Consider the following 113,098-nt stretch of genomic DNA (forward strand, 5'->3'; position numbering starts at 1 on the left):
GGCCAGGCCGAAGTCGCGAGCCTCTCGATCGGTCGAGTAGGTCGAGCCGTACGTGTAGCTGTCGCGAAGCGGGTCGTGGTCCATGGGATTACCTCCTGACGCCAAGCTACGGACCCGCGCGAATCCGCACGAGCCCACCTTCGGGCAGCGCTCGAACGGGGGCCAGTCGCGTGCGACCGACCGGCCCCGCCCCGGGTCGAGCGGCTTCTCGGGGCCGCGTGCTTGACTTGGTCGGTGCAGCTGAAGCCCCCGTCGTCGTCCTCGTCCCCGAGCATCCTTCCCGCCTGGATCCTCGATCTCGACAAGCGGGCGGGTCGAGTCATCAATCAGCGAGCCTCCCACCCTCGGGTCGACGGCGCGCTGCTCCGCCTCTCCACCGCCGCCAACAATGGGTTCCTCTGGTACGGAGTGGCGGCCGGTCTCGCCCTGACCGGGCCCCGGGGCCGACGCGCCGCGGTCCGGGGCCTCCTGTCGCTCGCAGGCTCGAGCGCCTTCGCCAACCTCGTCGCGAAACCCGTCTTCGGCGGAGCCCGGCCCCTCGCGGCCGACGTCCCGCTCGGCCGCCAGCTCGCGAAGTTCCCCGCGTCGGCCTCGTTCCCGTCCGGCCACACGGCGAGCGCCGCCGCCTTCGCCACCGGGGTCGCCCTCGAGAGCCCGGGCCGGGGGATCCTCGTGGCACCGCTCGCCGCCGCCCTCGCCTACTCGCGGCTGCACGTCGGGGCGCACTGGGTGAGCGACGTCACGGGTGGTGCCATGATCGGCGTCGGCGTCGCGCTGCTCGGCAAGCTCGTGCGGCGCTGACCCGTCCCCTCCCCTGGCGCAAATGTCGAGCGATCCGGCTCGGCGGGCCGCACCAGCGCCCGGGTTTCCGGGCCCCGACCGCCGAAACACTCGCGATTTGCGCACGCACCTGCGTGGAAGACTGGTCGGATGCCCCACTATCTCGAAGACCTCGAGGCCGGACAGACCTTCGTCACCCCCGGCCGCACCCTCACCGAAGCCGACGTCGTGTCGTTCGCGGCCTGGACCAACGACAACAACCAGGTCCACACCGACGTGGAGTTCGCCTCGAAGACGCGCTACGGCCAGCGGATCGTGCACGGCATGCTCGGCGCCTCGCTCTGCCTCGGCCTGATCGCCCGGACCGGCGTGTTCGAGGGCTCGGCCGTCGCCCTCCTCGGCATCGACCAGTGGACCTTCCCGCTGCCGATCTTCATCGGCGACACGGTCACCTGCACGGTCGAGATCCTGTCGACCCGTCTCACGAGCAAGGGCACGACCGGCATCGTCGAGCGGCAGGTCACCTTGCGCAACCAACGCGGTGAGACGGTGCAGACGGGGCGGATGGACCTGATGGTGCTGACGCGGGCCTCGGCTCTGGCCTGAGGCGTGCATCCCCCGCTCTGATCGGCCTTTCGATCGCGGCTGACGAGCGCGCGGCTGGCGAGCGCGGCGCAGTCAGCGAGCGACCATGGCCTCGGCGTTGTCGGCGATCCAGTCCATGAGCGGCAGCAGGCGAAGGGCGGCCTCGCGCCCGAGCGGGGTCAGGCTGTAGTCGACCCGCGGCGGGATGCTCGGCTGCGCATCGCGATTTACCAGACCGTCGGCCTCGAAGGTCCGGAGCGTCGACGCCAGCATCTTCTCGCTGATGCCCTCCACCTCGCGCCGCAACTCGCCCCAGCGGAGCGACCCCTGCTCGAGCGAGAGCAGCACCAGCACACCCCACTTGCTCGTGATGTGCGTGAGAACGGTGCGCGTCGGGCAATCGGCCGGGTACTTCTCTGCGGTGATTCCGGGTCGGGTCCGGGACACGGCGAAACTGACGTCCATTCCACTAGCTTACAAAATAGTGCGTACCCCACGATGGGAAGGTGGGATGCGCGACCGTCGTTGCATCCACCGAACACCCCCTCGCACCCCACCGAAAGGATGGCCATGTCCATCATCGTCACCGCCTCCACCGGCCAGCTCGGCGCCCTCGTCGTCGACGCCCTCCTCGCCCGCGGCGCGGCTCCCGCCGACGTCGTCGCCACCGCCCGCAACGCCTCGAAACTGCAGGCTTTCGCCGACAAGGGCGTCACGACCGCCGCCCTCGACTACACGAAGCCCGAGACCGTGACCGCTGTCGTGAAGCCGGGCGACACCCTCGTCCTCATCTCGGGCTCCGACCTGGGCAAGCGTGTCGAGCAGCACTCCGCCGTCATCCAGGCCGCGAAGGACGCCGGCATCGCCCGTATCGTCTACACGAGCGCCCCTGCTGCCGACGACACCGCGCTCATCCTCGCCCCCGAGCACAAGGCGACCGAGGAGTTCTTGATCGGCTCCGGAGTGCCGTTCACCATCCTCCGCAACGGCTGGTACACCGAGAACTACGTGAGCCAGATCGCCGCCGGCCGCGACCACGGCGAGCTCGTGGCCAGCGTCGGCGACGGTCGGGTCGCCAGCGCCAGCCGCTCTGACTACGCGGAGGCCGCCGCGGTCGCCGCCCTCGACGCCTCCACCGCGGGCAAGACCTACGAGCTCTCCGGCGACTACGCCTGGAGCTTCGACGAGCTCGCCGCCGCCGTCTCGGGCATCGTCGGCAAGCCGGTGTCGTACCGTGCCGTGTCGCCGGCGGAGCACGCCGAGATCCTTAAGGGCGCCGGACTCGACGAGGGCACCGTCGGCTTCGTCGTCGGGCTCGACGGCAACATCCGCGACGGCCTCCTCGCTGTCACCACGGGCGAACTGAAGGAGCTCATCGGGCACCCGACGGTGCCGCTCGCCGAGGGCCTCGCTGCCGCTGCGCCGGCCGCGTAGCCTGCGCCGCACAGGACCTGCTCCCGCTCGTCGACTCCAGAACACGCTGCTCACGTTCGAAGGTGAGCAGCGTGTTCTGGAGTCACGAGCAGAGGGATGCGCTGCCGCCTCCAGAAAAGGCGCCTGCCGCCGAAGTTGAGCGGCATGTCCTGGAGTCGAGCCCTAGGAAGCATGGCTCGCCCCCAACGAAACGCACGAACGCGCCGCCCCTCTCACGAGAGGGGCGGCGCGTTCGTGCGGGGCAGGCGTCAGGCGCTCAGCGGCAGCAGCATCCCCCGGATGTTCCAGAACTCGGCCTCGGCGGATTCGGCGTCGAGACGCCCCTCGTCGACGGCGGTGGAGACGCGGAACAGCTCGATACGGCGCTCGGCCCGCTCGCGCGGCGTGTAGGTCGTGTCGTTGTCGATGGCCTTCGAAGCCGCCAGCCGGGCGATGATGGCGTCCTTGGTCCAACGGTGGGTGATGGTGCTCATGTCGTGCCCCTTTCCAGCGGTTCGATGAGTGGTGAGTCGGTTTGCAGTGGTGAGTCGGTGCGGGGTGGTGATTCGGTGTGGAATCGTCCGCGATCCGCGGGTGCGGATCGTTATCTTTCCGCAACCCTATGCGCGCCTCACGCTATTGCGCTCACCCCCGAACGGGTATCGCGGTTAACGTTTCATGACGGGCGGACGGCCACGACGTTTCGCCGTCCTCCCTTCTGCCGACACGCGGCGACACAGGCGGAAACAGAGCCGTCGGGGGCCTATTCCGCCAGTCGGGCCCGGGTGCCCTGGCGCAGTTTGAGGATGCTCACGACGACCGACAGCGCTGCCCCCAGAACGGCCACGGCCAGCGCTCCGTTGGCCGCGCTCGCCTGCGAAGCCGCGGAGGCGGCCGAGGCTCCCCCGAGCACCAGCGCCATGCTCACGGCCCCGCTACCGGCGGACTGCGCCAGAGTGCGGTTCACATTGAGGATCCCCGCCGCACTCGAGGCGTACTTCATCGGAGTGGCGCCCATCATGTCGCGGTTGTTGGGCGACTGGAAGATGCCGAAACCGAGGCCGGCGAGGGCCGTGCTCGCGAGGACCTGCCAGACCGGAGGGTGACTGCCGAGCAGCACGAGGGCGAGGAGGCCGAGGGTGAAGATCGAGAGGCCGATGACGGCGAGCAGCATCGACGAGACGCGGTCGGCGAGGCGCCCCGAGATCGGGGCGACGAAGACGATGATCACCGGCCAGGGCGTGAACAGCAGCGCCGACTCGAGCGGAGACGCGTGGAAGGCCGTCTGGAACAGGAACGGCAGGGCGATGAACGCGACGCCCTGACCGAAGAACGACCAGAACGCGGTCAGCACCGCCAGCGAGAAACGGCCGGTGAACATGTCGAGGGGGATGATCGGCCGCGGCACCCGGCGCTCGACTCGCACGAACCGCCAGATGCAGACCGCACACACGGCGAGGAGCACGACCGCGACCCACAGCTGCGACGAGTCGGCGAGCTGGTGGACCCCGAGCAGGAACGACGCGATCGCCGCCGCGGCCCAGAGCGCGCCCCGGAGGTCGTAGTCGCCCCGCGGCGGCTGCACGTGCGGCATGGCGAGCCCCGCGATGATCGCCGAGACGACGCCGATCGGCACGTTGATGAGAAAGAGCCAGGGCCAGGTCAGATGGGCGAGGATGATGCCGCCCAGCGTCGGACCGGCGCTGATGCCCAGCGCGACGACCATGGCGTTCAATCCGAGCACGAAGCCGAGGCGCTCGGGCGGGAAGAACCGCCGGTAGAGCGGGATCGCGACGGCGAAGATCATCGCGGCGCCGATGCCCTGGACCACGCGGGCGGTGATCAGCCAGTCGAGAGTCGGCGACACGGCGCACCAGAGCGACGCCGCGGTGAAGATCGGCGTGCCGATGACGAACAGTCGCTTGCGGCCCACCTGGTCGGCGAGGCCGCTCATGGCGGGAATGCTGCACGACACGGCGAGGAGGAAGGCCGTCGCGACCCACACGGCGTCGGACGGGCTGACGCGCAGGTCGTGCGAGAGCTGGGGAAGCGCGACGTTGACGATCGAGGAGTCGATGTTGGCCATCAGCATGGTCAGCAGGATGGCGACCATGCAGACGTTGCGGCGGACGTTCGACAGGGCGATGGGCGCCGCCGGTGAAGCCGTCGCGTCCGCTCGTGTCTCCGTCATCGATTCCAGCCTAAGCCCCGCAGACGCACCCTCTTCCTGCGCTACTTGCGCGCCGTCAACCCGCCGCCGGCATCGGGTGCCAGCCGCCAGGCCGGAATGAGCGCGATCAGGAGGATCGCCGCGACGGCCAGGAATGCGAAGTCGTAGGCGAAGCTGCCACCCGAGGCCGTTCCCCGGGCCAGCGCCGAGCCCGCCGCGATCGCCACGGCACCGAGCGCGATCCCGCTGCCGATCGCGATCTGCTGCACGGTCGAGTCGAGCACGTTGGCGCCCGTCATCTGCACCTTCTCGACGTCCGCGTAGGTGATCGTGTTGTAGGCCGTGAAACCCACCGAGCGGGCAGCGCCGGAGACGATCAGCACGACCACGATCAGCACGAACGGCGTCGACGGGTGGAAGAAGGCCATGGCGACCAGGCAGGCCACGCCGACGAGGTGCGCCGCGACGAGCAGCCGTCGGAAGCCGAAGGTGCGCAGCAGCCAGGTCGTCGTCGGCTTGACGGCCAGGTTGCCGGCGAAGAGGAACAGCACGGCGCTGCCCGCCTCGACAGGTGTCCAGCCGAAGGCGCCCTGGAAGAGCAGAGGCAGGATGAACGGCACCGAGCTGACCACGAAGCGGTACAGCGAACCGCCGCTCAGGGTCACCCGATAGGTCGGGATCCGGAGGAGCCGCAGATCGACGAACGGCCGAGCGGTCGTCAGCACGTGGCGCACGGCCAGACCGATCAGTACGAGCCCGACGACCGCCGAGGCGATGGTCTGGACGACGTCGACCGGCGTGAGCGTCAGGAGGGTCGTCGCCCAGACGAGCGCAGCGATGCCCACCGAGGTCAGCGACAGGCCGAGCCAGTCGGGCGGGGTCGGCACGTGTTCGCTCTGAGGGTCGGCCTCGGGCCCCGGCACGATGAGGAACGCGGCGACGAAGCCGATCGCGCCGAGTGGCAGGTTGACCAGGAAGATCCAGTGCCACGACGCGTAGGTCGTCAGCAGCCCGCCGAGGAAGGGCGCGATGATCGGGGCAACCAGAGCCGGCCACGTCAACGTCGCCACGGCTTTGATCAGATTCTCTTTCGAGGTGGCGCGGAGCACGGTCATCCGGCCGACCGGGACCATCATCGCTCCCCCGATGCCCTGGACGATCCGCGCGATCACGAGCACCCCGAGCCCCTGGCTCAGAGCACAGGCGACCGACGCCAGCGTGAAGAGGGCGATGGCGACCAGCAGGATGCGGCGCGAACCGAACCGGTCGGCCAGCCAGCCGCTCACCGGAATGAGGATCGCGACCGTCATGACGTAGGCCGTGATCGCGACGCCGACCGACGCGGCGTCCACCGCGAAGTCGCGCGCGATGCTCGGTGCGGCCGTCGTGACGATCGTGGAGTCGAGGTTCTCCATGAAGAAGCACCCCGCGACCAGCAGGGCGAGCGACTGCGGACCGCCCAGACGACGACGGGCCACGGTCGGAGTGGCGGTCATCGGGGGGCTCGGAACGTCGACGTCATCCCCTCCAGTATGGACCGCTCCGGCAATGTCACGACATGTTCGACACGACGAGCGGGGTCACGAGGATGCCCGTCCCTCCCCCGTCGGGTCTTCGGCGGTCTCGTCGTGCAGCTCTCGGCCTCCCACCGGCCCGGCATGCCACTCGTCGAGCTTCCACCGCCCGGCGCCGCGGCCGCCCGGGTCGACCGAGCCGAGGACGGCGGCCCCCGTGTTGTCGAGCTGGTGCTCGACCGCGAACTCGGCGCCGGTGTCGATGCAGCGCGCCGCGACCCAGACCCGGATCGCGGCACCGTGACTGACCGCCACCACGGTCGAGCCGCCGGCGGCGAGGATCGTGTCGACGGCGTCGTCGTAGCGGCGGAAGAACTCGTGCCCGTTCTCGCCGCCGGGGTTCCGCACCCCGAGGTCTCCGCGCGCCCAGGCCAGACAGGTCGAGTCGTACCGCCCCTGGGAGGTGGGGTCGTCGAGCATCTCCAGATCGCCCGCGGCGATCTCGCGCAGACCGTCGAGGACCGTCGGAGAAAGACCAGTCGCCGCCGCGAGGGGTGCGGCAGTGAGCTGCGTGCGCACGAGGGTCGAGACCCACAGGCGCTCGACGGGCAGGTGGCCGTCGAGCGAGGCGAGGCTCGTGAGGCCGGTCGGCGCTTCGGCCGCCTGCCGATGGCCGAGCCCGGTGAGGCCGGCACCCGGCACGGCCGTGTCGAGCTGGCCGAGGACGTTGGCGGGGGTCTGACCGTGCCGCAGGAGGACGAGGCGCATCAGTCGGCCTGCACCGGGAGGGTGGCGAGGTTCTGCCAGTCGTGGAGGAAGATCCGGTCGAAGTAGGCGGCCGCCTCCGAGCTCTCGAGGATCACGCCGGCGTCGCGGTTCGACAGCACCCCGGCGGAGGACCAGTTCTGGCTGCTGACCAGGACGCGCGCACCGTCGACCACCATGCCCTTGTTGTGCACGTTGTTCTGCAGCCGGACGGCCGCCGCCACGTCGAGACCGGCGCTCTGGAGCTGCTCGAGGTAGCCCGCCGACTCGAACTCGCTCATCACGATCTTGACGTCCACCCCGGCCTTCTGCCGGGCGATCACGGCCGCGACCAGGTCGGCGAACGGCTGGGTGGCGGGCGAGGCCGTCTTCGGCAGCTCGATGTATTGGAACTGCAGGTGCAGCGTCGTCGTGGCGCTCTCGACGAGCTTCGTGACGGCATCGACGTAGACACCGGGATCGGGGGTGAGCAGCGGCGTGACGGTGGTCGGCCCGGCGATGGTGGTCGACGGGAAGAACTGGGTGAAAGGCGGCGTCTGCGCCGCGGGGCGGACGAAGGCCGGTTCGATGACCTCGCCGACGGTCGGCGACACGTTGTGCGCGGCAGCAACCTCGTGGTCGTGCTTCAGGAACGCCTCGTAGACGCCCGCCAGCCCCGCGTCGTCGACCACGACGTGCCAGTCCCGGTCGCCGGCTCGAGCCGCAGCGGCGTCGGCCGGATTCGTGGTCGGCGCGATGTCGGGCTGGTTCGAATTGTTCCAGTTGCCGCTCGAGAGCCAGACGGCCTTCGAATCTCGGACGGCGACCTTCATGTGATACGCGGTGGGGAAGATCCACGCCGACGCCTTCGGGTCCATCCGCTCCAGCGCCCAGGCCTGCTCGAAGCTCGACCCGAGAGCCTGGTCGAGGGCGGCGACGGTCTGCTCGTCGGTCTGGTCGGCCGTCGGATTCTTCGCCGGGTGGTCGAGCACCAGGGTGACCGCCTTGCCCGCGGCCGCCTTCTCGAACGCCGCCAGCACGTGCGCCGAGGTGAAGTCGTACAGCCCGATGGTGAGTGACGACGCCGTGCCCTGGAGGAACGCGGCAAGAGTGGCCCACCCGGTGTCGGGGCTGGCGCTCAGCGTGATCGGCCCCTCGACCACCACCGACGCGAGCGAGGCACCGGCCGGCCCGGTGTAGGGCAGTTGCGGCTTGGAGGCTGCCGCCGACACGGCGAGCGGTGGGATGCCCGGCTCGACCCTGGCGGTCACCCCCGCGCTCATCACCCGCACCTCGTCGCCGAACTCCGGCACCGAGCCCAAGTCGGGGCTCGTGCCGGCCAGGCGGGCGTACGCCGCAGGGTCGGTCAGGCGGAGCGCCTTCCGCTCCGAGGCGATCCGCACGTCGACCGGGAGCCCCTCGATCTCGGCGGGCAGCGCCGGTGCCGGAGACCCGGCCGCCACGGTCGCCACGGTCGCCACGATGGCCGGGGTGCCGGTGAGCACGCCGTCGCGCAGGAGGAAACCCGGCCGCAGGCTCAGGACCCCGGGAAGCGCCAGCGCTGCGGCATGGCGGCCGATCACGGTCGAGACGTCGTCTGTCATGTCGCCCACGGTAGGCGGGACGACCGACATCCGACGTGAATTCCCGGTGAGCGCCGGGCATCCCCCGGACTTTCGCGATAGGACGAAGGCATGAAGAAACCCCTTGCCGTCCTGTTCGACATCGACGAGACACTCGTCCACACCGGCGGCGCAGGGGGCAAGAGCTGGGCGCTGGCCTTCGACGACCTCCACAGGGTCGAAGCGGACATCGGCGCGCACTCGTCCGCGGGCGAGACGGACCCGCAGGTGGGCCGGGCGACGTTCAAGGCGGTGCTCCACCGCGATCCCACGAACGAGGAGATGTCGCAGCTCTATTCGCGCTACCTGTGGCATCTGAACGACGTGATCCGTGCATCCCCGGGGTACAAGGTCTTCGACGGGGTCGACGACACGCTGACCAAGCTGACCGAGGCCGGCGTCATCCTCGGCATCATCTCGGGAGCCATGGAAGGCGCCGCTCGGACCAAGATGGAGCCCGGCCATCTCGGTCGCTACTTCGTCTTCGGCGGATACGGCTCCGACAATCCCGACCGTGACGAGGCCACCCGGATCGCCATCCACAAGGCGTCTCTCCTCCACGGACGCGACCTCGCGAAAGAAGAGGTGTTCGTCGTCGGCGACACCCCGCACGACATCACGTCGGCGCATGCGGCGGGCGCGACCGGCATCGGCTGCGCCACCGGCCACTACACGGCGGACCAGCTCCGAGAGGCCGGCGCCGACGCCGTGCTCACGAGCCTCACGGAGGCGTTCCCCGGGCTCTGACCCGGCGATTCCGATTCATCCGAAGGGCGGACCTTCCCCGGCCCGGGGCGGAACCGCCGCTACGCTCCTTGAAGCACCGTCGTCCCGAACCCGGTGCTTTCAGGTCGCATACGGTTCCGTCACCGGAACGGATGATTAGGTTTCCCGATGTCCATGACGCCCCGCTCCCGCCTCCGGGTCCGGCCCCGCCACGTGATCCGCTACATCGTCATCGTGGTGGTACTGCTCCTCATCGCCACCGCCGGCTACGCCGTCTACAACTACCGCCACTTCGTCTCGGGTGTGACCCACATCGACGCGATCCCCGCGTCGTCGACCACCGCTTCGACGAACGGCGACCAGAACATCCTGCTCGTCGGCGACGACCACCGGCCGGCCGACGCCTCCGCTCAAGAGCTCGCCGAGCTCGGCACGACGGCCGACGGCGGCGGGACGAACACCGACTCGATGATGATCCTGCACATCCCCGGCGGCGGGGGCCAGGCCTCCCTCGTCTCACTGCCCCGCGACTCGTGGGTGGCGATCCCGGGCCATGGCATGGGCAAGCTCAACGCAGCCTTCGCCTACGGCAGTGACGGCGGCGGCGACTCGGGGGGCGCGCAGCTCCTCGTCACGACGGTGCAGAACATGACGGGGATGCACATCGACCACTTCGTGCGCATCTCGATGGTCGGCTTCTACGACGTCGCCAAAGCCCTCGGTCCGCTGAAGGTCTGCCTGGTCGCCGCAGTCAACGACCCGTACTCGACCTTCGTGGCCCCGGCGGGCGTCTCGGAGCTCAACGCCCAGCAAGCCCTCGCCTTCGTTCGTCAGCGCCATGGTCTCCCCCTCGGCGACCTCGACCGCGAGATCCGCCAGCGCTACTTCCTCACCACCGAGATCAAGAACTTCCTCTCTCCCGGCACTCTGCTGAACCCGGGCAAGCTCAACACCGCTTTGACGGCCGTGAGCCACGCCATCCAGACCGATCCGGGGCTCGACTTCTTGTCGCTCGCCACGAAGGCGAAGGACCTCGTCGGCGGCAACCTGAACTCGGTGACCATCCCGACCCTCGGCACGCCGACCATCTACTACGGCGGCAGCGCCGTCTCGATCGTCAAGGTCGACACCGCGAAGATGGCCTCGTTCGTCGCCTCGCTCGATTCGACGTCCACCGCGTCCGCGTCGGCGTCCGCCACCACCTCGGCCGCTCCGGCGGCCGCCGCCCCGTCACCCTCGAGCATCACGCTCCAAGTGCTCAACGGCAGCGGGGTGTCAGGCGCCGCGGCGACGAACAGCGCGACTCTCGACAAGGCCGGCTTCTCGACGGTGGCCCCGTCGACCGTCTCGACGCGAGGCGCGACGACCATCCAGTACCCGGCGTCGATGGCGGCCGAGGCGGCCGTCGTCGCGCGCTACGTGCCCGGGGCCACCACCGAGGTCGCGTCCGGCGTCGCCCGCGTCACCGTCGTGCTCGGGACCGACGGCTCCACAGCGAAGGCGACCCCGACCGCAGCCGAGTCGACCGCCGGGTCGTCGTCCGGGTCGTCGTCGTCGGACTCGAGCGCCTCGGCCTCGGCGTCCGCCGCTCCGGCTTCCACCATCCCCTGCATCAACTGAGCCGTCCGGCCGAAGGAGCCTCTGCGCTCAGGCGTCAGCGACTGCGTCTTCGGCGGCGGCGAGGAAGTGGAACAGGGCTCCGCGGAGCGCCTGGATCTCCGACTCGTCCAACCCGATCCGCTCGCGGACGAGTCGCGGCACGTCGACGGCCCGCTCCCGCAGGTCCCGCCCCTCGTCGGTGAGGACGACGTCGACGACTCGGCCGTCGTCTTCGCGGCGGACGCGCTGCACGAGGTCGGCGGCCTCGAGCCGGGTCAGAAGTGGTGAGAGCGTAGCCGAGTCGAGACGGAGGAGCCGACCGAGTTCGCCGACGGACAGCTCCCCGTTCTCCCAGAGCGCCGCCATGACGAGGAATTGAGGGTGGGTGAGACCCAGCGGTTCGAGAATCGGCCGGTAGAGGCCGACGATGCTGCGTGACGCGATGGCGACTGCGAAGCACACCTGGTCCTCGAGAGCGAGAGGGTCAGTGGAACTGTCCATAGTGGAGACAGTGTCGCACGGGCGTTATTCAATAGCGCACGATTCAGTCGTACACTAGGGGCATCCTGCGGCTCCGCCGCCGGGCGCGATGCGGGGCGAACGGCCTTGTGCAGGGATCAGGAGGGCCGTTCGCTCCGTTTCCTGCCCGTGCCCGCTCGCCCGCCCTCGGCGCGCCCCGCATCCCCCGCAGTAGCCCCGCCCTCCCCCACGGGAGCAACGCGACCCTTTAGTTGTTCTGCCCGCCCCACGGGAGCAACGCGACCCTCTAGTTGTTCCGCCCCGCCAGGCGGGAGCAAAGCGACCCTTCAGTTGTTCTGAAAAGCACAAAGCAATTGGCCCCTCCGAAGGCGCTTGCGCCGAACAAGGAGGAGCCAATTGATCTCGTGGATCTGAGGGGACTCGAACCCCTGACCCCCTGCATGCCATGCAGGTGCGCTACCAGCTGCGCCACAGACCCAAAACGGTATTGCGTGAAACGATGTTGCTTATCTTTGCTTTGCTGCCCCCGCGGAAGCAACTCGTCAAGATTACTACATCTCTGGAGCGCAAATGACCACGGGGGCGAGCCGAGCGGAAAAGGTCAGCCTTCGGCACCCTGCGAGGTGGTCTCGAGCTCGAGAGCGATGGCGGGGCAGTCGCTCCAGAGACGCTCGAGGGCGTAGAACTGACGGTCTTCGTCGTGGAAGACGTGAACGACGACGTCTCCGAAGTCGAGGAGGATCCAGCGGCCTTCGGCACGGCCTTCGCGACGCAGCGGCTTGACGCCGGCCTCGATCATCTTGTCTTCGATCTCGGACGCGATGGCGATGACGTTCCGCTCATTGCGCCCGGTGGCGAGGAGGAAGACGTCGGTCAGGGCGAGAGGCTCGGACACGTCGAGGGCGACGAGGTCGTCGGCCTGCTTCGAGTCGGCGGCGCGAGCGGCGAGCTGGACGAGCTCGATGGCACGGGGGGTGGCAGTCACGGATTCCTTAGAGGATCAAGAATGGAGGAGCGAGGTTCGGGCGGAGGGCCCAGAGAACGGCGACTCGGCGGTCGCAGACCCCGAGAGGCGCGCCACCGAAAGCCGGAGCCTCGCTGTAAGGCTGCCGCGCCCGAAGGACGACGTGGGGCGGCGCGAGGATCAGAGGACGCCGCGAGCGAAACTCACGACGACGACCACCACGATACCAACAATCACCACGGCACCACAGATGCTGGCGATGATCAGGCCCCGATTGCTCTTCGCTTGGGGCGCGGCCAGGACGACGGCACGGGTCGACGTGTTGGCGCTGACGGCCCGGCTGGCGCGCACGGGGACGGCGTCGTTCTCGGCGACTTCGCGGTCGCCCTCTTCGAGCATCCGGTCGATGTCGGCGCCGTCGATTCGCTGGGCGTGGTGCGAACCCGTCGCCGCGAGACTCCGCGGCAGGTCGATCGAACCGGTGATGATGACCTCGCCGGTGGCGTTCAGGGCACCGGTGACGTCGGGGAGCTGGTCGTGGTCGAGCACGATCGCGTTCTGCTGACCGGTCGGGGCGCCGAAGGCGTCGAGGTGGTCGTCGGGCTCGTCGGCCTGGGTCGACCAGTGGCCGACCGGGGGGACATACCCGCTGGGCTCCGGAACGCTGGCCGGAGCGGGGGCAGCCGCGGCAGGCCCCGGGCGTTCGCCCGCGGCTGCCTGCATGGCGGCGGCGGCAGCCGTCTGCCGGGGTGCGGCCTCGGTCGTCGCCGGACGGTCGACCGGAGGGGTTCCGGCGGGCTGCTGAGCGTCCGAAGCGGGGGCCGACGGCGATGACTCGACGGGTCGCGTGCCCTGCGCCGGGGCCGGAACAGCCGCCCCGGAGCCCGGCGTCAGGACGAACGGGAACACGGTGGGGACGGAAGTCGGCGGGGGCGTCGTCGACCCGATGCCACCGGGCTGAGGATCGGACCCTGCGGGGGTGGGTTCGTCCGAAGTCACGGCCGACCGGGCGCCGTGGCGTCGGGGCCCCGGAGCCTCGGCCGCGTCGTCGCCTGCCGCATCGGCCGACGCGGCGCCGAACGAAGGAGTGGCGCCGGGCTCCGGCGAGGAGGGGACGACGGCCGGTGCCGCCTCTCCGGCACTGGCGGCGGACGACTGCTGGAAGGTGACGGGCTGAGGAAGGGACTGCGAACCGGCCTCGATGTCGGCGACGTGGCTGAGCGCGTCTTCGAGACGGCGTTCCTGCTCGGGCCCGGGGGTCTTGAGCGGCACGGGCCCGCGGGTCGACTCGCTGGCGGCGTCCCGCTGGGCACGGAGTTCGCGTCGGGTCGGAACGTGTTCGCCGAACGGAGCCGAGGCGGGAGCCGGCGTGGACACGGGAGCCGGCGCCGACGAGATCGGGACCGCCGACGGTACCGCGGAGCCCGAGACGACCGAGATGCTGCCGGTGATCGCCTCACCGGCCTCGCGCGCTCGTTCGAGGTCTCGTACCTGCCGTCTGGTGAGGGGCGGCTGGCCGTCGGTCGAACTCATTAACTCTCCGATGATGATCTACTGCTGGGTTCCGTCTCGCGGGCCGGAACATCGGTGTCGATGGAGTACAGGTGGTGTTTCGAGATGTACTGGACTACTCCGTCGGGTACGAGATACCACACGGGGTACCCTCGGCCCACCCTGCTTCGGCAGTCGGTGGACGAGATCGCCAGTGCGGGAACTTCGAGCAAGCTTACTTCCGTCTCTGGGAGTCCGCTGACGCTGAGGTCGTGTCCGGGCCGGGAGACGGCGACGAAATGAGCGAGATCCCAGAGCTCCTGGACGTCTTTCCAGTCGAGGATCTGGGCCACGGCGTCGGCGCCCGTGATGAAGAACAGGTCGGCGTCGGGATGCTGGTCGCGGATGTCGCGCAGCGTGTCGATCGTGTACGTCGCACCCGTGCGATCGATGTCGACTCGGCTGACCGTGAACATCGGGTTGGACGCCGTCGCGATGACGGTCATCAAGTAGCGGTGCTCGGCGACGGTGACCGTCGGCTTCATCCACGGCTGGCCGGTGGGGACGAAGATGACCTCGTCGAGTTCGAACTCTCGCGCGACCTCGCTGGCCGCCACGAGGTGCCCGTGGTGGATGGGGTCGAAGGTGCCGCCCATCACGCCGATGCGCTGGCGCCGAGGCGCTTCGAGCGTCGTCACGAGGTACGGGTCAGTGCTCTTCGGCGTGACCGAACTCGTCGATCGGCCCCTCGTGCTCGGGGAACGACGCCTGGCCGCGCGGAGGGGTCCGGTTCGCGTAGTTCTTGAAGCTGAAGACGACGAAGCCGAGCAGCGTGAAGACTGCGGCGGCGATCAGCGAGATGATGAAGGGCGGCGCGAACACCGGTGCCTTTGCTTCGAGGGCAATGAGGCTGGAGGCGAGAGCCGTGACCGTCAGCATGAGATCTCCGTTTCGGGGCGTGCGATGAATCGAGTCTAGTCGCGCCCGGGGGCCGCCCCGTGCATCCCCCGGGCCTCGCCTCGGCGCTACGCGCGGATCTGGCCGGCTCCGCGGACGATCCACTTGCTGCTCGTGAGCTCGCTCAGCCCCATCGGGCCGCGGGCGTGGAGCTTCTGGGTCGAGATGCCGACTTCGGCCCCGAAGCCGAACTCGCCGCCGTCGGTGAACCGCGTCGAGGCGTTGACCATGACGACCGCGCTGTCGACCTCGGCCAGGAACCGCTCGGTGTTGGCGAGGTCGTTGGTGATGATCGACTCGGTGTGGTGGGTCGAGTAGGCGGCGATGTGGTCGATGGCCTGGTCGAGGCCGTCGACGACGCGCACGGAGATGTCGAGGGTCATGTACTCGGTCGACCAGTCGTCGTCGGTCGCCGCCACCGAATCCGCGAAGAGGGCCCGGGTGCGCTCGTCGCCGTGGATCGTGACGCCCGCGTCGCGCAGACGGGAGAGGACGGCCGGCAGGAGGCGCGGGGCGGCCTTCTCGTGGACGAGGAGCGTCTCGAGGGCGTTGCACACGCTCGGCCGCTGCACCTTCGCGTTGTGCACGATGTCGATCGCCCACTTCTCGTCGGCCGACTCGTCGAGGAACACGTGGACGACGCCCGCGCCCGTCTCGATGACGGGCACCTTCGACTCGCGGACGACCGCGTCGATGAGGGCGGCGCTGCCACGCGGGATCAGGACGTCGACGTAGCCGCGGGCGCGCATGAGCTGCGTGGCCCCGGCCCGGCCGAACTCGTCGATCGTCTGGACGGAGTGGCGCGGGATGCCGACGCCGACGAGAGCCTCCTGGATCACGTCGACCAGAACCGTGTTGGTGGCCTCGGCAGCGCTGCCTCCACGCAGGACCGCCGCGTTGCCGCTCTTGAGGGCCAGGGCGGCGATGTCGATCGTGACGTTGGGCCGGGCCTCGTAGATGGCGCCGACGACGCCGAACGGGACGCGCACCTGGGTGAGCTGGAGGCCGTTCGGCAGGATCTTGCCGCGGAGCCCCTCCCCCACCGGGTCGACGAGAGTGGCGATGAGCTCGGTCGCCACCGCCAGCGATTCGAGGCGGGCCTCGTCGAGCCGGAGCCGGTCCTGCAGGCCTGCGCTGAGGCCGGAGTCGCGGCCTCGGGCAAGATCGACGTCGTTGGCCGCGATGATGCGGGCGGACTCTTTTCGGACGGCCGCTGCGATCGCCCGGAGGCCGGCGTTCTTCACGTCGGCCGTGGCGGTGGCGAGGAACCGCGACGCCGTCTTGGCCGCTTCGAGCTTGTGCACCAGCGCCGGGTCGAGGTCGCCCTCGGCGGGCCGGGTCGCGGCGTCGGCGGGAGCGGTGGCTTCGGAGATCGACATGCTGCGAATTCTAGCTTCGCCCCCTTCTCGAATTCGAGGTCGGGGCGCGGAGAGACGGGGGGATGCGCGTCAGAGGTCCAGGGGACGCGCGGCGAACCAGGTTCCGATGTCGGCACCGGCCAGGGCATCCGCCACCTGCGGGGTCGACGTGACGAGCACGGGCGTGCCGGACTCGGTCGCGAGCCGCGCGGCCGCGACCTTGGTGCCCGCCCCTCCGGTGCCCACGCCCGCGGCCCCGGCCGAGCCGAACGTGACGCCGGCGAGCTCGTCGCCGAACGGCACGTCGGTGATCTTGACCGCCCCCGGCTCCGCGGGCGGCTTCGTGTACAGCGCGTCGACGTCGGAGAGCAGGACGAGCAGGTCGGCCTCGACGAGTTGCGACACGAGCGCCGCCAACCGGTCGTTGTCGCCGAACCGGATCTCGTGGGTGGCGACGGTGTCGTTCTCGTTGACGATCGGCAGGATGCGCAGCTTGAGCAGGCGCTCCATGGCCCGTTGCGCATTCGACCGCGGTGTCGGGTCGTCGATGTCGCCGGCCGTGAGCAGCACCTGGCCGGCCACGATCCCGTACCGACGGAGGCTCTCCTGGTAGCGGTAGATCAAGACGTTCTGGCCGACGGCCGCGGCCGCCTGCTGGGTCGCGAGATCGGTCGGTCGGGCCTCGAGGTCGAGGAAGGGCATCCCCGTCGCGATCGCGCCCGAGGAGACGAGCACGACCTCGGCGCCGCGCCCGTAGGCGGTCGCCAGCGCGTCGACCAGCGGACCGATGGCGTCGACGTTGGGGCCGCTGATGCTCGACGAGCCGACCTTGACCACCACGCGCCTGGCGTGCGGGATGTCGGCGCGGGACAGGACGCGCGCCGCTCGGACGACCCGGGGATCCCCCGTCTCGCTGTCCGCGGACGACACGGAAACCGCGGAGGCGGCGGCGGTCTCGTCGGCCGTGGTGGTGCCCTCGGTCACTCGCCGTCGCCCTCTCGCACCACCGCTTCGTCGGTGCCGGACCCGATCTCGAAGCCCTCGTCGTCGGTCCAGAGGCCGGCGGCGCGCTCGCGCATGAGCTCGGCGCGGGCTTCGGCCTTGGCATCCATGCGCGCGAAGTAGTCCTCGCGGCGTTCGTTGCGCGTCTGGCGCGAGCTCTGGTGCAGCCGCGGGTCGGTGCCGCGAGCGGCGGTCATGAGTTCGGCGGTGGAGGTGAGCGTCGGCTCCCAGTCGAACACGATGCCGCCGGCGCCGCCGATGACGACGGTGGACCCGGCCTGAGCGCCCGCCTTGAACAGGCGGTCCTCGACGCCGAGCTTGTTGAGGCGATCGGCGAGGTAGCCCACCGCCTCCTCGTTGTTGAAGTCGGTCTGCACGACCCAGCGCTCGGGCTTGACGCCGCGGATGCGGTAGACGTTGCCGTAGGTGCCGCCCTCGACGGTGACCTCGAACTTCGACTCGTTGACGGCCTTCGGGCGGATGACGATGCGCGGGCGCTCGAGCTCCTCCTGGGCCTTGGCGGCCCGGTCGGCCTCGACTACTTCGGCCAGGGCGAAGGACAGCTCGCGCAGGCCCTCGCGGCTGACGGCCGAGATCTCGAACACGCGGTAGCCGCGGCCCTCGAGGTCGGCACGCACGAAGTCGGCCAGGTCGCGGGCCTCGGGCACGTCGATCTTGTTCAGCACGATGAGCTGGGGACGCTCGAGGAGGGGCAGCTGGCCGGCGGGCACGGGGTAGGCGGCGAGCTCGCCCTGGATGACTTCGAGGTCGGTGAGCGGATCGCGTCCGGGCTCGAGCGTGGCGCAGTCGAGCACGTGCAACAGGGCCGAGCAGCGCTCGACGTGGCGGAGGAACTCGAGGCCGAGCCCCTTGCCCTCGCTGGCGCCCTCGATCAGGCCGGGCACGTCGGCGACCGTGAAGCGGGTCTCGCCCGACTCGACGACCCCGAGGTTCGGGTGGAGGGTGGTGAAGGGGTAGTCGGCGATCTTCGGCTTGGCCGCCGAGATCGCGGCGACGAGGCTCGACTTGCCCGCGGAGGGATAGCCGACGAGCGCGACGTCGGCGACGACCTTCAGTTCGAGCTGGACGTCGCCCTGCCACCCGGGGGTGCCGAGGAGGGCGAAGCCGGGAGCCTTGCGCTTGGTGGAGGAGAGCGCCGCATTGCCGAGTCCGCCGATGCCGCCTTCGGCCACGACGTACTTCAGGCCCGCGATGTTCATGTCGATGAGGACGGTGCCCTCGTCGTCGTGCACGACGGTTCCGACGGGCACGGCGAGCTCCATCAGCTCGCCGTTGGTACCGGCCCGGTGGTCGCCCATTCCGGGTCCGCCGTTCTCGCTCGACTTGTGCGGGTTGCGGTGGAAACCGAGCAGGGTCGTGACGTTCGAATCGGAGACGAGGACGATGTCGCCGCCGTGCCCGCCGTTGCCGCCGTCGGGGCCGGCGAGGGGTTTGAACTTCTCGCGCTTCACCGAGACACAGCCGTTGCCGCCGTTGCCCGCTTTGAGGTGGAGCGTCACTTGGTCGACGAATGTGGCCATGGGGTGGTGTTCTCGGTTTCGTTGAGTGAGCGTCGGGTCGTCGACCGGTCTGCTCGGAAAACACGAAGGGCGAGCCGAAGCTCGCCCATCGCTTGAAATGTGTGCTCGTGCCCGGGCGGACTACTCCGCTGGGCTTGCGACGATGTTGACGACCTTGCGGCCGCCCTTGGCGCCGAACTGGACGGAGCCGGGAGCGAGGGCGAAGAGGGTGTCGTCGCCGCCACGGCCGACGTTGACGCCGGGGTGGAAGTGGGTGCCGCGCTGGCGGACGATGATCTCGCCCGCGAGGACGACCTGACCGCCGAAGCGCTTCACGCCGAGGCGCTGCGCGTTGGAGTCGCGGCCGTTACGAGTGGACGATGCGCCCTTTTTGTGTGCCATCTGTCGTCAGCCCCTTACTTGGTGGTGATGTCGGTGATGCGAACGCGGGTCAGGTCGGCACGGAAACCCATGCGACGCTTGTAACCGGTCTTGTTCTTGTAGTTCTGGATGACGATCTTCGGGCCGCGGAGGTCGTTCAAGACCTCACCGGTGACCGTGACGTTCGCGAGGTCGGAACCGGCGAGGATCGTGTCGCCGTCGACGTGCAGGACGGGGACGAAGGTGACGGTGTCGGACTCGTTGGCCTTGAGACGGTCGACGGTCAGAATCGTTCCGACCTCGACCTTCTCCTGACGGCCACCGGCGCGCACAACGGCGAAAACCATGGGAACTCCTAAAGAGACGACCTGCCGCGAAGGAGTCCGCAGCAGAAGTGTGAGTGGTACGCATCGAAGAGCGCACCAACGGTCCAGAGTACAGGCCGCCCGATGGACGCGTCAACCGTGCCGCGAGTATCATTCGCCCGTGACCATCCTGATCGACGAGCCCATCTGGCCGGCCCACGACACCGTCTGGGCTCACCTGGTGAGTGACGAGTCGTACGACGAGTTGCACGCGTTCGCCGAGTCGCAGGGCATCCCCCGTCGCGGTTTCGATCACGACCACTACGACGTCCCGGCCAGCCGCCACGCCGACCTCATCGCCGCCGGGGCCACCCGGGTGACCGGAAAAGAGCTGGTGCGACGGCTGCGGGCCAGCGGCCTCCGGGTGTCGCAGCGCGAGAAGCGCGCCGAGGGCTAGAGCGTGGGATGCCCGGGGCCGGCCTGCTAGGTCCGCTCCGGTGGCGGCGCGAACGGGTCGTCCGACGGCGGCGGCGCTTGCGAAGACCGCTCGTCGTCCGGCCCCGACGCGGCGGGCTGCGCGGCGGGCACGGGGGTCACCACGGAGGGGAGATCGGGGAGCGACTCCTCGTCCGGCGGCTGGAAGAGGCTCAGGGGAAGCTCCGCCTGGGACACAGCCGAGACCGGCCCGACGGCCGCCCCCATCGAGCGCGGCGACTCTGCTGCCGCTGCGCCCGGCCGTGCCAGGACGGGCAGTTCGTTGCCGCTCCCGGACGCCGCCGAGACGGTGGGCGGTGCGGGCCACGCGGGATCCGTGGAGAGGGTCTCGGACACGAGTGCGGAGCCGAAGGAGTCGGCGGGAGCCGGTTCGACGGCGGGCTCAGGGCTCGCGACGGGACGGGCATCCTCGTCGGCCAGTGGCCCTTGACGGCCCGACCAGAGCCAGGCGGTCGCAGCCGCCCCGACCAGGACGGCGGTCATCAGCACCCCTGCAGCCAGAGGGATGAACAGGGCGTAGAGGATCACGTAGACGGAGTTGCCCGTCGTCCGCGCCTGAACGATGCCGGTGGCGATGCCCACCAGGGCGAGGACGACGGTGCCGACGGTTCCGGCCGCGAGCGACCGACGCAGGACCAGCGACAGCGGCGACTGGCGGATGATCGGGTAGAACACCGTCAGAGCGACGAACGCGGCGGCGTAGAAGGGGAACGGATAGAGAACGAGCTCGCCCAGGAAGAGGCCCACCGGGGAGTCGAGGAAGCCGCCCGCGTAGGAGGTCGGGTCGTACGCGACGGCGTTGCCGATCAGGCGCACGAACGCCCGGGCGAAGAGCACGAGGATGACCGCGCCGATCGCGAACGCCGCCGTCAGCAGCGACTCGCGACTGGGCTTCCGGTACAGCACCGTCACGGCTCGTCCTCTCGTCGGCATCGGGTCGTCGGGTCGACCCGAGGCCGGCCCGACGACCCCGTGCCGTCGATCCGACTCAGAGGTCGTCGGACGATACTCCCACGCCGAGGATGAACGGGGCAGCCCCGTCGGACGAGTCGCCGGTCGAGGCGGCCGGCGCCGTGGTCGCCGCGGTGCCGGTGCTGGAGGCGCGACGCGAGCGTCCGCGCCCCTGGCCGGGCAGCTTGGGCTCGGGCAGGGCGCCGAGGACGGAGTCGAACAACTGCTCGGCGACCTCGGTGCTGACCTTGCGCGGAGCGCGCTCGACCGTGGCGACGGGGATGTCGAGGATGGCGACCGTGGCCTCGGGCTGGGTGACGGTGGCCTGCGAGCGCCGCGACTTGGTCTCGGGGCGCGATTCGGTCGGCGCCGCCTCGGACGCGGATGCCGCGGGAGCCGACGCCGCCGGGGCGGACGGAGCCGAAGCCGCCGGAGCCGCAGCCGGCCCGGTGGGCAGGTCGATCAGGCCGGCCGGGGTCGACTCGGACGTCGCCTCGGAGGTGGAGGTGGATGCACGGCGTCCGCCTCGGCCACCGCGACGGGACCGGCCGCTGGACGGCTGGTGGGAGGGCGCCTCGGCGTTCGACGCCGACGAGTCGGTGGACTCCGCCTCCGGGGTCGAGCCCTGGATGCTGGCCGCCACCGCGTCGATGGCCGCCTCGACCGCTGCGGCGGTCTCGGTCGCGGTCGGCTGCTCGCCGTCGGCGTGGGGAATGGTGCTGGCGGCGATCTGGGCGAGGGCGTTCTTGACGTCGTCGGTGATGACGTGGGTCGACGCGGTCACGGGATGGGCGCCCGAGGTGGCCGACGAGCCGTTGCCGTTCTTGCCGTTCGAGGCGGCGGGAGCCGCCGCCTTGCCACGACGGCGCTCCTGCGAGCGCTGGCGGTTCTGCTGCTGCTGCTCCTGTGCCTGCTGACGGTCGACGCCGATCTCCTCGAACGACTCCATCAGCCCCAGGCCGAGCTTCTTGCGGGTCATCTGCACGAGACCGAGCGAAGTGACCTCGGCGACCTGGTGCTTGGTCCGGTCGCGGCTGAGGCACTCGACGAGTCGACGCAGCACGAGGTCGCGGTTCGACTCGAGCACCATGTCGATGAAGTCGACGACGATGATGCCGCCGATGTCGCGGAGTCGCAGCTGACGAACCAGCTCTTCGGCCGCCTCGATGTTGTTCTTGGTGACGGTCTCTTCGAGGTTTCCGCCCGAGCCGACGAACTTGCCGGTGTTGACGTCGACGACGGTCATGGCCTCGGTGCGGTCGATGATGAGCGAACCACCGGAGGGCAACCAGACCTTGCGGTCGAGGGCCTTGTCGATCTGCTCGTTGAGTCGGAACTCGTCGAAGGCGTCCTTGTCGCCCTCGTAGGCCACGACGCGGTCGAGGAGGTCGGGAGCGACCGCCGACAGGTACTGCTCGATGGTGGCCTTCGACTCCTCGCCGTCGATGACGATCTGGTGGAAGTCCTCGTTGAAGACGTCGCGGACGATCTTGATCAGCAGGTCGGGCTCGGAGTGCAGGAGCGCGGGGGCGTTGCCGGCCTCCACCTTCTTCGAGATGTCCTCCCACTGGTTGAGGAGGCGCTTGACGTCGAGCGTGAGCTGCTCTTCGGTGGCCCCCTCGGCCGCGGTGCGGACGATCACGCCGGTGTTCTCCGGCAGGGCCTCCTTCAGGATCTTCTTGAGGCGGGCGCGCTCGGTGTCGGGGAGCTTGCGGCTGATCCCGTTCATCGACCCGTTGGGCACGTAGACGAGGAATCGACCCGGAAGGGAGATCTGCGAGGTGAGGCGGGCGCCCTTGTGGCCGACGGGGTCCTTCGTCACCTGGACCAGGACTCGGTCGCCCGGCTTGAGAGCGAGCTCGATGCGGCGGGGCTGGTTGGCCGAGTGCTCGACGCTGTCCCAGTCGACCTCGCCGGAGTAGAGGACGGCGTTCCGGCCGCGCCCGATGTCGACGAAGGCCGCCTCCATCGAGGGCAGGACGTTCTGCACGCGACCGAGGTAGACGTTGCCGATCAGCGAGACGTTCTGCGACTTGGCGACGTAGTGCTCGGCGAGGATGCCGTCTTCGAGGACGCCGATCTGGATGCTGTCGCCCGAGGAGCGGACGACCATCTTCCGGTCGACGCTCTCGCGGCGGGCGAGGAACTCGGCCTCGGTGACCACGGGGCGGCGGCGACCGGCGTCGCGACCGTCGCGACGGCGCTGCTTCTTGGCTTCGAGGCGGGTCGAGCCCTTGATGCGCTGCGGCTCGGTGATGAGCTCGGGCTCGCGCTGCTCGCGGGGCTCGCGGTTCGCCCGGCTGCGGGTGCGCGACGACGTGACCTCGTCGTGCGGCGGCTGCGTGCCGCCCGTGCGCTGACGGGAGCGGCGACGCGGTGCGGGGCCCTCGTCGTCGTCCTCGTCGGAGAAATCATCGTGGAAGTCGTCGCGGGCCGGGAGGGGCGCGATCTCCGGAGCGTGGAAGATCAGGCTCGTGGTCGTGAGCGGCACCTGGAACGGCGACGTGAGGGCGCTCTTCGCCTCTTCGGCTTCGGCCTGGGCGCTCTCGCCGATCTCCGGGGTGGAGAGCACCTCGTCGAGGCTCTCGCTCACCTGGGTGGTGTCGTCGTTCAGAACTGTGTCGTCGGTCAAAGGTGCCTCCTGAGGCAGGACGGAGGCGTCGGGCGAGAGAGCCCGCTCGGCTTCCGTCGATCGGGTGGGAAGAGAAGCGGCGGGCTCGACCGACGCCACGGCGACCGTAGGTTCGGCGGTCGACGCGGTCGACGTTTCGGGCGCCTTGTCGGCAGCCGCCTGTCGCGACCGGAATCCGGCGAACAGCCTGCTTCTCTTCTTCGGGGTGTTTCTGTTGGTGCTGTCGTTCCTGTTCGAACTGTCGTTTCTATCCACCATGTAGGTGCAACTCCTCGACCCGCGGGCTCCGCGCCCGTTCGATCTCTCGATCGACGGGACGGACACCCCGGGAACTCTTCAGCGCAGAAGCCGGATCACGTGCCGGCCCCCTGGTCGGCTCGTCTCGCAACTCCGCGAAATCGTCTTGTGGTCGGCCCGTGGCATCGACCACCGCGCCCTGTCACGGCGCGAATTGTCAAATACTGCTCAGAACTGGTTCTCGAAACCGGTGATGCATGTCTCGCCGCCTTCGAGGAAAACCGGATTCGGCGAGAAAAACTGTGTCGGCCCGGCTCTCACCCTGGGACTGTCCCGATTATCGCACGGTGAGCCCCGAGGCGACGATTCGCCTCATGCCACAATACGAAGGTGTCGTCACAAACCGCGCTCCGAGAGCGATCCGCAAAGCCCGTCATGACCGCGATCCTCCTGATCGTCGCCGGGTGCATCGGCCTCTACGGGGCGTTCAAGCTCGTCAACGAGAAGTACGAACTCCTCGAGCACCCGACCAAGGCGCTCGGCTGCGACATCAACCCGTTCGTCTCCTGCTCGACCGTGATCGACAGCTGGCAGTCGCACCTGTTCGGCTTCCCCAACCCGATCATCGGCGTCGCCGGCTTCGTCGCTCCGATAGCCGTCGGCGTGAGCATCCTCGCCGGTGCGAAATTTGCCCGGTGGTACTGGGTCGCCTTCAACATCGGCCTCTTCCTGGCGTGGGTCTTCGTGACCTGGCTCTTCACGCAGACCGTCTTCTCGATCGGGGCCCTCTGCCCATGGTGCATGCTCGTCTGGAGCGCCACCATCCCGCTGTTCTGGGTCTTCACCGTCTGGAACCTCGCCAACGGCAACCTCACGAAGAACGCGGCCCTGCAGCGGCGCATGCGTGCGTTCCTGCCCTACTCGTGGGTGATCCCGCTGATCAACTACCTCGTGATCATCGTCATCGTGATCCAGCACTTCCCGACGCTGCTCACGACGCTCTTCGGCTGACGAAGGGCCCTCCGGGGCGTGGGATGCACGGGCAGCACCTTCTCAGGAAATCCATGACGCGTCACCATAACGTTCTTACGAACCGATCCCGACCCGACGCATCCGCAGATCCGAGGACACATGACACCGCCCCCTGACAACGGCCCCAACAAGCGCGACCGCCGTGAAGAGGCCCGCGAGAAGGCCCGCCTCGCCCGGGAGGCGGCGGCACGGAAGAAACGCCGCAACACGGTCTTCGCCCGCAGCGGCATCATCGTCGGCGTCCTGGCGATCCTCGTCATCGTCGCCCTCGTGATCATCTCCTCGGTCAAGCCCGCCGGCCCCGGTCCCGCGAACATGGCGAGCGACGGCATCCTCCTCAAGGGAGACGCGACCACGAGTCAGATCTCGGCCGTCAAGACGGCGGCGATCAAATCCGGCGGGACGCCCACGGCGACCGACGACAAGAAGCTCACCGGCACCGTCAACATCACCGTCTACCTCGACTACCAGTGCCCCTACTGCGACCAGTTCGAGACCGCGAACGCCTCTCAGATCAAGACCTGGCTGCAGAAGGGGGCGGTCACGTACGAGATCCACCCCATCTCGATCCTCGACGGCTCGTCGCTCGGCACGCGCTACTCGTCGCGCTCCGCCAACGCGGCCGCCTGCGTGGCCAACTACGACCCGAACGACTTCCTCGCCGTGACCACGGCCTTCTACGCCAATCAACCGGCGGAGGGCACGAGCGGTCTCACCAACGCGAAGATCCTCAGTCTGTTGAAGGGGGCGGGCGCGTCCAGCAGCGACATCACGAGTTGTGTCAACAACGAGACGTTCAAGAGCTGGGTGACCGCGTCCACCAAACGCGCCCTCAGCGACAAGCTGCCGAACTCGTCGGTCGCCAAGGTCACCGGCACGCCGACCGTGATCGTGAACGGCAAGCTCTACTCGGGCTCGCTCACCGACGCCAGCGCGTTCTCCTCCTTCGTGGCCTCGACCGCCACGAGCTGATCCGCGGTCGTCGCGCACGGCGTGTGCCGACAACGCAGAAGGCCCCCGCTCCTCGAGAGGAGCGGGGGCCTTCTGCGTGACGAGGCGGTCCGAGACCGTGATGAGACGGGCTAGAACCAGAGGGCGAGCTCGCGGGCGGCGGACTCCACCGAGTCGCTGCCGTGCACGAGGTTCTGCTGCACCTTCAGGCCCCAGTCGCGGCCGAGGTCGCCCCGGATCGTGCCGGGGGCGGCGGTCGTGGGGTCGGTCGCGCCGGCGAGCGAGCGGAAGCCGGCGATGACCCCGTTGCCCTCGATGCGGAGCGCGACGATCGGGCCGGACTCCATGAACTCGACGAGCGGCTCGTAGAAGGGCTTGCCGACGTGCTCCTCGTAGTGCTTCGAGAGCAGCTCACGATCGGCTTCGACGAGCTTGACGTCGACGAGGCCGTAGCCCTTCTGCTCGATGCGGCGGAGGATCTCGCCGGTCAGGTTGCGGGCGACGCCGTCGGGCTTGACGAGGACCAGGGTTTCTTCGAGGTCGGACACGGTGGCTCCTTGCAGATCGTTCGGTTCAGGGGTGGTGGCAGGTTAGCGGGTCGGGATGGACCGGATCAGACCTGGGCGTCGGGGTTGGCGGCCAGCCAGGCGCGGTAGGCGTCGTTGCGTCGGTCGATCTGGATGCCCTTCACGAGGCAGAAGATCCAGAGGCCCACGAAGATCGCGCCGACGACCCACATCAGCACCACGAGCAGGCCCGTCAGCAGCAGGAGGACCTGCAGCGCGCATCCCACGATCACGCCCCAGCGGTAGCGGAGCACGCCGGAGGTGAGGCCCATCACGACGATGAAGGCCAGACCGCCGAACCACGCGACGGGCACGGAGACGGCATGGGCGCCGGCGGCGTTCAAGATGACGAAGAACAGCACGCAGATCTCGAGAACGAGCATGATCGAGAGCAGGCTCTCGGTCAGGCCGCGCTCGCGACGAGGGCGCCGAGCACGGGGAGGTGCCGCGCTCGTGCCCTCTGCCGCGGGGGCATCGTGCGGGCCGGACTCGGTCATTTCCATCCTTCTTCTTTCGTGAGGCCGATGACCTCGCCGACGAGCGTGATCGAGCCGGTCACGACGACCGCGCCTCGCTCGCCCTCTTCGGCGTAGTCTCGAGCGACTCCGAGGGCACTGACGACGTTGGGCTCGACGGTCACCCGGTCGGGACCCACGATACCCACGACGATCGCGGCGAGCTCGTCGGCGTCGATGGACCGCTCGGAGTCGGACTGCGTGATCACGAAGTGCTCGACGGTCGGTGCCAGCTCGCGGACGATGCCCGCTGCGTCTTTGTCGGCGAGGATGCCGAGGACGGCGACGATCTTGTCGAACGAGAAGTACTCCCCCAGGGCCTGCGAGAGCGAGTGAGCCCCGTGCGGGTTGTGGGCGGCGTCGACGAGGATGACCGGGTCGTTCGCCAGGATCTGCAGGCGCCCCGGGCTGGTCACCGCGGCGAGGCCGTCGGCCAGCAGCTCGGAGTCGAGGGCCTGGGTGCCGTTGCCGAGGAAGGATTCGACTGCAGCGATGGCCACGGCGGCGTTCTGCGCCTGGTGGCGACCGAACAGCGGCAGCGCCAGGTCGTCGTACCGGCCCGCGAGCCCCTGGACGGAGATCAGCTGGCCGCCGACCGCAGGCGCCGAGGCGGTGACGCCGAAGCCCTGCGTCTCGACCACGAGAGTCGACTCGGTGAGTTCGACGGCCCGCTTGAGCTCCTCCAGGGCCTCCGGCACCTGAAGAGCGCTGACGACGTTCGCGGCCGGCTTGATGATGCCCGACTTGGTGCGGGCGATCTCGGCGACCGTGTTGCCCAGGCGCTTGGTGTGATCGAGGGCGATGGGCGTGAAGACGGCGACCTGGCCGTCGGCGACGTTGGTCGAGTCCCATTCGCCGCCCATGCCGACCTCGAGCACGACGACGTCGACGGGAGCGTCGGCGAAGGCCGCGAACGCCAGCACGGTGAGGGCTTCGAAGTAGGTGAGGGGCTCCTCCGCCGCAGCCGCGAGCTCGGTGTCGACGATCACGAGGAACGGCTGGATGTCGGCCCAGTTCGACGCCAGCGCGGCGTCGGAGATGGGCTCGCCGTCGATGACGATCCGCTCGTTGACCTTCGTGAGGTGCGGGCTCGTCATCAGACCGGTTCGAAGACCGTACGAGCGCAGGATGCTCTCGATGATCCTGCTCGTGGACGTCTTGCCGTTCGTTCCCGTCAAGTGGATCACCGGGTAGGCGTGGTGCGGATCGCCGAGCAGCTCGACCGCACGGCGAGTGGCGCCGAGTCGGGGCTGCGGAGCCTGCTCGCCCACGCGAGCGAGCAGTTCCTCGAAGACCTGTCGAGCGGCTAGGGCGTCGCGCTCCTTCTCCGCCGCGATCTCGTCGGCCTCGGCTCGACGCTCGTCGTCGCGGTCGTCGTGATCGCGCTCGTCGTCGTCGCCGAGGGTCGGGAAGTCGCCGAAGTCCTCGCGGGTGCCGAACACGTCGGGCAGGGGGCCCGGGTCGAACGTCTCGTCGTCTTCGTCGTCGTCGCGGGGGCCGCGGGGGGTGTCACTCATGGCGCTGTACCTGCACTGTCACGGTGGAGCCGGACCCGACGACGATCGCGTCGTCGGGGGTGGGAAGGGTGTCGTCGAGGAGCGTGACCTCGAGGTTCGTGGTCAGGGTCTCGTCGGTGATGAGGCCGCGGTGCGCCTCGATCGCCGCCTCGGCGACCCGGTCGACGCCGAGCGAGAGGCGGATGCGGTCGCTCACGTCGAGGTCGGCCGTCTTGCGGGCCTGCTGCACGGCGCGGACGACGTCGCGGGCCAGACCCTCGGCCTCGAGAGCGGGCGTGGTCGCCGTGTCGAGCAGGACGAAGCCGCCGTCGCCGACGAATCCGATGGCGCTCGACGCGTCGGCCACGGCCAGTTCGAGGGTGAACTCGCCGGGCAGCAACTCGATGCCGCCGACGACCACGTTCTCGCCCTCGGGCGACCAGTCGCCCTTCTTGGCGGCGGGGATGACCTGCTGCACCTGCTTGCCGATGCGGGGACCGGCGGCGCGCGCGTTGACCGTGAGCTTCCGGCTGACGCCGTACTCGCCGAGGCTGTCCTCGCGGAGGGTCGTCAGCACGACCTCCTTGACGTTGAGCTCGTCGCGCAGGATCGCCTCGAAGGGGGCGAGACCGGACGGGTCGGGCGAGACGACAGTGAGCTTCGCGAGCGGGAGACGGACGCGGTTGCCCGTCGCCTTTCGCAGCGCCAGACCCGCGGAGGCGATCTCGCGGACGCGGTCCATCGCATCCACCAGGGCGTCGTCGGCCGGGAACGCGGAGGCGTCCGGCCAGTCGGTGAGGTGCACGCTGCGACCGCCGGTGAGACCCTGCCAGACCTCTTCGGCGACGAGAGGAGCGAGCGGAGCGGCGACCCGGGTCACGGTCTCGAGCACGGTGTAGAGCGTGTCGAAGGCCGCCGTGTCGTCGCCGCCCCAGAAGCGGTCGCGCGAGCGGCGAACGTACCAGTTGGTGAGCACGTCGGCGAAGTCGCGGAGCTTCAGGGTCGCGAGCGGCGAGTCGAGCCCCTCGAGGTCGGCGGCCACGTCGGCGACGAGCTGGCCGGTCTTGGCCAGAAGGTAGCGGTCGAGGACGTCGGTGGAGTCGGTGCGCCAGCTCGCCTCGTAGCCGCTGTCGCCCGAAGCGTCGCTGTAGAGGGTGAAGAAGTAGTAGGTGCTCCACAGCGGCAGCAGGAACTGCCGCACCGACTCGCGGATCCCCTCTTCGGTGACGACGAGGTTGCCGCCGCGGATCACCGACGACGACATCAGGAACCAGCGCATCGCATCGGCACCGTCGCGGTCGAAGACCTCGTTGACGTTCGGGTAGTTGCGGAGGCTCTTCGACATCTTCTGGCCGTCGGAGCCGAGCACGATGCCGTGGCTGATCACGTTGGAGAACGCGGGACGGTCGAACAAGGCCGTGGAGAGCGCGTGCATGACGTAGAACCAGCCACGCGTCTGCCCGATGTACTCGACGATGAAGTCGGCCGGGTTGTGCGAGTCGAACCACTCGGCGTTCTCGAACGGGTAGTGCACCTGGGCGAAGGGCATCGAGCCCGAGTCGAACCAGACGTCGAAGACGTCCTCGATGCGGCGCATGGTGGAGCGGCCCGACGGGTCGTCGGGGTTCGGCCGGGTGAGGTCGTCGATGAAGGGGCGGTGGAGGTCGGGCTGCCCCTCGGCGTTCAGGGGGAGGGTGCCGAAGTCGGCCTCGAGCTCGGCCAGCGAACCGTAGACGTCGATGCGCGGGTACTCGGGGTCGTCGCTCTTCCAGACCGGGATCGGCGAGCCCCAATAGCGGTTGCGGGAGATGGACCAGTCGCGTGCGTTGGCGACCCACTTGCCGAACTGCCCGTCCTTCACGTTCTCAGGCACCCAGGAGATGCCCTCCTGGTTCAGCTCGACCATGCGGTCGCGGTACTGCGTCACGCCGATGAACCAGCTCGACACCGCCTTGTAGATCAGCGGGTTGCGGCACCGCCAGCAGTGCGGGTAGCTGTGCTCGTAGCTCGCCTGGCGCAGCAGCCGACCCTCGTCGCGGAGCTTCTGCGTGATCGGCTTGTTGGCCTCGAAGACCTGGAGCCCCTGGATGTCGCCGAACATCGGGAGGAACTTGGCACCCTCGTCGACGGAGATGAGCACGGGGATGCCGGCCGCGGCGCAGACGGCCTGGTCGTCTTCACCGTAGGCGGGCGCCTGGTGGACGATGCCGGTGCCCTCACCGGTGGCGACGTAGTCGGCCACGAGGATCTGCCAGGCCTTCTCGGTGCCCCACTTCTCGGTGTCGGCGTAGTAGTCCCAGAGGCGGTCGTAGTCGACACCCTGGAGATCGCGACCCGTGATGGTCCGGGAGACGGCGGCCAGGGCATCCCCCGGGCTCTCGTAGCCGAGGTCCTTGGAGTAGGCCGCCACGGTGTCGGTGGCGAGGAGGAACTCGGCAAGGCCCTCGGCGGACCCGTCGGAAGCCCCCAGCGGGCCGGACGGGACGACGGCGTACTCGATGTCGGGGCCGACGGCGAGCGCCAGGTTCGTCGGCAGGGTCCACGGCGTGGTGGTCCAGGCGAGGGCACGGACGGCGGTGAGCCCCAGGGCTTCGGCCTTCTCGCCGACGAGTGGGAACGTGACGGTGACCGTTTGGTCTTGACGCATCTTGTAGACGTCGTCGTCCATGCGCAGCTCGTGGTTCGACAGGGGGGTCTCGTCGTGCCAGCAGTAGGGCAGCACGCGGAAGCCCTCGTAGGCCAAGCCCTTGTCCCAGAGCTGCTTGAAGGCCCAGAGCACGCTCTCCATGAAGGTGATGTCGAGGGTCTTGTAGTCGTCCTCGAAGTCGACCCAGCGGGCCTGTCGGGTGACGTAGTCCTGCCACTCGCTGGTGTACTCGAGCACGGATTTGCGGGCGACGGCGTTGAACTCGGCGATGCCCATGTCGTCGATCTCGTGCTTCTCGGTGATGCCGAGCTGACGCATTGCCTCGAGCTCGGCGGGCAGACCGTGGGTGTCCCAGCCGAAGCGGCGGTGCACCTGCTTGCCGCGCATGGTCTGGAAGCGCGGGAAGACGTCTTTGGCGTAGCCGGTGAGGAGGTGGCCGTAGTGCGGCAGGCCGTTGGCGAAGGGCGGGCCGTCGTAGAAGACCCACTCGTCCGAGCCCTCGCGGTTGCGGATCGACTCCTGGAAGGTGTCGTCGCCCTTCCAGAAGGCGAGGATGCCCTTTTCGATGTCGGGGAAGCTCGGCGACGAGGGGACGGTGCGCTTGGCCATCGGTTCTCCTTGCAGGTGGGGTGACTCGACTTCACGAGGACGCCCCGAGAGATGCTCTCGAACCGCGGTACCACCTCGTTTGCCCGGCGCTCTCGCACCCGACCACTCTGCTTCGGCTGTGACGGGCCTGCCCCGCTCGGTTCTACTGACGCCGGCCTCGTGACGACGGCCTGCGGGTTCTTCCGAGTGCTCCCCGGTGATGGCCGGATCGATGCGTCCCCCATGTTACCTGCTGGATCGGAGCGTCGACGAGAGGAGCAGACTGGTCGGATGACGACCGACGCTCCCGACGCCCCCGCCAAGCCCGAGGGCAGCCTGACCGTCATCATCGCGTTCGGCGCGAACCTGCTCGTGGCGATCGCCAAGACCATCGCGTCGTTGCTCACCGGGTCGGCCTCGATGGTCGCCGAGTCCGCGCACAGCTGGGCCGACACGGGCAACGAGATCTTCCTCTACGTCGCCGACCGACGAGGCGGCAAGGCGCGCGACGCGGACCACCCGCTGGGCTACGGCAAAGAGACCTACGTCTGGTCGATGTTCGCGGCCTTCGGCCTCTTCATGGTGGGCGCCGCCGTCTCGATCTACCACGGCATCACCGAGCTCGGCTCGACGGCGAACGAGACCGACTACCTGATCAACTACATCGTGCTGGCGATCTCCGCCGTCCTCGAGGGCACGTCGTTCCTCCAGGCGTTCCGTCAGGCGCGAGGGGCTGCGGTGAAGCGCCGCATCCCTCTCATGCGCCAGGTCCTCGGCACCTCGAACTCCACCCTGCGGGCGGTCTTCTTCGAGGACTCGGCCGCCCTCGTCGGCCTCGTCATCGCCTTCCTCGGCGTGCTGCTGCACCAGCTGACCGGTCTCGCCGTGTTCGACGCCCTGGGGAGCATCCTCGTCGGCATCCTCCTCGGCCTGGTCGCCCTGGTGCTGATCGACCGCAACCGCCGGTTCCTGGTGGGCGAGGCGCCGACCGACGAGGTCGAGTCGACGGTCCTGCGCCGCCTGCTCGCGCGCGACGACATCGATCGCGTCACCTACCTGCACACCGAGTTCACCGGACCGGGGCGCCTGTACGTCGTCGCCGCGGTCGACATGAAGGGCAACGACACGGAGGAGCACGTCGCGATCGCCCTCCGCCGGGTCGAGCGCGACCTCGAGAAGAACGACGGCGTGGAAGAGGCGGTGCTCACCCTGTCCGCCCCGGACGAGCCCGATCTCGTGCCGAAGACGGCGGACGCGCTGCCCGGTTCGCTCTCCTAGGTCGATTGCGTCGGCTGAGTCGACGCCGGCCCCGACAACCCTCGCGCCACCGGACGGAGGGCCTCCTCGACGACCTCGACGAGGGGCCGCCGGCCGATGCCCGCTCGGGCCCAGACGACGGCGGCGGACCCGGCTGCGGCGAGGAGCGCGGACGACACGACCTGCGGGAGCAGTGCATCCTGCCGTTCGCCTCGTCTTTCGCCGACGAAGGAGGCCACCAGGGCCTGCAGTTTCACGAACCGGAGTGCGGCCGAGGCCGTGAGCTCGTCGCCGAGCTGCATCGCGTCGCCCTGGGTCAGCGCCCACGGCACCCGCTCGGCGTCGTGGTCGCGCGCCACCGTCAGCAGCGCCTCGACCACGGCCTCGACGGCCGGCAGAGCGGGGGATGCACGGAGCGCGCTCTCGAGACCGGCGAGACTCCGATCGAGGTCCAGCCAGAGCAGGTCGGACTTGCCGCCGAAGTAGTTGAAGAAGGTGCCGCGACTCACCCCCGCGCGCTGGGCGATCTGCTCGACCGTCGTGCCGGCATAGCCGTTCTCGAGGAAGAGTTCGGACGCGGCGTCGGCGAGCACCTCGGCGGAGGAGCGCTTCGGGCGGCCCGTTCGTGCGGTGGGTGTCACGTCGCCATTCTTCCGGGTAGGCTTTCCATTCGGACTTATTATACCCAGTCCATTTTCTCACCCTTTCCTCTTCCGGAGTCCCATGCGCCCCCCGATCGTGCCCGTCCTCGCTCTCGCCGCTGCGAGCCTCCTCGTCCTCACCGGCTGCACCTCCGGCTCCGGCGCGTCGACGGCGAGCGGCACTCCCGTCGCGGGCGGCACCCTCACCTACGCGACCGGCGACGCCGAGCCCACCTGCCTCGACCCGCACGTCGGCGGCAACTACCCGCAGGCTCTCGTCGCCTCGCAGTACCTCGAAGAGCTGGTCTCGAAAGACAAGGCCGGGAACACGATCCCGTGGCTCGCCACGTCGTGGAAGACCGCCGCCGACGGGTCGAGCCTCACCTTCACCCTGAAGAAGGGCGTCACGTTCACCGACGGCACGCCGTTCGACGCCGCGGCCGTGGTCGCCAACATCGAGCACGTGAAGAACCCGTCGACGCTGTCGTCGACCGGCTACCTGGCCCTGCAGAAGGTCTCGAAGGCGGTCGCCGCCTCGACCGACACCGTCCGCCTCGACCTCTCCTCCCCCGACAGCTCGCTGCTCGACTCCCTCTCCCAGCCCTGGCTCGCGATGGAGTCGCCGACCGCGCTGAAGCGGTCGCAGGCCGTCAACTGCGAGTCGCCGGTCGGAACCGGCCCGTTCGTCGTCACGAAGTGGGTCAAGCAGCAGGCGATCACGTTGACACGCAACCCGAAGTACACCTCGCCCCCGAAGGACGCCGCCCACACCGGGCCCGCCTACCTGAAGACGATCACCTGGCGCTTCATCCCCGACTCGGCGACCCGCTATGCGGCGCTCCAGTCGGGTGACGTGGACGTCATCGACAACGCGCAGCCCGACTCGATCGTGGCCGCCGGCAAGAGTTCGCAGCTGAAGGAGCTGAATGCGCCCCGTCCGGGCGTCTCCGACCGGCTCGAGCTGAACTCCGGCCAGGCCCCGTTCGACGACGACCGGGTGCGAGAGGCGTTCATCTCCGGTGTCGACGTGAACGCCGGCATCAAGAGCCTGTTCTTCGGCACGGCCACCCGCTCCTACTCGCTCCTCTCGAGCGTGGAGAAGAGCGGCTACTCCGACAAGTCGCTGTTCGACGTCGACACGACGAAGGCGGCTCGCCTTCTCGATCAGGCCGGCTGGACGGGCCGCGACTCGAGCGGCTACCGGACCAAGGACGGCCAGCGCCTGACCGTGCGGTTCCCGGTGTCGACGAACCAGTCGATCCCCGCCGAGCGGGCCCTCTTCGAGCAGATCCAGGCCGAGGCGAAGTCGCTCGGGTTCGACGTCGAGATCCAGCAGCTCGACCTGTCGAGCTGGTACGGCGCCCTCGCGAAGCACCAGTACGAGATCGTGAGCGCTCCGTACACCAAGGTCGGCCCCGGTGTGCTCGACATCGTCTACGACTCCGCGTCGATCAAGCCCGCACCGAGCGGCTATTTCGCCAACCTCGCCCAGGTGAACCTGCCGCAGCTCGACACCGTGCTGCAGCAGGCCGGCCAGGAGCAGGACGCGACCAAGCGGCAGGCGCTCTACACGCAGGCGCAGAAGATCGTGCTGGACGGCTACTACGTGCTGCCGCTCTACGACCAGCAGAACCACTACCTCTACCGGACCTCGGTGCACGGGCTCCGTGCGATGCCGACGGTCTCCACCCCGACGCTCTACGACACCTGGCTCGAGAAGTGACGTCGAGGGCCACATGACCCGCGCCCTCGTCTGGCTGGCCAAGCGTGTCGCGGGAGGCGTCGTGGTGCTGTGGGCGGTCGCCACGCTGATCTTCTTCGCGATCCGGCTCGTGCCGGGCGACCCCGCCGAGGCGATCCTCGGCGGGCCGGGTTCGCAGGCCTCCGCGGCCACGCTGGCCCTGGTCCGACGCGAATACGGGCTCGATCAGCCGCTCGGGGTCCAGTACCTCCGCCAGCTCGGCCACCTCGCCACCGGCGACCTCGGCACCTCCTACTCGCTCAAGCAGAGCGTGGCGAGCGTGCTCGCGGCACAGGTGCCGCCGACTCTCGTCCTCGCAGCCCTGTCGCTCGTCGTGGCCTGGCTGCTGGCGATCGGGACGGCCTGGTGGAGTGCGAGCGGCGGGCGGATCGCGAACGCGCTCGCGTCGGGGCTGGAGGTCGTGGCGTCGGCGGTTCCCCACTTCCTGCTGGCGAGCATCCTCATCGTCGTCTTCGCCACGCAGCTCGGCCTCCTGCCGCCGGTGAGCACCGGCACCCCGTCCGGGCTGGTGCTGCCGGTCGTGACGCTCGCGGTCCCCGTCGCGGGCTTCCTCGGGCAGGTCACGCGCGATTCGCTGCTCGACGCCGCCTCCGCCCCGTTCGCCCTGTCGGCCCGCGCGCGAGGCGAGAGCGCATCGGGCGTCTTCGGCCGGCACCTGCTCCGGCACGCCGCTCTGCCGGGGCTCGCGCTCTCCGGCTGGGCCTTCGGATCGCTGCTCAGCGGAGCGATCGTGGTGGAGTCCGTCTTCGCCCGGCCCGGTCTCGGCCGCACGCTGCTGCAGGCGGTCACGCTGCGCGACATCCCCCTCGTCACCGGCGTCGCCCTCGTCTCGGCACTCGCGTACGTCGTCGTCGTGGCGCTGGGCGACCTCGCGGAGGCCGTGGTCGATCCCCGGGTCCGCGACGCCTCCCGCAGCCGTCGCCCTCGTAACCGCGGGACGGTCGCGGCGTGACCGTCCTCCCAGCCCTCCCCTCCGCGGTCGAGGAGCCCCGTGCCTCCCGCACGCGCCGCCGGCCGCTCTCGGTCGTCGAGGCAGTCGCCGCCGTGGCTCTGCTCGTCGTGATCGTTGCAGCCGTCGCGCCGGGCCTGATCGCCCCCCGCGACCCGCTGGCCATCGCCCCGACCGACGCCTTCGCTGCGCCCTCGTGGGCGCACCCCTTCGGCACCGACGACTCGGGCCGCGACCTGTTCTCGCGTGTCGTGCATGGCACGTCGGCGTCGCTGCTCATCGGCGTCGCCGCCACCGCCATCGGCGTCCTCCTCGGACTCGTGCTCGGGATCGCCGCCGGCATCGGCACCCGCGTCACCGACGTCGCCGTCAGCCGCCTGCTCGAGGTGTTGTTCGCGCTTCCCGGGCTGCTGCTGGCCCTCGTCATCATCGCGTTCGTCGGCCCGGGTCCCGTCCCCGCGACGATCGCCGTCGGGCTCGCCACGGCGCCCGGCTACGCCCGCATCTTCCGCACCCAGATCCGGCGGGTCCGGTCGTCGGAGATGGTGGAGGCGGCGCGCGTCCTCGGCCGCCGCCCGTCCGTCCTGCTCGTCCGCCACGTCCTGCCCAATGCGTTGGCGCCCGTCGTCGTGCTCGCCACGCTCGGGGTGGGCCAGGCGGTCGTCTGGGCCTCGTCGCTCAGCTACCTCGGACTCGGCTCGCCGCCGCCCGCGCCGGAGTGGGGCGCCATGCTCGAGGCCGGCCGCACCTACCTCGGCGTCGCCTGGTGGATGACGGCGTTCCCCGGGGCGGCGATCGTGCTCGTGGCGGCGGCCACGACGGTGCTCGGGCGCCGGCTGTCGAGGCGGAATCGGGGGATGCGGTGAGCGGCGGCACGATCGGCGTCGCAGCCGTGGCCGAAGGGGCGGCGGGGGCATCCCCCGGCTCTCTGGTCGTCGACGATCTGTCGGTCTCGTTCGGCTCCGTCCGCGCCGTCGACGGGGTCTCGTTCACGCTGGCGCCCGGCGAGTGCGTCGCTCTGGTCGGCGAGTCGGGCTCGGGCAAGAGCGTGACGGCGCGGGCACTTCTCGGCCTCACCGGCGGGGCCGTGTCGGCGGCGGCGCTGCGACTCGACGACCGCTCACTCCTCGACCTGACCGAACGCGAATGGCGGCGCCTCCGCGGGCCGCGGATCGGTCTCGTGCTGCAGGACGCCCTCGTCTCGCTCGACCCGCTCCGCCCGGTGGGCCGCGAGATCGACGACGCTCTCCGTCTGCACTCGCGTCTGACGGCCGCGCAGCGACGCGCTCGGGTCCTCGAAGTACTCGACGAGGTGGGGATGCCCGACCCGGCCTCCCGGCGAGCGCAGCGCTCCGGCGAGCTCTCCGGTGGCCTTCGGCAGCGCGCCCTGATCGCAGCCGCCCTCGCCCTCCGCCCCGGACTCGTCATCGCCGACGAGCCCACGACCGCGCTCGACGCCCAGGTGCAGCGGCAGGTGGTGGACCGGCTCGCAGCCCTCCGCGACGAGGGGACCGCCGTGCTGGCGATCAGCCACGACCTCGCCGCGGTGCGACGTCTCGCCGATCGGGTCGTGGTGCTGCGGAACGGACGCGTCGTGGAGCAGGGGCCCGTGGCGAGCATCCTCGGCTCCCCCGCGGAGCCGTACACGCAAGCGCTCGTCGCCGCGCTGCCGGCGGGGAAGCCGCGCGGGGCGCGGCTGTCGGCGGCTGCGGTCGGCGGGGGCGGCTCGGGGTCCGGGGTCGGCTCAGGCTCGGACGTCGGCTCGCTCGCGGACGCTGGGTCGGTCTCGGACGTCGGGTCGGTCGCGGACGTCGGCACTCGGCAGCCCCTGCTCCGCGCCTCGGGTCTCGGCCGGACGTTCCGCGGGCGAGCCGGCGATCTCACCGCCGTCGCCGACGTCTCCCTCGAAGTCAGCGCCGGCGAGACCCTCGGCCTCGTCGGCGCCTCGGGATCCGGCAAGACGACGACCGCGCGGTTGCTGCTCGGACTCGACTCCCCCGACACCGGCATCGTCGAGCTGTTGGGCGAGCCGTGGAATCCGCTTCCCGAACGCGAGCGCCGCGACCGACGGCCGACGCTCGGCGCGATCTACCAGGACGCACTCAGCTCGTTCGATCCCCGCTGGACCGTGGCGCGGCTGCTCGCCGACGCGCTGTCGTTCGGTCGGGTGACGCGCACCGGCGGACGGGCCTCCGAGCGACGAGGAGCAAGCGCCGACGACGTGGCCCGCCTGCTCGACGAGGTCGGTCTCCCTCGCAGTGTGGCCGAGCGCTCCCCCGCGACGCTGTCGGGAGGCCAGCGTCAGCGAGTCGCCATCGCCCGGGCGCTCGCCCCCTCCCCGCGGGTGATCGTCTGCGACGAGCCCGTCTCGTCGCTCGACGTCACTGTGCAGGCACAGGTGCTCGACCTGCTCGACGACCTGCAGCGCGACCGGGGGCTGGCCTACGTCTTCATCTCGCACGACCTCGACGTGGTGCGACACCAGTGCGATCGGGTGGCCGTGATGTCGGGCGGCCGCATCGTCGAGCAGGGGGCGACGGAGGCCGTGTTCGGCTCGCCCCAACACGCCTACACGCGGGCGCTGCTGACTGCTGCGGGCGCCTGACTCCGGCTGCTCCGCGCTGCTCCGCGCTGCTCGGGCCCGTGCATCCCCCGTCGTGCCGAATTGGAGAGCGTGGGATGCACGCGCCGAGCCCTGGCCGCCGCGAGACGTCGCACGGACGACGAGACGTGCCGCGGCGCAGGGCTCAGTCCGCGAGACGTCGCCCGGCGTCGGCGCGTTCGGGCTCGGGGCTGACGGGCGGCGACCCGGGAGCGTCCGATGACGAGGGACCCGCGGGCGACGCCGGCCGGATGATGTCGATCGGCCCGGATGCGGCGAACTCCACTGCCCAGTCGGAGTGCGCCAGCTCGCTCGACTCGTCGGAGTACTGCTCGATCAGTTCGAGCGCCTCCGCTTCGGTCGCGACCGTCGGACCGGACCCGAGCAGCGGCTCGTTGGCGGTCTCGCGCGTGAACCAGACGGCGACGAGTCCGATCACGGCGGCGACCATCAGGTAGAACGCCGGGATGTCATCGGCCCAGCCGAAGCCGCGGTCGGCCGCCCAGGCCACGAGCGACTCGGTGATCAGCGGTGTGGTACCGCCGAACAGCGACACCGAGACGTTGAACGCGATGGCGAGCGCTCCGTACCGGATGATCGTCGGGAACAGCGCCGGCAGGGTCGAGGGCATCGTCGACGTGAACGTCACCAGCACGAGGCCGAGGAGCAGCAGCCCGGCGAACACCAGGATCGTCGAGTCGGTCTGGACGAGCTTGAGCGCGGGCCAGGACAGGAACAGGAAGCCGAGGCAGCCGGCGAAGAGGACCGGTCGACGGCCGAAGCGGTCGGAGAGGCGGCCGCCGAGACCGATGACGGCCATCATCAGCAGCATGACGACGATCACCAGCACCAGGCCGTTCGTCGCGCTGCGGCCGAGCGTGGTCGTGAGGTAGGTCGGCATGTACGACAGCAGCATGTAGTCGGTCACGTTGAAGACCAGGACGAGGCCGATGCAGATGAGCAGAGCCCGCCAGTTCTCGGCGAACAGGCGCAGCACCGGCGTCTTGACCGCTTCGCGCTTCGAGGCCTCCTCCTGCTGCTTCTGGAACGCGGGCGTCTCTTCCAGCTTCAAGCGCAGGTAGAGCCCGACGAGACCGAGCGGCCCGGCGACCAGGAACGGGATACGCCAGCCCCACGCCACGAGGTCGGCGTCGCTCATCGCGAACTGCAGCACCGTCACGAGCGAGGCGCCGAGCACGTAGCCGCCGAGGGTGCCGAACTCCAGCCAGGAGCCCAGGAAGCCGCGCTTCTTGTCGGGCGAGTACTCGGCGATGAACGTCGCCGCCCCGCCGTACTCGCCACCGGTCGAGAAGCCCTGCACCAGCCGGGCGAGGAGGAGGAGGGCCGGGGCCCAGATGCCGATGGTGTGGAAGTCGGGGATCAGCCCGATCGCGAACGTTCCGGCCGCCATCAGGATCATCGTGAGGGCGAGCACCTTCTGCCGCCCGATCCGGTCGCCGAGCGGCCCGAAGACCGCCCCGCCGATGGGACGGACGACGAACGCGGCCGTGAAGGTGGCGAAGATGACGATGACGCTCAAGGTCGGATCGGCGTCGGGGTAGAAGACCCGCGCGAGCGTCGTCGTGAGGTAGGCGAAGACCCCGAAGTCGAACCATTCCATCCCGTTTCCGAGGGCGGCGGCGGCCACCGCTCTCTTCAGCATGGATTCTTCGACGACGGTGACGTCATTGGTCGTCAGGCGGCGCCGGCGGTTCTTGATGGGGGTTGCGATCAAAGGATTCACTCCTGGTTTCGTGGCAAGGGTCCGTGGAAAAACTCACCAAGCCTACCAGAGGGCAAAATGTCAGTGCGGGATGCGCGTGCCTCCGCCGATCTGGAGGCTCGGGCATCCACCGGCTAAACTCGTTCCCGACGACATTCAGGCACCTCACCACCGACACGGTGCCGCCCATAGCGATCGGAGACGACCATGACTCGACCCATGCCTGAGAAGCCCGCCCTCGAGGGGCTGGAAGCACACTGGGGCCCGCAGTGGGAGACCGACGGCACCTACCGGTTCGACCGCACCGCCTCGAGCCGCGACAACGTCTACTCGATCGACACCCCGCCGCCCACCGCCTCCGGGTCGCTCCACATCGGCCACGTGTTCAGCTACACGCACACCGACGTCAAGGCCCGCTACGAGCGCATGCGCGGCAAGAGCGTCTTCTACCCCATGGGCTGGGACGACAACGGGCTCCCGACCGAGCGCCGCGTACAGAACTTCTACGGGGTCCGCTGCGACCCCTCGCTCCCCTACGACCCCGACTTCGCCCCGCCGTTCGAAGGCGGCGACAACAAGTCGTCCAAGGCGGCCGACCAGCTGCCGATCTCGCGCCGCAACTTCGTCGAGCTCTGCGAGCGTCTCACCGTCGAGGACGAGAAGCAGTTCGAAGACGTCTGGCGGAAGCTCGGCCTCTCGGTCGACTGGACCCAGTCGTACCGCACCATCGGCGACGACTCGCAGGCCATCGCGCAGAAGGCGTTCCTCCGCAACGTCGCCCGCGGCGAGGCCTACCAGGCGCAGGCGCCGACCCTGTGGGACATCACGTTCCGCACCGCCGTCGCGCAGGCCGAGCTCGAAGACAAGGAGATGCCGGGCGCGTATCACACGCTCGCTTTCCACCCGTCCGACGGCTCCGACGACATCCTGATCAAGACGACCCGGCCCGAACTCCTGCCGGCCTGTGTGGCGCTGGTCGCGCATCCCGACGACGAGCGGTTCCAGGGGCTTTTCGGCACGACCGTTCGCACCCCCCTCTTCGACGTGGAGGTGCCGGTGCTGGCGCACCACCTCGCGCAGAAAGACAAGGGCTCGGGCATCGCCATGGTCTGCACCTTCGGCGACACCACCGACGTCGTGTGGTGGCGCGAGCTCGACCTGCCGAACCGCTCGGTGCTCGGCTTCGACGGCCGCTTCGTCAGTGAGGCGCCGTCGGTCATCACGTCGCCCGCGGGCCAGGACGCCTACGCGCAGCTCGCCGGCAAGACCGTGTTCAGCGCCAAGACCGCCGTGGTCGACCTCCTGAAGACCTCGGGCGAGATGCTCGGCGAGCCCGAGAAGATCACCCACCAGGTCAAGTTCTTCGAGAAGGGCGACAAGCCCCTGGAGATCGTGTCGACGCGCCAGTGGTACATCGTCAACGGAGCCCGCGACGAAGAGCTCCGCTCCACGCTGCTGAAGCGCGGCGAAGAGGTGGCGTTCCACCCCGACTTCATGCGCGTGCGCTACGAGAACTGGGTCAAGGGGCTCTCCGGCGACTGGCTCATCTCGCGCCAGCGCTTCTTCGGCGTGCCGATCCCGGTCTGGTACCCCCTCGACGCCGACGGCAACCCCGTGTTCGACCAGCCGATCCTGCCCTCCGAGGCGCAGCTGCCGGTCGACCCGTCGAGCGACACCGCTCCCGGCTACGACGAATCGCAGCGCGGCGTCGCGGGCGGCTTCCAGGGCGAGGTCGACGTGATGGACACCTGGGCGACCTCGTCGCTCACCCCGCAGCTCGCCGGCAAGTGGGAGACCGACCCCGAGCTCTTCTCGCTCGTCTACCCGTATTCGCTGCGGCCACAGGGGCAGGACATCATCCGCACCTGGCTGTTCTCGACGCTGCTGCGCGCCCAGCTCGAGGGCGACTCGGTGCCGTGGACGAACGCCTCGATCTCCGGCTTCATCGTCGACCCCGACCGCAAGAAGATGTCGAAGTCGAAGGGCAACGTGGTCACTCCGGCGGCCATGCTCGACGACCACGGCTCCGACGCGGTGCGCTACTGGGCCGCCTCGTCGCGCCTCGGCACCGACGCGGCCTTCGACCCGCAGAACCCGAAGCAGATCAAGGTCGGCCGCCGCCTGGCGATCAAGGTGCTGAACGCCGCCAAGTTCGTCTACTCGTTCGAGGCACCGAGCGGGCACACCCTCGACGAGGGCGCCGTGTCGGCCCCCCTCGACCGCGACCTCCTGGCGAACTTCGCCGTCGTGATCGAGTCGGCGACCGCCTCCCTCGAGGGCTACGACCACGCCAAGGCACTCGAGACCATCGAGAAGTTCTTCTGGACCTTCTGCGACGACTACCTCGAGCTCGTGAAGGAGCGCGCCTACGGTGCCGGCTCCGAGGCCGGTCAGGCCTCGGCGGTCTTCACGCTGCAGACGACGGTGAACGGTCTGCTGCGTCTGCTGGCGCCGTACCTGCCGTTCGCGACCGAAGAGGTCTGGTCGTGGACCCACGACACGTCGGTGCACACAGCCCCCTGGCCGACCGTCGCCGAACTCGGAGCGCTCGAGGCCCCGACCGGTCTGGTCGACCTCGTCGGTCGCGCCCTCATCGGCATCCGTCGCGCGAAGACCGATGCCAAGGCCTCCCAGAAGACGCCCGTCACCTCCGCCACGATCCAGGCTCCGGCCGACGAACTCGAGTCGATCAAGCTGGCCGCCGACGACCTCGCTCAGGTGGGCAAGATCGAGACGCTGTCGTTCGCCCCGGGCGAGGAGCTCGCGGTCGTCGACATCGTGCTGGCCGAGCAGGACGCCTGATGCAGCTCGGCACCCGCTGGCCGGTCGGCGGCACCGCCCCCGACCGGCTTCCCGAGGCCGTCCTCGCCGCGGTGGAGCGCGTCGAGGGCGAGCTGATCGACCAGTCCGTCGACGCCTCCACCTGGCGCTGGACCCTGACCTGGCTCGAGGGCAAGCCCGTCGTCGAACTCGACGACGGCACGGTCATCCGCTACGACGCCGGCCTCGACACCGCGACGGTGCACGAGCCGGTCGACGCCGAAGAAGAGGAGTAGCGCTCTCCGCGCTTCGGCCGGCGAGAACGCGCGATTTCACGGTCGGCGCGGCGTTTAAGTGGCGCGCCGACCGTGAAATCGCGCGTTCTCGCCAGCCGAGCGGCCTGCGCGGGCCGCGCGGGCCGCGCCGTCAGGCCCGGGCGAGGAGCTCGCCGTGCGGCATCGCGAGCCAGCCGTCGGCGGCATCCCGCCAGCTCAGCCAGGCCTTCGAGATGGCCTGCAGCTCGAGGTCGGTGGCCACCCGGTTGTCGAGGGCGTCGGAGTAGAACTTCGACTCGAGCGCCCTCGTAGCCCAGCTGTCACCCCACCAGGCGCGGTCGGCGTCGGAGGCGAAGCACCAGACCGAGGCCGACGACTCGACGTCCGTCAGCCCGGTCTGGAGCGCCCAGCCCTTGAGGTAGCGCCCGGCGTCGGGTTCGCCGCCGTTGCCACGGTGCACGAGCTGGTACACGGTCATCCAGTGGTCGAGGCCGGCGTTGTCGGGTGCCCAGATGGTGCCGCGATAGTCGACCTCTCGCACGGCGACGAGGCCTCCCGGCTTGGTGACGCGGCGCATCTCGCGGAGCGCCGCCACCGGGTCCGAGACGTGCTGCAGCACCTGGTGCGCATGCACGACGTCGAAGGTGTCATCGGCGAACGGCAGCTCGTAGAGGTCGGCCGCCTGGAACGAGACGTTCGTGAGCCCGCGCGTTTCGGCGAGGGCCGCGGCCTGCTCGACGATCTCGGCGGACTGGTCGATGCCGACGACCTGCCCCGGCGCGAGCCGCTCGGCGAAGTCGACGGTGATCGTTCCCGGGCCGGCGCCGACGTCGAGCAGCGAGAGCCCGGGCGCAAGATGCGGGAGCAGATACGCCGCGGAGTTCTCAACGGTCCGCCAGCTGTGGCTGCGGAGCACGCTCTCGTGATGACCGTGGGTGTATTTCTCGGTGTGCTCGGTCTTCTCCGTGCTCTCGGGCTGCGCATCGCTCATGTACCGACCGTAGTGCAGGCGAACGATTCGGTGCGGTTCCGCTCGCCCGAGCACACCCGAAGACGACTAACGCAGGATGCCCGGAGGCACCCCGTGCGAGTGCACCGCCTGCGAGGAGTACGGGTCGTGCATGCGGGCCGACCGCTCGCGCGAGGTGAGCGGTGCTTCGGTGCCTTGCACGTGCATCCTCACCCGCCGGGCGGTTCGACGGCGGGACCACGCGACGAGCGCCAAGCCGAGGTCGAGCGCGAGTCGGTCGAAGCCGTGCGGCGCGGAGGACGAGCGAGACAGGGTTGCTGCGGACATGTCAGTCTCCTTCGGGAGAGGAAGCGGGGGTTTCGGGAGCGGGGAGGAACGCGTCGGGGATGGGGAACGCGTTGAAGTGGACCTGCACGCGACGTTCGTCGGGCGAGCGGGTGGGGCCACGGAGCGGGTCGATCCACTGCGCGGAGAACTCGTCGAACGCCTGACTCAGGGCCCGGAGCTGCTCGACGGTGGCGGAGACGTTGATCGTGGCCATCGAGGTGGCGTCGTACCACTCGGTGGGGACGCCACTCTCGGATTCCGCGGCCTCGGCGAACTCCTCGAGGAGGGCGGCTCGGGAGCGGTCCCACTGGCGGACGACCATGCGGGCGCTCTTGCGGCCTGCCGCGCTCTCGTGCTCGCGCGCCGACACCGAGACTCCGCCCGGCACGACCTGCCACCAGCGCTCGCGGCCGGTGCCCTTGCCCTCGACCTCACGGACGAGCTGGTGACGCTCGAGCTGCCGCAGGTGGTAGCTGGTCGACCCGCTGGACTCCCCCAGCTGCTCGGCCAGTCCGCTCGCCGTGGCACTGCCGACACGACCGAGCGTCTCGTAGATCTCGATGCGCAGCGGGTGGGCCAGCGCTCGGAGCGCCGACGCGTCGAGGCTGCGGGGGCGACCGGTTCGTCGCCCGGATCCGGTGCCGTCGAGGGTGCCGTCGGGGTTGTCGTGGCTCATGTCTTGAGCGTAAGCGTGCAAAGGATTCTTTGCAAGCTTTTCTTTGCATATGTTTCTTTGCATGAACCGCGGCTGCCCGGCTCTGTCGAGGGACTCGCGCCGAGCGCCGGAATAGGGTGGAGCAATGACCAACCCCTTCCTCGAGCCGAGCACGCTCCCGTTCTCCCTGCCGCCCTTCGCCGAGATCACCGACGACGACTACCTGCCGGCGTTCGAGGCCGGCTTCGAGCAGCAGCTCGCAGAGATCGAGGCCATCACGGCGAACTCCGAGGAGGCGAGCTTCGAGAACACGATCGTTCCGCTCGAGGAGAGCGGGCGCATCCTCTCTCGCGTCGAGCACGTCTTCTGGAACCAGTCGTCCAGCGACTCCAACGACGCCACCAACGCCCTCGAACTCGAGCTGGCGCCCCGGCTGGCGGCCCACTCCGACGCGATCAAGCTCGACGAGGCGCTCTATGCCCGCATCCGCGCCGTCTACGAGTCGCTCGGAACGCCTGCCACCGAGTCGCTCACGGCGGAGGAGGTTTACCTGGTCGAGCGCTACCACGACGAGTTCAGCCGGGCCGGAGCGGGCCTCGCCGAGGCCGACAAGGAGCGCCTCCGAGAGCTGAACGGCCAGCTCTCGACCCTCACCACCCGGTTCGAGAAGAACCTCCTCGCCGACACGAACGACCTGGCCGTCGTCGTGGACGACGTGGCCGAGCTCGACGGCCTCGGCGACTCGCAGATCGCCTCCCTCGCGGCAGCTGCGGCCGACCGCGGGCTCGACGGCAAGTACCTCATCTCACTGGTGCTCTTCACCGGGCATCCCCTGCTCGCCTCTCTCACCGACCGTTCGCTCCGGGCGCGCCTCCTCCAGGCTTCGCGCTCGCGAGGGATCCGGGGCGGCGAGTTCGACAACCGCGCCGTGCTCCTCGACATCGTGCGGCTCCGCGCCGAGCGCGCTGCGCTGCTCGGCTTCCCGTCGCACGCCGCCTACGTCACGGCGGGCGAGACGGCCGGCAGCCCTGAGGCCGTGAGCGACCTGCTGGGCCGACTCGCGCCTCCCGCCGCCCGGAACGCCCGCGCGGAGCAGGCGGACCTCCAGGCAGTGGCCGAACAGGACCCTGCCTGGCCCGCCGGTGCGACGATCGAGGCCCACGACTGGGCGTACTACACCGAGAAGGTCCGCTCCTCGAAGTTCGACTTCGACGCCTCGGCCCTCCGCCCGTACTTCGAGGCCGAGCGCGTTCTCCGCGACGGCGTGTTCTTCGCGGCGTCGCGCCTCTACGGGCTCCGTTTCGAGGAGCGCCCCGACCTCGTCGCCTACCACCCCGACGCCCGGGTCTTCGAGGTGAGCGACGACGACGGCTCCCCCGTCGGCCTCTTCGTCTTCGACCTCTACACGCGCGACTCCAAGCGCGGCGGCGCCTGGATGAACCCGCTCGTGTCGCAGTCGGCTCTGCTCGGCCTCCCGACGGTCGTCGTCAACAACCTCAACGTGACGAAGCCCGCAGCCGGCACTCCGACACTCCTCACGCTCGACGAGGTCACGACGATGTTCCACGAGTTCGGCCACGCTCTTCACGGCCTCGTGGCCCGCGTCGGCTACCCGCACTTCTCCGGCACGAACGTGTTCCGCGACTTCGTCGAGTTCCCGAGCCAGGTCAACGAGATGTGGATGCTCTGGCCCGAGGTCTTGGAGAACTACGCCATGCACCACGAGACGGGTGAGCGCATGCCCGCCGAACTCGTCGAGAAGCTCACCGCCGCCGAAGGGTTCAACGAGGGTTTCGCCACGTCGGAGTACCTCGGCGCCGCCCTGCTCGACCAGACCTGGCACGCGCTGTCGTTCGAGGAGGCCGCAGCCCTCACCTCGCCGGACGACGTCGCGCCGTTCGAGGCCGCCGCCCTGGCCGCGGTCGGGCTCGACAACCCGGCCGTGCCCACGCGCTATTCCAGCACCTACTTCGCGCACACCTTCTCGGGCGGCTACGACGCCGGCTACTACTCCTACATCTGGAGCGAGGTGCTCGACGCCGACACCGTGCGGTGGTTCGAGGAGAACGGCGGCCTGCTGCGCGAGAACGGCGACCGCTTCCGGTCGCGACTGCTCGGAGTGGGCGGGTCGAAGGATCCCCTGGCGGCCTACCGCGACTTCCGCGGGCGCGATGCCGTCGTCGAGCCCCTGCTCGAGCGGCGCGGCCTGACGGCGTAGCCCCGGGGTCGCGCGGCGCCCTTCGGCGAGCCGGGCGCCCCGCGACTTCGTGCCGGGCGGCACCCGGCGTCGTGCCGGGTGCCCCGCGACTCCAGAACACGCCGCTCACCTTCCGCCGGCGCCGCACTTTCTGGAGCCACCCCCGCCGCGCATCCCCCGCTCACGGCTCCGACTCCAGAATCAACGGCTCGCCCCGAACATGAGCAGCGTGTTTTGGAGTCGCCCGGTCCGCGCGGTCGGCGAAATCAACCGCGCAGGATGGCGCCGCCCGCGAAAACCAGAAACCCCGCCCGTGGGATGCACGGGCGGGGCTTCGTATCGGACGCGGCGACGGGGAGCTAGGCGCTCTTCTCGGTGCGCTCGGTGATGGAGCGCGGCACGATCGTGGGCGCGGCGTTCTCGAGCACGGACGCCTTGGTGACCACCACTCGACCCACCTCGTCGTCGGAGGGGACGTCGAACATGATCGGGCCGAGCACCTCCTCCATGATGGCGCGGAGCCCGCGGGCACCGGTCTGCCGGAGGACGGCGAGGTCGGCGATCGCCTCGAGAGCGGCCGGCTCGAACTCGAGTTCGACGTTGTCGATCTCGAACATGCGCTGGTACTGCCGCACGAGGGCGTTCTTCGGCTTGGTGAGGATCTCCATCAGGGCGACCTGGTCGAGCGGCGTGACCGTCGTGACGACCGGGAGGCGACCGATGAACTCGGGGATCAGACCGAACTTGTGGAGGTCTTCGGGAAGGACTTCGCTGAACAGGTTCTGCTCGTTGACCTTCTCGTAAAGAGGGGCGCCGAAGCCGATGCCACGCTTGCCGGCTCGCGAGGAAATGATCTCTTCGAGGCCTGCGAAGGCGCCCGCCACGATGAACAGGACGTTCGTCGTGTCGATCTGGATGAACTCCTGGTGCGGGTGCTTGCGGCCGCCCTGCGGCGGGACCGAGGCGACCGTGCCCTCGAGGATCTTCAGCAGGGCCTGCTGCACGCCCTCACCCGACACGTCGCGGGTGATGGAGGGGTTCTCGGCCTTGCGGGCGATCTTGTCGACCTCGTCGATGTAGATGATGCCGGTCTCGGCCCGCTTGACGTCGTAGTCGGCGGCCTGGATCAGCTTGAGGAGGATGTTCTCGACGTCTTCGCCGACGTAGCCCGCCTCGGTCAGCGCCGTGGCGTCGGCCACCGCGAAGGGAACGTTGAGGCGCTTCGCGAGTGTCTGCGCGAGATAGGTCTTGCCGCAGCCCGTGGGGCCGATGAGCAGGATGTTCGACTTGGCGATCTCGATGTCGTCGCCGAGCGAATCGGCGGCCGAGAGGGTGTTCATCGAACGGATGCGCTTGTAGTGGTTGTAGACCGCCACGGAGAGGGCCCGCTTCGCTGCGGTCTGACCGATCACGTACTCTTCGAGGAACTCGTAGATCTCGCGCGGCTTGGGCAGATCGAACTCGCTCGACGGCTCTTCGCCGGCCTCGGCCAGGCGCTCTTCGATGATCTCGTTGCAGAGCTCGACGCACTCGTCGCAGATGTAGACGCCCGGGCCAGCGATGAGCTGCTGGACCTGTTTCTGGCTCTTGCCGCAGAACGAACACTTGAGCAGGTCGGCACTTTCGCCTATGCGTGCCATGCTCGGCCTTCCTGTTGATTGGCGTCTCTTACGAAACGTGGTCCTTCGAGCCTAACCCGATCCACCGACACTCCTGGCATCGTGACCTCCGATTCCCGTTGCGTCGTCGTGGTGCTGGTTCGGCCCCGACCTCTCGATCGATTGGCCGGGCTTGCGAAGGGCCCCGAGTCGGTCGACCCGGGGCCCTTCGAGAGGCGGTTCTCGTTACTTGGCGACGAGTGCCGGCAGCGTCTTGCGGGACTGCAGCACCTGGTCGATGAGACCGTATTCGAGGGCAGCGTTCGCGCTCAGGATGTTGTCACGCTCGATGTCGCGGTTGACCTGCTCCATCGTGCGGTTGGAGTGCTTCGACAGCGTCTCTTCGAGCCAGGTGCGCATGCGGAGCACCTCGGCGGCCTGGATCTCGATGTCGGACGCCTGTCCGCCGGAGCCTTCGGTCGCGGGCTGGTGGATCAGCACGCGGGCGTTCGGCAGAGCGAGGCGCTTGCCGGGGGTGCCGGCGGCCAGAAGGACGGCGGCGGCCGAGGCGGCCTGACCGAGGCAGACCGTCTGGATCTCCGGACGGATGTACTGCATCGTGTCGTAGATCGCCGTCATCGCGGTGAACGAACCACCGGGCGAGTTGATGTACATGACGATGTCGCGGTCGGGGTCCATGCTCTCGAGGACGAGCAGCTGGGCCATGACGTCGTCGGCGGACGCGTCGTCCACCTGCACGCCGAGGAAGACGATGCGGTCTTCGAACAGCTTCGCGTAGGGGTCCTGGCGCTTGTAGCCGTAGGCCGTGCGCTCTTCGAAGCTCGGGAGCACGTAGCGCGACGAGGGCATCGCGACACGGGAGGCCGGGTTCTGGGGGGCTCCACCCATCATTGGCAGTTCCATTTCAACTTCTTTCGTTACGAAGACGGGTGAGGTCAGTCCTGGTCGGTACCGGCGCCACCGATGACGTCGGATGCCGAAGAGCGGATGTGGTCGACGAAGCCGTACTCGAGGGCTTCCTGAGCGGTGAACCAGCGGTCGCGGTCGCCGTCTTCGTTGACCTGCTCGACCGTCTTGCCGGTCTGGGCGGCCGTGATCTCGGCGAGGCGCTGCTTCATCGAGAGGATGAGCTGGGCCTGCGTCTGGATGTCGGAGGAGGTGCCGCCGAAACCGCCGTGCGGCTGGTGGAGGAGCACACGGGCGTTGGGCGTGATGTAGCGCTTGCCCTTCGTGCCGGCCGTGAGCAGCAGCTGGCCCATGGAGGCGGCCATGCCGATGCCGACGGTCACGATGTCGTTCGGGACGAACTCCATCGCGTCGTAGATCGCCATGCCGGCAGTGATCGAGCCGCCGGGCGAGTTGATGTACAGGAAGATGTCTTTCTCGGAATCCTCGGCAGCGAGAAGGAGAAGCTTGGCAGCGATCTCATTGGCGTTGTCGTCTCGCACCTCGGAACCGAGCCAGATGATGCGGTCTTTGAGAAGTCGGTCAAAAACACTGTTGGGCAGTGCTACGTCGGCCATGTGGTGCTCCCATTCGGTTGTCGCTTGGTTACGAACTTAGAGGGTGCAACGCGAGTGTTCCGCCCTGTTCGCCCACGGCAGAGTGTGTGCAGCCGTCATCCAGAAAGGGCGGAGCCGTTAAAAGGCGGAAGGCGGGATGCACGTGCATCCCGCCCTCTGCCTTGCTACTGCTGGCTACGCGTGGTCGTGACCGGTGTGGTCTTCCTCGTCGCCGCCGACGCCCGCAGTCGCGGTGAAGGCGGAGAGGTCGACCGGTGCGCCCTTGTCGTCGGAGACCTTGGCCTTCGACAGGACGACCGCGAGGGCCTTGGAGCGAGCGACCTCGCCGACCATGGCCGGGATCTGGCCGTTCTGGTCGAGGACCTTGATGAACTCGCCGGGCTCCATGCCGTACTGGGCGGCACCCTGGATCAGGTACTGGGTCAGCTCGTCCTGCTCGACCTTGACCTCTTCTTTCTCGGCGATGGCGTCGAGGAGGATCTGGTTGCGGAAGGCCTTCTCGCTGGACTCTTTGACCTCGGCGCGGTGCTCGTCGTCTTCGAGGCGGTTCTCCTGCTCGAGGTGACGGTGGACCTCGTCTTCGACGAGCTTCTCGGGAACGGGGATCTCGACCGACTCGAGGAGCTTCTCGACGACCTGGTCGCGAGCCTGGGCACCCTGACCGAAGGTCTTGGAGCGGCCGAGCTGCTCTTTCAGGTCGCCCTTGAGCTCGTCGATGGTGTCGAACTGGCTGGCGATCTGAGCGAAGTCGTCGTCGGCCTCAGGGAGCTCGCGCTCTTTCACGGCGGTGACGGTGACGGCGATGAGAGCGGTCTCGCCCTCGCGGTCGCCGCCGAGCAGCTTCGACTCGAAGGTCGTGCTCTCGCCGGCGGTGAGGGACTCGAGGGCCTCGTCGATGCCCTCGATGAGGTCGCCGGAGCCGATCTCGTACGAGATGCCCTTCGCGTTGTCGACCTCGTCGTCACCGATGGTGGCGGTGAGGTCGATCTGGGCGAAGTCGCCGGTGGTGGCGGGGCGGTCGACCGTGATGAGGGTGCCGAAGCGGGTGCGGAGGTTGGTGAGCTCCTCCTCCACCTCCTCGTCGGAGATGTCGACCGAGTCGACCGTGAGCTCGAGGCCGTCGTACTCGGGAAGGGTGAAGTCGGGGCGGACGTCGACCTCGACCGCGATGAGCAGGTCGCCGGAGAAGTCCTTCACGTCGGGCCACTCGACGACGTCGGCCTCGGGGCGACCGAGGGGGCGGAGCTCGACCTCTTCGACCGCGGCGCGGTAGAAGCTGTCCATGCTCTCGCTGACGGCGTGGTTCAGGACCTCTTCGCGACCGACGCGCTGGTCGATGATGGGCGGCGGAACCTTGCCCTTGCGGAAGCCGGGGATCGTGACGGACTCGGCGATGTGGCCGTAGGCGTGCGTGATGCCGGGCTTCAAGTCGTCCGGGCTCACAGCGATGTTGAGCTTGACGCGCGTGGGGCTGAGCTGCTCAACCGTGGTCTTGACCAATGTCGTGTACTTCCTTTGTCGTGGTGCTGTTGTGCCGTGAGGCCGTTTGGTTGCTGCGGTACTGCTTAAGTCGAACGTCGGGGCGACAGGACTCGAACCTGCGATCTTCCGCCCCCAAAACGGACGCGCTAGCCACTACGCTACGCCCCGGGATCATGGACCCCTGGTGGTGCCGATTGCTGCGATCGTTCGTGATTCCCGTTGAGGACGGGCCAAAAGACCTCGTGAAGTCTAGCCGACTGCCGGGCCCCGAAACTGGGCGATCCGAACCCCTGTGGAAAGACGGAGCGTGGGATGCACCCGCCGTCGCCGTTCGGAAGCCCCCGCTCGCATGCCCTATGCTGGTCTCCGCCGTGCTGCTTTCGAGCGCTGCGCGGGGATGTAGCTCAATGGTAGAGCCTCAGTTTTCCAAACTGATGGCGCGGGTTCGATTCCCGTCATCCCCTCCATTGCGTCGTTTCGGCTTGGGGGTGTGGTTTCGCGCCGCGGCGCGAAACGACGCCCCCGACGCGAAACGGCTCACGCATGCGCTGATGCCGCGCCGCACCGGCCCGAGGCGCGAACGCCGCCTCGCGACCGGCACCCCTCGCTAGGCTGCGATCACCACTCGCACCAGCCCCGGAGACACCATGAAGCGCGCCCTCGTCGTCATCGACGTCCAGAACGAATACGTCACCGGCACCCTGCCGATCCGCTCCCCCGACCTGTCGGTGTCGATCCCGAACATCCTCCTGGCGCTCGACACGGCCGACGATGCCGGTATCCCGGTCGTGATGGTCACCCACGTCGAAGAGGCCGACGCTCCGATCTTCGCCCGCGGCTCGACCGGTGCCGAACTGCACCCCCGCATCGCCGACCGCAAGGTCGCCCACGCGATCGAGAAGTCCGACGTCTCGTCCTTCGCCGGCACAGACCTCGAGCAGTGGCTGCGCGCCGCGGGCGTGGACACCGTCGTCATCGCCGGCTACATGACCCAGCACTGCTGCGCCGGCACCGCCCGCGACGCCGCCGCTCTCGGCTTCACCGTCGAGTTCCTCTCCGACGCCACCGGCACGATCGACCTGGTCAACGAAGCCGGTACCGTCACGGCGGCGGCGTTGCACTCGAGCGTCCTGGTCACCATGCAGTCGGGATTCGCGGCGGTGGCGACGGCAGCCGAGTGGGCGCATGCCGTTCAGGCCGGAGACACCCTCGCGTCGTCGAACCTCCCGGCAAGCTCCGGACAGGCGGATGCGGCAGCCACTCCGACCACGGAGTAGCGACCACCCGACGACCGAGCAGCGACATCCGGCCACGGAGAGCGACCACCCGGCCACGATCACCCCGTGTACAACGGGACGCATGACAACCATCGCCATCATCGGAGCCGGCCCCGGCCTCGGCCTGACCGTAGCCCGCCGCTTTGCCCGAGAGGGCTTCGCCGTAGCCCTCGTCTCCCGCCACCAGGGCCGTCTCGACGAACTCGCCGCCACCCTCCGCTCCGAGGGCCACACGGCAGAGGGCTTCAGCGCGAACGTCCGTGACCAGGCCTCGCTCCAGAACGCCCTCGTCCGCGCGACCGAGGCGCTCGGCCCCATCGAGGTGTTGCAGTACAGCCCCCTGCCCGCCAAGGAGTTCATGCGTCCGGTGCTCGAGACCGTCGCCGACGACCTCGTCGGGCCGGTGGAGTTCTCGATCTACGGGCCGGTCACTGCCGCGCACCAGGTGATCCCGGGGATGCGCGCCCTCGGCCGCGGGACCCTTCTGTTCGTCAACGGGGGAAGCGCCGTCCGGCCCGGCCCGAAGGTCACCGGAACCTCCGTCGCGTTCGCCGGCGAGAGCGCCTACGCGCAACTCCTCCACGAGGCGCTGGCCGACGAGGGTATCCACGTCGGGCAGCTGATCATCCCGTTCGGAATCGACGACGGCGCCGAGGCGCACAGCTCCGAGAGCGTCGCCGAGAAGCTCTGGGCCATGCACTCGGGGCGCGGCGAGTTCCGCGTGTACGCCGAGCCGCTGGCCGACTGAGGCCCGTGCATCCCCCGGCCCCTACACTCGACGGGTGACCGCCCCAACCAGTGCCCCTCCGGCTCGCGTCGTCGTCGCGGACGACTCGGTCCTGCTCCGGGAGGGCCTGGTCCGGCTGCTCGATGAACTGGGGGCGGAGGTCGTCGGCTCGTACGGCGACGCCGACTCGCTGCTCGCCGAACTCGACACCGTACGGCCCGACGTGGCCGTGCTCGACGTGCGGATGCCGCCCTCGCACCGCGACGAGGGTGTCCGCGCGGCGATCGAGATCCGACGCCGTCGGCCGGCCACGGGCATCCTGCTGCTCTCGCAGTACGTCGAGGTCGCCTACGCCCGAGAACTGCTGGCGGCGGGATCCGAGGGGGTCGGCTACCTGCTCAAGGACCGCGTGACCTCCCTGGCCGAGCTGGGCGACGCCGTCGCCCGGATCCGGGGCGGCGGCACCGTGCTCGACCCGTCAGTCGTGGCGGCGCTGCTCGGACGGCGCAGCGACCCGCTGGCCGGACTCACGCCGCGCGAGCGCGACGTGCTGGGGCTGATGGCCGAGGGGCGGACCAATGCCGCCATCGCCTCGACTCTCGTGATCGGCACGGGCGCGGTCGAGAAGCACGTGACCAACATCTTCCAGAAGCTCGGTCTCGAAGACGCGGGCGGAGACCACCGGCGGGTTCTGGCCGTGCTCACGTTCCTCCAGAGCTGACGCTCGTCCAGAGCTGAGAGAGCTCAGCCCGAAGCACCGACCCGCAGGATCTCGCTCCGGAGGCTCGCCCCCAGACGCTCGTACCCGGCAAGAGTGGGATGGATGCCGTCCGTGGAGACGCCGGCCTTCCAGTCGTCGCCGTCGCGGGCGAACCCCCACGGGTCGAAGAAGGTCCAGCCGTGCGCCGTGGCGAACGCCGCCAACCGGGTGTTGTACTCGCGCGCGGCGTCGGGCGCAGCGGTCAGGGGAGGGATCGCCGCGATGAGCACCCGCTCGGGGTCGGTCGTCGCGACGACGTCGGCGTAGCTCGCCTCGGCGTGCCCGAACGTCTCGCCGTGACGCACGTCGTTCGTTCCGCTGAGCACCACCAGCACGTCGACGTCGCTCATCTTCGCGACGTGGGCTGCCTGCTCCTCGATCGTGGTGCCCGGCACCGACCAGCCGCCGGCGAACTCGAGGCGCCCGCCCAGGGCGTAGTGCACCCACGATCCGCTGTTCTCGCCCTCGGCGATGTTGGCGCCGGTGATACCGGAGGTGAGCGAGTCGCCGACCGCGGCGAAGCGGATCGGTATCGAGGACGCGGACGAGGACGACGGCGACGAAGTGGAGGTCGGCGTCGCCGCCGTCACGCTCGTCGAACAGCCGACGAGAAGCGCCAGCGAGCCCGCCACCGTTCCGGCCAGGAGAAGCACCCGGAACGGACCCCGGCGTCGTGTCGTCAACGGACGGCCCTTCGGATCAGCTCTGGACCGGCTTGGCGATCACCCGGAGGATCTCGTCGCGGTAGTTCTTGCCGATCGTCTTGTAGCCCGAGGTGGTGGGGTGGATGCCGTCGTTCGAGACGCCCGCCACGTAGCGGTCGCCGTCGCGGGCGAACTGCCACGGATCGTAGAAGTCGTAGCCCTTCTTCTGGGCGTAGGCCTTGAGCTGCACCGCGTACTTCTCGGCTGCGGTCGGCTTCAGGTCGTACGGCGGGATGTCGCCGATGATGACGTGCTTCGGCTTCACGATGGAGATGATCTTGTCGTAGCTCGGCTCGGCCTGATCGAAGGTGAAGCCGAGGCGGACGTCGTTCGTGCCGCTCATCAGCACCAGCACGTCGACATCGGGGATCGGCGTGACGTGGGCCGCCTGCACCTGCGCCGACGTGCCGCCCTTCGCCCAGCCGCCGACGAAGTCGATGCCGTTGCCTCGGGCGTAGGTGACCCACGTGTTCGGCGTCAGCCCCGACGAGAGCTCGCGGCGCCCACCGGCCGTGAGGGAGTCGCCGACGATCGCGAGGCGGATCGGATCGCTCTTCGTGCCGAGGGCCGAATCGCTCGGCGACGACGTGGCGGTGACGGTCGGAAAGGGCGTCGGCGAGGTCGGCGCGGCACCGGCCGCGGAGTTCGGACCGGGAGTGATCGAACACGCCGTGAGCACGACGAGGGAGGCGGCGAGGACGCCGCCGATCAGGCATCCACGCAACGATCGCATCAGTCCATTATCGCGGGCGGTACCCGAGTGTCTCGTCCCAGTCCGAGGGGTCGGTAACGTAACGCCATGGCCCGAAGCCCCCGACCCCTGGCTCAGCACCGATCCGCTCTCCGGCTGATGACCATGCGCGACCCGAACGAGCCGCATCGCGCCGCCAGTTCGCTCGAGCTCCTCTTCGACCTGACGATCGTCGTCGGCGTCTCCTTCTCGTCGACCGCTCTCCACCACAACCTGACCGAGGGCCATGGCGCGATCAGCGTCGTCTACTTCGCGATGGGGTTCTTCGGACTCTGGCTGGCGTGGCTCAACTTCACCTGGTTCGCCACCTCGTTCGACACCGACGACTGGCTCTACCGCATCGCGACGATCGTGCAGATGGGCGGGGCCCTCACCTACGCGGCCGGCCTTCCGAAGCTGGAGGACGTCGAGCATCCCGACTTCACCCTCGGGGTGACCGGCTACGTGATCATGCGGCTGCCCATGGCCTTCCAGTGGTTCCGGGCGGCGGTCAGCGATCCGCGCTACCGGCGCACGACCCTCACGTACGGCTTCGGCATCCTCATCGCGCAGGTGTTCTGGACCAGCCTCCTCTTCGTACCGACCTCCCTGGCCGTCCCGACCTTCGGCGTCGGCATCGTGCTCGAGATGCTCGTGCCGATCGTCGCCGAGCGGCGTGTGCAGACGCAGTGGCATCGGCATCACGTGACGGAGCGGTACGGGCTCTTCACGCTGATCGTGCTCGGCGAGTCGATCCTCGCCTCCACCAACGCGGTCGTCGCGGCGGGATCGCACACCGACCATCTCCCCTCCCTCGTCCTGCTCGCGGCGTCGTCGCTCGTGATCATCGCCGCGTTCTGGTGGATCTATTTCGCGTTCCCGCAACACAACCTGCTCGGATCGGCCGGGATGGCCTTCACCTGGGGCTACGGGCACTACGTCATCTTCGCGTCGGCCGCGGCTCTCGCGGCGGGGATCGAGATCGCGATCGACACCGGCGAAGGCGAGGGCGGATCGCACCTCTCGACGATCGCCTCGTCCGCCGCCCTGGCCGTGCCGTGCGCCGTGTTCGTGCTGTTCGTGTGGCTGTTCGTCCTGCGGCGGGTATCGTCCCGGCGCGTCAACACGGTCGTGCCGGTCTTCGTCGTCCTGATCGCCCTCGCCTCGTTCGCGCCGTTCGCGCTCCAGGTCGTGGCCGGGCTCCTGGTGATCGTGGTGGTCGTCGTCGTGTCGGGCGCCGATCGTTCGTCGTCACCGTCCTCCTCGTCCTCGTCCTCGCCCGGGTCGGGTTCCGGGCTCGTCGACGCATGAAGGAGGCGTAGGGTCCGCACATGAACACCACACCCGAGCGTGGGATGCACGGCCTCCCGTCCGGCCTCCGTGGCCTCGCCGCCGACGCCTACCTCTGGGTCGTCGCTCCCACCGGCTTCCGCGGGGGCGCCCGCCTCATCGGCCTCGGCCTCGTCGCGGAGGGCCTTTTCCTCGCGGTGGTCTCCGCGGCCGTGCCCGTCGGCAACCTCGCGCTGCTGTCGGTCCTGGTCGGCGAAGGAGCGTTCGTGGCGTCGTTCGTGCCGGGGCGTGCGCCCCGCGGCTGAGCCGCTGCGCAGCACCCCGGAGTCACCTCCGCGGCAGCTCCTCCGTCGGGTAGGCGAGCGTCGGCGTCGCTCCCTCGAGCGGGACCGTCTCGGCGAGGTCGAGCCCGGGGTCTGGCGCGGGCTCTGACTCCGGCACGGGCTCCGACTCCGGCGCGGGCTCCGACTCCGGCGCAGCCGCGTCGTCCCCGGTAGCCGTCTCCTCCGACGCAGCCGTCCCACTCGCCGCGACGGTGTCCTCCGGCGCGTAGGGCACGGGCACGTGCACTCGCACGTGCGTCGGCCCGCCGACGGGGCTGCGCAGCTCGAGCCGACCACCGAGGCCGACCAGGCGCTCCTCGATGCCGACCAGACCGTGAGCCGGAGCGAGGGCCGCTCCCCCACGGCCGTCGTCCGAGACCACGATCCGCAGCTCGGCGGTCTCGCCACCCGTCGCGCTGAGGATCAGGTCGGCCCGGTCGGCCTCGGAGTGCTTCGAGACGTTGGCGAGGAGTTCGGCAGCGATGAAGTAGGCGTTCCGCTCGATCTCGGTGGGGATCGCGAAGCCGTCGGGAAGCTCGTTCGTGAAGCGGGTCGGCACGGCGGACCGGTCGACGAGGGCCTCGAGGGCGGCGGCGAGGCCGCGATCGAGTAGGAGCGGAGGCGCGAACCCGCGGGAGAGCGCCCGGAGTTCGTCGAGGGCGTCGCGGGAGTGCTGCAGGGCATCCTCGATCAGCCCCTTGCCCTTCTCGACGTCGGTGTCGACGGCGCGGGCGGCCGCGGCCAGGTCCATCTGGATGCGCACGAGTCGCTGCTGCGGCCCGTCGTGGATGTCGCGCTCGAGGCGGCGCAGAGCCGTTCCTTCGGCCGAGACGGCGGCGCTGCGCGAGACCTCCAGGCCCTTCAGTCGCAGGGCGAGCTGCTCGGACGGGAAGCCTCCGAGCATCGCCGTGGCGACAGCGCCCTGAAGACGGACGCAGCCACGCGTGACGAACGGGAGCAGCGCGACGAAGCCGAGGCCGACGATAAGGGCACCGATGCCGACGACGACGCGGAGGCCGTCCAACTGGTCGGCGAGCTGGGGAAGCAGAAGGGGCGCCGCGAGCACGACCGGACCCGCCCCGATGAACAGCCCGACGGCGAGGAGGGCGAGACCGGCCGAGACAGCGCTCACCACGAAGCCCAGCGCGGGGAACACGATCGCCGTGAAGAGGCCGTAGAGCCAGAAGTGCGGGTCGCGAGCGACCTCGACGATTCGGAGGAACCGGTTCTCCGTGGCCGTCGTGCGCCAGGCCACCGGAGGCGGCGATGCTGCCCCGGCCCACGACAGCCGGACGATCTCGAACGGCCCGAAGACCCGGCCGAACCAGAGCAGTCCCAGCACCAGCAGCGCGAGGAGCACGATCGTGCCCAGTCCCACCGAGAAGGACGAGAAGACCGCGAGGACGGCCGCCCAGGCGAAGAGCGCGACCACGACGATGACGCCGGTCAGGGCGAGGTAGCCGACGTCGCGGGGGAAGCGCCTCCAGAGCCGTGCGTAGAGGCCGGACGGGGCATCCCCCGGCATCGCGGTGGTCGTGTCGTGTGTCATCTGGTCCATGCGTTCCAGCCTCGCCGAACAGGAGGCCTCCGACCATGGTGGCAGCGACCGGGTCGATGGTGGGGAAAACCCCCGAAACGTGGGATGCACGGCCGCCGTCTCTCCGGCACCGCAACCCGGCGTAAGGCGAGGCAACCCTCCGTAAGCCGAGCCTCAGCTTGCTTGCGGAATTCTCTCAGACCTCTAGCGTTGGGTTCACCAAGGCCGAAAACCGCAAGGGAAAGGACCACGACATGTCCGATGTCACCGCATCCTCCGTCAGCACCACCCCCGTCACGAGCTCCGCCGACCCCGACGTCGCAGCCGCCACGGCTCAGTTCCTCACCCCGATCGTCACGAACCTGACCGCCCTCGCCGTGAACGGCAAGCAGGCGCACTGGCACGTCCGGGGCATCAGCTTCATCGCCGTGCACGAGCTCCTCGACGACGTCGTCGACCACGCACAGGAGTACGCCGACCTCGCCGCCGAGCGCATCGTCGCCCTGGGGCTCCCCGTCGACGGTCGTCTCGAGACGGTCGCCTCGACGACGACGAACCCGCCGCTCAAGGCCGGCTTCCAGCAGATCGACGCCACCATCGCCGGCATCGTCGCGCAGATCGACTCGGCCCGCGCCTCCGTGCAGACCGCGATCGACGAGCTCGGCGAGATCGACGCCTCCTCGCAGGACGTCGCGATCGAGATCGCCCGCGGCCTCGACAAGGACCGCTGGTTCTTGACGGCGCACGTCTCGCAGTAGGTTCCGCCCGCCGCCCTCGCGGCGTTTCGACCTGGCCGCCGCCCCTCGGGGAGGCGGCTTCGTCGTTGCCGGGCGGGCGCTGCGGATACCGCGACTCCAGGACACGCCGCTCATGAACGAAGGTGAGCGGCGTGTTACGGAGCCACCCAACAGGCCACGTACCAGCGACTCCAGAAGGTGCAGGCGCGCCCGAAGGTGAGCGGCGTGTTCTGGAGTCACCGGGCCAGACGCCAAGACACCCGACTCCGAGGTGCTGCGACTCCAGGACACGCCGCTCATGAACGAAGGTGAGCGGCGTGTTCTGGAGTCACCCAGCAGGCCACGTACCAGCAACTCCAGAAGGTGCAGGCGCGCCCGAAGGTGAGCGGCGTGTTCTGGAGTCGGCCGGCGGGCGCGGAGCGGAGCTGACGCGGAGAGGGCGCAGGCTAAAGGGCGCGGTGAGTGAAGCGGCCCGCGAGGAGCGTCGCCGCGACCGACATCGAGCGCAGCGACGTCGTCTCGGCCAAGGGGTCCGCGTCCACGACGGCGAGGTCCGCCCGGTCGCCGAGGGCCACCCCGACAGATCCGGCCCCGGCACCCGACCGCGACGGGCCGGACCCGCCCGTCGACGCGGCCAGCGCCACCGCCCGCGCGAGCCGCTGCTCCGGGTGCCACGGGTCGCGGCCTCCGCGTGACCGGGTGACCGCGGCGTCGAGGGCGATCCACGGGTCGAGAGGGGCGACCGGTGCGTCCGACCCGAGCCGCAGCACGACCCCGGCGGCGGCGAGCGACTCGAGGGGGAACGCCCGACCGGTCCGGCCCTCCCAGTAGACCTCGGCGACGTCGCGGTCGTCCATCGCGTGCTCCGGCTGCACGCTCGCGACGACGCCGAGGCGCGCGAAGCGGGCGACGTCGGCGGTCGTGAGGAGTTGCGCGTGCTCGATGGAGCCGCGGGCCCCGATTGTCTCGTAGGCGTCGAGCACGTCGGTGTTGGCGCGGTCGCCGATGGCGTGCACGGCGAGATCGAATCCGGCCGAAGAAGCCCGGGTCATGAGCTCGACGAGCTCGGCCCGGATGAAGACCGAGACCCCGTTCGCGCCCGGGCGGCCGGCGAGGCCCGGATACGGGTCGTGGCAGAAGGCGGTGCGGGTGTTCAAAGAGCCGTCGGTGATGATTTTGGCGGGGCCGACGGTGACCAGCCCCGCGCATCCCCCGATCTCGTCGCCGGTGCGCAGCCCGGACCCGATGACGGCGTCGAGGTCGCGCGGGTAGACGCCGGCGCGCACGCGCAGCGAATCGACGCCCTGGGAGACCCGGCGGGCCCAGGCCTCGAACGACAGCGTCATCTCGAGGTCGACGATGCCGACCACGCCTCGAGCAGCGGCGGCACGGGCTGCGTCGCCCACCCATTCGTCGATCCGCGAGCTGTCGATCCCGGTGATCGTGGTCGAGGCGTCGAACGCCTCCTGTTCGCGAAGCAGGCCCGTGGGATGCCCGGGCAGACCCACGAGCGCCAGCCCGGCCGTGTTCGCCCACACCGCGTGCAGATCGTGGCTCACCAGCACGATCGGCGAGGCACCGGCGCCGTCGAGCAGGGCGCGAGTCGGCTCGTCGTTCCACAGGGCGTCCTGGAAGCCGTAGCCGACGAGCAGATCCCGGTCTCCCGGAACCTCGGAGGCGAGCCTCGCCTGCACCAGCGCCGCCGCCTCGCGAGCCGACGCCGCCCCGGACACGTCGAGCCGCTGCCGCACGAGCGCCCACTGCTCCATGTGCACGTGGTTGTCCCACAGGCCGGGCTGGAGGAACCGCCCCTCGAGGTCGACGGCCTCGGCGGTGCCCGCGGCGATGCCGGACGCGATCGCCGAGACGGCGCCGTCTTCGATCAGGACGTCGGTCGGCTCGCCGTCGCGGCCGACCAGTCGGGCGTTCCGGAGGAGGAGATCGTCCGTCATCGAGGGTGGACCCGGCGCATCTCGTCGGCCAGCGCCGGGTTGGCGTAGGCCGGGTCGGAGTCGAGGGCCTCGATGATCCGGTCGACGACCTCGGGCTGCTTGTTCTGGCTCAGTTTGAGGCGGGCGTCGAACCGGGTGACGTGCATCCGCAGCCCGACGGTTCCTCGGGCCACACCGCGGGCCCCCGCCTCGTCGAGGGAGAGCGAGACCGGCTCGGGCATGCGGCTCTCGAAGTGGTCGACGAGTTCGCCGAGCACGCGGAAGTTCTCCTCGTCGGAGAGGATCTCCGGCGTGCCGTAGAGGTGCGCTGTGACGTGGTTCCAGGTGGGCACGATCTGGCCCTCCGGATACCAGTTCGGCGAGACGTAGCCGTGGGGGCCCTGGATCACGACGAGGATCTCGTGCCGACCCAGCTCGTGCGACTGCTCGTCGGGGCGACCGACGTGGCTGACGATCGAGATCTCGTCGTCCGGTGTCTCTTCGAGGATGACCGGATAGTGCGACGCGACGATGCCGGTCGCCGTGTGCGACACGATCGTCGCCCAGGGGTTCTCGCGGATGAGGCGTTTGACCTCGAGGATGTCGTCGAGCACGAAGTGCGGTGTGAGGCGCATGCCGCCAGCTTGTCAGACCCGCGCCCGCCCGTGGGCGCACTCGAGCGTGAGCGCGGGCGCGATCAGGCCTGGTCGACCGGGCACCAGTAGAGCTTGCGGCCGCCCATGTCTTCCATGACGATGTTCGTGCCGCACACCCGGCAGGGCAGCCCCTCACGGTGGTAGACCCAGTGCCGGTCGGCGCGGCTCTTGAGCGCCTGGGCGTACGCCTTCTTCGACAGGCCGTCCATCGTCATCATCTGGCCGAGCTCGACGCCGCTCTTGAGGAGCTTCGTCCAGTCCTTCCAGAGGGCCCGGAGCGTCTCCTCGGGGACCTCGGTGCCGGGCGTGTGCGGGTTGAGCCGGGCACGGAACAGCATCTCGGCGCGGTAGATGTTGCCGATGCCGCTGATGACCGACTGGTCCATCAGGAGCAGACCGATCGGCGTGCGCTTCTTGCCGGCGATCGCGACGAACCGATCGCCGCCCTTCTTCGGCGAGTCGACCAGCGGGTCGGGTCCCAGCTTCGAGATCGCGGTGTCGACCCCTTCCGCGTCGAGCACCTCGCACTTCGTCGGGCCACGGAGGTCGGCGACGGCCGTGTCGCTGAGAAGGCGGACGCGCACCTGGCCGACGGGCTCGGGCGGGAAGGACTCGAGGTCGTCCTCCTGCTTCTCCTGCTCGGCCATACGGACGCGGCGGGTGCGCGGAGCTCCGATGCTCGCCATCGAGTGCTCGCCGTCGTCGTCGGCGACGTGCGCGGGTGTCCCGGTCTCGGCGGCCTTGCCGGTCTCGGGGTCCTTGCCGGTCTCGGGGTCTTTGCCGTTCTCCGCCCGGCGAGTCGCCATCCGACGCGTCCGGGTCTCGGCCATCGACGCACCGGTGGCGATCTGCCCGGCGAAGTCCCACGCGCCGTAGAGGCCGAGGTGCACGTGGAGGAAGAGCCCGTTGTCGAACTCCAGGAACATCTGCTTGCCGACGGCCTTCGAGTCGACCATCGTGGCACCGCTCAACTGCTCGGCCCCGGCCGCGAAACGACCCTGGGGGCTCGAAGCCTCGATGCGGTGCCCCACGAAACTCTGCTCGAACTGATTGGCGATTCGGTGGACGGAGTGACCTTCAGGCATTCGTCGAGCCTACGCCGCGGGTCAGTCGACCGGGTGGCCCGCGATCGCTCCCGTGCGCTCGTACTCGGCGAGCTGAGCGATGCGGCGCTCGTGACGCTCCTCGAACGAGAACGGGGTCTTGATGAACAGGTCGATCAGGGCGATCGCCTCGTCTTCGGTGTGCTGACGCGCCCCGATGGCGACGACGTTGGCGTCGTTGTGCTGACGGGCGAGCTGGGCCGTGGCGTCGTTCCAGGCCAGTGCGGCGCGGACGCCCTCGACCTTGTTGGCTGCGATCTGCTCGCCGTTGCCCGACCCGCCGAAGACGACTCCGAGGCTCTCGAGGCCCTCGCTCTGGTCGCGGACGACCGCGCGGGCGGCGGCGATGCAGAACGAGGGGTAGTCGTCGAGCGGCTCGTACGTCTTCGGGCCGTGGTCGGTCACTTCGTGCCCCTGGTCGGACAGGTGCTTGATGAGGGTCTGGGCGAATTCGAGGCCGGCGTGGTCGGTCCCCACATGGATGCGCATACCGCCAATCCTAGAACTGAGCGCGCCGCCGCTCCGCCCGCCGCCTCTATCTCAGAACTGCGGGCCGCGGGTGCGGCTGCGCTTCAACTCGAAGAAGCCGTCGTAGCTCGCGGCGGCGACGACGCCGTCCCAGAGGGTGAGAGCGATCGGGCCGGTCGGCGCCGGCGAGATGACCGGACCGAAGAACGCCGTGCCGTTCACGGCGATGACCGGCGTACCCACGTCTTGACCGACGCGACCGATCCCGTCGTCGTGGCTGGCGCGCATCTCGGCATCGTATTCGTCGCTGTCGGCGTACTTCGCGAAGTCGGCGGGCAGGCCGACCTCGGCGAGGGCGCCCGCGATGACGGTGTCCTGGTCCTTCTCCTGGCCCGGGTGGATCCGGGTGCCCAGGGCGTCGTAGAGCGGCTTGACGACCTGCTGCCCGTGGAGCTGCTCGGCAGCGGTCACGAGGCGCGTGTAGCGGATCAGCTTGGCGAGCACCGCAGGATCGAACCCCTCGTTGTCCTCGTTGAGGAGGCCGAGGCTCATCACGTGGAAGGTGACGTCGAGATTGCGGTGCGCGGCGACCTCGTCCACCCAGCGGCTGGTCATCCAGGCCCACGGGCACGAGGGGTCGAACCAGAAGTCCACGGCGGTCGAATCGGGCACGGCGGGGGCTTCGGAAGCTACGGTTGCGGTCATGGGTCGAGCCTAGAACTCCCAGGTGAGATCGACACCCATCGCCCACATCGAGAAGAGCCCGAGCATGACCGCCGAAGCACCCACCAGTCCGTCGAACGTGTCGGCCGACGCCACGCCCCGCGGCATCGAATCGAACGGCGTCAACGCCATCGAGGAGTCGGAGCGCAGGGGCACACCGCGCCAGCTCTTCTGGCCGTGGTTCGCCGCCAACGTCTCGGTGCTCGGCATCGGCTACGGCGCCTATCTGCTCTTCTTCGGCGTCTCGTTCTGGCAGGCAGTCGTGGTCGGCGTGCTCGGCATCGTCATCTCGTTCCTGTTCTGCGGCTTCATCGCCCTCGCGGGCAAACGCGGCAACGCCCCGACGATGACGCTCGGTCGTGCCGCCTTCGGTGTCAACGGCAACAAGGTCCCGTCGATCATCTCGTGGGTGCTGACCGTCGGATGGGAGACCGCCCTGACCTCACTCGCCGTGCTCGCGACCAACACGGTCTTCGTGCAGCTCGGCGCCGGCGGCGGTGTCGTGACCAAGGTCGTCGCCCTGGTGGTCGTGGCGGCCCTCGTCGTCATCGGCGGAATCCTCGGCTTCGACTTCATCATGCGACTCCAGAAGTGGATCACTGTCGCGACGGGCATCCTGACGGTCGTCTACATCGTCCTGACCTTCCACCGCATCGACTTCCACGCAGTCGCCTCGCTACCCGCCGGCTCGCTCGCCGCGGTCATCGGCGGCTTCGTCTTCATGATGACCGGCTTCGGTCTCGGCTGGGTCAACGCCGCCGCCGACTACTCCCGCTACCTGCCGCGCAAGGCGTCGAGCGGCGGCGTGGTCTGGTGGACGACCTTCGGCTCGTCGATCGCCCCGGTCATCCTCCTGGCCTTCGGCCTCCTCCTCGCGGGCAGCTCGACGACGCTCCTGAACGACATCAACACCGACCCGATCGGCGCCCTCGCGAAGATCGTTCCGGCTTGGTTCCTGGTGCCGTTCGCCCTCGTCGCGATCCTCGGGCTCGTGGGCGGTTCAGTCATGAACATCTACTCGTCGGGCTTCTCCCTCCTCAACGCCGGGCTGCGCATCCCCCGCTATGCGGCCGCGTCGGTCGACGGCGTCGTCATGATCGCCGGCACCATCTACGTGGCCTTCTTCGCCACGTCGTTCGTGGTGCCGTTCCAGGGCTTCCTGATCACGCTGGGGGTTCCGATCGCCGCCTGGGCCGGCATCTTCCTCGCCGACATCCAGCTCCGCCGGAAGGACTACGCGACGGCCGAGCTGTTCACCGCCAAAGGGCGCTATGGCAGCGTGCAGTGGATCCCGATCGGCCTCATCGTGCTCGGCACCATCGTCGGCTGGGGCCTGGTCGAGAACGGCTACGCCTCCTGGCTCGGCTGGCAGGGCTACTTCCTCGGCGGTGCGGGCAAGGGCACGTTCCGCGAGACCTGGGGCGGCGCCAACCTCGGGGTGCTCGCGGCTCTCGCGATCGGCTACGTCGGCACGATCCTCTTCATGCGCCCCGTGATCCGGCAGCAGGAGGGCGCTCTGCAGCTCGATCGGGACGTCGCGTGACGAACCCATCCGGTGCCGATCCCTGGCTCGTGCTGATCGACATGCAGCGCGTCTTCGGAGAGCCGGGCAGCGAGTGGTTCACCCCGGACTACGAGACGGCGAGCGCGGGATGCACGCGCCTGCGCCCCGCGTTCGGCTCGCGTGTCGCGCTCACCCGCTTCGTCGCACCGTCCCACCCTGTCGGCGCGTGGATCCCGTACTACGAGGACTGGCCGTTCGCCCTCGACCCCCGGCTCGAAGGGCAGTACGACCTGATGCCGGAGTTCCCGATCCACGACGCCACCGTCGTCACCCGCACGACCTTCGGCAAGTGGGATGCGGAGTCGGCCGCCGCGCTGGGCGGGCCGTCGTCCATCGTGCTCGCCGGTGTCTCGACCGACTGCTGCGTCCTGTCGACGGCGCTGGCGGCTGCGGACGCCGGCGTGCAGGTGCGCGTGGTGGCCGATGCGTGCGCCGGGGTCTCCGAAGCCGACCACCGCCGGGCCCTCGACGTGATGGCCCTGTACGCGCCGCTGATCACGCTGACGACCGTCGACGAGGTGCTCGCCTCGCTCTGATGCGTTGTCGACCAGGTAGGCCTGTGGACAACCGGGGCGACGGCTCCGTGCCCGCCGCTAGGCTGGATCGGGGCCACGAGCCCCGCCTACCGACGATGGATGGAGAGCACCAGTGCCAGGAGAGAACCTCACCCGAATCGAGGCGCAGGAGCGCAAGAGCATCCTCGACGTGCAGTCGTACGAGGTCGCGCTCGATCTGACCCGGGGGGCCGAGGTCTTCGGCAGCACCACGACGGTCCGCTTCACCGCCACCGAGGGGGCCTCGACCTTCATCGACGCGTTCACGCGCACGGTCCACAGCGTCACGCTCAACGGTGCCGAGCTCGACCCATCGACCGTCTCCGACGGCATCCGCATCCAGCTCGACTCGCTCGCCGCGTCCAACGTGCTCACCGTCGTCGCCGACGCCGAGTACACCAACACCGGCGAGGGGCTGCACCGCTTCGTCGACCCGGTCGACGACGAGGTCTACCTCTACTCGCAGTTCGAGGTGCCCGACAGCCGCCGCGTCTTCGCCGTCTTCGAGCAGCCCGACCTCAAGGCCACGTTCCAGTTCACGATCACGGCCCCGTCGCGGTGGCAGATGGTCAGCAACTCGATCACGCCCGAGCCCGCCGTCGACGGCGATGTCGCCACCTGGGTCTTCGCGCCGACTCCCGTGCTGTCGAGCTACATCACCGCCATCGTCGCCGGCCCGTACGACGTCGTCCGTTCGTCGCTCACCTCGTCCGACGGCCGTGAGATCCCCCTGGGCATCTTCACGCGCGCCTCGCTCTCCGAGTACATGGACGCCGACTACATCTTCGACAAGACGCGTCAGGGCTTCGCCTACTACGAGGAGAAGTTCCAGTACCCCTACCCGTTCGACAAGTACGACCAGCTCTTCGTTCCGGAGTTCAACGCCGGCGCCATGGAGAACGCCGGGGCCGTCACGTTCACCGAGACCTACGTGTTCCGCAGCAAGGTGACCGACGCGATCAAGGAGCGCCGCGTCGTCACGATCCTGCACGAGCTCGCCCACATGTGGTTCGGCGACCTGGTCACCATGAAGTGGTGGAACGACCTCTGGCTCAACGAGTCCTTCGCCGAATGGGCCTCGACGATCTCGACCGCCGAGGCCACCGAGTGGACCGAGGCGTGGACCACCTTCCAGGCCATGGAGAAGAGCTGGGCCTACCGCCAAGACCAGCTGCCGTCGACGCACCCGGTCGTCGCGACGATCAACGACCTCGAAGACGTCCAGGTCAACTTCGACGGCATCACGTACGCCAAGGGTGGCTCGGTCCTCAAGCAGCTCGTGGCCTGGGTCGGCATCGACGCGTTCTACGCCGGTGTCGCCGCCTACTTCAAGAAGCACCACCACTCCAACACCGAGCTGAGCGACCTGCTGGCCGAGCTCGAGGTGACGAGCGGACGCGAGCTCACGAGCTGGTCCAAGCTGTGGCTGGAGACCGCGGGCGTCAACACCCTCCGCCCCGAGATCGAGCTCGACGACGACAACGTGATCAAGTCCTTCGCGATCGTCCAGACGGCGCCCGCCGACTACCCGACCATCCGCCCCCACCGCCTCGCGATCGGCGTCTACGACCTCACCGGCCCGGGCGAGATCGCGAACGACTCCCTCGTGCGCACGCACCGCGTCGAGATCGACGTCGACGGCGAGCGCACCGAGGTGCCCGAGCTGGTCGGCCTCGCGCGGGGCGCCCTCATCCTGGTGAACGACGACGACCTGGCCTACGCGAAGATCCGACTCGACGAGAAGTCGCTCGCGACCGCCATCGAGCACCTGTCGAAGATCACCGACCCGCTGGCCCGAGCCCTCGTCTGGGGTTCCGTGTGGGACAGCACGCGCGACGCCGAGACGCCCGCGAGCGACTACGTGCGACTCGTGCTGTCGAACATCGCGACCGAGACCGAGTCGACCACGATCCGCACGACCCTCACCCAGCTGACCCAGGTCGCGCGCACCTACGTCGATCCCGCGCGCCGGGCCTCCACCCTCGCCGAGGTCGGCGACGGCCTCTGGTCGCTCGCCCAGGCCGCCGAGGCAGGCTCCGACGCCCAGTTCCAGTTCGTGAAGTTCTTCGCCAACGCGGCCTCGACCGAGGCGCACGGCGAGGCCCTCCAGGGGCTCTTCGACGGCACCGTGACGCTCGACGGGCTCACCATCGACACCGACCTCCGGTGGGAGATCCTCGAGGGCCTCGTCCTCGTCGGCAAGGCCGACGCCGACGAGATCGACGCGGCGCTGGCGGCCGACAACACGGCCAACGGCGCCCAGGCCGCGGCTCGCGCCCGAGCCACGATCCCGACCACCGAGGGCAAGCTGGCGGCGTTCGCGTCCATCGTCGACACCGACACGGCCCCCAACGCCATCGTCCGCGCGACCGCCATGGGCTTCCAGCACACCAACGACCCCGCGATCCTCGAACCGCTGGTCGCGCGCTACTTCGAGTCGCTGACGGGCATCTGGGAGTCGCGCAGCTACCACATCGCCGACACGCTCGTCTCGGGCCTCTACCCCGCCGGTCTCGCCGACGAGGCGCTCGTCACAGCGGCGAAGGCCTGGCTCGACGCGAACCCGGAGACCCCGGCCCTGCGTCGCATCGTCGGGGAGAACCTCGCCGGCACGGAGCGCGCCCTCCGGGTGCAGGCCGCCGACGCCTGAGTTCCGACCCAGAGAGCCCGTGGCCTGTGCATCCCCCGCGATCCGGCCATGGGCTCTCTGCAAGCTCGACGACTCCCGCCCGCAGTCAGTCGTCGCCGAGACGCCGACCCCTAGGGTGGTGTGAATGTTTTCCCTGCTCGCTGCAACCCCGACCCCGACGCCGACCGGTGCCGCCGCCGACATCATGAGCGGCGCCGACGCTTTCTGGAAGGCGTGGGGTGTGCCGATCACCGTCGCCGGCATCATCGTCGCGGCCGTCCTCCTGCGCGTCATCGCGCAATTCATCATCCGGCGCGTCGTCGACCAGATCGTCAACGGCGTGAAGAAGAAGCAGAACGTCGACGACACGCAGTCGCTGACGGCGTCGCCCCTGCAAGCCGTCCGCGTGGTCCAGCGCACCCGCACCCTCGGCAGCGTCCTCAGCAACGTCGTCAGCGTCGTCATCGTCGTGATCGCGCTCACGAGCATCCTCAGCGAGCTGAAAGTCAGCGTGGTCGGCATCGTCAGTGCCGCCGGCGTCATCGCCGCGGGGCTCGCCTTCGGGGCTCAGAGCGTCGTGAAGGACATGCTCAGCGGCCTGTTCATGGTGGCCGAGGACCAGCTCGGAGTGGGCGACGTCGTCGACGTCGGTCTCGCCACCGGTGTCGTGGAAGCCGTCGGAATCCGCGTCACGCAGGTCCGCGACGTCAACGGCACGCTCTGGTTCGTGCCCAACGGTCAGATCCTCCGCGTCGGCAACATGTCGCAGGGCTGGGCTCGCGTGATCATCGACACGGCCGTCCCGTACGAGGTCGACATCGACGCCGTCGAGGCGACCATGCTCAAGGCCGCCAACGATCTCGCGGCACTCCCCCGCTGGCGCAACCGCGTCATCGAGAAGCCCGAGCTGTGGGGCCTCCAGTCGATCTCCGAGTCCAATCTCGTGCTGCGACTCGTCGTCCGGACGAGAAGCTCGGAGAAGGACAACGTCGCCCGCGAACTCCGCCTGCGCCTCACCCGCGCCATCCACGACATGGGAATCACCCTCCCGACCCTGTCGAGCGTCGTGCTCTCGGGCTTCGACGAGGCGACCTCCGTGCGCGGGGCGCGCCCTGTCGAGACCGCTCCCGTGCCGGTGAGGCCGACGCGCAACCGGGCCCCGCGCATCCCCGGTCTCGGCAAGCGCGACCCGCGCGGGTCGACTCCCGTCATGCCGCCGTCCGACCAGTCGCCCACGTCGCCGTCCACCCCGCCGAGCCCCCAGGAGCCCCGATGAGCGACCTGCAGCCGCCCGAGAGACTGATCCCGATCGTTCCGACGGCCGGGTCGATGCCTTCGCAGCCAGGAGGCCCGGGCATCCCCCCGCTGCCGCAGCGAAGCTTCTGGGAGCACCTGGGCGGCCGACCGACGTTCGAACGTCTCGTGCGCCGTTTCTACGACGGAGTGCAGACCGACCCGATCATCTGGCCGATGTACCCGGCCGACGACCTCGAGGGGGCGATTCAGCGCCTCACCGGGTTCCTCGAGCAGTACTGGGGCGGGCCGACGACGTACAGCCAGGAGCGCGGGCATCCCCGGCTGCGGATGCGCCATCAGCCGTTCACGATCACGCCCGCCGCTCGCGACCGATGGCTCGTGCACATGCGCGACGCCGTGGACTCGCTCGAGCTCTCGGCGCTCGACGACACCACCCTGTGGGACTACCTCGAACGAGCCGCCCACGCCATGGTCAACTCGTCCGAGGCCTGACTCCCGAGAAGGCCTGACGCCCTGGCAGGCCGAACGCTCTGGCAGGCCTGACGCCCTGGCAGGCCCGGCTGCCCGGGGCGCCCGCAGTGCTATGACGTGTAGGCGCCGGAGCGGAACTCGTCGGCCAGGCTCGGCCGCGACGGGATCCACCCCAGGGTCTCTTTCGCGTGTGCACCGATGGCGGCCTGGTCGAGCAGCAGGGCGTCCGCGAAGGCCTCGCCCAGGCGAGCCCGGCTCTCGTCGGCCGACTCTTCGACCACCGGGGCGCCCGTCGCCGCCGCAGCCGCCTCACCCAGATCGCGGACCGTCGGGTTGTGCCCCGAGACCCCCAGGTAGTACTCGTCGCGGGCGCCCGCCTCGAACGCCTTGACGTACAGGTCGGCGAGGTCGTCGACGTGCACCGTGGTCCAGTGCTGCGAACCGTCGCCCACGAGCCGAATGTTGTCGGGGCCGACGAGCAGGGCGGGGATCCCCTTCCCGTGGCCGTAGACGATGCCCGGCGCGACGATCGTGGTCCGCACGCCGGACTCGCGCACCGTGCGCTCGACCTCGACGCGCCATGAGGTGAGAGCCGGGGGATGCACGGCCCCCTCTTCGGTCAGGTCGTCGCCGTCGCCGAAGACCCAGACGCCGCCGGTGTGGACGTACGGCTTCGAGGTGCCCTGGAGGCGGGACGTGACGACGTCGACGAGGTCGGCGTCCACCTGAGCGCTCGACGCGTCGCCGGGCGAAGCCGTGTGAATGACACCGTCGCTCTCGTGCACGAGCCGGGACAGCAGGTCGAGGTCGGTGATGTCGCCGACGACGGCGGAGACCCCCTCCGCCGCGATGGCCGCAGCCTTGTCGTCGGTGCGGACGAGGACGCGGACCTCGTGGCCACGCGCCTTGAGGGCGGAGAGGACGGAGGACCCGATGAAACTGGTGGCACCGGTGAGGAGAACAGTCATGCCTCGACGCTACTCAACCGAGCAGGGAGGCCGACCGGCGTTTCACGAGCACGTGGCCACGGCTGGTGCTGAGGCGGTTCCAGGCGCCGACCGAGAACACGCGGACGTCTTCGTCGGGCGCGAGGAACCCGAGCGTGAGGGCGGCGAACGCCGCGCCCGCCGGGACGCCGTCGGTGCCGTCGACCGGGCGCGACCACACCTCGGAGCGGACCCGATGCACGATCTGCTCGCCCGTTCCGGTCGGGATCACCTGCGCCACCTCGGCGATGCCCGCCGCCGCACTCGCCTCGAGGACCGCCGGGGGCACCGGCGACGAAGCCACCCAGCCGCCCCGGGGCGGTGAGATCGCCGCCCAGGACGCGGTGATGACCACGGGCGGCAGCGTGACGGTGACCGCCGCCGTCGGGTCGACCACCTCGTTCTGCAAGCGGGTCAGGCGCTCGATCATGGCGCGGAGCGGCACCACCACGTCGAACGAGTCGCCGCGGCCGTCGTCCGGCCCGCCGGCGCCGGCGCCCTCGGGGACGGGTTCGGGAGCAAGAGCGTACGTGCGAAGGCCGAGCACGGTCGGGCTGGTGTCGAGCAGGCCGGACGGAGCCAGGACCCCGACGTAGGCGGCCAGCACTCCCCCGGTGCCGATGAGCCGAGTCGCTCCGTCGTCGACGGCTGCGGCACGGCCGAGGAAGGTGTGGAGGTCGTCGAGCGACAGGGAGTCGGGGAGCGTGAGGCGGTTCGTCATGGGCCCTCTAAACTACCGCTGATGAACCCCGACCTCGCGCGCGACGCCGCTCCCGAAGACCCGCTGGCCGACCTGCTCCGCGCCCTCGATCTCGCACCGGGCGCCACTGCAGACTCCTTCACCGGGCCGAGCCAGTGGATGCCCAACGGACGCGTCTACGGGGGGCAGGTGCTGGCCCAGTCCCTCGTCGCCGCCGAGCGGACGGTCCCGGAGGAGAAGGTCGTCCACTCGATGCACGCGTACTTCCTCCGCGCCGGCAAGATCGAGCTGCCGATCGAGATCCGCGTCGACCGCAGCCACGACGGCCGCTCGTTCGCGTCGCGGCGGACGGAGGCGCTCCAGAACGGCGTCCCGATCATGACGACGATGGCGTCGTTCCAGACGGTGGACGACGGGATCGACCATCAGGCGGCCATGCTCGCGGGCCTGCCGGAACCCGAGTCGCTGCCGACGATGGCCGACGCTCTGGCCGGGGTCGAGCATCCCGCGGCCCAGTTCTGGGCGAACGGTCGCCCCTTCGACGTGCGTCACGTGCCGTCGCCGCTGTTCCTCCGGGTCGAGGGTGAGCACGTGGCCCATCAGGCCCTGTGGATGAAGACCGTGGGTCCGCTGCCCGACGACCCGGCGATCCACCGTGCTGCGCTGGCCTACGCGAGCGACCTCGGCATCCTCGAGCCGATCCTGCGCCGCCACGGAATCCCCCTGTCGCGCCCGGGCATGAAGATCGCGAGTCTCGACCACGCCATGTGGTGGCATCGCCCCGGGCGCGCCGACGAGTGGCTGCTCTACGCGATGGAGTCACCGACGGCGCAGGGCGGCCGAGGCCTCTCGACCGGTCGCTTCTACGACCGCTCGGGGCGGCTGCTGGCGACCGTGGCGCAGGAGGGCATGTTCCGGGTCCCCGGCGTCTGACCGCTATCGGCGCCGGAAGGTCAGAGGCGCGTCGATGAACGGGCTCCACGCCGCTCGCTCGGCCTCGCTGATGCGCCGCGGACGCTGCGTGGTGGCGTCCACGAGCACGAGAGTGGTCGCGGCCCGGGTGTGCAGCGTGCGCGGCTCGACGCCCACCGGCGAGTAGACCTCGTAGTAGACCTCGAGGCTCGCCCCGCCCATCTGCCCGATCCAGAGCTGGATGTCGAGGGGCTGACGCGTGTACGCGATCGGCGCAAGGTATTCGACCTCCTGCCGGGCGATCAGGCTCCAGGTCTGCGTGCCGGGGCTCGCGTCGAGGATGGCCGTCGACTCGTGGTCGCCCGACTCGTCGCCCGCCGACCAGAACGCCTGGATGCGCGCCTCTTCGAGGAGGTGGAGCATCTCGGCGTTGTTGACGTGCCCGTACGCGTCGAGGTCGCCCCACCGCAGCACGGTGGGGACGTGAAGGCGCGGCACCGGCTAGTCTCTCGTCAGCTTGCGGTAGGTGACACGGCTCGGCTTGGCCGCGTCGGCGCCGAGACGCTCGATCTTGTTCTCTTCGTACGCCTCGAAGTTGCCCTCGAACCAGTACCAGTTGGCCGGGTTCTCGGGGGTGCCCTCATAGGCGAGGATGTGCGTGGCGATCCGGTCGAGGAACCACCGGTCGTGAGTGATCACCACGGCGCAGCCGGGGAACTCGAGCAGGGCGTTCTCGAGGCTGCCGAGGGTCTCGACGTCGAGGTCGTTGGTCGGTTCGTCGAGCAGGAGCAGGTTGCCGCCCTGTTTGAGGGTGAGCGCGAGGTTCAAGCGGTTGCGCTCGCCACCGGAGAGGACGCCGGCCTTCTTCTGCTGATCGGGGCCCTTGAAACCGAACTGCGACACGTAGGCGCGGGACGGGATCTCGGTCTTGCCGACCTGGATGTAGTCGAGCCCTTCGGAGACGACCTCCCACAGGTTCTTGTTCGGATCGATGCCACCGCGGTTCTGGTCGACGTACGAGATGTCGACCGTCTCGCCGACCTTGAGCTCACCGCCGTCGAGGGGCTCGAGACCCGTGATGGTCTTGAAGAGCGTGGTCTTGCCGACGCCGTTCGGCCCGATCACGCCGACGATGCCGTTGCGGGGCAGGGTGAACGAGAGGTCGTTGATGAGCACGCGGCCGTCGAAGCCCTTGTCGAGCTTCTTCGCGTCGATGACCTGCTGGCCGAGACGCGGGCCGACGGGGATCACGATCTCTTCGAAGTCGAGCTTCTTGGTGCGCTCCGCCTCGGTGACCATCTCTTCGTAACGGGCCAGGCGGGCCTTGGACTTGGCCTGGCGACCCTTCGTATTGCTCCGCACCCAATCGAGCTCGGACGAGAGGCGCTTGGCGAGCTTCGCGTCTTTCTTGCCCTGGATGTTGAGACGCTCGCCCTTCTTCTCGAGGTAGGTCGAGTAGTTGCCCTCGTAGGGGTAGAGGCGACCACGGTCGACCTCGGCGATCCATTCGGCGACGTGGTCGAGGAAGTACCGGTCGTGAGTGACGGCGAGGACGGCGCCGTGGTACTGCTTCAGGTGCTGCTCGAGCCACAGCACGCTCTCGGCGTCGAGGTGGTTGGTGGGCTCGTCGAGGAGCAGGAGGTCGGGCTTCTGCAGGAGCAGCTTGCAGAGGGCGACGCGGCGCTTCTCACCACCGGAGAGGTTGGTGACCAGGGCGTCGCCCGGCGGGGTGCGGAGGGCGTCCATCGCCTGCTCGAGCTGCGAGTCGAGATCCCACGCGTCGGCGGCGTCGATCTCCTCCTGCAGACCGCCCATCTCGGCCAGGAGCGAGTCGAAGTCGGCGTCGGGCTCGGCCATCGCGGCCGAGATCTCGTTGAAGCGGTCGATCTTGCCCTTGATCGGCCCGACCCCCTCCTGGACGTTCTCGAGGACCGTCTTGGACTCGTCGAGCTCGGGCTCCTGCATGAGGATGCCCACGGTGTAACCGGGCGAGAGCTTGGCTTCGCCGTTCGACGGGGTGTCGAGGCCCGCCATGATCTTGAGGATCGTCGACTTGCCGGCACCGTTGGGGCCGACCACGCCGATCTTGGCGCCGGGGATGAACGACATGGTCACGTCGTCGAGGATCAGCTTGTCGCCGACCGTCTTTCGCGCACGGACCATCGAGTAAATGAATTCGGCCATGCTTTCCAGTCTATTTGGATGAGGAGCCGGCCGCCGCCGTCACCAGTCGATCGCGCGCGTCGACCCGATCAGGCACTTGCCCGTGCTCAGCACGGGAGCCGACGCACTGCTGAACCCCTGGGCCCCGATCTGGCCGACGAGGCAACTCGTGCCCTTCCAGAGCACCGAGAACTCGATCGAGTCGACGGCACGGCCCGTGGTGGTCGTGTCGGGCGTCACCTGCATGGCGGACTTGTCGAAGCCGGCGGCGACGAGGGCGTCGATCACATCGCGCCCCTTCGCCCCCGAATCGCTCGCCAGAAGGGTCGTGACGACGCCGTCGAACTTGGACAGGGCACCGGGCGTCGACGGATCGAGGGTCGCCGAGGCGCTGGGCGGCGCCGATTCGCTGGTCGCGGCGGGGTTCGGCTGCGCGCTCGCTTCGGGCGACGCGGGGGTGGACGACGACGGCGCCGACACGACCGACGAGTCGTCCACCTTCGGCACGGGCGCGTTCGTGCACCCGGCGAGGGCGACGATCGAGACGATCGCAACCCCGGCGGCGACGAGGATGCGCGGTGAGAGCGAGGGCCGGAGGGTCACGCCCCGAGTCTACGGGCGGGTTCTGCCGCAGCCGATCGGCGTCAGAACGGTGATTCGTCGTCGACCCGGTGCCACTCGTCCGCTCCTTCGAACGCGGGAGCCGTCGGCACGGGTGCCACGGCCGCGGCGGCCTCGACCAGCGAGGGCGGAGCCTCGCCCGAACCCTCCTCGGTCGCCCGCGCGGCCTCGTCGTCGGGCTCGGGCGGGAGCTCGGACCCCTCGGCGGTCTCACTCGACTGCTTGCTCGACGTCGTCTTGACGAAGCGCGACGTGCCCCAGAAGAGGTCGTGCCCGACGGCGTCGGCATCGACCTCCACGGCCGTGCCGGTCTTGCCCGCGTTCTCCCACGGCCGGATGCGGAGGCGCCCCGTCACGACTACGCGGTCGCCCTTGTCGACGCTCGCGGCCACGTTGTCGGCGAGCCCGCGGAAGGTCGTGACCGTGTACCAGTTGGTGTCGGCGTCGACCCAGGCGCTCTTCTGGCGGTCGTACCGCCGCTGCGACGAGGCGAGGCGGAAGCTCGTGATCGCGAGACCGGTGGGCGTGCGGAGGTGGCGGGGCGCCGTCGCGACGACGCCGGTGAGGGTGAGGATGTCTGTCATGACCCGAGTGTCGCGGGAGCCACGCGGCCACCGGGCCCCGTGCATCCCTTTTGTGGAGAAACGGGGCTCGGTGGACGCCTGTGGAGAACCGGCCGAACTCAGTGCTCGACGAACTCCGGCCGGTCGGCTCCGTGACCGAGACGCGCGTGCAGGGCGCTCTTCGCGACGTCGAGCGTCGGATACTCGCCGTGGAACTCGTCATCGGGGCGGACCCGGATCGAGAACCCGTCGTGGCTGCGGTGGATCGAACCGACCACTCCGGCCGGGCCGGAGGCCACCCAGATGCGTTCGCTCGGGTCGGTGTCGGGGGTGGATCTTCTGGTGTCGCTCATCGTCGAGCTCCTTCCATCGGTGGAACAGGGCGCCGCCCGGGAGGGCCGGCGCCTACGAAGCAAGCACGTACTTGCCGTACGACTTGCGGATCTTGTTGACCTTCGGCAGGGCGACCGCGAGGCAGTAGCCCTGGCCGGGGTTCTTGGCGAAGAAGTCCTGGTGGTACTCCTCCGCGTCGTACCAGTCGCCGAGCGGCTCGATGGTCGTGACGACGTTGCCCTCCCAGTACTCGGACGCGCGGTCGCGGGCCGCCTCGAACTCGGCCTTCTGCGCCTCGTCGGTGAAGAACATGGCCGACCGGTACTGCGTGCCGACGTCGGCGCCCTGCCGGTTGAGCTGACGCGGGTCGTGCAGCGTGAAGAAGACGTCGAGGATCACCTCGGCCGGGATGACCTCGGGATCGAACACGACTTTAACGGCCTCGGCGTGCCCGGTCGCACCCGTGCAGACGAGCTCGTAGCTCGGGTCGGCAACGGCGCCCCCGGTGTAGCCGGACACGACGTCGGAGACGCCCTGGAGGGTGCGGTACACCGCGTCGAGACACCAGAAGCAGCCACCGGCCAACACGAAAGTCGTCATGCGGCGAATGTACTCGTCCCCCCTTCGACCTTCCACCCTTCTAGGCTCGACCCATGACCTCCCCTTTCAGTCCCTACGTCGCCGACGCCGCCAGGTACGAGAAACTCCCGTACGACCGGATCGGGCGCAGCGGCCTCCGCCTCCCCCGCATCTCCCTCGGATTCTGGAACAACTTCGGCTCCGACCGCTCCCTCGAGACCCAGCGCGACATCGTCCTGCGCGCCTTCGACCGCGGCGTCACCCACTTCGACCTCGCCAACAACTACGGGCCGCCCTACGGAAGCGCCGAGGAGCAGTTCGGTCGGATCCTCCACGCGAACCTGAGGCCCTACCGCGACGAGCTCCTGATCTCGTCGAAGGCCGGCTACGACATGTGGCCCGGCCCCTACGGTGACGGCGGCTCGCGGAAGTACCTGCTGTCGTCGCTCGACCAGAGCCTCGGTCGACTCGGCCTCGACTACGTCGACGTCTTCTACTCGCACCGTCCCGATCCCGAGACCCCCGTCGAGGAGACGATGGGCGCGTTGGCCACGGCCGTGAAGCAGGGCAAGGCGCTCTACGTCGGTATCTCGAACTACGACCCCGAGCAGACCCGGGCGGCGGCAGCGGCGCTGGCCGCCGAGGGCGTCCCGCTCCTGATCCACCAGCCCCGCTACAACATGTTCGACCGTCGGCCGGAGCAGGGCCTGTTCGAGACGCTGCTGGAGCTCGGCGTCGGATCGATCGTGTTCTCTCCGCTCGCGGGCGGACTGCTCACGAACCGCTACCTCGACGGCCACGCTCCCGCGGGTTCGCGTGCCGCGGAGGGCCGGTGGATGACCGAGAACAACCTCGACGAGACGTACCTGTCGCGCGTCCGGGCTCTGAACGAGATCGCCGGGGCTCGAGGGCAGTCTCTCGCGCAGCTCTCGCTGAGCTGGGTGCTGCGCCAGGAGGCTGTCACGTCGGCGCTCATCGGCGCGTCCAGCGTGGCGCAGCTCGACGACAGCCTCGACGCCCTCCACGCGGCCGACCTGACCACGGACGAGCTCGCCGCGATCGAGCCCCTGGCCGTCGACGGCACCGGTTCCGGTCGCTGACCCGTCGGGGCCGCGACCGAGGTGGGCGAGCCTCACCTCCTGGTGTGAACGTCGGCGGACACCGGAAGGAGCCAGGGATGCACGGCCCCTCGAACTTGAAATACGAGACCGGGGAGCCGTAGGATTTCCGGTAGCAAGACCGGGGATCCTTTGCGTCCCTGACTCTCTCACCGGAGGGCGATTCGAGGCCCGGGGCTGTTGTCGCAGCCTCGGGCCTCACCTTCGCCCGGAGCGGCGGCCCGACGTGCTACCGCTCGTGCCCGCCATTCTATGACGTCGATATGTCAGTATCGGAGCTTCCACAGCACCGCGACATCGCTCGAGTAGGTGTCAGCCGCCGACGATGCTGCCGAGCCGCGCGAGCAGGTTCGGGGCGTCGTCGGCGGCCAGATGCGCCTCGATCAAGACGGCCCGATCGGTTGCGGCCGACGCCTCGACGAGAGCCCGGTGGAGATCGTCTCGCGTGCGGACCTGCGAGGTGACCACAGGGATCCCCGGGGCCAACGCCGCAGGCAGGGCGGTCCAGTCCCACGGTGTGACGCCCTGGTAGACGGCTCTCGGGCTCTGGATCACCCGCTCGATCGTGAAGCCCGCGTTGTTGATGAGCACGATGATCGGGTGCAGACCCCGGTGCAGGATCGTCGCGAGCTCCTGCGCCGTGAGCTGGGCCGCTCCGTCGCCGATGAACAGGACGCTGCGCCGCGTCGACGCGAGCGATGTGCCGAGCGTGGCCGGCAGCGTGTACCCGATCGACGACCAGATCGGTTGCGCGAGGAGGTCGGTCCCCTCGGGCATCTGCAGCTCGAGGGCCCCGTACAGGGCGGTGCCCGCGTCGGCGATGGCGATGTGGTCGGCGGGGAGCCACTGCTGCACCTCGGTCCAGAGCTGCTTCTGCGTGAGCGGTGCATCCCCCGGCTCGTCGCTCTCGGCCCGCCAGGGCCACACCTGCTCCGGCGTCTCGGCCGGCGTCAGGACGAGCCCGGTCACGACCTCGTCGAGCACGCGCAGGCTGTCCTCGAGACGGACGTCGTGGAACGTGACGGCCCCGACCCGCGCGGTCGAGATGCCGAGCTCGACGGCGCCGGCCAGATCGAAGGCCTGGCTGTAGAAGCCGGTGAGCACGTCGCTGAGGACGGTGCCGGCCAGGATCACCAGCGGCGCCTCGTCGACCGCCGCTCGAGTGGCGCCGGACGGTGTCATCTGCCCCATGTAGACGCCGAGGCTCGCGGCATGCGTCTCGGGCAGCATCGACTTCGCACTGGCCTGGGTCGCGACACGGACTCCGGGATGCGCGGCCACCGCCTCGAGGATCCCCTCGGCCTTGCGGCGGTGCACTCGCGGGCCGGCCAGGATCGTGACCTGTGTCTGGCCCGCCAGAACCTCGGCCAGCGCGCCCCGGAAGTCGGTCAGGGCCACGGCGTCGCTGGGCGTGGCACGGAGAGCGTGCCGAAGGGGGGCGGCGGAGACCGGCGCGGCGGCGACGTCCATCGGGATTCCCAGGTAGACCGGTTTCGATTCGTCCAGCGCGGCACGCAGCACCCGGTCGATCTCGCGGGAGGCGTCTGCGGCGCGGAGGATCGCGCCGGCGACGGTGACCTCCTTGTACGCCCGGAAGAAGTGGTCGTAGTCGCCGTCGACGAGGGTGTGATGGCTCAGCGCCCCGTTCGTCCGGGCCGTCGTCGTGGGCATCCCCGTGATCTGCAGGACCGGGACGTCTTCGGCGTAGGCCCCGGCGATCCCGTTGATCGCGGAGAGCTCACCGACCCCGTAAGTCGTGACGAGAGAGGCGATTCCCCGACCGGTGCGGGCGTAGGCGTCGGCCGCGTAGGACGCGTTGAGCTCGTTCGTGTTGCCCACCCACTCGATGCCGGGCACGGTGAGCATCTCGTCGAGCAGGGTCAGGTTGAAGTCGCCGGGCAGGCCGAACACGTGCGGTCCGCCCACCTCGATCAGGCGGTAGGCGAGGTACTGGCCCACGGAGACGACGTCGGGCAGGGCATCCTTCTGGGTCATGTCCTCCACTTCAGCAGTCACTTCCGAATCTGGCCAAGGGAGGCACGCTCGATTGGTCGATACGATCAACTTCGATGTGTCGAATGGCACGGGATTGGACGGATCGACGTGCTCGACAAATCGGATCGCTCACTGCTGACAGCACTCGATCGCAACCCTCGGTCGCCGATCGCCCTCCTCTCCGAGGTGGTGGGACTGGCTCGCGGCACGGTGCAGCACCGGCTCGAGAGGTTCGCCTCGTCGCGCGACCTGCGTCTCCACTCGGTCCGCGTCCGGCCCGCAGCGCTGGGGCTCCCCCTGCGGGCCGTCGTGACCGCCACCATCCGCCAGTCCGACCGGCTGCGCACGATGGCCGGCCTCACCGCGATCCCCCAGGTCGTCGAGTGCCTCGCCGTGACCGGGTCGGAAGACCTCCTGTGTCACGTCGTGGCGCGCGACACCGAGCACCTCCACGAGATCAGCCAGGCGATCCTCTCCGTGCCCGGGATCCAGCGCACCTCGACGTCGGTCGTGCTCGAAGAGCCTCTGGAGTATCGGATCGCCCAGCTGTTCTGAGCCGTCCGGCGTCCGGAGCCGGGCCGTCTCGAATGTCGGTGGTCGCACGTATGTTCGATCCATCCCCACTGAGTCGGCCGGACACACGACAGGAGAACCGATGAACGCCGCAACCGTCAACCCCCTCGCCTTCACTTCGCCCATGCCCGGTTCGTACGCCTCCGCCACGCCGGTCGAAGAACTTCGAGGCGGGCTCAAGCTCGTCCAGCTGCACGACGACCTGGCCCGAGTCACGCTGGCCTCGGGCGAGGTGCTGGGCTACGTCGAGCGCTTCATGGACCCGCGCGGCGAGCGATTCCGGGCGAAGCGCTTCCTCGCCCGACAGCGCCGCTTCGTCGAGATCGGCGAGTTCTGGAGTCGGAGCGACGCCACCGACTGCTTCCGGTTCGCCTGAGCGGTGTGGCGGGCGCGAGCTGCGCCGGCGCCCGCCGTGTGGCGGGCGCCGTGTCGCGGGCGCCGTGTCACTAACTGAGGAAATCCTCACCACAGATGAGGAGGACCGAGCCGTTGACGCCTCTTCAAAAGGAGTTCGGGCCCTGGAGGGTCGCTTCGCGAGGAAGTCCTTCGCAGAGTTCCTCAGCTGGAGACGCAGAAACGGGGCGGCGGAGTGCTCCGGCAGACTGCGCTGGTGCCCCCGGCAGACTGCGCCGGTGCCCCCGGCAGACTGCGCCGGTGCCCCCGGCAGGAATCGAACCTGCGACCAAGAGATTAGAAGGCTCCTGCTCTATCCGCTGAGCTACGGGGGCGTTGCCGACCACGATACCCGGTACGGCCAGACGCCCCGCCGCCCGGCGGCCCCGAGAAGTCGAGGCCGCCGGGCGCGTCGGCACCAGCCCCTGGGCTACTTGGTCGGGACTCCGCCACTCAGGTCGTAGAGCGTCACGCCGCCCACCGTCTGCGACGAGAAGTTCGCCGTGACCCAGGCCGAGATGGCCGACGAAGCGCTGCTGCCGCCGTTCGACCGGCCGATCGACCCGCCAATGAAGTAGTGGATCTTCCCGGCCGCGACGTCCGCCTTGAACTGCGCGAGCGTCGGCGACGGGTCACTGCCGTTGAAGCCACCGATCGGCATGACGGACTTCTGGGTGGCGAGCTGGTAGGTGGCCGCGCTGTCCGAGCCGATCGCCGCCGCGACCCAGGTGTACTTGGACGAGTCGGCCAGCAGCAGCTTGGTCAGGGCCGAGCTGACGGTCGTCGTGCGACCGAACAGGCCGCCACCCCCGCCGCCGAAGCCGCCGCGACCGCCACCGGTGCCAGTGCCAGTACCGGTACCGGTTCCGGTTCCGGTTCCGGTTCCCGTACCGGTGCCGGTCCCGGTCCCACCAGGAGGCGTGAACGTGCCGGTCCCACCACCGCCGAAGCCACCAGCACCACCAGGGCGCGTCCCCGTGCCGGCTCCCGGCGCTGTGCCCGTGCCGGTGCCGGTGCCGGTGCCGCCACCGAAAGCACGACCGCCACCACCTCGACCGCCGCCGAAACCGCCCGTCCCGCCGCTGACGGTCGGACCGGCCGACGGGAGCGATCCCGTGTGGGCCGTCGAAGCCGTCTCCACGGAGTACGCGGCAGGAGCCAGGAGGGAACCCACTGCGAGCAGCGCCACGGTCGCGGCGGCGAGGGCCTTCCCGCGTCGCGGGAGCAGGACGAGCGCGGCACCGACGAGGCCGACGATCAGCACGACCACCTTGAGCCAGGGCAGCCAGTCCGCCGAACGGGAGAGCAGGATCCACGCCCACCCGACCGTCGCGAGGAGAGCGACCGCGATGACGATGCGCACCCAGACGCGGTCGCGCGCCTCCCAGAGCGAGCCGATGCTGACGCCGACGGTTCCGGCGATCGGAGCAGCGAGAGCGACCGTGTAATAGGGGTGGAAGATGCCGCCGGCGAAGCTGAACACCAGGAACGTGACGATCATCCACGAGGCGAACAGCAGGAGCGTGGCACGTCGCAGGTCGGTCCTGGGGCGCCAGCGCATGACGACGAACGCCCCGACCATGAGGATCACGGCGGCGGGCAGCAGCCAGCCGAACTGGCCTGCGAACTCGCTTCCGAAGAGACGGGTGATGCCCGTGGCGCCCCACGAGCCGGCACCCGCCGTGGTCGTGCCGCCCGTGACGCTGCCGGTCTCGTTTCCGGTGAGCCGTCCGAAGCCGTTGTAGCCGAAGGTCAGTTCCAAGAAGCTGTTGTTCTGCGAACCGCCGATGTACGGCCGCATCGAGGCCGGCACGAGCGAGACGATGGCGACCCACCAGCCCGCTCCGACGACCACGCCGCCGAGAGCGGCGAGCAGGTGAAGGAGCCGCTTCCGCGTGATGACGGGGGCGCAGATCATGTAGACCGCGGCGAGCGCCGGCAGGATCAGGAAGGCCTGGAGTTGCTTGGTCAAGAACCCGAACCCGACGACGACACCGGCCCAGACGACCCAGCGCACCTTGCCGCTCGCGATGCCGCGCTGCGTCAGGTAGACGGCCAGGGTCATCAGCAGGAGCAGCATCGCGTCGGGGTTGTTGAAGCGGAACATCTCGACCGCGACGGGGGTCAGCGCGAGCACGCCGCCGGCAGCGAGCGCCGCTCCCGCGGAGAAGTGTCGGCGCACGATCACGTAGACGAGGAACACCGTCGCGACGCCCATGAGGGCCTCGGGCACGAGGATGCTCCACGACGAGAGTCCGAAGAGTCGGACGGACAGTTCTTGGATCCAGAGCGACGCCGGAGGCTTGTCCACGGTGATCGAGTTCGCTGCGTCGGACGAGCCGAAGAAGAACGCCTCCCAGTTCGTCGATCCGGCCTGGACCGCGGCCGAGTAGAACGAGTTCGCGTAGCCGGAGATCGCGAGGTTCCAGAGGTAGAGCACCCCGGAGAGGATGACGAGACCCCAGAGGGCCGGACGCTCCCAGCGGGGGGCGGAGGGGTCGCCGAGGGCGAGGCGGCGGCCGAAGCGGCGCGGCCGAGGACCGGCACCCGCCGTGGAGGCGGAGCCGGTCCGGGGAACGGTGACGGTGTCGGGTGTCGCGCTCATCACTGATTCGCTTTCGTCGTGAGGACCTCGGCGGTCCGCGGGTGAGGGAGGTTGCCGTCGAAGGGAGGCGGAGTGGCGCCCGGCGAGGCCGGACCCGCTGAGGTCGAGGCTGCTGAGGTCGAACCGCCGGAGGTCGAACCGGCTGAGGTCGAAGCTGCTGAGGTCGACGGCACGGCCGGCTTCGCCTGGCGGCGGAAGACCCAGAGGCGCAGGAGGACGAAGCGGACCACGGTCGCCACGAGGTTCGCGACGGTCAGGACGACGAGCTCCACGTGCGGCCCGGGATGTGCCACGGTCTGGTGCAGCCCGAACAGGGAGCCCGCCGTGATCACCCACGAGATGCCGAAGACGATGAGACCCTGGGCCTGGTGCTTGACGGCGCCGCCGCCCCGCACGCCGAACGTGAACCGGCGGTTGGCGGCGGTGTTCGCGATCGTCGTGATCAAGAGGGCCAGGAAGTTGGCGACCTGCGCGTTCATCAGGTGCTGGAGCCCGAGGTAGAGCAGGCCGTAGGCGACGGTCGACAGCACTCCGACGACGCCGAAGCGGACCACCTGGCCGAAGAACGTGGGCTTGCGGGCCGGCTCGAACGGGTGCCGACCGATCTCCTCGTAGACCGCCCCGACGGGGATCGTCCCGCGCGCGATCCCGGTGGCGACCCGGACCATGCCCTTGAGGTCCTCCTTGGCCGTGCCGACGATGTCGACCGACGAGTTCGGGTCGTCGATCCAGTCGACGGGCACCTCGTGGATCCGGAGGCCCGAGCGCTCGGCGAGGATGAGCAGCTCGGTGTCGAAGAACCAGCCGTCGTCCTCGACGAGCGGAAGGAGCCGAGTGGCCACGTCGCGTCGGATCGCCTTGAAGCCGCACTGGGCGTCGCTGAAGGTGACGCCCATGGTGCGCCGGAGCAGGAGGTTGTAGGTGCGGGAGATGAACTCGCGCTTGCCTCCACGGGTCACCCGGGCGGAGCGGTCGAGACGGGTCCCGATCGCCAGGTCGGAGTGCCCGGTCAACAGCGGTGCCACCAACGGTGCCAGGGCGGAGAGGTCGGTCGAGAGGTCTTCGTCGACGTAGACGAGCACTGCCGCCGACGACTCCGACCACACCTTCTTGAGGGCGCGCCCTCGGCCCTTCTCGGGCAGGTGCACGGCGAGGACGCCGCTGAGGCGGGCCGCGAGCCCGTCGGCGAGTCGAGCCGTGGCGTCGGTGGACGCGTTGTCGGCGATCGTGATGCGCCACGAGTGCGCCATGGTCGACGTGAGGTAGTCGTGCAGGGCTTCGATGCTGGCCTCGAGGGTGGCCTGCTCGTTGTACACGGGCACGACGATGTCGAGGTCGAGCGGGCTGAGCGGGTCGGTCATGCCCTCAAATCTGAGACCCGCTTCAGTGAGCGGCCCTGAGGGATCCGATGAGCCCGCTATGAAATCCGAGGATTCTGAGACAAGCCGTTATGCGAACCGGGCGACCGCCGTCAGCAGCTGCGGAACACTCGGGGCGCCGGCGGCCCGGAAGAGCTCGTGTCCGGCGTCGTCGGTCAGCACGATCGTGGGCGTCGACAGGATGCCTCGGGCCTCGGCCTCGTCCTCGTGCCGGGTCACGTCGAGGTCGACGGCGCTGAGCCCGGACACGAGCCGACTCGCCTCCTCGACCGCCGAGCGAGCAGCGTGGCAGGGAGCGCAGAAGGCCGACGTGAACAGTTCGATGCGCATGGAGGGGAGAACGCGGGATGCCCGGGCCTTTGTTCCCGAAAAGGGAAAGGCCCGGGCATCCCCCGCTCTGACGCCTTCGGCTAGTTGAGGTCCTGGTTGCGGTCTTCGGCGTCTTCGGTCGGGTCGCTGTCGGGGAGGTCGACGGCGTAGCGGACCTGGAGCTGGTCGTTCACGAAGTGGGCCTTGGTGGCCTTGTAGACGAAAGCCGTCTCGGTGCCCTCGATGAGGACGTAGTCGACGATCTCGTCGTCGTACGAGCCGTCGGTGCTCACGCGGGTGTCGTTGCGGCCGTCGCTGGGGCCGCCGTCGAAGAACACGACGTACTCCGAACCCTCGGGGATGGTGGGGCGGTCGGCGGTGGGTGCTTCATCAGTCATGAAGCATGTCTACCAGGCGAGGCCCAGCCGGGACACAGCCGACGTCCGACGACGGGGTGCACAGAACCATAGCCAAGTTATATAACTCGGCTATACACTTGACTCATGACGAATCCCGAGCCCACGCAGATCCTCGAATCCCTCATCTCGTCGACCACCCGCCTGGTGCGCATCGCCGCCCAGCGTTCCGGTCGGACCATGTCGTCCGCGACGGCACGCACCCTCTCGATCCTCTCCACCGACGGCCCTCTTCGCATCGGCGAACTCGCTCGCGCCAGCCGGATCTCGCAGCCCGGCATGACCAAGCTCCTCCGCTCGATGATCGACGAGGAGCAGGTCTCGCGCATCGCCCACGAAGACGACCAGCGGGCCTGGCTCATCACGATCACCCCCAAGGGCCTCGAAGCCATGACCACCTGGCGAGCTACCCTCGCCGCCGAGATGGGCCCCCTGTTCGACGACCTCACCGACGAGGAGTGGGACGCCCTCGCCACCTCCGCGAGCCTCCTCGAAGCCCGGAGCTCTCGCGAGGAGCAGTTCGCATGACCGCCACGGCCACCTCGGTCGCAGCGAAACCGAGCATCCTCAAGCAGCCGAAGGCCGTCTGGGCCATCGCATTCGCCAGCGTCGTCGCGTTCATGGGCATCGGCCTGGTCGACCCGATCCTGCCCACCATCGCCGCCTCGCTCAAGGCGACGCCGACGCAGTCCGAGTACCTCTTCACCAGCTACCTGCTGGTCACGGGCGTCGCCATGTTCTTCACGAGCTGGGTCTCGAGCCGGCTGGGCCCGAAGAAGACCCTGATGATCGGCCTCGCCCTGATCGTGGTCTTCGCCGCCCTCGCCGCGACCAGCGGCTCGGTGCAGGAGGTGATCGGCTTCCGCGCTGGCTGGGGCCTCGGCAACGCCCTCTTCATCTCGACCGCCCTGGCGACGATCGTCGGCGCCGCGTCGGGAGGCACCGCGTCGGCGATCATCCTCTACGAGGCCGCGCTCGGCCTCGGCATCGCCATCGGACCCCTGATCGGCGGCCTGCTCGGCAGCATCAGCTGGCGCGGCCCCTTCTTCGGCGTGGTCGTGCTCATGGCCATCGCCTTCATCGCGATCGCGGTCTTCCTCGGCGCCGAGAAGACGAAACCGGTGCCCTCGAAGCTGTCCGCACCGTTCCGGGCACTCGGCCGACCCGCCCTGGCCACGCTCGCCGGCATCGCCCTGTTCTACAACATCGGCTTCTTCGTCCTGCTCGCCTACACGCCGTACCCGCTCGGCTTCGGGGCGCTCGGCATCGGCCTCACCTTCTTCGGCTGGGGCCTCGGTCTCGCCATCACCTCCGTCTTCGTCGCACCGCGCCTGACCGCGCGCCTCAAGCGGACCACCGTCCTGCGGGTCGCCCTCCCCCTCCTCGCGCTCGACCTCGTCGCCGCCGGCATCTTCGTGCACGTCCAGATCGGCCTCGTCATCTGCGTCGTCATCGGCGGCCTCGTCCTCGGAATCCTGAACACGGTGCTCACCGAATCCGTCATGGAAGCCACCGACCTCCCCCGCGCCGTCGCCTCCTCCGCCTACTCGGCGGTCCGCTTCATGGGCGGCGCCATCGCCCCGCCGGTCGCCACGGCGATCGCCGCAGCCGTCAGCCCCTCCGCCGCCTACTGGTTCGCCGCCGTGTCCGTCGCGATCGGCTTCGTCATCTCGGTGGCGTTCGGCCGAAACCTCAAGCGCGTCGACGACGGCGCCGAGGCCGACAGGGTCGAGGCGCAGGCGATCACGGTGGGCGACGCGGACTGAGTCGCGGCCGGTGCATCCCCCGCTCTCGGAGCTTCGAGACAGGGCGAGCCGTGGGATGCACGGGCCCGGCACCCAGCCGCGTCGCTAGACTCCCCCCATGGCTTCAAGCGACAGACTGGTCTGGATCGACTGCGAGATGACCGGGCTCGACCTCGGCATCGACGAACTCGTCGAGGTGGCCGTCGTCATCACCGACTTCGATCTGGTGCCCGTGCACCCGGGCTTCGACATCGTCATCAAGCCCGACCAGACCGCCCTCGACAACATGGGCGAATTCGTCACCGCCATGCACACGTCGTCCGGCCTGATCACCGAGATCCCGAACGGTGTCAGCCTCGCCGAGGCCGAGTTCGAGGTGCTCAACTACATCATCGAATACGTCCCCGAGGCCGGCCACGCCCCCATCGCCGGCAACACGATCGGCACCGACCGCACGTTCCTCGCGAAGTACATGCCGCGGGTCGACGGGCACTTGCACTACCGCAGCGTCGACGTCTCCTCCATCAAAGAGCTCGCCCGCCGGTGGTTCCCCCGCGTGTACTTCAACGCCCCCGCCAAGAACGGCGGCCACCGCGCCCTCGCCGACATCCTCGAGTCGATCCGCGAGCTCGAGTACTACCGTCTGGCGGGCTTCGTGGCCGAGCCCGGACCCGAAACAGCAGACGTCCAAGCCATCTCCGCCGCCGTGGTGGACAAATGGGCCCCGAGACTGGGATAGACTTCTCGGGTTGCTCCGTTCGTCAAGCTCTCGCCAGCCTGACGGGCGGTGCCGCATGGTGGGTATAGCTCAGCTGGTAGAGCGCCTGGTTGTGGTCTAGGAGGCCGCGGGTTCAAGCCCCGTTACTCACCCTCGAAAATTGATCCCCCCTTGCCTTCCAAATGGGCAAGGGGGGATTTTCTCGTCAGTGCTTGTTTTGATCGACACGCGCGAGCGCGTGCGATGCGGGGGCGCTGCGCGGCCCCGGGAAAGACCGGGGTGGAGCTGCGCTCACTCCGGCTTCCTGTTGCGACTCCAGAACACGCCGCTCAGGTTCCGCCACAACCGCACCTTCTGGAGTCGCCCGGACACGTCGGCCGCATCCCCCGCACCAACTCCAGAACACGCCGCTCACGTTCCGCCACAACCACACCTTCTGGAGTCGCCCGGACACGTCGGCCGCATCCCCCGCACCAACTCCGGGTCCCATTGCGTCCAAGTGAAATATCGAATACCATACTCCTGCCGCTGTCCTGTGCCGCCCGAGAGGCCAGGTCTCTTTCAGGGAGGTCTCACCCGTGTCCAGAACCCGTCTCGACTCGCCCGGTCGCTCGACGACCACCGTTGTGTCGACTCAGCGGCACAGACGCCTCGACGTTCAGGGCCTGCGCGCCCTCGCCGTGGCAGCAGTCGTGCTCGATCACGTCTTCGCCTGGCCGGCCGGTGGGTTCGTGGGCGTGGACGTCTTCTTCGTCCTGTCGGGCTTCCTCATCACCGCTCTCCTCGTCCGAGAGGCGGAGCGGACCGGCCGCATCTCGATAGTCGACTTCTATCGGCGCCGGGTCAAGCGGATCCTCCCCGCGGCGCTCCTCGTCCTGATCGTCGTCCTGGTCGCAGCGAAGGTCGAATTCCTCGCCACCCGATTCACGACGACCCTGACGGATGCCGTGTCGGCTGTCACTTTCAGCGCGAACTGGCACTTCGCCGCGGCCGGCACGGACTACTTCCAGAAAGACGCCGCACCCTCACCCCTCCAGCACTTCTGGTCGCTCTCCGTCGAGGAGCAGTTCTACCTAGTCTGGCCGATTCTGATCATCGCGACGCTGCTCGTCCTCCGCGCTTTCGGAAGGACCGCAAGCGGCCACTCGGCGCAAATCTCGCTCGTCGTGATCCTCGGCTGCATGACGACCGCCTCGTTCGTATGGGCCCTGACCGAGTCCGCATCGAGCCCCACCGTGGCCTACTTCTCCACGTACTCCCGCGCGTGGGAACTCGGTCTCGGCTCGCTCGTCGCGGTGACGCTCCCCCTCTGGCGGCGACTCCCTCGAACGCTGGGCGGTCTCCTCTCCTGGCTGGGGCTGGCGGGCGTGATCGCCTCCTTCGTCCTCGTGAGCGATGATCTGCCATTCCCCGCCCCCTGGGCAGTCCTGCCCGTCCTGGCTACTGCACTCGTCCTGATCGGTGGGTCCCGACCCGATGCTCCGCGCCTCATCCCGATCGCCAATACCGTCACGACCTTTGTCGGAGACATCTCCTATTCCCTCTATCTCTGGCACCTTCCGGTCTTCGTGTTCGTGGCCGGAGGCGAGACCGATGCATCCCCTCGCGTCCTCGCAGGTGTCGTGGCCGCCTCGCTCGGGCTGGCCACCGTCACCTACCTCCTCGTCGAACGCCCCATCATCGGATCCCGTCTGTTGGCGCGCCGTGGCTCCGGCTCAGCGCGCGACGTGGCCTGGTCGACTTCGGTCAGGCGCAGCTACCGCACCGTGGGTCTCGCCGCGCTCACGACCCTCGTGGTCATCCTGTCGACCATGGCCGTGGTCGATGGACGGGGCGGTGGCCGCGAGTCCGCGGTCGCGGTGGACACGCCCGTCGCCGGACCCACGTCGCTCGCCGCGGGCGCCGACTCGACCACCGCAGAGCCCGTTCCCGAAGGCAGCTACGGACCCGCGGTGGCTGCTCTGCAGACGGAACTGACGGCCGCTCTGGCCAGCGCCACCTGGCCTGCACTGAGCCCGTCCGCCGACACGATCATCGGCCAGGAGAACAGCCGCGTCTACGCCTGCGGCATCCTGGACCCGAGCCGCAAGTCCTCGGAATGCCGATGGGGTCGATCGTCGGCTCCGACGAAAGTGATGGTCGCGGGCGACTCGACTTCGGTCCACTACCTCGAAGCTCTCGCCGATCTCGCCGAATCGGCCGGCACGACACAGATCGTCCAACGATCGGCGTTCGCCTGTCCCTTCATCGACATCCGAACGATGAACGACGATCTCGCTCAGCTCGACAAGTGCGAGAAGCAGAACACCGCCACGATCGCTGCCGTCGACGAGGAAGAACCCGACTACCTGCTCATCACCAACTCCTATCAGGACTGGAAGAACGCGACCACAAAACGAACCGTGACTGCCCAGGAGTGGTCGGCTGGTCTTACGTCGTACCTCGACCGGATCGACACGACGAAGACGAAGGTCGTCATCCTTCCCCCTCCGCCCAGCGGCAAACCATTGGCTCAGTGCTTCAAGGACTCGGGCTCACCTCGAAAGTGCGACACCCGGCCCGACGCCCGCTATCGCCTTCTCTCCGGAATCGACCGAGAACTCGTCACAGCCAAGGGTGGGACGTTCGCAGAATCCCTCCCCCTGTTCTGCGTCTCCGGGTCGTGCCCGGCCTTCGCAGGAACGACGGTCGTTCGAGAAGACGCGGTTCACCTGGCCCCGGCATTCGAACGGAAGGTCGAGCCCGCGCTTCGCGAACTGTTGCAGACCGCCGGGCTCTTCACCTGAGCCGTGTGTCACAGTGAGGGGATGAGGAATATCGACACGGACGAGTTCGAACGACTGGTCGTGGCCGAGCTCGACCTGCTGCCCGACGAGATGTTCGACGGACTCGAGAACGTCGCCTTCGTCACCGAGGACCGCCCCGAAGACGGCTCGCTCGACCTCCTGGGCCTCTACGAAGGCACAGCGCTCACCGAACGCGGCGACTACGGCTTCGGCGAGCTTCCCGACCGCATCGTCCTGTATCGCGAGCCGCACCTGGCCGCGTGCGACACCGAAGCCGAGCTCCGCGACGAGATCCACGTCACGCTGGTCCACGAGATCGGTCACTACTACGGCTTCGACGACGACAGACTCCACGAGCTCGGCTGGGCCTGACCGCGGTCACAGCACCACATCGGTCACAGCATTACGTCGGTCACAGCACCACGTCGGCCAGGGCATCCGGCCGATGCAGCCGGAGGTGCTCGTCCTCCTGGGCCGCCCACCGGTCCCACAGGTCGGTGGCGCCGTACGAGTCGCCGTCGCCCCGACCGAGGACGCGGGTGTGGCGGGCGGGAGCGTCGAGCTCGATCCAGAGACGGAGGGTGGCCAGACGCGCGGAGGCGGGGGTGAGGGCACCCGCGCCTTCGACGACCAGAGGGGCTCGTGCATCCACCGCTCGCCAGTCGGTCTGTCGCGAGTGATCCCAGTCCCACCGGCGGTAGCCGGGAGATTCGGCGCGCAGGATGCTCGAACTCACCGTCAGGGAGGCCGCCGCCAGGCCGTCCCACCCCGGGTACACGTCGTCGAGGCCGACCAGTTCCGCGTCGAGAGCCGAGGCCAGTGCGGCGCCGAGAGTGGTCTTGCCGGAGCCGGAGCGCCCGTCGAGCAGCACCACGGGCCGCTCCCCCGAGGCCCTCGCGGCTCGGGCCAGACGTGCCACGAGAGCCGGATCGGGCCGAAAGTCAGGCAAGGACGAAGCTCCAGGTACCGGCCAGCACCGCGACGAACACGGAGACGCCGGCGATGACCACGCCGATGGCCACGAGGAGCCACTCGCCTCCACCGAAGGTCGACGGGCGTGCCCAGGTGCGCTTCGTGTCACCGCCGAATCCCTTCGCCTCCATGGCCGTCGCGAGTTTGCTCCCCCGCCGCACCGAGAGCACCAGAAGCGCGAACGCCATGCCGCCGAAGCGCTTCAGCGCACCGAGCGGACCGCCGACGTCGGCCACACCACGGGCCCGACGCGCGAGGCCGAGCTGCCGCCAGTCGTCGACGAACAGCCCCACGAGCCGGAGGCCCGCAAGACCTCCGAGAACGAAGCGGGAGGGCAGGTGCAGCACCTGCCCCAGTCCGTCGGCGAGGTCGGTGGGGTCGGTCGTCGCGAACAGGACGATGCCGGGGATGCCGACCGCCAGGATCCTCAACCCGATGGCGAAGCCCAGCGACACCGACCCCTCGGTGACGGTGATGAAGCCGAACCGGGCGAGGACAGCCCCCGAGTCCTGCCCGTAGAGGGAGGTGGCGATGACCGACAGCGGGGCGGCGATCCAGAGCGGGAGGGTGCGGCGCCAGAACTGACGCAGGGTCAGGCCCGCCGTGGCCAGCAGTGCCGCCTCGAGCACGAGCGCGGTCCCGGCCGAGACCCAGTCGATCGACAGCAGGAGCGACAGGCTGAGCACGACCGCGGCGAGCAGCTTCGCGACCGGGTTCAGCCGGCCGGCCCGCGTGCCCCGCCCGACGGCGGTCAGCAGCGTCACGAGAGGACCCCCTCGGCCCGCGAGGCCGACAGCCTCGCGTCCAACCGCGGAGTGACCCCGCCGAGCGTCAGGACGTCGTCGGCCAAGACGTCGACGAACTCGGCGTCGTGCGTCACGGCCACCACGGCGCTGCCCGTGTCGAGGAGCTCGGCCAGGAGGGCCACGAGCTCACGCCAGGTCCGTGCATCCTGCCCGAAGGTGGGTTCGTCGAGGACGAGGATCTTCGGACGCGTCGCCAGGACGGTCGCCACCGAGAGCCGGCGCTTCTCGCCGCCGGAGAGGGTGAACGGGTTCGCCCCGGCGAGCCGATCCAGCCGCAGCCGCGTCAGCAGCTCGTCGACGCGCTGGTCGATCTCGGCCTGCGGCAACTTGAGCGCGCGAGGACCGACGGCGAGTTCGGCGCGGACCGTCGCTGCCAGGAACTGGTGCTCCGGCTCCTGGAACACCGTGCCGATGCGGGTGAGCAGCTCGCGCGAACGCCACTTCACGGGCGAGACGCCGGCACCGGCCGACAGAGTCTCTCGAGCGACGATGTCACCCGCGACCGGCGGAAGCAGCCCTGCGATCGTGAGGGCCAACGTGGACTTCCCGGCACCGTTCGGGCCGGTGATGGCCAGGGCGCGACCGGCGTCGACCTCCGCTCGGATTCCGGAGGCGACCGCGCTTCCCCTGCGACGCCCTACGGAGACCCCCTCGAGCGCGAGGATGCTCGGTCCGGCGAACACGGACCGTGCAGGAATCGGCGTCCCCACCCCCGGCACCCACACCCCCGCTTCGGAGAGGCGGACGCCCTCGGCCGAGAGGACCGTCTCGGGGTCTCCGTCTGCGAGGACTCCCCCGCCGGCCGCCAGCACGATGACCCGGTCGACGACCGGGAGCCAGACGCCGACCCGGTGTTCGACCACCACGAGCGTGGCTCCGGTCTCGGCTTGGACGCGTGCGACGGCGTCCCGCACTTCGACCACCCCGGCCGGGTCGAGGTTCGCGGTCGGCTCGTCGAGGAGCAGGAGACCGGGCTGCATCGCCAGGGCACCGGCGAGCGCGAGCCGCTGCTTCTGGCCGCCGCTCAACTCCGACGTGGAGTGGTCGAGAGGCAGGTCCAGGCCTGTCGCCTCGAGAGCAGCCGAGACTCGACGCCAGATCTCGTCGCGCGGCACTCCGAGGTTCTCGCAGCCGAAGGCGACGTCGTCGCCGACGCGGGCGAGCACGACCTGGGAATCGGGGTCCTGGAGGACGAGACCCACTCGCCCTCGGGTGTCGGCCGGGTGGACTCCGTCGACGAGGAGCTCGCCCGTCGAGTCGCCCTCCTCGTCGCCGCCGAGCACTCCGGCGAGGCCTGCCAGAAGCGTCGACTTCCCGGCTCCGGAGGCGCCGAGGAGCAGCACGCGCTCCCCCGGCCGGATGTCGAGGTCCAGGTCGCTGACCGCCGGTCGCAGCCGACCGGCGTGACGCCAGGACCACCCGCGGGCGGTGATGCGGGCGCCACGGAGGGCGCCCACGTCAGACGCGGTTCTGCGTCGCGCGACCCGAGGCGAAGCGGCTCAGGGCACCGGTCGCGGCGAGGCCGCGGACCGCGATCCACGACAGCAGACCGGCGATGACGGCGCCCGACACGACGGAGGCGACGAAGTAGACGACCTTGAATTCGAAGGCGTAGGCGGCGACGCTCGAGAAGTTGGTGTCGAGGAAGCCGGTGACTGCGCCGGCGCCGGCGCCGGCGAGGATCGCCGTTCCGAGTCGCCAGGACTTGTAGAGGAACAGCGCGAGGACGATCTCGGCCCCGAGTCCCTCGAAGATGCCCCAGATCAGCGTGGAGAAACCCCACTGCGTGCCCACGAGCATCGACACGACGGCGGCGATGATCTCGGTGTAGAGCGCCGCGCCGGGTTTGCGGATGACGAGCCCGCCGAGGACTCCGGCGAACAGCCAGCCCCCCGAGAGGATGCCCTCGAGGCCCGGCGAGAAGGTGAGTAGGCCGCTGAGCGGAGTCCACGCGAGGCCCCAGGCCCAGAAGATGACTCCGGAGGCGACGCCGAGGACGCTCGCGGTGACGATGTCGACCACTCGCCACCGGGGAGCCGGTCGTGACGACTTGGTGGTGGTGTTCCGGGTTCGCGTCGAAACGCTCATTCTGTTCTCCTCCCTGCGCTGGCATGATCCAGATCAGGTTCGACGGTCGAAGCGTGGATCGCTTCCTCTCAGCCCGGCTCACCGGACTCCCGTGTGTTGTGCGACCGAGCATAGCGCGCATCCCACCGTCGATGCGTCGTCGTGTCCACAGGCCGAGCCGTCGTCCACAGCGCCGAACCGTTCTCCACAGAGCCGAGCCGTTCTCCACAGAGCCGAACTCTCCGGCCCTCGAACGAGGAACCCCTTTAGGCTGGCGAAGTCCCTAACGGAGGTTCGATGATCACCTGGCCCGGTAACCCGTACCCCCTGGGTGCCAACTACGACGGTAGTGGCACCAACTTCGCGATCTACAGCGAGGTGGCCGAGCTCGTGCAGCTCTGCCTCTTCGACGACAGCGGCGCCGAGACCCGGGTCGATCTGCTCGAGGTCGACGCCTACGTGTGGCACGCGTACCTGCCGAGCGTGCAGCCAGGTCAGCGCTACGGCTACCGGGTCCACGGCGCCTACGACCCGGCGACGGGTTCGCGGGCCAACCCGAACAAGCTCCTCCTCGACCCCTACGCCAAGGCCACGAGCGGCGACATCGACTGGGACGAAGCGCTGTTCGCCTACAACTTCGGGGCTCCCGAGTCGCGCAACGACAAAGACAGCGCCCCGCACATGATGAAGGGCGTCGTCATCAACCCCTTCTTCGACTGGCAGGGCGACCGGCCGCCGAAGTACAACTACGACGAGTCGATCGTCTACGAGGCGCACGTCAAGGGCCTGACGATGACCCACCCGGACGTCCCCGAAGAGCAACGCGGCACGTTCGCCGGTGTCGCGCATCCCGCGATCATCGAGCACCTCAAGGGTCTCGGCATCACCGCCCTCGAGCTGATGCCCGTGCACCAGTTCGTGCAAGACAACACATTGCTCGAGAAGGGCCTCCGCAACTACTGGGGCTACAACTCGATCGGCTTCTTCGCGCCGCACCACAGCTACTCGTCGTCCGGCGACACCGGCCAGCAGGTGCAGGAGTTCAAGACCATGGTGCGGGTGCTCCACGAGGCCGGCATCGAGGTCATCATCGACGTGGTGTACAACCACACGGCGGAGGGCAACCACCTCGGCCCCACTCTGTCGTTCAAGGGCATCGACAACGCCGCCTACTACCGGCTCGTCGAAGACGACAAGCAGTACTACATGGACTACACGGGCACGGGCAACAGCCTGAACGTCCGGCATCCGCACTCGCTGCAGCTGATCATGGACAGCCTGCGCTACTGGGTCACCGAGATGCACGTCGACGGCTTCCGCTTCGACCTCGCCGCCTCGCTCGCCCGCGAGTTCTACGAGGTCGACCGTCTGTCGACCTTCTTCGAGCTCGTGCAGCAGGATCCGATCGTGTCGCAGGTCAAGTTGATCGCCGAGCCGTGGGACGTCGGGCCGGGCGGCTACCAGGTCGGCAACTTCCCCCCGCAGTGGACGGAGTGGAACGGCAAGTACCGCGACACCGTGCGCGACTTCTGGCGCGGCGAGCCCGCCACGCTCGGCGAGTTCGCGTCGCGCATCACGGGTTCGGCCGACCTCTACGAGCGCGACGGCCGGCGGCCGGTGGCGAGCATCAACTTCGTGACGGCCCACGACGGCTTCACGATGCGCGACCTCGTCAGCTACAACGAGAAGCGCAACCAGGCCAACGGCGAGAACGGGAACGACGGCGAGAGCCACAACCGGTCCTGGAACTCGGGAGCCGAGGGGCCGACGAAAGACAAGGCCATCACCGTCCTGCGCGAGCAGAGGGTGCGCAACTTCCTCGCGACCCTGCTGCTCAGCCAGGGAGTCCCGATGATCGTGCACGGCGACGAGCTCGGGCGCACGCAGGGCGGCAACAACAACACCTACGCCCAGGACGGCCCGATCAGCTGGATCGACTGGGAGAACGCCGACACCGGCCTGATCGCCTTCACGACCGATCTCATCGAACTCCGTCGCAAGCATCCGACCTTCCGTCGGCAGCGGTACTTCGACGGGCGGAGCGTCCGCCGCGGCGAGGGCGATCCACTGCCCGACATCGTGTGGCTCACCCCTGAGGGCGATGCCATGCAGCCGGAGGAATGGGACTCCGGATTCGGTCGCTCGATCGGCATGTTCCTCAACGGCAACGGCATCCACGGCCGCGACTCCCGCGGCGGCCGGATCACCGACGTCAACTTCGTCCTCTATTTCAACGCCCACAGCGAGACCGTCACGTTCACGCTGCCCTCCGACGAGTACGCCGAGTGCTGGGAGGTCGTCGTCGATTCCACGAACGCCCCCAAACACACCGACGCCCTCCTCGCCTCCGAGAGCCTCCCCGTGGCCGGGCTCTCGATGGTCGTCCTCCGCGCCTCGGTCCAGGAGTCCGAATGACCCGCACCCCCCACCCCCTCTCGACCTACCGTCTGCAGATCCGGAAGGCCTTCGACCTCAACGCCGCGGCCGATGTGGTGCAGTATCTTCGCGATCTCGGCGTCGACTGGGTCTACCTGTCCCCGCTCCTCGAAGCGGAGGAAGGCAGCGACCACGGCTACGACGTCGTCGACCATCGGCGGGTGGACCCCGCGCGAGGCGGGGAGATCGGGCTGCACACCCTCAGCGACCGGGCGCACCACTTCGGGCTCGGCGTGCTCGTCGACATCGTGCCGAACCACATGGGGGTCGCCACCCCGCAGAGCAACTCCTGGTGGTGGGACCTCCTGGCTCACGGGCAGGAGTCGCGCTACGCCGACGCATTCGACGTCGATTGGAAGGCCGGCGGCGGCAGGGTTCGCATCCCCGTGCTCGGCAGCGACGACGAGTCCGAGCTCGAGGCCCTGACTCTCTCCACGTCCCACGGCGAGCCCACCCTCCACTACTACGACAACGTCTATCCGGTCGCGGAAGGCACGGCGCACCCCGGCGACAGTGCGAAAGAGGTCCACGCGCGGCAGAACTACGAGCTCGTGTACTGGAAGCGAGCCGACTCCGAACTGAACTACCGCCGGTTCTTCGCCGTCAACACGCTCGCGGGCATCCGGGTCGAGGACCGACGCGTCTTCGACGAGTCCCACGTGGAGATCGCCCGGTGGTTCACGGCCGGCCTGGCCGACGGCCTCCGCGTCGACCACCCCGACGGCCTCGCCGACCCGGCCGGGTACCTCGACCGACTCGCCGAGATCACGGGTGGTGCCCACGTTCTCGTCGAGAAGATCCTCGAGGGCAAGGAGCAGCTCGCGGCCGACTGGGCGACGGCCGGGACCACCGGGTACGACGCCCTGGGCGAGTACGACCGGATCCTGATCGACCCGGCCGGCGAGACGGCCCTGGCCACCCTCGACGCTCGGCTCCGCGGGCAGGGAGAGCCGCTCGACTGGCAGGAGACGATCCACGGCACGAAGCGGGGCGTCGCCGACGGCATCCTGAACAGCGAGGTCCGACGGCTCGCCCGGCTCATCGACGGCGACGAACCGGCCGACGAGACGGTCGACGTCCTCGCCGAGCTCGTCACCACCTTCCCGGTCTACCGGAGCTACCTGCCGCAGGGGGCGGAATGGCTCGACGAGGCCGTTCGCGAGACCGCGGCTCGACGGCCCGAAAGCGGGGCCACCCTCGACCGGGTGGTGTCCGTGCTGCGCGACCCCGAGCATCCCGCGTCGATCCGATTCCAGCAGACCAGCGGCATGGTGATGGCGAAGGGCGTGGAAGACACGGCCTTCTACCGCGCTTCGCGGCTCGTCTCGCTCAACGAGGTCGGTGCCGAGCCGTCGCTGTTCTCGATCACGCCCGAGCAGTTCCACCAGCGGCAGCAGAACCGTCTGGCACGGACCCCGTTCGCCATGACCACGCTCTCGACGCACGACACGAAGCGGTCGGGCGACGTCCGGGCCCGCATCGACGTCCTCTCCGAGGTGGCCGCCGAGTGGACCGCCACTCTGGGCCGCCTCCGCGAGCTCGCGCCGATCGGCGACGGCCCGTTCGAGAACCTGCTCTGGCAGAGCATCGTGGGCGCCTGGCCGGCCTCTCGCGAGCGTCTCCACGCCTACGCCGAGAAGGCCTCGCGCGAGGCGAACGACTCGACGACCTGGACCGCCCCGAACGAGGAGTTCGAGGCGAAGATGCACGCGGCCGTCGACGCCGTGTTCGACGACGAGGCCGTGTCGAGCGAGATCCACCGGATCGTCGACGTGGTCCGCGAAGCCGGCTGGTCCAACTCGCTCGGCATGGCCCTGCTGCAGCTCACCGGTCCCGGTGCGCCGGACGTCTACCAGGGCGGCGAGCTGTGGGACTACTCGCTCGTCGACCCCGACAACCGTCGCGAGGTCGACTTCGACCTCCGCAGGCTGTACCTCTCGGCGATCGTCGAAGGCGCCGTGCCGGCCATCGACGACACCGGAGCCGCCAAACTGCTCGTGACCACGCGCGCTCTGACGGCGCGCCGCGATCACCCCGAGCTCTTCACCCGGTACGCACCCCTTCCCGTGTTCGGCGAGGCGGCCGGCTCCGCCGTCGCCATCGATCGGGGCGGCGCCGTCGTCGTCGTCACCCGCCTGTCCGTCGGCCTGGCCGAGGCCGGGGGCTGGCGCGACACTCTGCTGCACGTCACCGACGGCGACCGGATCGACGTGCTGACGGGGCGGCGCTACTCGGGGTCGCGCATTCTCCTCGCGGAGTTGTTGGCCACCTATCCCGTGGCACTGCTCGTGCCAGCCGAGCCCGACGGCGATTCCTCCGACACGGACGACGAGTCCGCCACCGACACCGAAGGCAAGTGATGGCTCTCTACGACGTCTGGGCCCCTGCTGCCGAGCGGGTCCGACTGCAGCTCGACGGCACCGTGCATCCGATGACCACGGACGACGGCGGCTGGTGGCGAGCGCCGCAGGGCCTGCCCATCGGAGCCGGGCACCGATACGGCTTCCTCCTCGGCGACGACGACCGGCCGACACCGGACCCCCGGTCGCTCCGCCAGCCCGACGGCGTCCACGACCTCAGCGAGACGTACGATCCCTCGACGTTCGCCTGGACCGACGGGGCCTGGGGCGGACGAGTCCTGGCCGGTGCGGTGATCTACGAACTCCACATCGGCACCTTCACCCCGGAGGGCACGCTCGAGGCCGCCAGCGGCAAGCTCGACCACCTCGTCGACCTCGGTGTCGACTTCGTCGAGGTGCTGCCCGTCAACGCGGTCAACGGAACACACAACTGGGGCTACGACGGCGTCGGCTGGTTCGCGGTCACCGAGAACTACGGCGGGCCGGAGGGCTATCAGCGGTTCGTCGACGCCTGCCACGCCCGGGGCCTCGGCGTCGTGCAAGACGTGGTCTACAACCACCTCGGGCCCTCCGGCAACTACCTTCCGAAGTTCGGCCCCTATCTCAGCAGCAAGCACGCGAACACCTGGGGCGACAACGTCAACCTCGACGACGACGGCTCCGACGAGGTCCGCGCCTACATCTCCGACAACACACAGCTCTGGCTCGACACCTATCACGTCGACGCCCTGCGCCTCGACGCCGTGCACGCCCTGGTCGACGACTCCGACCTCCACCTGCTCGAAGAGCTGGCCATCCGCGCCGCCCGTCTCGCGGCCCACGTCGGTCGCCCGAAGGTGCTCATCGCCGAGAGCGACAAGAACGACGCCTCGCTCGTCACGCCACGGGAGGCCGCCGGCCGATCCGGGGCCGCGTTCGGTCTCGACGCGCAATGGTCCGACGACTTCCATCACTCGGTGCACGTCGCCCTGACCGGTGAGACGACGGGCTACTACGCCGACTTCGAGCACCTCGGCGCCCTGGCCAAGGTCCTGACTCGCGGATTCTTCCACGACGGCACCTGGTCATCCTTCCGCGAGACGTATCACGGGCGTCCCGTCGACGTCGAGCACATGCCGGGCTGGCGTCTCGTGGTGGCGAACCAGAACCACGATCAGATCGGCAACCGCGCGATCGGCGATCGTCTCGCCGCCTCGCTCGACGACGGACAGCTGATCATCGCCGCGGCGCTCACGCTCACGTCCCCCTTCACGCCGATGCTCTTCATGGGCGAGGAGTGGGCCGCATCCACCCCGTGGCAGTTCTTCACGTCGCACCCCGAGCACGATCTCGGCGAGGCCACAGCCAAAGGGCGGATCGCCGAGTTCGCGAAGATGGGCTGGGACGAGAGCGTGGTGCCCGACCCCCAAGACCCGGCGACGTTCGAGAACTCCAAGCTCGACTGGTCCGAGGTCGAAACGGGCCGGCACGCCGTCCTTCACGACGCCTACAAGCGTCTGATCGCTCTGCGGCGGTCTCTTCTCGACCTGACCGATCCGACCCTGTCGTCTCCCACGGTCTCCGTCGCCTTCGACGAGGACGACCGGTGGCTGACCCTGAGGCGGGGCGCCGTCACGATCGCCGTCAACTTCGCGGCCGATCCCATCTCCCTCGAGGTCGCCGGAGACGAACTCCTGTTCGCCAGCACCCCCGCAGTCGAGCTGCCGACGGGCGGCACCCCGCTCCACCTGCCGCCGCACTCGGTCGCCATCCTCCGCTAGCCCCTGCGGCCGGCCGCCGCCCGCCGCCCGCCGGCCGCCGCCCGCCTGCCGCCGCCAGCGGTCACTAAGCACATGCCATCGGCACGAACACACCTCCTAGGACGTGGGTTCGTGCCGGTGGCATGTGTTCGAGCCGCGCGTCCTCTTCTCCACAGGTTCTCCCCGCGGTCGAATCCTCCACCGACCTCTGGACTCCGCCCGGCACCGGATCCGCAGATCGGCACGCTGGCATCATGGCCTCCCCGCAGCAACTCCCTCCACGCCGCTCGATTGCTCGTCCAGCCCCGCCGCCCCTCACCTCGCCTCTCCGTGCCTCCGATCTCATCGCCGGCGGGCTCGACGATCGCAGCCTCCGGCATTCGGCCGCGCGGGGTCTCGTGACTCGGCTGGCGCCCGGTGTGTACGTCGACTCGCTCGCCTGGCGTTCGCTCTCATCGGCAGAGCAATACGGCGCCCGGGTCCGGGCGCGCCTGCTGCGCATCCCCGACGCGCGACTGATCGCCTCGCATTGGTCCGCGGCCGCGCTCTGGAACTTCCCCGTCCTCGACTCGTGGCCCTCCGAGGTGCAGGTCATCGACCCGTCGAGGACCCGAGGTCACCGCACGCCCACCCTCGTGAGGCGGCCAGGTCCCATCGATCCCGACGACATCCTGCTGGATGCCGGCCTCGTGATCACGACTCCCAGCCGAACGGCGGTCGACATCGCCCTGACCGAGGGATTCACGGCGGCCGTCCTGGTCTTCGACCATGGTCTCCGACACGGCCTGTTCGAGAAGGGACACCTCCACGCCCACCTCGACCGGCGGCCGAAGGCACGCCGCCTTCGCGCGGCTCGCCGGGCCGTCGACTTCGCCGACCCGGGTGCAGCCTCCGCGGCCGAGTCGTTCAGCCGCGTTGCGTTCCTGACGACAGGTATGCCCATTCCCCTTCTCCAGGTGCCGTTCTTCGACTCGTCGGGCAAGATCGGCGACACGGACTGCTTCTGGTCGGAGTTCGGCATCGTCGGCGAATGCGACGGCGACCTCAAATACCTCGACGCCCGCTATCGGAACGGGCGGACAGCCGAGCGCGTCGTCCTCGACGAGAAGCGGAGGCAGACCCGGCTCGAGTCTCACCGGCTCGTCCGCCGCGTCGTTCGTTGGGACTATGCGCTGTCCCGACAACCGGAACGTCTGGCTGCCCGACTCGTCGATGCCGGACTACCGAGGCTCGATGCCCGATCAGCGGCATCGCGTCTCGCCTCGCGCGCCGTTCAGGAGTCCGCACCCATCGACTGAACACACAGGGGCGGCACGAACCCACTGCCGAGGCAGGGTGTTCGTGCCGACAGGGTGTGCCTGACGGGGAAGGGGGCAGGGAGAGAGCAGGCAGGGGGCAGGCAGCAGCGCTCAGCGGTCGCGCGCGCTCCCGTTCTTCACGGTGGAGGCATAGCTGTCGGCGTACTCGAAGGGCCCCAGGGCCGCGATCTCCTGCATGATGCGGTCGGTGACGGCGCGAAGAGCCGGGGCGTCGATCTCGGAGTCGGGGAGCTCGTCGAAGTGCAGGGGCCGGCCGACGGTCAGCGACACCTTCGCGAATCGGGGGAACTTCGCCCCCTTGGGCAGGATGTTCTCCGTGCCACGGATCGCGATCGGCACGACGGTCACGCCGGACGCGAAGACGAGTCGGGCCACGCCCGTACGGCCCCGGTGCAACGCACCGTCGGGGCTGCGGGTGCCCTCGGGGTAGATGCCGAGCGCTTTGCCCTCGGTCAGCGCCTGGATGCCGGTGTCGAGCGACGCCCGGGACGCGTTGCCGCCCGATCGGTCGATCGGGAGCATTCCCACGCCGAGAAGGAATCCGCGCACGAAGGCACCGCCCGGGCCGCGGCCGTCGAAGTAGTTCTTGGCGGCCAGGAACGTCACCTGCCGCCTCACGATGAGGGGGATGAAGAACGAGTCGATGAGGGAGCGGTGGTTGCTCACCAGGATCACCGGCCCGCGACGAGGGATGTTACGGGCCCCCGTCACACGAAAGCGGAACGCGACTCGGAGGGCCGGGTAGACCACGAAGTTCTTCAGGAACCAGTACACCCGCTCAGGCTACCGGGGAGGGGGCATCCCCCGTCGCACCCCCTGAAGACGGGGTGCCGGAACGAGCGATCCGAGCGCACACTGGGGACAGTCGCAGCCGCCCGGTGTCTGACCCGCCGGGCGACTGCGGACCCGGCGCCGCGACGACGGGCAGACAGCCGACGACGGGCCGAAAGCCTCAGGACGCGTAGACGCCCTCGTCGTCGAGCGGAACGGTGCTCGACAGCTTGCGCACGGAAGCACCGGAGCGCTGGTGGCCGGCGGTGCGACGGTGCAGCAGGGAGTCGAGGCGATAACGGACACCCCAGCGGGTGATCATCATCATGGATTCGAGGATGATCGAGCCCGTCATCTTGGACACGCCTTCGACGCGCTCCGTGAACGTGATGGGCATCTCGACCACGTGGTAGCCGGCCTGGAGGGTCCGCCGCAGGCAGTCGACATGGAAGCAGTAGCCGCGGGAGTCGATCTCGTCCAGGCGGAGATTCTTCAGGACTTCGGCCTTGTAGGCGCGGAAGCCGCCGGACGTGTCGGAGACGCCCATGCTGAACAGGTTGCGGGTGTACCAGCTGCCGCCCTTGCTCAGCACTCGGCGACGCCACGGCCAGTTGACGACTTTGCCTCCCGGTACCCATCGAGAACCGATGACGAGGTCGAACTTCGTACTGAGTTTGAGCATCCGAGGCAGGTCGGCGGGGTCGTGCGATCCGTCGGCGTCCATTTCGACCACGGTGTCGTAGCCCCGCTCCAGCGCCCACTGGATCCCGGCCACGTAGGCGCCGGCGAGGCCGCCCTTGCCGGGGCGGTGCAGAACGTGGACCGAGGGGTGGCGCTCCGCGTAGCCGTCGGCGAGGTCGCCCGTACCGTCGGGGCTGTTGTCGTCGACGACGAGCACGTCGATCACGGCACCGGATGCGAGAGTGCGGTCGAGAACGCCCCCGAGCGATCCCGACTCGTTGTACGTCGGGATCACGACGACCGCTTTCGGTGTCTGTTCGGTCGACATCTGTCCTCCTTGAGCCGGGCGAAGTACGGATGAATAGTACCCGTGATGCCCTGATCGTCACGAATCGACGTCGGTCGACTGCGGACAAATACTAGAGCAGGCGTGGCCGCCCGGCGTCTGACCCGCCGGGCGACCACGACTGCGGTTCAGGGGGTTCTCACGACGTCGGTGGCGTCGAAGAGACGAGATCGGCGAAGACGATGAGATTGTCGTCGTAGTGGCCGATCTTCGGATCGAAGGTGCCTTGGCACGTGATGAGCCGGAGCTGCGGCGTGGGCGTCGTCCCGTAGACGTCGCTCGTCGGGAAGTTGCTCTTCGCCGACTGCAGGCTCGACGCGACCCGCCACGTCTCGACCGATCCCGACGACATCGTGACGGTGACCTGGTCCCCCGCCACGAGCTTGTTCAGATGGAGGAACACCCCCGGGCCCGTCGTCGAGTCGATGTGCCCCGCGATGATGGCCGGTCCGACGGCCCCCGGGACGACGCCCTTCGCGTACCAGCCGGCGTCCGTGGCGTTGGTCGGGGGATCCAGTTCGCCCTGGGCGCCGATCGCCAGGTCCTGCATCGACGCGTCGATGCCGATGGCAGGAATGGCGATGCGGGTCGGGACCACCCCTGCGGCAGGTGCGTCGGACAGCGACTGCGTGTCGGGGTCCTGCACCGAACCGGCGGCGCCAGCACCGGCCGAAGCCGTGGCCGACGACGTCGATCCCGTCGAACCCAACGACGTCGAACCCGATCCCGCCGAACCCGACCCCGACCCCGAGGTCGAGCAGGCGGCGAGACCCACCACGGCGAGACCTGCGACGAAACAGACCACGACGGAACGGGGGATGCGCGGCCTCGCGAATCGACGGATGCCGGTCATGTCACTGTCCTTTCAGGGGCGAGCACGCGCTGAGGGCGTTCGCCTGGAGCTGGAGGGCGCCCAGGGCGTCCCAGGCCGCTCCGTAGTACGTGGGTGTCGACTGCGCGAGCCGGTCGGCCGCGACGAGGTCCTTGGCGGCGGCAGTCCTCTCGCCCGCGCCGGCCTCCGCGGCGGCCCGCGCCACATAGCCGAGAGGCGACTGATCCGCGTTCAGGGCCGTCCCGCCGAGGTCCAACTGCATCGGAAGGGGCGTCTTGCCTGCCAGGGCGGGCAGGAGGCGGGCGGCGAGCGCCACGTCCGGCGCTTCGCACGACTCCGCGTACCGGACGGCGAGCCGTCCGGCGTCGTAGCCGTACTGCACGGTTCCGGCCGTGCCCGTCGCGCTGGGCAGCGGCACGACGGAGCCGTCGGTCCGCACCTGCGCCCAGTCGCTCGGCAGCGCGGTGGCGTCGAGGATCTTGCCCGTGACGGCCCGCGACCCGGCCTCGAGTTCGGTCCACCGGGCATCCCCCGTCGCCGTCGCCATCTGGGCGAACGAGGCGGGCGCCGCGTACGAGGGGTTGTACGACCAGGGTCCGGCCCCCTGGGCCCAGGGCCCGGGCAGCAGGATCCGGCCGTCGGGGGTCACCGCGGTCATCGTGTCGAGCACGGCGCTGCCGACCCGAGCCGCCGACTGCGTGTAGGAGGCGTCGTCGAACTTCTTGCCCGCGAGCACGAGCGCCCGGGCGATGTCCACGTCGGCGTCGGCAGCCGGCATGTCGTCCACGACCTTGCCGCCGTCGTAGCGCCACGCGAAACTGCCGTCGCTGCGCTGGAGGTTCTTCTCGGTCCAGGACCAGATCGATCGGAACGACTTCTCGTCGCCGATCCCGACTGCCACGAGCATCCCGTAGGCCTGTCCCTCGCTCACGGTGTCGCCGCCCTGGTCGCGTCGGATCACGCGGCCGTCCGTCACCCAGTCGGCCAGGAACGCCTGGCCGATCGACGTTGCAGAGCGGGTGGTCGGCTTCGTGGTGGAGGGCAGGCCCGTCGTCGTGCGGACGCTGGGCTGAGGCGACGCCGTGCCCCCGGTCGAGGACGAGGTCGTCGGACCGAACGCTCCGACGGCCAGGCCGGCGAATCCCCCGGCGACGAGGAGGGCGGCCACGGAGCCTGCGGCGACGAGTGCTTTGGTCTTCGCGGTCACGGTGCCCTCCTCGTCGGTCGGGCGGAGGAGTCCGCGATCAGTTCACTCCGACGAACGGCTGGACGTCGCCGGACGAGAAGAGGTCCACCTGCGGGTGGAGGGCTTCGTACCCACCACCGGTCTGGACTCCGCCGACCGGGGTCGTCGTGGTCGCAGCGCTGTCGACGACCGGCACGATCGTGACGCCGCCCGAAGCGTTGTCGAGGACGAAGAGGGTCGTGATGCTGCCCGACGCGAGGTTCACGTCGACGGCGCTCTTGATCTTCTTGTTCGTCGAGCTCGTCAGGTCGAGGGTCCAGGGACCGGCGCCGACCGAGGCGTAGCCCGAGGCGCTGCCGTAGGGGGCGTCCTTGGCGAGGACGCTGCCCGTGCTCGTGGCGACGCTGACGTCCTTGACGACAGTCGCCGCCTGGACGAGGCGGATTCGCGACTGGTCGGCCGCCGGCGGAGTCAGGTCGTCCTCGAACACGGTCGTCTTGAGGTTCGAGTTCTTCCCGTAGGCGACCACGGTGATGGGCTTGCCGGAGGCGACCGTGATCGAGGCGCCGATCAGGGGCTTCGCCGTGGGGGATGCACCCGCCGCCGTCATGGCGACGGTGTAGGACCCGACCGGCAGCTCCTTGTACGGGCTCACCTGGCCGTACGTGACGTTGTCGAGCTCGTAGACGACCTGGCCCCCGGAGAACGCCGTGAGGCGGACGTCGACGGACTTGGTGTCGGGCGACAGGTGGCCGACTCGCACCCAGCCGGTGCCGGTCGCGGGCGTCGTGGTGTCGGCCTTGGCGGAGGTGCCGCTGAGAAGGACTGCAGCGCCGGCGAGGAGCAGGGCGAGGAGGAGAGCTGCTCCTGCCAGGAGGCGCCTGCTGACGCGAGGCGAGAAGGGGCGATGTTCGGTGAGGGCCATGATGATGCCTTTCCGTGCGGGTGGGGCGTTCGGGTGTGTGGTGCGGGTGTCGTGCGGATGCCGTGCGGGTGCCGGGGCCACGGCGTCCGACGGGGCGCGGCCGCTTTCGGGGCGGCCGCGCCGAGGGTGTCAGCCCAGGAGGCCGGCGGGTTCGGAGGCCGGGAAGAGCACGACCGTCCCCTGGCTCGTCGGCGTGACGGTCGACGGAGCGTAGGTGCTGCCGAGAGCGCCGAGCCACGAGACGAGCTGCGAGCCGGGCTCGCCGGAGCTCTGGCGGATCACGAGGCGGCGGAACGGATCGTTCTGCTCGCCGGGGAGGGCCGAGAAGTCGCTGACGGTGACCGACCCCGTGCCGAGGAGCTGACCGAGGACCACGAGCATCCTCGAATCCGCCTGTCCGGCCGCCAGGGCCTTCTTGACCTGGGTGCTGGCGATGAGGTTCGGGTTCGTCGCGAGCTGGGCTCCGGCGGTGGCCCGAGCGGCCTGTTCCGCCTTGGCCGTCGCAGCGTAGGCGGCGGACCCCTGCGGGTGGATCCGACGGACGTCGACCATCTGCGTTCCGGTTCCGAAGGTGGCCACGATCGTCGAGTTCGCCAGGGCCTTGACGACGTCGGGGCTGCCCGACGCCGATGTGCGGATCGAGTCCGTCGTGACGATGTAGTCGGAGTCCTTCCACCCCTGGGGCGACTGGGCCTCGACGGCACCGTCGGTGTCGATCTTGTAGAACCACACGACGTTGTCCCGAGCGAAGCCGGCCTTCACGAGGTCGACCCACATCGAGTCGTCGACGAGGAGGCGGGAGTTCTTCGGCACGTTGTCCGTGACCCACGATTCGGCGCTGACCATCGGCGCATCGAGGTCGGCCTTGAGGAAGCCCCGGAGCTGCGTGGTCCAGAGCGGCACGATGGCGGCGATCGCCACGGCGGTGACGACCAGCCAGGCGGTAGCGCCGACGCGGCTCACCGTCGTGCCGACCTTTCCGGCTCGGCGAGCGCGGTACGCCTTCACCGCGGTGTCCGCGACACCCGCGATCAGCAGCGCGCCGAAGGGCAGCAGCATGATTACGTAGGGCACGGGCACGTAGCTGTTCGGACGGAACATGATGGCGACCGCGAACACGACGATGGCCGCGTAGGGGCGGGTCCGCTTCAGGAAGAGGCCGACGACGGCCGACACGAGGCCGAGGACGATGAAGACCTGGTCGAGGTTCCACCACTGGTCGACCACCTTGAAGAACAGGCTCTGCGGGTCGAAGATCGATCCGCTCGCCGTCCGGGTGCCGAGCTGGAAGCTCAGACCGCTGACGAGGCTGGTGTGCCCCGGTCCCGGGACGAGTTCTCCGCGGACGGCCGCGAAGACGACGTAGGCGCCGCCGACGAGGGCGAGTACCGCGCCGGAGGTGGCGAGGGTGTAGCGACGAGTCGACTTCTCGGAGTTGCGGATCATCACCCAGGCGAGGAACGGCAGGGCCAGCAGGAACGTCTCCTTCGAGAGCACCGCCACACCGAAGGCGAAGGCGCTGCCGATGAAGCCGGCGAGCTGGTTCTTGCGGCTGAGGGCCAGGAGGAACGCGAGCAGCAGCCACGGGGTCGCCACGTTGTCCAGGTACACCGTGCGGTGGAACTGGATGGCCAGCGGCGAGATGCCGAACACGAGAGCCGCGATCCCGGCTGCCGGACGGCTCAGGCCGATGCGGCGGGCGAGCAGCCAGACCAGGGCCACGGCGATGACCGTGAAGAACAGCATCGCTTCGCGCCCGGCCATGACGGCCTGGGAGTAGCGCCCGAAGGCACCGGTCAGGCCGGTGTAGCCGGCGATCTGGATCCAGCCCAGCGGCGGGTGGTCGTACCAGTAGGTGTAGTGCGTGAGCGAGCCGAGGTGGAGGATCGACCACGCCTGCGCGGTGTAGGTGCCCTCGTCGTCGATCCGCTGCGGCGAACCGGTCATGTTCCAGGCCTGGACCGTGGCGACGATGGCCATGACGGGCAGGATCCACACCAGGCTCGCGCCGTGGCGGCGGCCCCACGAGGGGGTCCGCTCCTCACGGAGGTCGTCGTGACGGTCGGGTGTGATCGGACTCGCGGGGGGCCCGACGAGGGGACGTTCTGTCGTGGTCGTCATCGGTCGTCTCCAGACACCATCGCGAGGGCGGGTTCGGGCTGAGCGCCGCGGGCGGCGCCGATGGGGATCACGTTGAGCGGCTCGACCTCGGCGTCACGGTGGGCGCCGGTGTGCTCCGTCTTCTCCCAGCCGTTCTGGTTGCGGAGCTGACGGTAGACGGCACGCACCGCGGCCAGGGCGAGGAAGATCTGGTAAGGGATGAGACCCCAGACGAGGCGGAAGTAGTCGCGGGCACGCACCTTCTTGCCGTAGACGCGTCCGAACTCGGCGAGGCCCGTGAACTCCACGGCCAGCAGCACGAGGGTCGGGGCGACGGGGATGAATGTGATCAGAGCGACGCCGGTCGGAACCTTGATCGTGAACATGAGGATCACGGAGATCGGGATCAGGATGCCGGTGATGGCCTGGATGAACGGCATCGTCAGCAGGTAGCGCGCGTAGAAGCGCTGCCGCATCGTGGGGAGCTTGCGCCACTCCCCCTTGCCCAGCACCTGCATGAAGCCCTGGTTCCAGCGCGTGCGCTGCTTGAGCAGCGACTTGAACGACCCGGGGGTCTCCTCGCGGGTGACGACCTCGGGCGTGTAGGCCACGACGACGTTCGCACCTTCACTCGAGAGACGGACACCCAGCTCGCAGTCCTCGGCGAGGCAGTCGGCATCCCACCCATTCGACCAGTCCAGCTTCTCCTTGGTCACGAAGACGGTGTTGCCGCCGAGCGGGATGAACTTGCTCTTGGCGTGGAAGTGCAGACGCGAGCGGAACCAGAAGTAGTACTCGAGCACGTTGCGGAGGCTCCACCACGTCGACTGGAAGTTCATCAGCTGCACGCCGCCCTGCACCACGTCGGCGTTCGTCTCGGTGAACTTCGAGTCGACGAGCGTCAAGAGACGGGGATGCACTTCGTCCTCGGCGTCGAACACGCCCACGATCTCGCCGCGGGCCGATTTCAGAGCGAGGTTGAGCGCCTTGGGCTTGTTCTTCGGCTCGGTGTCGTCGACGATCACTCGGATCAGGTCGGGGTGCCGGGCCGCAGCCTCGCGAGCCACGCGGTCGGTCCCGGGGTCGTCGTGGCCGACGATCGCGATGATCTCGTAGTTCGGGTGGTCCTGCTCGGCGAGGCGGTCGAGGGTCTGGGCCATCACGTCCTCCTCGTGCCGTCCGGGGACGAGCAGGGTGAAGGTGTGCTGGGCCGGCAGCGGGTTCTCGCTGAAGCCGGTGCCCTTCAGGTTGTCCTTCGACCGCCAGGCGTGGAGCATCCACCAAAGAGTGGACACCGCGACGGCGGTCAGGAGGATCGAGACGACGACGAGGGCCGAGTAACCGATCCATTCGGCGAGGTTCCACGCCGGCAGGTGGAATCCGGACAGCCCGGAGACGCCGTCGGTGACGACACCGCGGTTGGGGACGATCGAGTCTCCGGATGGGGCCTGAGGGGTCAGCAGGGGGTCGGGCTCTCCTGCGGCCCACAGGGAGGCGGTGCTTTGCGTCGGGTCAGACGACACGGTTCACTCTCCTTCGGGGGAGGTTTCGGGTGGTGGATCGTGAGGCCGATGGGTGAATCGGCGTTCCCCCGGCTCGGGGGACAGTGTTCTGTTATGTCCCCGGTTCGGGGGGCTCCCCCATCGGGTTTGGTAGGGGTACGGCCAATTGCGGCGATTGCCAGGAATGCGTCACACCCCGTTCACATAACGCATGTGATCGGGGTACGGAGGATCGTAACCCCGCTTCCGGGTCCGGCA

Annotated in this window: 105 protein-coding genes, 5 tRNA genes and 1 riboswitch (1 of these 111 cut by a window edge); of the genes, 43 read left to right on the forward strand and 67 right to left on the reverse strand. The window is 69.3% G+C overall.

The window, feature by feature from the left end; genetic code table 11:
- Window positions 1-84, reverse strand: the 5' portion of a protein-coding gene (locus ABEA39_RS05530) for a hypothetical protein (RefSeq protein WP_345374183.1). 54 nt of this gene lie to the left of the window's left edge; only the first 84 of its 138 coding nucleotides appear in the window; the start codon lies at window positions 82-84; its stop codon lies beyond the left edge, outside the window.
- Between the two features lie 150 nt (window positions 85-234).
- On the opposite strand from ABEA39_RS05530, the gene ABEA39_RS05535 reads away from it, so the two are divergent.
- Window positions 235-801 carry a phosphatase PAP2 family protein gene (locus tag ABEA39_RS05535; protein WP_345374185.1) on the forward strand — a complete coding sequence of 189 codons (567 nt, stop codon included), beginning with the start codon at window positions 235-237 and terminating at the stop codon, window positions 799-801.
- A gap of 129 nt (window positions 802-930) precedes the next feature.
- Window positions 931-1,386 carry a MaoC/PaaZ C-terminal domain-containing protein gene (locus ABEA39_RS05540; RefSeq protein ID WP_345374187.1) on the forward strand — a complete coding sequence of 152 codons (456 nt, stop codon included), beginning with the start codon at window positions 931-933 and terminating at the stop codon, window positions 1,384-1,386.
- A gap of 72 nt (window positions 1,387-1,458) precedes the next feature.
- Here the strand turns inward: ABEA39_RS05540 and ABEA39_RS05545 are convergent, their stop codons facing one another.
- Window positions 1,459-1,830, reverse strand: a complete 372-nt coding sequence (locus ABEA39_RS05545) for a winged helix-turn-helix transcriptional regulator (RefSeq protein ID WP_345374189.1) — start codon at window positions 1,828-1,830, stop codon at window positions 1,459-1,461.
- Window positions 1,831-1,935: 105 nt separating this feature from the next.
- Here ABEA39_RS05545 and ABEA39_RS05550 point away from each other — a divergent pair, with 105 nt between their 5' ends.
- On the forward strand, window positions 1,936-2,799 hold the full coding sequence (locus ABEA39_RS05550; RefSeq protein ID WP_345374191.1) for an SDR family oxidoreductase: 864 nt from the start codon (window positions 1,936-1,938) through the stop codon (window positions 2,797-2,799).
- Between the two features lie 248 nt (window positions 2,800-3,047).
- Here the strand turns inward: ABEA39_RS05550 and ABEA39_RS05555 are convergent, their stop codons facing one another.
- The 5 genes from ABEA39_RS05555 to ABEA39_RS05575 all read right to left on the reverse strand — a co-directional run bounded on the left by ABEA39_RS05555 (window position 3,048) and on the right by ABEA39_RS05575 (window position 8,810).
- Window positions 3,048-3,272 carry a hypothetical protein gene (locus ABEA39_RS05555; protein WP_345374193.1) on the reverse strand — a complete coding sequence of 75 codons (225 nt, stop codon included), beginning with the start codon at window positions 3,270-3,272 and terminating at the stop codon, window positions 3,048-3,050.
- A gap of 269 nt (window positions 3,273-3,541) precedes the next feature.
- Complete coding sequence (locus tag ABEA39_RS05560; RefSeq protein WP_345374195.1) at window positions 3,542-4,969, reverse strand: MFS transporter; 1,428 nt, start codon at window positions 4,967-4,969, stop codon at window positions 3,542-3,544.
- A 41-nt stretch (window positions 4,970-5,010) separates the two neighbouring features.
- Window positions 5,011-6,444 (reverse strand): MFS transporter, encoded by a 1,434-nt coding sequence (locus ABEA39_RS05565; protein WP_345374197.1) that lies wholly within the window; start codon window positions 6,442-6,444, stop codon window positions 5,011-5,013.
- Window positions 6,445-6,528: 84 nt separating this feature from the next.
- Entirely contained in the window at window positions 6,529-7,230 is a 702-nt protein-coding gene (locus ABEA39_RS05570; RefSeq protein WP_345374199.1) for a histidine phosphatase family protein, read from the reverse strand.
- Window positions 7,230-8,810, reverse strand: coding sequence for a phospholipase D-like domain-containing protein (locus tag ABEA39_RS05575; protein WP_345374201.1), 1,581 nt, complete (start codon window positions 8,808-8,810; stop codon window positions 7,230-7,232). Before ABEA39_RS05575 ends, ABEA39_RS05570 begins: the two co-directional genes overlap by 1 nt.
- Before the next feature lie 90 nt (window positions 8,811-8,900).
- On the opposite strand from ABEA39_RS05575, the gene ABEA39_RS05580 reads away from it, so the two are divergent.
- Window positions 8,901-9,575, forward strand: a complete 675-nt coding sequence (locus tag ABEA39_RS05580) for an HAD family hydrolase (protein ID WP_345374204.1) — start codon at window positions 8,901-8,903, stop codon at window positions 9,573-9,575.
- A gap of 147 nt (window positions 9,576-9,722) precedes the next feature.
- The gene (locus ABEA39_RS05585) at window positions 9,723-11,174 is read left to right on the forward strand and encodes an LCP family protein (RefSeq protein ID WP_345374206.1); all 1,452 of its coding nucleotides are present in this window, start codon (window positions 9,723-9,725) and stop codon (window positions 11,172-11,174) included.
- 27 nt (window positions 11,175-11,201) lie between these two features.
- Here the strand turns inward: ABEA39_RS05585 and ABEA39_RS05590 are convergent, their stop codons facing one another.
- The 11 genes from ABEA39_RS05590 to rplU form a co-directional block, all read right to left on the reverse strand.
- Window positions 11,202-11,654, reverse strand: a complete 453-nt coding sequence (locus ABEA39_RS05590) for a MarR family winged helix-turn-helix transcriptional regulator (protein ID WP_345374209.1) — start codon at window positions 11,652-11,654, stop codon at window positions 11,202-11,204.
- Between the two features lie 384 nt (window positions 11,655-12,038).
- Window positions 12,039-12,111 (reverse strand) — tRNA-Ala (locus ABEA39_RS05595).
- 123 nt (window positions 12,112-12,234) lie between these two features.
- Window positions 12,235-12,618: a ribosome silencing factor gene (rsfS, locus tag ABEA39_RS05600; protein WP_345374212.1), complete on the reverse strand. Its 384-nt coding sequence runs from the start codon at window positions 12,616-12,618 to the stop codon at window positions 12,235-12,237.
- Between the two features lie 159 nt (window positions 12,619-12,777).
- Window positions 12,778-14,130: a hypothetical protein gene (locus tag ABEA39_RS05605; RefSeq protein ID WP_345374214.1), complete on the reverse strand. Its 1,353-nt coding sequence runs from the start codon at window positions 14,128-14,130 to the stop codon at window positions 12,778-12,780.
- Window positions 14,130-14,786 (reverse strand): nicotinate-nucleotide adenylyltransferase, encoded by a 657-nt coding sequence (gene nadD, locus ABEA39_RS05610; RefSeq protein ID WP_345374217.1) that lies wholly within the window; start codon window positions 14,784-14,786, stop codon window positions 14,130-14,132. Before nadD ends, ABEA39_RS05605 begins: the two co-directional genes overlap by 1 nt.
- A gap of 10 nt (window positions 14,787-14,796) precedes the next feature.
- A complete protein-coding gene (locus ABEA39_RS05615; RefSeq protein ID WP_345374219.1) occupies window positions 14,797-15,027 on the reverse strand; it encodes a hypothetical protein in 231 nt (76 codons plus the stop codon).
- An 86-nt stretch (window positions 15,028-15,113) separates the two neighbouring features.
- On the reverse strand, window positions 15,114-16,424 hold the full coding sequence (locus ABEA39_RS05620) for a glutamate-5-semialdehyde dehydrogenase (RefSeq protein ID WP_345374222.1): 1,311 nt from the start codon (window positions 16,422-16,424) through the stop codon (window positions 15,114-15,116).
- A gap of 69 nt (window positions 16,425-16,493) precedes the next feature.
- Window positions 16,494-17,276: a glutamate 5-kinase gene (proB, locus tag ABEA39_RS05625; RefSeq protein WP_345375270.1), complete on the reverse strand. Its 783-nt coding sequence runs from the start codon at window positions 17,274-17,276 to the stop codon at window positions 16,494-16,496.
- 107 nt (window positions 17,277-17,383) lie between these two features.
- Window positions 17,384-18,946 (reverse strand): GTPase ObgE, encoded by a 1,563-nt coding sequence (gene obgE / locus ABEA39_RS05630; RefSeq protein WP_345374225.1) that lies wholly within the window; start codon window positions 18,944-18,946, stop codon window positions 17,384-17,386.
- A 120-nt stretch (window positions 18,947-19,066) separates the two neighbouring features.
- Window positions 19,067-19,327 (reverse strand): 50S ribosomal protein L27, encoded by a 261-nt coding sequence (rpmA, locus tag ABEA39_RS05635; RefSeq protein WP_345374227.1) that lies wholly within the window; start codon window positions 19,325-19,327, stop codon window positions 19,067-19,069.
- Window positions 19,328-19,341: 14 nt separating this feature from the next.
- Window positions 19,342-19,653: a 50S ribosomal protein L21 gene (gene rplU / locus ABEA39_RS05640; RefSeq protein ID WP_345372769.1), complete on the reverse strand. Its 312-nt coding sequence runs from the start codon at window positions 19,651-19,653 to the stop codon at window positions 19,342-19,344.
- Window positions 19,654-19,792: 139 nt separating this feature from the next.
- Between rplU and ABEA39_RS05645 the strand changes: the two genes are divergently transcribed.
- Window positions 19,793-20,068 carry a DUF4031 domain-containing protein gene (locus ABEA39_RS05645; RefSeq protein ID WP_345374229.1) on the forward strand — a complete coding sequence of 92 codons (276 nt, stop codon included), beginning with the start codon at window positions 19,793-19,795 and terminating at the stop codon, window positions 20,066-20,068.
- Window positions 20,069-20,094: 26 nt separating this feature from the next.
- On the opposite strand, the gene ABEA39_RS05650 is transcribed toward ABEA39_RS05645, so the two are convergent.
- On the reverse strand, window positions 20,095-21,039 hold the full coding sequence (locus ABEA39_RS05650; protein WP_345374231.1) for a hypothetical protein: 945 nt from the start codon (window positions 21,037-21,039) through the stop codon (window positions 20,095-20,097).
- Window positions 21,040-21,094: 55 nt separating this feature from the next.
- Window positions 21,095-23,788, reverse strand: coding sequence for an Rne/Rng family ribonuclease (locus ABEA39_RS05655; protein WP_425556924.1), 2,694 nt, complete (start codon window positions 23,786-23,788; stop codon window positions 21,095-21,097).
- On the opposite strand from ABEA39_RS05655, the gene ABEA39_RS05660 reads away from it, so the two are divergent.
- The 3 genes from ABEA39_RS05660 (at window position 23,754) to ABEA39_RS05670 (ending at window position 25,930) form a co-directional block, all read left to right on the forward strand.
- Window positions 23,754-23,951, forward strand: coding sequence for a hypothetical protein (locus ABEA39_RS05660; RefSeq protein WP_345374235.1), 198 nt, complete (start codon window positions 23,754-23,756; stop codon window positions 23,949-23,951). The two genes, ABEA39_RS05655 and ABEA39_RS05660, sit on opposite strands and share 35 nt — an antisense overlap.
- 410 nt (window positions 23,952-24,361) lie before the next feature.
- Window positions 24,362-24,937, forward strand: coding sequence for a vitamin K epoxide reductase family protein (locus ABEA39_RS05665; protein ID WP_345374237.1), 576 nt, complete (start codon window positions 24,362-24,364; stop codon window positions 24,935-24,937).
- Window positions 24,938-25,057: 120 nt separating this feature from the next.
- Window positions 25,058-25,930, forward strand: coding sequence for a DsbA family protein (locus ABEA39_RS05670; protein WP_345374239.1), 873 nt, complete (start codon window positions 25,058-25,060; stop codon window positions 25,928-25,930).
- Between the two features lie 110 nt (window positions 25,931-26,040).
- On the opposite strand, the gene ndk is transcribed toward ABEA39_RS05670, so the two are convergent.
- The 4 genes from ndk to ileS all read right to left on the reverse strand — a co-directional run bounded on the left by ndk (window position 26,041) and on the right by ileS (window position 31,742).
- A complete protein-coding gene (gene ndk / locus ABEA39_RS05675) occupies window positions 26,041-26,457 on the reverse strand; it encodes a nucleoside-diphosphate kinase (RefSeq protein ID WP_345374241.1) in 417 nt (138 codons plus the stop codon).
- 65 nt (window positions 26,458-26,522) lie between these two features.
- Window positions 26,523-26,972, reverse strand: a complete 450-nt coding sequence (locus ABEA39_RS05680; RefSeq protein ID WP_345374243.1) for a DUF4233 domain-containing protein — start codon at window positions 26,970-26,972, stop codon at window positions 26,523-26,525.
- Window positions 26,969-28,507 carry a bifunctional folylpolyglutamate synthase/dihydrofolate synthase gene (locus ABEA39_RS05685; RefSeq protein WP_345374245.1) on the reverse strand — a complete coding sequence of 513 codons (1,539 nt, stop codon included), beginning with the start codon at window positions 28,505-28,507 and terminating at the stop codon, window positions 26,969-26,971. Before ABEA39_RS05685 ends, ABEA39_RS05680 begins: the two co-directional genes overlap by 4 nt.
- On the reverse strand, window positions 28,500-31,742 hold the full coding sequence (gene ileS, locus ABEA39_RS05690) for an isoleucine--tRNA ligase (RefSeq protein WP_345374247.1): 3,243 nt from the start codon (window positions 31,740-31,742) through the stop codon (window positions 28,500-28,502). Before ileS ends, ABEA39_RS05685 begins: the two co-directional genes overlap by 8 nt.
- A 270-nt stretch (window positions 31,743-32,012) precedes the next feature.
- On the opposite strand from ileS, the gene ABEA39_RS05695 reads away from it, so the two are divergent.
- Window positions 32,013-32,999: a cation diffusion facilitator family transporter gene (locus ABEA39_RS05695; RefSeq protein ID WP_345374249.1), complete on the forward strand. Its 987-nt coding sequence runs from the start codon at window positions 32,013-32,015 to the stop codon at window positions 32,997-32,999.
- Here ABEA39_RS05695 and ABEA39_RS05700 read toward each other — a convergent pair.
- On the reverse strand, window positions 32,996-33,619 hold the full coding sequence (locus tag ABEA39_RS05700) for a TetR/AcrR family transcriptional regulator (RefSeq protein ID WP_345374250.1): 624 nt from the start codon (window positions 33,617-33,619) through the stop codon (window positions 32,996-32,998). The two genes, ABEA39_RS05695 and ABEA39_RS05700, sit on opposite strands and share 4 nt — an antisense overlap.
- A gap of 82 nt (window positions 33,620-33,701) precedes the next feature.
- Between ABEA39_RS05700 and ABEA39_RS05705 the strand changes: the two genes are divergently transcribed.
- Genes ABEA39_RS05705 through ABEA39_RS05720 form a run of 4 tightly spaced genes read left to right on the forward strand, consistent with a single transcriptional unit; the run spans window position 33,702 to window position 38,935 of the window.
- Window positions 33,702-35,342: an ABC transporter substrate-binding protein gene (locus tag ABEA39_RS05705; RefSeq protein WP_345374251.1), complete on the forward strand. Its 1,641-nt coding sequence runs from the start codon at window positions 33,702-33,704 to the stop codon at window positions 35,340-35,342.
- Window positions 35,343-35,355: 13 nt separating this feature from the next.
- The gene (locus tag ABEA39_RS05710) at window positions 35,356-36,333 is read left to right on the forward strand and encodes an ABC transporter permease (protein ID WP_345374253.1); all 978 of its coding nucleotides are present in this window, start codon (window positions 35,356-35,358) and stop codon (window positions 36,331-36,333) included.
- Complete coding sequence (locus tag ABEA39_RS05715) at window positions 36,330-37,196, forward strand: ABC transporter permease (RefSeq protein WP_425556925.1); 867 nt, start codon at window positions 36,330-36,332, stop codon at window positions 37,194-37,196. Before ABEA39_RS05710 ends, ABEA39_RS05715 begins: the two co-directional genes overlap by 4 nt.
- Complete coding sequence (locus tag ABEA39_RS05720) at window positions 37,193-38,935, forward strand: ABC transporter ATP-binding protein (RefSeq protein WP_345374255.1); 1,743 nt, start codon at window positions 37,193-37,195, stop codon at window positions 38,933-38,935. The genes ABEA39_RS05715 and ABEA39_RS05720 overlap by 4 nt, the downstream gene beginning before the upstream one ends.
- 142 nt (window positions 38,936-39,077) lie before the next feature.
- Here the strand turns inward: ABEA39_RS05720 and proP are convergent, their stop codons facing one another.
- Entirely contained in the window at window positions 39,078-40,667 is a 1,590-nt protein-coding gene (proP, locus tag ABEA39_RS05725; protein WP_345374257.1) for a glycine betaine/L-proline transporter ProP, read from the reverse strand.
- A gap of 207 nt (window positions 40,668-40,874) precedes the next feature.
- Between proP and valS the strand changes: the two genes are divergently transcribed.
- Both valS and ABEA39_RS05735 read left to right on the forward strand, forming a co-directional pair.
- Window positions 40,875-43,457, forward strand: coding sequence for a valine--tRNA ligase (valS, locus tag ABEA39_RS05730; protein ID WP_345374259.1), 2,583 nt, complete (start codon window positions 40,875-40,877; stop codon window positions 43,455-43,457).
- Entirely contained in the window at window positions 43,457-43,711 is a 255-nt protein-coding gene (locus ABEA39_RS05735; protein WP_345374261.1) for a hypothetical protein, read from the forward strand. The genes valS and ABEA39_RS05735 overlap by 1 nt, the downstream gene beginning before the upstream one ends.
- A 130-nt stretch (window positions 43,712-43,841) precedes the next feature.
- On the opposite strand, the gene ABEA39_RS05740 is transcribed toward ABEA39_RS05735, so the two are convergent.
- The 3 genes from ABEA39_RS05740 to ABEA39_RS05750 all read right to left on the reverse strand — a co-directional run bounded on the left by ABEA39_RS05740 (window position 43,842) and on the right by ABEA39_RS05750 (window position 45,663).
- Window positions 43,842-44,681, reverse strand: coding sequence for a class I SAM-dependent methyltransferase (locus ABEA39_RS05740; RefSeq protein WP_345374263.1), 840 nt, complete (start codon window positions 44,679-44,681; stop codon window positions 43,842-43,844).
- A 66-nt stretch (window positions 44,682-44,747) separates the two neighbouring features.
- Entirely contained in the window at window positions 44,748-44,987 is a 240-nt protein-coding gene (locus ABEA39_RS05745; RefSeq protein WP_345374265.1) for a hypothetical protein, read from the reverse strand.
- A gap of 1 nt (window position 44,988) precedes the next feature.
- Window positions 44,989-45,663 carry an ArsR/SmtB family transcription factor gene (locus ABEA39_RS05750; protein WP_345374267.1) on the reverse strand — a complete coding sequence of 225 codons (675 nt, stop codon included), beginning with the start codon at window positions 45,661-45,663 and terminating at the stop codon, window positions 44,989-44,991.
- A 124-nt stretch (window positions 45,664-45,787) separates the two neighbouring features.
- On the opposite strand from ABEA39_RS05750, the gene ABEA39_RS05755 reads away from it, so the two are divergent.
- Window positions 45,788-47,860 (forward strand): M3 family metallopeptidase, encoded by a 2,073-nt coding sequence (locus ABEA39_RS05755; RefSeq protein ID WP_345374269.1) that lies wholly within the window; start codon window positions 45,788-45,790, stop codon window positions 47,858-47,860.
- Window positions 47,861-48,198: 338 nt separating this feature from the next.
- Here ABEA39_RS05755 and clpX read toward each other — a convergent pair whose 3' ends face one another.
- The 5 genes from clpX to ABEA39_RS05780 form a co-directional block, all read right to left on the reverse strand.
- Window positions 48,199-49,479, reverse strand: coding sequence for an ATP-dependent Clp protease ATP-binding subunit ClpX (gene clpX / locus ABEA39_RS05760; protein ID WP_345374271.1), 1,281 nt, complete (start codon window positions 49,477-49,479; stop codon window positions 48,199-48,201).
- A 204-nt stretch (window positions 49,480-49,683) separates the two neighbouring features.
- Window positions 49,684-50,361 (reverse strand): ATP-dependent Clp protease proteolytic subunit, encoded by a 678-nt coding sequence (locus tag ABEA39_RS05765; protein ID WP_425556926.1) that lies wholly within the window; start codon window positions 50,359-50,361, stop codon window positions 49,684-49,686.
- A 32-nt stretch (window positions 50,362-50,393) separates the two neighbouring features.
- Entirely contained in the window at window positions 50,394-50,981 is a 588-nt protein-coding gene (locus ABEA39_RS05770; protein WP_345374273.1) for an ATP-dependent Clp protease proteolytic subunit, read from the reverse strand.
- A gap of 174 nt (window positions 50,982-51,155) precedes the next feature.
- Window positions 51,156-52,481 carry a trigger factor gene (gene tig / locus ABEA39_RS05775; RefSeq protein ID WP_345374275.1) on the reverse strand — a complete coding sequence of 442 codons (1,326 nt, stop codon included), beginning with the start codon at window positions 52,479-52,481 and terminating at the stop codon, window positions 51,156-51,158.
- 77 nt (window positions 52,482-52,558) lie between these two features.
- Window positions 52,559-52,631, reverse strand: a tRNA-Pro gene (locus tag ABEA39_RS05780).
- Window positions 52,632-52,856: 225 nt separating this feature from the next.
- Between ABEA39_RS05780 and ABEA39_RS05785 the strand changes: the two genes are divergently transcribed.
- The 4 genes from ABEA39_RS05785 to ABEA39_RS05800 all read left to right on the forward strand — a co-directional run bounded on the left by ABEA39_RS05785 (window position 52,857) and on the right by ABEA39_RS05800 (window position 55,188).
- Window positions 52,857-52,930: transfer RNA gene (locus tag ABEA39_RS05785), tRNA-Gly, on the forward strand.
- A 180-nt stretch (window positions 52,931-53,110) separates the two neighbouring features.
- Window positions 53,111-53,740: a cysteine hydrolase family protein gene (locus ABEA39_RS05790; protein WP_345374277.1), complete on the forward strand. Its 630-nt coding sequence runs from the start codon at window positions 53,111-53,113 to the stop codon at window positions 53,738-53,740.
- Between the two features lie 82 nt (window positions 53,741-53,822).
- Window positions 53,823-54,488 carry an SDR family NAD(P)-dependent oxidoreductase gene (locus ABEA39_RS05795; RefSeq protein WP_345374279.1) on the forward strand — a complete coding sequence of 222 codons (666 nt, stop codon included), beginning with the start codon at window positions 53,823-53,825 and terminating at the stop codon, window positions 54,486-54,488.
- Between the two features lie 34 nt (window positions 54,489-54,522).
- On the forward strand, window positions 54,523-55,188 hold the full coding sequence (locus ABEA39_RS05800; protein ID WP_345374281.1) for a response regulator transcription factor: 666 nt from the start codon (window positions 54,523-54,525) through the stop codon (window positions 55,186-55,188).
- A gap of 23 nt (window positions 55,189-55,211) precedes the next feature.
- On the opposite strand, the gene ABEA39_RS05805 is transcribed toward ABEA39_RS05800, so the two are convergent.
- Window positions 55,212-55,910, reverse strand: coding sequence for an SGNH/GDSL hydrolase family protein (locus ABEA39_RS05805; RefSeq protein ID WP_345374283.1), 699 nt, complete (start codon window positions 55,908-55,910; stop codon window positions 55,212-55,214).
- A gap of 16 nt (window positions 55,911-55,926) precedes the next feature.
- Window positions 55,927-56,664, reverse strand: a complete 738-nt coding sequence (locus ABEA39_RS05810; protein ID WP_345374285.1) for an SGNH/GDSL hydrolase family protein — start codon at window positions 56,662-56,664, stop codon at window positions 55,927-55,929.
- A gap of 66 nt (window positions 56,665-56,730) precedes the next feature.
- Between ABEA39_RS05810 and ABEA39_RS05815 the strand changes: the two genes are divergently transcribed.
- Together ABEA39_RS05815 and ABEA39_RS05820 are read left to right on the forward strand one after the other, a co-directional pair.
- A complete protein-coding gene (locus tag ABEA39_RS05815; protein ID WP_345374287.1) occupies window positions 56,731-57,972 on the forward strand; it encodes a low temperature requirement protein A in 1,242 nt (413 codons plus the stop codon).
- Between the two features lie 20 nt (window positions 57,973-57,992).
- Window positions 57,993-58,256, forward strand: a complete 264-nt coding sequence (locus tag ABEA39_RS05820) for a hypothetical protein (protein ID WP_345374289.1) — start codon at window positions 57,993-57,995, stop codon at window positions 58,254-58,256.
- A gap of 22 nt (window positions 58,257-58,278) precedes the next feature.
- Here the strand turns inward: ABEA39_RS05820 and ABEA39_RS05825 are convergent, their stop codons facing one another.
- Window positions 58,279-59,832 (reverse strand): sensor histidine kinase, encoded by a 1,554-nt coding sequence (locus tag ABEA39_RS05825; protein WP_345374291.1) that lies wholly within the window; start codon window positions 59,830-59,832, stop codon window positions 58,279-58,281.
- A gap of 233 nt (window positions 59,833-60,065) precedes the next feature.
- Between ABEA39_RS05825 and ABEA39_RS05830 the strand changes: the two genes are divergently transcribed.
- A complete protein-coding gene (locus ABEA39_RS05830) occupies window positions 60,066-60,569 on the forward strand; it encodes a Dps family protein (protein ID WP_345374292.1) in 504 nt (167 codons plus the stop codon).
- 425 nt (window positions 60,570-60,994) lie between these two features.
- Here ABEA39_RS05830 and ABEA39_RS05835 read toward each other — a convergent pair whose 3' ends face one another.
- The 5 genes from ABEA39_RS05835 to ABEA39_RS05855 all read right to left on the reverse strand — a co-directional run bounded on the left by ABEA39_RS05835 (window position 60,995) and on the right by ABEA39_RS05855 (window position 65,411).
- Window positions 60,995-62,500, reverse strand: a complete 1,506-nt coding sequence (locus ABEA39_RS05835; protein ID WP_345374294.1) for an amidohydrolase — start codon at window positions 62,498-62,500, stop codon at window positions 60,995-60,997.
- Window positions 62,497-63,114 (reverse strand): FMN-binding negative transcriptional regulator, encoded by a 618-nt coding sequence (locus tag ABEA39_RS05840; protein ID WP_345374296.1) that lies wholly within the window; start codon window positions 63,112-63,114, stop codon window positions 62,497-62,499. The genes ABEA39_RS05835 and ABEA39_RS05840 overlap by 4 nt, the downstream gene beginning before the upstream one ends.
- A 62-nt stretch (window positions 63,115-63,176) precedes the next feature.
- Window positions 63,177-64,220: an Fpg/Nei family DNA glycosylase gene (locus ABEA39_RS05845; RefSeq protein WP_345374298.1), complete on the reverse strand. Its 1,044-nt coding sequence runs from the start codon at window positions 64,218-64,220 to the stop codon at window positions 63,177-63,179.
- Window positions 64,221-64,241: 21 nt separating this feature from the next.
- On the reverse strand, window positions 64,242-64,727 hold the full coding sequence (locus ABEA39_RS05850; protein ID WP_345374301.1) for a ribose-5-phosphate isomerase: 486 nt from the start codon (window positions 64,725-64,727) through the stop codon (window positions 64,242-64,244).
- A gap of 51 nt (window positions 64,728-64,778) precedes the next feature.
- Window positions 64,779-65,411 carry a mycothiol-dependent nitroreductase Rv2466c family protein gene (locus tag ABEA39_RS05855; protein WP_345374303.1) on the reverse strand — a complete coding sequence of 211 codons (633 nt, stop codon included), beginning with the start codon at window positions 65,409-65,411 and terminating at the stop codon, window positions 64,779-64,781.
- A gap of 64 nt (window positions 65,412-65,475) precedes the next feature.
- Between ABEA39_RS05855 and ABEA39_RS05860 the strand changes: the two genes are divergently transcribed.
- From ABEA39_RS05860 to ABEA39_RS05880, 5 genes are all read left to right on the forward strand, one after another.
- Window positions 65,476-66,972, forward strand: coding sequence for a purine-cytosine permease family protein (locus ABEA39_RS05860; protein ID WP_345375276.1), 1,497 nt, complete (start codon window positions 65,476-65,478; stop codon window positions 66,970-66,972).
- Complete coding sequence (locus tag ABEA39_RS05865; RefSeq protein ID WP_345374306.1) at window positions 66,969-67,529, forward strand: cysteine hydrolase family protein; 561 nt, start codon at window positions 66,969-66,971, stop codon at window positions 67,527-67,529. The genes ABEA39_RS05860 and ABEA39_RS05865 overlap by 4 nt, the downstream gene beginning before the upstream one ends.
- Window positions 67,530-67,641: 112 nt before the next feature.
- Window positions 67,642-70,197: an aminopeptidase N gene (gene pepN, locus ABEA39_RS05870; protein WP_345374308.1), complete on the forward strand. Its 2,556-nt coding sequence runs from the start codon at window positions 67,642-67,644 to the stop codon at window positions 70,195-70,197.
- Window positions 70,198-70,321: 124 nt separating this feature from the next.
- Window positions 70,322-71,452 carry a mechanosensitive ion channel family protein gene (locus ABEA39_RS05875; protein WP_345374310.1) on the forward strand — a complete coding sequence of 377 codons (1,131 nt, stop codon included), beginning with the start codon at window positions 70,322-70,324 and terminating at the stop codon, window positions 71,450-71,452.
- 53 nt (window positions 71,453-71,505) lie between these two features.
- Window positions 71,506-71,925 (forward strand): globin, encoded by a 420-nt coding sequence (locus tag ABEA39_RS05880; RefSeq protein WP_345375278.1) that lies wholly within the window; start codon window positions 71,506-71,508, stop codon window positions 71,923-71,925.
- An 89-nt stretch (window positions 71,926-72,014) separates the two neighbouring features.
- Here ABEA39_RS05880 and ABEA39_RS05885 read toward each other — a convergent pair whose 3' ends face one another.
- The gene (locus ABEA39_RS05885; RefSeq protein WP_345374314.1) at window positions 72,015-72,872 is read right to left on the reverse strand and encodes an NAD-dependent epimerase/dehydratase family protein; all 858 of its coding nucleotides are present in this window, start codon (window positions 72,870-72,872) and stop codon (window positions 72,015-72,017) included.
- Between the two features lie 13 nt (window positions 72,873-72,885).
- Entirely contained in the window at window positions 72,886-73,611 is a 726-nt protein-coding gene (locus ABEA39_RS05890; protein ID WP_345374316.1) for a hypothetical protein, read from the reverse strand.
- 21 nt (window positions 73,612-73,632) lie between these two features.
- Between ABEA39_RS05890 and ABEA39_RS05895 the strand changes: the two genes are divergently transcribed.
- A complete protein-coding gene (locus ABEA39_RS05895; protein ID WP_345374318.1) occupies window positions 73,633-74,523 on the forward strand; it encodes an acyl-CoA thioesterase in 891 nt (296 codons plus the stop codon).
- A gap of 3 nt (window positions 74,524-74,526) precedes the next feature.
- Here the strand turns inward: ABEA39_RS05895 and ABEA39_RS05900 are convergent, their stop codons facing one another.
- From ABEA39_RS05900 to msrA, 6 genes are all read right to left on the reverse strand, one after another.
- Entirely contained in the window at window positions 74,527-75,000 is a 474-nt protein-coding gene (locus ABEA39_RS05900; RefSeq protein ID WP_345374320.1) for an acyl-CoA thioesterase, read from the reverse strand.
- A 3-nt stretch (window positions 75,001-75,003) separates the two neighbouring features.
- Window positions 75,004-76,686 (reverse strand): energy-dependent translational throttle protein EttA, encoded by a 1,683-nt coding sequence (gene ettA, locus ABEA39_RS05905; RefSeq protein ID WP_345374322.1) that lies wholly within the window; start codon window positions 76,684-76,686, stop codon window positions 75,004-75,006.
- A gap of 39 nt (window positions 76,687-76,725) precedes the next feature.
- Window positions 76,726-77,268 (reverse strand): DUF6993 domain-containing protein, encoded by a 543-nt coding sequence (locus ABEA39_RS05910; RefSeq protein ID WP_345374324.1) that lies wholly within the window; start codon window positions 77,266-77,268, stop codon window positions 76,726-76,728.
- Window positions 77,269-77,309: 41 nt separating this feature from the next.
- Entirely contained in the window at window positions 77,310-77,870 is a 561-nt protein-coding gene (locus ABEA39_RS05915) for a single-stranded DNA-binding protein (protein ID WP_345374326.1), read from the reverse strand.
- A gap of 98 nt (window positions 77,871-77,968) precedes the next feature.
- Window positions 77,969-78,202, reverse strand: a complete 234-nt coding sequence (locus ABEA39_RS05920) for a methyltransferase (RefSeq protein WP_345374328.1) — start codon at window positions 78,200-78,202, stop codon at window positions 77,969-77,971.
- A 52-nt stretch (window positions 78,203-78,254) separates the two neighbouring features.
- Window positions 78,255-78,782: a peptide-methionine (S)-S-oxide reductase MsrA gene (gene msrA, locus ABEA39_RS05925; protein WP_345374330.1), complete on the reverse strand. Its 528-nt coding sequence runs from the start codon at window positions 78,780-78,782 to the stop codon at window positions 78,255-78,257.
- A gap of 53 nt (window positions 78,783-78,835) precedes the next feature.
- Here msrA and ABEA39_RS05930 point away from each other — a divergent pair, with 53 nt between their 5' ends.
- Entirely contained in the window at window positions 78,836-79,861 is a 1,026-nt protein-coding gene (locus tag ABEA39_RS05930) for an aldo/keto reductase (RefSeq protein ID WP_345374332.1), read from the forward strand.
- Window positions 79,862-80,191: 330 nt separating this feature from the next.
- On the opposite strand, the gene ABEA39_RS05935 is transcribed toward ABEA39_RS05930, so the two are convergent.
- Window positions 80,192-81,874: an alpha-keto acid decarboxylase family protein gene (locus ABEA39_RS05935; protein WP_345374334.1), complete on the reverse strand. Its 1,683-nt coding sequence runs from the start codon at window positions 81,872-81,874 to the stop codon at window positions 80,192-80,194.
- A 108-nt stretch (window positions 81,875-81,982) separates the two neighbouring features.
- Here ABEA39_RS05935 and ABEA39_RS05940 point away from each other — a divergent pair, with 108 nt between their 5' ends.
- Together ABEA39_RS05940 and ABEA39_RS05945 are read left to right on the forward strand one after the other, a co-directional pair.
- Window positions 81,983-82,429: an Lrp/AsnC family transcriptional regulator gene (locus ABEA39_RS05940; protein ID WP_345374336.1), complete on the forward strand. Its 447-nt coding sequence runs from the start codon at window positions 81,983-81,985 to the stop codon at window positions 82,427-82,429.
- 100 nt (window positions 82,430-82,529) lie between these two features.
- Window positions 82,530-82,823, forward strand: a complete 294-nt coding sequence (locus ABEA39_RS05945; protein ID WP_345374338.1) for a hypothetical protein — start codon at window positions 82,530-82,532, stop codon at window positions 82,821-82,823.
- Between the two features lie 279 nt (window positions 82,824-83,102).
- Here the strand turns inward: ABEA39_RS05945 and ABEA39_RS05950 are convergent.
- The 5 genes from ABEA39_RS05950 to ABEA39_RS05970 form a co-directional block, all read right to left on the reverse strand.
- Window positions 83,103-83,175 (reverse strand) — tRNA-Arg (locus tag ABEA39_RS05950).
- Between the two features lie 95 nt (window positions 83,176-83,270).
- Entirely contained in the window at window positions 83,271-85,445 is a 2,175-nt protein-coding gene (locus ABEA39_RS05955) for an ArnT family glycosyltransferase (RefSeq protein WP_345374340.1), read from the reverse strand.
- Window positions 85,445-86,806 (reverse strand): bifunctional glycosyltransferase family 2/GtrA family protein, encoded by a 1,362-nt coding sequence (locus ABEA39_RS05960; protein WP_345374342.1) that lies wholly within the window; start codon window positions 86,804-86,806, stop codon window positions 85,445-85,447. Before ABEA39_RS05960 ends, ABEA39_RS05955 begins: the two co-directional genes overlap by 1 nt.
- Window positions 86,807-86,893: 87 nt before the next feature.
- Window positions 86,894-87,154: a thioredoxin family protein gene (locus ABEA39_RS05965; RefSeq protein ID WP_345374345.1), complete on the reverse strand. Its 261-nt coding sequence runs from the start codon at window positions 87,152-87,154 to the stop codon at window positions 86,894-86,896.
- 80 nt (window positions 87,155-87,234) lie between these two features.
- Window positions 87,235-87,531 (reverse strand): oligoribonuclease, encoded by a 297-nt coding sequence (locus ABEA39_RS05970; protein ID WP_345374347.1) that lies wholly within the window; start codon window positions 87,529-87,531, stop codon window positions 87,235-87,237.
- A 105-nt stretch (window positions 87,532-87,636) separates the two neighbouring features.
- Here ABEA39_RS05970 and ABEA39_RS05975 point away from each other — a divergent pair, with 105 nt between their 5' ends.
- From ABEA39_RS05975 to ABEA39_RS06000, 6 genes are all read left to right on the forward strand, one after another.
- A complete protein-coding gene (locus tag ABEA39_RS05975; RefSeq protein WP_345374349.1) occupies window positions 87,637-88,077 on the forward strand; it encodes a MarR family winged helix-turn-helix transcriptional regulator in 441 nt (146 codons plus the stop codon).
- On the forward strand, window positions 88,074-89,315 hold the full coding sequence (locus ABEA39_RS05980; RefSeq protein ID WP_345374351.1) for an MFS transporter: 1,242 nt from the start codon (window positions 88,074-88,076) through the stop codon (window positions 89,313-89,315). The genes ABEA39_RS05975 and ABEA39_RS05980 overlap by 4 nt, the downstream gene beginning before the upstream one ends.
- 97 nt (window positions 89,316-89,412) lie before the next feature.
- Window positions 89,413-90,033, forward strand: a complete 621-nt coding sequence (gene orn, locus ABEA39_RS05985; RefSeq protein WP_345374353.1) for an oligoribonuclease — start codon at window positions 89,413-89,415, stop codon at window positions 90,031-90,033.
- Between the two features lie 58 nt (window positions 90,034-90,091).
- Window positions 90,092-90,164 (forward strand) — tRNA-His (locus ABEA39_RS05990).
- 426 nt (window positions 90,165-90,590) lie between these two features.
- The gene (locus ABEA39_RS05995; protein WP_345374355.1) at window positions 90,591-92,798 is read left to right on the forward strand and encodes an acyltransferase family protein; all 2,208 of its coding nucleotides are present in this window, start codon (window positions 90,591-90,593) and stop codon (window positions 92,796-92,798) included.
- A gap of 21 nt (window positions 92,799-92,819) precedes the next feature.
- The gene (locus ABEA39_RS06000; protein ID WP_345374357.1) at window positions 92,820-93,170 is read left to right on the forward strand and encodes a metallopeptidase family protein; all 351 of its coding nucleotides are present in this window, start codon (window positions 92,820-92,822) and stop codon (window positions 93,168-93,170) included.
- Window positions 93,171-93,210: 40 nt separating this feature from the next.
- On the opposite strand, the gene ABEA39_RS06005 is transcribed toward ABEA39_RS06000, so the two are convergent.
- The 4 genes from ABEA39_RS06005 to ABEA39_RS06020 form a co-directional block, all read right to left on the reverse strand.
- Entirely contained in the window at window positions 93,211-93,747 is a 537-nt protein-coding gene (locus ABEA39_RS06005; protein ID WP_345374359.1) for a nucleoside/nucleotide kinase family protein, read from the reverse strand.
- On the reverse strand, window positions 93,740-94,534 hold the full coding sequence (locus ABEA39_RS06010) for an energy-coupling factor transporter transmembrane component T family protein (protein WP_345374361.1): 795 nt from the start codon (window positions 94,532-94,534) through the stop codon (window positions 93,740-93,742). Before ABEA39_RS06010 ends, ABEA39_RS06005 begins: the two co-directional genes overlap by 8 nt.
- Complete coding sequence (locus tag ABEA39_RS06015) at window positions 94,531-96,033, reverse strand: ABC transporter ATP-binding protein (protein WP_345374363.1); 1,503 nt, start codon at window positions 96,031-96,033, stop codon at window positions 94,531-94,533. Before ABEA39_RS06015 ends, ABEA39_RS06010 begins: the two co-directional genes overlap by 4 nt.
- A gap of 1 nt (window position 96,034) precedes the next feature.
- Window positions 96,035-96,664 carry an ECF transporter S component gene (locus ABEA39_RS06020; protein WP_345374365.1) on the reverse strand — a complete coding sequence of 210 codons (630 nt, stop codon included), beginning with the start codon at window positions 96,662-96,664 and terminating at the stop codon, window positions 96,035-96,037.
- A riboswitch (TPP riboswitch) is annotated at window positions 96,658-96,766 on the reverse strand. Its footprint overlaps the gene before it by 7 nt.
- Before the next feature lie 174 nt (window positions 96,767-96,940).
- On the opposite strand from ABEA39_RS06020, the gene glgX reads away from it, so the two are divergent.
- The 4 genes from glgX to ABEA39_RS06040 all read left to right on the forward strand — a co-directional run bounded on the left by glgX (window position 96,941) and on the right by ABEA39_RS06040 (window position 104,476).
- On the forward strand, window positions 96,941-99,058 hold the full coding sequence (glgX, locus tag ABEA39_RS06025) for a glycogen debranching protein GlgX (protein WP_345374367.1): 2,118 nt from the start codon (window positions 96,941-96,943) through the stop codon (window positions 99,056-99,058).
- Window positions 99,055-101,439 carry a malto-oligosyltrehalose synthase gene (gene treY, locus ABEA39_RS06030; protein WP_345374369.1) on the forward strand — a complete coding sequence of 795 codons (2,385 nt, stop codon included), beginning with the start codon at window positions 99,055-99,057 and terminating at the stop codon, window positions 101,437-101,439. Before glgX ends, treY begins: the two co-directional genes overlap by 4 nt.
- Window positions 101,439-103,199 carry a malto-oligosyltrehalose trehalohydrolase gene (gene treZ / locus ABEA39_RS06035; RefSeq protein ID WP_345374371.1) on the forward strand — a complete coding sequence of 587 codons (1,761 nt, stop codon included), beginning with the start codon at window positions 101,439-101,441 and terminating at the stop codon, window positions 103,197-103,199. The genes treY and treZ overlap by 1 nt, the downstream gene beginning before the upstream one ends.
- Window positions 103,200-103,432: 233 nt before the next feature.
- Window positions 103,433-104,476 carry a hypothetical protein gene (locus tag ABEA39_RS06040; RefSeq protein ID WP_345374373.1) on the forward strand — a complete coding sequence of 348 codons (1,044 nt, stop codon included), beginning with the start codon at window positions 103,433-103,435 and terminating at the stop codon, window positions 104,474-104,476.
- Between the two features lie 111 nt (window positions 104,477-104,587).
- Here ABEA39_RS06040 and ABEA39_RS06045 read toward each other — a convergent pair whose 3' ends face one another.
- The 7 genes from ABEA39_RS06045 to ABEA39_RS06075 all read right to left on the reverse strand — a co-directional run bounded on the left by ABEA39_RS06045 (window position 104,588) and on the right by ABEA39_RS06075 (window position 112,861).
- Window positions 104,588-105,271, reverse strand: coding sequence for a lysophospholipid acyltransferase family protein (locus ABEA39_RS06045; RefSeq protein WP_345374375.1), 684 nt, complete (start codon window positions 105,269-105,271; stop codon window positions 104,588-104,590).
- A 178-nt stretch (window positions 105,272-105,449) separates the two neighbouring features.
- Entirely contained in the window at window positions 105,450-106,277 is an 828-nt protein-coding gene (locus ABEA39_RS06050) for a polyprenol monophosphomannose synthase (protein ID WP_345374377.1), read from the reverse strand.
- Between the two features lie 157 nt (window positions 106,278-106,434).
- Complete coding sequence (locus ABEA39_RS06055) at window positions 106,435-107,148, reverse strand: sortase domain-containing protein (RefSeq protein WP_345374379.1); 714 nt, start codon at window positions 107,146-107,148, stop codon at window positions 106,435-106,437.
- Window position 107,149: 1 nt separating this feature from the next.
- Window positions 107,150-108,334: a glycosyl hydrolase family 8 gene (locus ABEA39_RS06060; protein WP_345374380.1), complete on the reverse strand. Its 1,185-nt coding sequence runs from the start codon at window positions 108,332-108,334 to the stop codon at window positions 107,150-107,152.
- A 37-nt stretch (window positions 108,335-108,371) separates the two neighbouring features.
- The gene (locus tag ABEA39_RS06065; protein WP_345374382.1) at window positions 108,372-109,238 is read right to left on the reverse strand and encodes a DUF4397 domain-containing protein; all 867 of its coding nucleotides are present in this window, start codon (window positions 109,236-109,238) and stop codon (window positions 108,372-108,374) included.
- A gap of 129 nt (window positions 109,239-109,367) precedes the next feature.
- Window positions 109,368-111,359, reverse strand: a complete 1,992-nt coding sequence (locus ABEA39_RS06070; protein WP_345374384.1) for an ArnT family glycosyltransferase — start codon at window positions 111,357-111,359, stop codon at window positions 109,368-109,370.
- Entirely contained in the window at window positions 111,356-112,861 is a 1,506-nt protein-coding gene (locus tag ABEA39_RS06075; RefSeq protein WP_345374386.1) for a glycosyltransferase family 2 protein, read from the reverse strand. The genes ABEA39_RS06070 and ABEA39_RS06075 overlap by 4 nt, the downstream gene beginning before the upstream one ends.
- Window positions 112,862-113,098 lie beyond the last annotated feature (237 nt).

This window comes from Frondihabitans cladoniiphilus, assembly GCF_039544345.1.
GTDB lineage: Bacteria > Actinomycetota > Actinomycetes > Actinomycetales > Microbacteriaceae > Frondihabitans > Frondihabitans cladoniiphilus.

Coding starts and splice junctions, on each gene's coding strand:
- ABEA39_RS05540 (WP_345374187.1), top strand. CDS start 931: ATGCCCCACTATCTCGAAGACCTCGAGGCCGGACAGACCTTCGTCACC.
- ABEA39_RS05545 (WP_345374189.1), bottom strand. CDS start 1,830: ATGGACGTCAGTTTCGCCGTGTCCCGGACCCGACCCGGAATCACCGCA.
- ABEA39_RS05550 (WP_345374191.1), top strand. CDS start 1,936: ATGTCCATCATCGTCACCGCCTCCACCGGCCAGCTCGGCGCCCTCGTC.
- ABEA39_RS05555 (WP_345374193.1), bottom strand. CDS start 3,272: ATGAGCACCATCACCCACCGTTGGACCAAGGACGCCATCATCGCCCGG.
- ABEA39_RS05560 (WP_345374195.1), bottom strand. CDS start 4,969: ATGACGGAGACACGAGCGGACGCGACGGCTTCACCGGCGGCGCCCATC.
- ABEA39_RS05565 (WP_345374197.1), bottom strand. CDS start 6,444: ATGACCGCCACTCCGACCGTGGCCCGTCGTCGTCTGGGCGGTCCGCAG.
- ABEA39_RS05570 (WP_345374199.1), bottom strand. CDS start 7,230: ATGCGCCTCGTCCTCCTGCGGCACGGTCAGACCCCCGCCAACGTCCTC.
- ABEA39_RS05575 (WP_345374201.1), bottom strand. CDS start 8,810: ATGACAGACGACGTCTCGACCGTGATCGGCCGCCATGCCGCAGCGCTG.
- ABEA39_RS05580 (WP_345374204.1), top strand. CDS start 8,901: ATGAAGAAACCCCTTGCCGTCCTGTTCGACATCGACGAGACACTCGTC.
- ABEA39_RS05585 (WP_345374206.1), top strand. CDS start 9,723: ATGTCCATGACGCCCCGCTCCCGCCTCCGGGTCCGGCCCCGCCACGTG.
- ABEA39_RS05590 (WP_345374209.1), bottom strand. CDS start 11,654: ATGGACAGTTCCACTGACCCTCTCGCTCTCGAGGACCAGGTGTGCTTC.
- ABEA39_RS05605 (WP_345374214.1), bottom strand. CDS start 14,130: ATGAGTTCGACCGACGGCCAGCCGCCCCTCACCAGACGGCAGGTACGA.
- ABEA39_RS05615 (WP_345374219.1), bottom strand. CDS start 15,027: ATGCTGACGGTCACGGCTCTCGCCTCCAGCCTCATTGCCCTCGAAGCA.
- ABEA39_RS05620 (WP_345374222.1), bottom strand. CDS start 16,424: ATGTCGATCTCCGAAGCCACCGCTCCCGCCGACGCCGCGACCCGGCCC.
- obgE (WP_345374225.1), bottom strand. CDS start 18,946: ATGGCCACATTCGTCGACCAAGTGACGCTCCACCTCAAAGCGGGCAAC.
- rpmA (WP_345374227.1), bottom strand. CDS start 19,327: ATGGCACACAAAAAGGGCGCATCGTCCACTCGTAACGGCCGCGACTCC.
- rplU (WP_345372769.1), bottom strand. CDS start 19,653: ATGGTTTTCGCCGTTGTGCGCGCCGGTGGCCGTCAGGAGAAGGTCGAG.
- ABEA39_RS05650 (WP_345374231.1), bottom strand. CDS start 21,039: ATGCCGACGAGAGGACGAGCCGTGACGGTGCTGTACCGGAAGCCCAGT.
- ABEA39_RS05665 (WP_345374237.1), top strand. CDS start 24,362: ATGACCGCGATCCTCCTGATCGTCGCCGGGTGCATCGGCCTCTACGGG.
- ABEA39_RS05670 (WP_345374239.1), top strand. CDS start 25,058: ATGACACCGCCCCCTGACAACGGCCCCAACAAGCGCGACCGCCGTGAA.
- ABEA39_RS05680 (WP_345374243.1), bottom strand. CDS start 26,972: ATGACCGAGTCCGGCCCGCACGATGCCCCCGCGGCAGAGGGCACGAGC.
- ABEA39_RS05685 (WP_345374245.1), bottom strand. CDS start 28,507: ATGAGTGACACCCCCCGCGGCCCCCGCGACGACGACGAAGACGACGAG.
- ileS (WP_345374247.1), bottom strand. CDS start 31,742: ATGGCCAAGCGCACCGTCCCCTCGTCGCCGAGCTTCCCCGACATCGAA.
- ABEA39_RS05695 (WP_345374249.1), top strand. CDS start 32,013: ATGACGACCGACGCTCCCGACGCCCCCGCCAAGCCCGAGGGCAGCCTG.
- ABEA39_RS05705 (WP_345374251.1), top strand. CDS start 33,702: ATGCGCCCCCCGATCGTGCCCGTCCTCGCTCTCGCCGCTGCGAGCCTC.
- ABEA39_RS05710 (WP_345374253.1), top strand. CDS start 35,356: ATGACCCGCGCCCTCGTCTGGCTGGCCAAGCGTGTCGCGGGAGGCGTC.
- valS (WP_345374259.1), top strand. CDS start 40,875: ATGCCTGAGAAGCCCGCCCTCGAGGGGCTGGAAGCACACTGGGGCCCG.
- ABEA39_RS05735 (WP_345374261.1), top strand. CDS start 43,457: ATGCAGCTCGGCACCCGCTGGCCGGTCGGCGGCACCGCCCCCGACCGG.
- ABEA39_RS05740 (WP_345374263.1), bottom strand. CDS start 44,681: ATGAGCGATGCGCAGCCCGAGAGCACGGAGAAGACCGAGCACACCGAG.
- ABEA39_RS05745 (WP_345374265.1), bottom strand. CDS start 44,987: ATGTCCGCAGCAACCCTGTCTCGCTCGTCCTCCGCGCCGCACGGCTTC.
- ABEA39_RS05750 (WP_345374267.1), bottom strand. CDS start 45,663: ATGAGCCACGACAACCCCGACGGCACCCTCGACGGCACCGGATCCGGG.
- ABEA39_RS05755 (WP_345374269.1), top strand. CDS start 45,788: ATGACCAACCCCTTCCTCGAGCCGAGCACGCTCCCGTTCTCCCTGCCG.
- clpX (WP_345374271.1), bottom strand. CDS start 49,479: ATGGCACGCATAGGCGAAAGTGCCGACCTGCTCAAGTGTTCGTTCTGC.
- ABEA39_RS05765 (WP_425556926.1), bottom strand. CDS start 50,361: ATGGAACTGCCAATGATGGGTGGAGCCCCCCAGAACCCGGCCTCCCGT.
- ABEA39_RS05770 (WP_345374273.1), bottom strand. CDS start 50,981: ATGGCCGACGTAGCACTGCCCAACAGTGTTTTTGACCGACTTCTCAAA.
- ABEA39_RS05790 (WP_345374277.1), top strand. CDS start 53,111: ATGAAGCGCGCCCTCGTCGTCATCGACGTCCAGAACGAATACGTCACC.
- ABEA39_RS05795 (WP_345374279.1), top strand. CDS start 53,823: ATGACAACCATCGCCATCATCGGAGCCGGCCCCGGCCTCGGCCTGACC.
- ABEA39_RS05810 (WP_345374285.1), bottom strand. CDS start 56,664: ATGCGATCGTTGCGTGGATGCCTGATCGGCGGCGTCCTCGCCGCCTCC.
- ABEA39_RS05815 (WP_345374287.1), top strand. CDS start 56,731: ATGGCCCGAAGCCCCCGACCCCTGGCTCAGCACCGATCCGCTCTCCGG.
- ABEA39_RS05820 (WP_345374289.1), top strand. CDS start 57,993: ATGAACACCACACCCGAGCGTGGGATGCACGGCCTCCCGTCCGGCCTC.
- ABEA39_RS05825 (WP_345374291.1), bottom strand. CDS start 59,832: ATGGACCAGATGACACACGACACGACCACCGCGATGCCGGGGGATGCC.
- ABEA39_RS05830 (WP_345374292.1), top strand. CDS start 60,066: ATGTCCGATGTCACCGCATCCTCCGTCAGCACCACCCCCGTCACGAGC.
- ABEA39_RS05835 (WP_345374294.1), bottom strand. CDS start 62,500: ATGACGGACGATCTCCTCCTCCGGAACGCCCGACTGGTCGGCCGCGAC.
- ABEA39_RS05840 (WP_345374296.1), bottom strand. CDS start 63,114: ATGCGCCTCACACCGCACTTCGTGCTCGACGACATCCTCGAGGTCAAA.
- ABEA39_RS05845 (WP_345374298.1), bottom strand. CDS start 64,220: ATGCCTGAAGGTCACTCCGTCCACCGAATCGCCAATCAGTTCGAGCAG.
- ABEA39_RS05850 (WP_345374301.1), bottom strand. CDS start 64,727: ATGCGCATCCATGTGGGGACCGACCACGCCGGCCTCGAATTCGCCCAG.
- ABEA39_RS05855 (WP_345374303.1), bottom strand. CDS start 65,411: ATGACCGCAACCGTAGCTTCCGAAGCCCCCGCCGTGCCCGATTCGACC.
- ABEA39_RS05860 (WP_345375276.1), top strand. CDS start 65,476: ATGACCGCCGAAGCACCCACCAGTCCGTCGAACGTGTCGGCCGACGCC.
- ABEA39_RS05875 (WP_345374310.1), top strand. CDS start 70,322: ATGTTTTCCCTGCTCGCTGCAACCCCGACCCCGACGCCGACCGGTGCC.
- ABEA39_RS05880 (WP_345375278.1), top strand. CDS start 71,506: ATGCCTTCGCAGCCAGGAGGCCCGGGCATCCCCCCGCTGCCGCAGCGA.
- ABEA39_RS05885 (WP_345374314.1), bottom strand. CDS start 72,872: ATGACTGTTCTCCTCACCGGTGCCACCAGTTTCATCGGGTCCTCCGTC.
- ABEA39_RS05890 (WP_345374316.1), bottom strand. CDS start 73,611: ATGACGAACCGCCTCACGCTCCCCGACTCCCTGTCGCTCGACGACCTC.
- ABEA39_RS05895 (WP_345374318.1), top strand. CDS start 73,633: ATGAACCCCGACCTCGCGCGCGACGCCGCTCCCGAAGACCCGCTGGCC.
- ettA (WP_345374322.1), bottom strand. CDS start 76,686: ATGGCCGAATTCATTTACTCGATGGTCCGTGCGCGAAAGACGGTCGGC.
- ABEA39_RS05915 (WP_345374326.1), bottom strand. CDS start 77,870: ATGACAGACATCCTCACCCTCACCGGCGTCGTCGCGACGGCGCCCCGC.
- ABEA39_RS05920 (WP_345374328.1), bottom strand. CDS start 78,202: ATGAGCGACACCAGAAGATCCACCCCCGACACCGACCCGAGCGAACGC.
- msrA (WP_345374330.1), bottom strand. CDS start 78,782: ATGACGACTTTCGTGTTGGCCGGTGGCTGCTTCTGGTGTCTCGACGCG.
- ABEA39_RS05930 (WP_345374332.1), top strand. CDS start 78,836: ATGACCTCCCCTTTCAGTCCCTACGTCGCCGACGCCGCCAGGTACGAG.
- ABEA39_RS05935 (WP_345374334.1), bottom strand. CDS start 81,874: ATGACCCAGAAGGATGCCCTGCCCGACGTCGTCTCCGTGGGCCAGTAC.
- ABEA39_RS05945 (WP_345374338.1), top strand. CDS start 82,530: ATGAACGCCGCAACCGTCAACCCCCTCGCCTTCACTTCGCCCATGCCC.
- ABEA39_RS05955 (WP_345374340.1), bottom strand. CDS start 85,445: ATGAGCGCGACACCCGACACCGTCACCGTTCCCCGGACCGGCTCCGCC.
- ABEA39_RS05960 (WP_345374342.1), bottom strand. CDS start 86,806: ATGACCGACCCGCTCAGCCCGCTCGACCTCGACATCGTCGTGCCCGTG.
- ABEA39_RS05965 (WP_345374345.1), bottom strand. CDS start 87,154: ATGCGCATCGAACTGTTCACGTCGGCCTTCTGCGCTCCCTGCCACGCT.
- ABEA39_RS05970 (WP_345374347.1), bottom strand. CDS start 87,531: ATGACTGATGAAGCACCCACCGCCGACCGCCCCACCATCCCCGAGGGT.
- ABEA39_RS05975 (WP_345374349.1), top strand. CDS start 87,637: ATGACGAATCCCGAGCCCACGCAGATCCTCGAATCCCTCATCTCGTCG.
- ABEA39_RS05980 (WP_345374351.1), top strand. CDS start 88,074: ATGACCGCCACGGCCACCTCGGTCGCAGCGAAACCGAGCATCCTCAAG.
- orn (WP_345374353.1), top strand. CDS start 89,413: ATGGCTTCAAGCGACAGACTGGTCTGGATCGACTGCGAGATGACCGGG.
- ABEA39_RS06000 (WP_345374357.1), top strand. CDS start 92,820: ATGAGGAATATCGACACGGACGAGTTCGAACGACTGGTCGTGGCCGAG.
- ABEA39_RS06020 (WP_345374365.1), bottom strand. CDS start 96,664: ATGAGCGTTTCGACGCGAACCCGGAACACCACCACCAAGTCGTCACGA.
- glgX (WP_345374367.1), top strand. CDS start 96,941: ATGATCACCTGGCCCGGTAACCCGTACCCCCTGGGTGCCAACTACGAC.
- treY (WP_345374369.1), top strand. CDS start 99,055: ATGACCCGCACCCCCCACCCCCTCTCGACCTACCGTCTGCAGATCCGG.
- treZ (WP_345374371.1), top strand. CDS start 101,439: ATGGCTCTCTACGACGTCTGGGCCCCTGCTGCCGAGCGGGTCCGACTG.
- ABEA39_RS06040 (WP_345374373.1), top strand. CDS start 103,433: ATGGCCTCCCCGCAGCAACTCCCTCCACGCCGCTCGATTGCTCGTCCA.
- ABEA39_RS06050 (WP_345374377.1), bottom strand. CDS start 106,277: ATGTCGACCGAACAGACACCGAAAGCGGTCGTCGTGATCCCGACGTAC.
- ABEA39_RS06055 (WP_345374379.1), bottom strand. CDS start 107,148: ATGACCGGCATCCGTCGATTCGCGAGGCCGCGCATCCCCCGTTCCGTC.
- ABEA39_RS06065 (WP_345374382.1), bottom strand. CDS start 109,238: ATGGCCCTCACCGAACATCGCCCCTTCTCGCCTCGCGTCAGCAGGCGC.
- ABEA39_RS06070 (WP_345374384.1), bottom strand. CDS start 111,359: ATGACGACCACGACAGAACGTCCCCTCGTCGGGCCCCCCGCGAGTCCG.